Source organism: Streptomyces sp. NBC_00637 (genome assembly GCF_045161545.1).
Taxonomy (GTDB): Bacteria; Actinomycetota; Actinomycetes; order Streptomycetales; family Streptomycetaceae; genus Streptomyces.
The window spans coordinates 3,903,084-4,018,426 of record NZ_CP109046.1 but is presented as its reverse complement, the minus strand read 5'-3'; the positions used below and the strand labels follow the sequence as shown (position 1 = coordinate 4,018,426).

At 70.5% G+C, this 115,343-nt stretch carries 105 protein-coding genes and 1 tRNA gene (2 of these 106 cut by a window edge); 68 read left to right on the top strand and 38 right to left on the bottom strand.

The annotated features are described in order from the left end of the window. The 4 genes from OG440_RS17515 to OG440_RS17500 form a co-directional block, all read right to left on the bottom strand. Positions 1-1,287: the 5' portion of a CotH kinase family protein gene (locus OG440_RS17515; RefSeq protein WP_406007760.1), read on the bottom strand. It extends 381 nt beyond the left edge of the window; only the first 1,287 of its 1,668 coding nucleotides appear in the window; its start codon is at positions 1,285-1,287; the stop codon falls past the left edge of the window. Then, positions 1,287-1,904: a DUF4956 domain-containing protein gene (locus tag OG440_RS17510; protein WP_372481728.1), complete on the bottom strand. Its 618-nt coding sequence runs from the start codon at positions 1,902-1,904 to the stop codon at positions 1,287-1,289. The genes OG440_RS17515 and OG440_RS17510 overlap by 1 nt, the downstream gene beginning before the upstream one ends. A gap of 56 nt (positions 1,905-1,960) precedes the next feature. Next, positions 1,961-2,803: a polyphosphate polymerase domain-containing protein gene (locus tag OG440_RS17505; protein WP_406011380.1), complete on the bottom strand. Its 843-nt coding sequence runs from the start codon at positions 2,801-2,803 to the stop codon at positions 1,961-1,963. A gap of 260 nt (positions 2,804-3,063) precedes the next feature. Continuing rightward, complete coding sequence (locus OG440_RS17500; RefSeq protein ID WP_406007759.1) at positions 3,064-4,596, bottom strand: FAD-dependent oxidoreductase; 1,533 nt, start codon at positions 4,594-4,596, stop codon at positions 3,064-3,066. 204 nt (positions 4,597-4,800) lie between these two features. Here OG440_RS17500 and OG440_RS17495 point away from each other — a divergent pair, with 204 nt between their 5' ends. The 4 genes from OG440_RS17495 (at position 4,801) to OG440_RS17480 (ending at position 7,044) form a co-directional block, all read left to right on the top strand. Beyond that, entirely contained in the window at positions 4,801-5,277 is a 477-nt protein-coding gene (locus OG440_RS17495; protein WP_406007758.1) for an SRPBCC family protein, read from the top strand. Positions 5,278-5,358: 81 nt separating this feature from the next. Beyond that, positions 5,359-5,637: a hypothetical protein gene (locus tag OG440_RS17490; protein WP_406007757.1), complete on the top strand. Its 279-nt coding sequence runs from the start codon at positions 5,359-5,361 to the stop codon at positions 5,635-5,637. Further along, positions 5,621-6,775: an aromatic acid exporter family protein gene (locus OG440_RS17485; protein WP_406007756.1), complete on the top strand. Its 1,155-nt coding sequence runs from the start codon at positions 5,621-5,623 to the stop codon at positions 6,773-6,775. Before OG440_RS17490 ends, OG440_RS17485 begins: the two co-directional genes overlap by 17 nt. A gap of 59 nt (positions 6,776-6,834) precedes the next feature. Beyond that, on the top strand, positions 6,835-7,044 hold the full coding sequence (locus OG440_RS17480) for an ANTAR domain-containing protein (RefSeq protein ID WP_406007755.1): 210 nt from the start codon (positions 6,835-6,837) through the stop codon (positions 7,042-7,044). Here the strand turns inward: OG440_RS17480 and OG440_RS17475 are convergent. The 3 genes from OG440_RS17475 to OG440_RS17465 form a co-directional block, all read right to left on the bottom strand. After that, the gene (locus OG440_RS17475; protein WP_406007754.1) at positions 7,037-7,615 is read right to left on the bottom strand and encodes a cysteine hydrolase family protein; all 579 of its coding nucleotides are present in this window, start codon (positions 7,613-7,615) and stop codon (positions 7,037-7,039) included. The genes OG440_RS17480 and OG440_RS17475 overlap by 8 nt on opposite strands. A gap of 60 nt (positions 7,616-7,675) precedes the next feature. Continuing rightward, entirely contained in the window at positions 7,676-8,632 is a 957-nt protein-coding gene (locus OG440_RS17470) for an LLM class F420-dependent oxidoreductase (RefSeq protein WP_406007753.1), read from the bottom strand. Positions 8,633-8,750: 118 nt separating this feature from the next. Then, positions 8,751-9,782, bottom strand: coding sequence for a helix-turn-helix domain-containing protein (locus OG440_RS17465; RefSeq protein WP_406007752.1), 1,032 nt, complete (start codon positions 9,780-9,782; stop codon positions 8,751-8,753). Positions 9,783-9,933: 151 nt separating this feature from the next. Here OG440_RS17465 and OG440_RS17460 point away from each other — a divergent pair, with 151 nt between their 5' ends. Further along, positions 9,934-11,004, top strand: a complete 1,071-nt coding sequence (locus OG440_RS17460; protein WP_406007751.1) for a saccharopine dehydrogenase family protein — start codon at positions 9,934-9,936, stop codon at positions 11,002-11,004. Between the two features lie 37 nt (positions 11,005-11,041). Here the strand turns inward: OG440_RS17460 and OG440_RS17455 are convergent, their stop codons facing one another. Continuing rightward, positions 11,042-12,103: a YihY/virulence factor BrkB family protein gene (locus tag OG440_RS17455; protein WP_406007750.1), complete on the bottom strand. Its 1,062-nt coding sequence runs from the start codon at positions 12,101-12,103 to the stop codon at positions 11,042-11,044. Positions 12,104-12,353: 250 nt separating this feature from the next. After that, positions 12,354-12,638 (bottom strand): DUF4190 domain-containing protein, encoded by a 285-nt coding sequence (locus tag OG440_RS17450; RefSeq protein WP_406007749.1) that lies wholly within the window; start codon positions 12,636-12,638, stop codon positions 12,354-12,356. A gap of 215 nt (positions 12,639-12,853) precedes the next feature. On the opposite strand from OG440_RS17450, the gene OG440_RS17445 reads away from it, so the two are divergent. Continuing rightward, complete coding sequence (locus tag OG440_RS17445; RefSeq protein ID WP_406007748.1) at positions 12,854-13,288, top strand: DUF2809 domain-containing protein; 435 nt, start codon at positions 12,854-12,856, stop codon at positions 13,286-13,288. 59 nt (positions 13,289-13,347) lie between these two features. Here the strand turns inward: OG440_RS17445 and OG440_RS17440 are convergent, their stop codons facing one another. Then, positions 13,348-13,818: an ATP-binding protein gene (locus OG440_RS17440; protein WP_406007747.1), complete on the bottom strand. Its 471-nt coding sequence runs from the start codon at positions 13,816-13,818 to the stop codon at positions 13,348-13,350. Positions 13,819-14,049: 231 nt separating this feature from the next. Between OG440_RS17440 and OG440_RS17435 the strand changes: the two genes are divergently transcribed. Together OG440_RS17435 and OG440_RS17430 are read left to right on the top strand one after the other, a co-directional pair. Next, positions 14,050-15,696 carry a serine hydrolase gene (locus tag OG440_RS17435; protein WP_406007746.1) on the top strand — a complete coding sequence of 549 codons (1,647 nt, stop codon included), beginning with the start codon at positions 14,050-14,052 and terminating at the stop codon, positions 15,694-15,696. Between the two features lie 1,576 nt (positions 15,697-17,272). Further along, on the top strand, positions 17,273-18,580 hold the full coding sequence (locus OG440_RS17430) for a pentapeptide repeat-containing protein (RefSeq protein ID WP_406007745.1): 1,308 nt from the start codon (positions 17,273-17,275) through the stop codon (positions 18,578-18,580). A gap of 84 nt (positions 18,581-18,664) precedes the next feature. Here OG440_RS17430 and OG440_RS17425 read toward each other — a convergent pair whose 3' ends face one another. Continuing rightward, complete coding sequence (locus OG440_RS17425) at positions 18,665-19,546, bottom strand: hypothetical protein (RefSeq protein ID WP_406007744.1); 882 nt, start codon at positions 19,544-19,546, stop codon at positions 18,665-18,667. 1,139 nt (positions 19,547-20,685) lie between these two features. Here OG440_RS17425 and OG440_RS17420 point away from each other — a divergent pair. The 15 genes from OG440_RS17420 (at position 20,686) to OG440_RS17350 (ending at position 32,663) form a co-directional block, all read left to right on the top strand. After that, entirely contained in the window at positions 20,686-21,660 is a 975-nt protein-coding gene (locus tag OG440_RS17420) for a hypothetical protein (RefSeq protein ID WP_406007743.1), read from the top strand. Between the two features lie 1,331 nt (positions 21,661-22,991). Then, positions 22,992-23,843 (top strand): helix-turn-helix domain-containing protein, encoded by an 852-nt coding sequence (locus OG440_RS17415; RefSeq protein ID WP_406007742.1) that lies wholly within the window; start codon positions 22,992-22,994, stop codon positions 23,841-23,843. Between the two features lie 97 nt (positions 23,844-23,940). Continuing rightward, complete coding sequence (locus OG440_RS17410; RefSeq protein WP_406007741.1) at positions 23,941-24,342, top strand: ATP-binding protein; 402 nt, start codon at positions 23,941-23,943, stop codon at positions 24,340-24,342. A 181-nt stretch (positions 24,343-24,523) separates the two neighbouring features. After that, on the top strand, positions 24,524-25,375 hold the full coding sequence (locus OG440_RS17405; RefSeq protein ID WP_406007740.1) for a sigma factor-like helix-turn-helix DNA-binding protein: 852 nt from the start codon (positions 24,524-24,526) through the stop codon (positions 25,373-25,375). Beyond that, a complete protein-coding gene (locus OG440_RS17400; protein ID WP_406007739.1) occupies positions 25,372-26,193 on the top strand; it encodes an integrase in 822 nt (273 codons plus the stop codon). The genes OG440_RS17405 and OG440_RS17400 overlap by 4 nt, the downstream gene beginning before the upstream one ends. A gap of 180 nt (positions 26,194-26,373) precedes the next feature. Beyond that, positions 26,374-26,721 (top strand): hypothetical protein, encoded by a 348-nt coding sequence (locus OG440_RS17395; RefSeq protein ID WP_406007738.1) that lies wholly within the window; start codon positions 26,374-26,376, stop codon positions 26,719-26,721. Between the two features lie 5 nt (positions 26,722-26,726). Then, positions 26,727-28,091 carry an FtsK/SpoIIIE domain-containing protein gene (locus tag OG440_RS17390; RefSeq protein WP_406007737.1) on the top strand — a complete coding sequence of 455 codons (1,365 nt, stop codon included), beginning with the start codon at positions 26,727-26,729 and terminating at the stop codon, positions 28,089-28,091. A gap of 82 nt (positions 28,092-28,173) precedes the next feature. Then, entirely contained in the window at positions 28,174-28,392 is a 219-nt protein-coding gene (locus OG440_RS17385; RefSeq protein ID WP_406007736.1) for a hypothetical protein, read from the top strand. A gap of 24 nt (positions 28,393-28,416) precedes the next feature. Continuing rightward, a complete protein-coding gene (locus OG440_RS17380) occupies positions 28,417-29,130 on the top strand; it encodes a DUF2637 domain-containing protein (RefSeq protein WP_406007735.1) in 714 nt (237 codons plus the stop codon). 13 nt (positions 29,131-29,143) lie between these two features. Then, on the top strand, positions 29,144-29,323 hold the full coding sequence (locus OG440_RS17375; protein ID WP_406007734.1) for a mobile element transfer protein: 180 nt from the start codon (positions 29,144-29,146) through the stop codon (positions 29,321-29,323). A gap of 15 nt (positions 29,324-29,338) precedes the next feature. After that, positions 29,339-29,494, top strand: coding sequence for a hypothetical protein (locus tag OG440_RS17370; protein WP_167467581.1), 156 nt, complete (start codon positions 29,339-29,341; stop codon positions 29,492-29,494). 19 nt (positions 29,495-29,513) lie between these two features. Continuing rightward, a complete protein-coding gene (locus OG440_RS17365; protein WP_406007733.1) occupies positions 29,514-29,828 on the top strand; it encodes a SpdD protein in 315 nt (104 codons plus the stop codon). 101 nt (positions 29,829-29,929) lie between these two features. Beyond that, positions 29,930-31,279 (top strand): replication initiator, encoded by a 1,350-nt coding sequence (locus tag OG440_RS17360; protein WP_406007732.1) that lies wholly within the window; start codon positions 29,930-29,932, stop codon positions 31,277-31,279. Further along, positions 31,276-31,488, top strand: a complete 213-nt coding sequence (locus OG440_RS17355) for an excisionase family DNA-binding protein (protein ID WP_406007731.1) — start codon at positions 31,276-31,278, stop codon at positions 31,486-31,488. The genes OG440_RS17360 and OG440_RS17355 overlap by 4 nt, the downstream gene beginning before the upstream one ends. Continuing rightward, positions 31,488-32,663 (top strand): tyrosine-type recombinase/integrase, encoded by a 1,176-nt coding sequence (locus tag OG440_RS17350; RefSeq protein ID WP_406007730.1) that lies wholly within the window; start codon positions 31,488-31,490, stop codon positions 32,661-32,663. Before OG440_RS17355 ends, OG440_RS17350 begins: the two co-directional genes overlap by 1 nt. 90 nt (positions 32,664-32,753) lie before the next feature. On the opposite strand, the gene OG440_RS17345 is transcribed toward OG440_RS17350, so the two are convergent. Further along, a tRNA-Gly gene (locus tag OG440_RS17345) sits at positions 32,754-32,827 on the bottom strand. 528 nt (positions 32,828-33,355) lie between these two features. Between OG440_RS17345 and dcd the strand changes: the two genes are divergently transcribed. Beyond that, positions 33,356-33,931 (top strand): dCTP deaminase, encoded by a 576-nt coding sequence (gene dcd, locus OG440_RS17340; RefSeq protein ID WP_406007729.1) that lies wholly within the window; start codon positions 33,356-33,358, stop codon positions 33,929-33,931. After that, positions 33,928-34,482 carry a phosphoribosyltransferase gene (locus OG440_RS17335; protein WP_406007728.1) on the top strand — a complete coding sequence of 185 codons (555 nt, stop codon included), beginning with the start codon at positions 33,928-33,930 and terminating at the stop codon, positions 34,480-34,482. The genes dcd and OG440_RS17335 overlap by 4 nt, the downstream gene beginning before the upstream one ends. Before the next feature lie 128 nt (positions 34,483-34,610). Here OG440_RS17335 and OG440_RS17330 read toward each other — a convergent pair whose 3' ends face one another. The 3 genes from OG440_RS17330 to OG440_RS17320 all read right to left on the bottom strand — a co-directional run bounded on the left by OG440_RS17330 (position 34,611) and on the right by OG440_RS17320 (position 39,109). Further along, the gene (locus OG440_RS17330; RefSeq protein ID WP_406007727.1) at positions 34,611-35,396 is read right to left on the bottom strand and encodes a hypothetical protein; all 786 of its coding nucleotides are present in this window, start codon (positions 35,394-35,396) and stop codon (positions 34,611-34,613) included. 199 nt (positions 35,397-35,595) lie between these two features. Further along, the gene (locus tag OG440_RS17325) at positions 35,596-36,660 is read right to left on the bottom strand and encodes a Yip1 family protein (protein WP_406007726.1); all 1,065 of its coding nucleotides are present in this window, start codon (positions 36,658-36,660) and stop codon (positions 35,596-35,598) included. A gap of 157 nt (positions 36,661-36,817) precedes the next feature. Further along, a complete protein-coding gene (locus OG440_RS17320) occupies positions 36,818-39,109 on the bottom strand; it encodes a heterodisulfide reductase-related iron-sulfur binding cluster (RefSeq protein ID WP_406007725.1) in 2,292 nt (763 codons plus the stop codon). 370 nt (positions 39,110-39,479) lie between these two features. On the opposite strand from OG440_RS17320, the gene OG440_RS17315 reads away from it, so the two are divergent. The 5 genes from OG440_RS17315 to OG440_RS17295 all read left to right on the top strand — a co-directional run bounded on the left by OG440_RS17315 (position 39,480) and on the right by OG440_RS17295 (position 45,005). Next, complete coding sequence (locus OG440_RS17315) at positions 39,480-40,745, top strand: MraY family glycosyltransferase (protein ID WP_406007724.1); 1,266 nt, start codon at positions 39,480-39,482, stop codon at positions 40,743-40,745. A 95-nt stretch (positions 40,746-40,840) separates the two neighbouring features. Next, positions 40,841-42,679 (top strand): molecular chaperone DnaK, encoded by a 1,839-nt coding sequence (dnaK, locus tag OG440_RS17310; protein ID WP_171398464.1) that lies wholly within the window; start codon positions 40,841-40,843, stop codon positions 42,677-42,679. Next, positions 42,676-43,332, top strand: coding sequence for a nucleotide exchange factor GrpE (grpE, locus tag OG440_RS17305; protein WP_406007723.1), 657 nt, complete (start codon positions 42,676-42,678; stop codon positions 43,330-43,332). Before dnaK ends, grpE begins: the two co-directional genes overlap by 4 nt. A gap of 39 nt (positions 43,333-43,371) precedes the next feature. Beyond that, entirely contained in the window at positions 43,372-44,547 is a 1,176-nt protein-coding gene (gene dnaJ / locus OG440_RS17300) for a molecular chaperone DnaJ (protein WP_406007722.1), read from the top strand. Positions 44,548-44,552: 5 nt separating this feature from the next. Next, positions 44,553-45,005: a heat shock protein transcriptional repressor HspR gene (locus OG440_RS17295; protein WP_406007721.1), complete on the top strand. Its 453-nt coding sequence runs from the start codon at positions 44,553-44,555 to the stop codon at positions 45,003-45,005. Positions 45,006-45,090: 85 nt separating this feature from the next. On the opposite strand, the gene OG440_RS17290 is transcribed toward OG440_RS17295, so the two are convergent. After that, positions 45,091-48,081, bottom strand: a complete 2,991-nt coding sequence (locus OG440_RS17290) for a hypothetical protein (RefSeq protein ID WP_406007720.1) — start codon at positions 48,079-48,081, stop codon at positions 45,091-45,093. Between the two features lie 60 nt (positions 48,082-48,141). Here OG440_RS17290 and OG440_RS17285 point away from each other — a divergent pair, with 60 nt between their 5' ends. Further along, on the top strand, positions 48,142-48,714 hold the full coding sequence (locus OG440_RS17285) for a hypothetical protein (RefSeq protein ID WP_406007719.1): 573 nt from the start codon (positions 48,142-48,144) through the stop codon (positions 48,712-48,714). A 51-nt stretch (positions 48,715-48,765) separates the two neighbouring features. Here OG440_RS17285 and OG440_RS17280 read toward each other — a convergent pair whose 3' ends face one another. The 12 genes from OG440_RS17280 to OG440_RS17225 all read right to left on the bottom strand — a co-directional run bounded on the left by OG440_RS17280 (position 48,766) and on the right by OG440_RS17225 (position 62,466). Further along, entirely contained in the window at positions 48,766-49,023 is a 258-nt protein-coding gene (locus tag OG440_RS17280) for a hypothetical protein (protein ID WP_020129155.1), read from the bottom strand. 34 nt (positions 49,024-49,057) lie between these two features. Next, positions 49,058-50,581: a WhiB family transcriptional regulator gene (locus OG440_RS17275; protein WP_406007718.1), complete on the bottom strand. Its 1,524-nt coding sequence runs from the start codon at positions 50,579-50,581 to the stop codon at positions 49,058-49,060. A 133-nt stretch (positions 50,582-50,714) separates the two neighbouring features. Beyond that, positions 50,715-51,392 (bottom strand): hypothetical protein, encoded by a 678-nt coding sequence (locus OG440_RS17270; protein WP_406007717.1) that lies wholly within the window; start codon positions 51,390-51,392, stop codon positions 50,715-50,717. 8 nt (positions 51,393-51,400) lie between these two features. Then, the gene (locus OG440_RS17265; protein ID WP_406007716.1) at positions 51,401-52,669 is read right to left on the bottom strand and encodes a hypothetical protein; all 1,269 of its coding nucleotides are present in this window, start codon (positions 52,667-52,669) and stop codon (positions 51,401-51,403) included. Next, positions 52,666-53,274 carry a hypothetical protein gene (locus tag OG440_RS17260; protein ID WP_406007715.1) on the bottom strand — a complete coding sequence of 203 codons (609 nt, stop codon included), beginning with the start codon at positions 53,272-53,274 and terminating at the stop codon, positions 52,666-52,668. Before OG440_RS17260 ends, OG440_RS17265 begins: the two co-directional genes overlap by 4 nt. Before the next feature lie 40 nt (positions 53,275-53,314). Continuing rightward, positions 53,315-53,944: a hypothetical protein gene (locus OG440_RS17255; protein WP_406007714.1), complete on the bottom strand. Its 630-nt coding sequence runs from the start codon at positions 53,942-53,944 to the stop codon at positions 53,315-53,317. 48 nt (positions 53,945-53,992) lie between these two features. Then, a complete protein-coding gene (locus OG440_RS17250; RefSeq protein WP_406007713.1) occupies positions 53,993-56,179 on the bottom strand; it encodes a hypothetical protein in 2,187 nt (728 codons plus the stop codon). 39 nt (positions 56,180-56,218) lie between these two features. Then, positions 56,219-56,806 carry a hypothetical protein gene (locus OG440_RS17245; protein WP_406007712.1) on the bottom strand — a complete coding sequence of 196 codons (588 nt, stop codon included), beginning with the start codon at positions 56,804-56,806 and terminating at the stop codon, positions 56,219-56,221. Between the two features lie 99 nt (positions 56,807-56,905). Then, positions 56,906-59,899, bottom strand: a complete 2,994-nt coding sequence (locus OG440_RS17240) for an ATP-binding protein (protein ID WP_406007711.1) — start codon at positions 59,897-59,899, stop codon at positions 56,906-56,908. Positions 59,900-59,935: 36 nt separating this feature from the next. Next, positions 59,936-60,418 carry a hypothetical protein gene (locus OG440_RS17235; protein WP_406007710.1) on the bottom strand — a complete coding sequence of 161 codons (483 nt, stop codon included), beginning with the start codon at positions 60,416-60,418 and terminating at the stop codon, positions 59,936-59,938. A 55-nt stretch (positions 60,419-60,473) separates the two neighbouring features. Then, positions 60,474-60,737, bottom strand: a complete 264-nt coding sequence (locus OG440_RS17230) for a hypothetical protein (RefSeq protein ID WP_307164503.1) — start codon at positions 60,735-60,737, stop codon at positions 60,474-60,476. A gap of 76 nt (positions 60,738-60,813) precedes the next feature. Then, entirely contained in the window at positions 60,814-62,466 is a 1,653-nt protein-coding gene (locus tag OG440_RS17225; RefSeq protein WP_406007709.1) for a conjugal transfer protein, read from the bottom strand. 335 nt (positions 62,467-62,801) lie between these two features. Between OG440_RS17225 and OG440_RS17220 the strand changes: the two genes are divergently transcribed. From OG440_RS17220 to OG440_RS17185, 8 genes are all read left to right on the top strand, one after another. Further along, complete coding sequence (locus tag OG440_RS17220; RefSeq protein WP_406007708.1) at positions 62,802-63,371, top strand: hypothetical protein; 570 nt, start codon at positions 62,802-62,804, stop codon at positions 63,369-63,371. 52 nt (positions 63,372-63,423) lie between these two features. Next, positions 63,424-64,050: a hypothetical protein gene (locus tag OG440_RS17215; protein ID WP_406007707.1), complete on the top strand. Its 627-nt coding sequence runs from the start codon at positions 63,424-63,426 to the stop codon at positions 64,048-64,050. Positions 64,051-64,136: 86 nt separating this feature from the next. Beyond that, positions 64,137-65,096 carry a hypothetical protein gene (locus tag OG440_RS17210; RefSeq protein WP_406007706.1) on the top strand — a complete coding sequence of 320 codons (960 nt, stop codon included), beginning with the start codon at positions 64,137-64,139 and terminating at the stop codon, positions 65,094-65,096. Next, complete coding sequence (locus tag OG440_RS17205; RefSeq protein ID WP_406007705.1) at positions 65,093-65,455, top strand: DUF4913 domain-containing protein; 363 nt, start codon at positions 65,093-65,095, stop codon at positions 65,453-65,455. The genes OG440_RS17210 and OG440_RS17205 overlap by 4 nt, the downstream gene beginning before the upstream one ends. A 156-nt stretch (positions 65,456-65,611) precedes the next feature. After that, a complete protein-coding gene (locus tag OG440_RS17200) occupies positions 65,612-66,280 on the top strand; it encodes a hypothetical protein (protein WP_406007704.1) in 669 nt (222 codons plus the stop codon). Positions 66,281-66,286: 6 nt separating this feature from the next. Then, positions 66,287-68,392: a peptidoglycan DD-metalloendopeptidase family protein gene (locus OG440_RS17195; RefSeq protein ID WP_406007703.1), complete on the top strand. Its 2,106-nt coding sequence runs from the start codon at positions 66,287-66,289 to the stop codon at positions 68,390-68,392. A gap of 4 nt (positions 68,393-68,396) precedes the next feature. Beyond that, positions 68,397-69,788 (top strand): PQQ-binding-like beta-propeller repeat protein, encoded by a 1,392-nt coding sequence (locus OG440_RS17190; protein WP_406007702.1) that lies wholly within the window; start codon positions 68,397-68,399, stop codon positions 69,786-69,788. A 57-nt stretch (positions 69,789-69,845) separates the two neighbouring features. Beyond that, positions 69,846-71,576, top strand: a complete 1,731-nt coding sequence (locus tag OG440_RS17185; RefSeq protein ID WP_406007701.1) for a type IV secretory system conjugative DNA transfer family protein — start codon at positions 69,846-69,848, stop codon at positions 71,574-71,576. Positions 71,577-71,663: 87 nt separating this feature from the next. Here the strand turns inward: OG440_RS17185 and OG440_RS17180 are convergent, their stop codons facing one another. Next, positions 71,664-72,977 (bottom strand): hypothetical protein, encoded by a 1,314-nt coding sequence (locus OG440_RS17180; RefSeq protein ID WP_406007700.1) that lies wholly within the window; start codon positions 72,975-72,977, stop codon positions 71,664-71,666. 682 nt (positions 72,978-73,659) lie between these two features. Between OG440_RS17180 and OG440_RS17175 the strand changes: the two genes are divergently transcribed. Then, positions 73,660-74,769 (top strand): sugar ABC transporter substrate-binding protein, encoded by a 1,110-nt coding sequence (locus OG440_RS17175; protein WP_406007699.1) that lies wholly within the window; start codon positions 73,660-73,662, stop codon positions 74,767-74,769. Positions 74,770-75,526: 757 nt separating this feature from the next. Continuing rightward, on the top strand, positions 75,527-76,642 hold the full coding sequence (locus OG440_RS17170; protein WP_406007698.1) for a LuxR C-terminal-related transcriptional regulator: 1,116 nt from the start codon (positions 75,527-75,529) through the stop codon (positions 76,640-76,642). Here OG440_RS17170 and OG440_RS17165 read toward each other — a convergent pair. From OG440_RS17165 to OG440_RS17155, 3 genes are all read right to left on the bottom strand, one after another. Beyond that, on the bottom strand, positions 76,527-77,597 hold the full coding sequence (locus OG440_RS17165) for a helix-turn-helix transcriptional regulator (protein WP_406007697.1): 1,071 nt from the start codon (positions 77,595-77,597) through the stop codon (positions 76,527-76,529). The genes OG440_RS17170 and OG440_RS17165 overlap by 116 nt on opposite strands. Positions 77,598-77,760: 163 nt before the next feature. Next, positions 77,761-78,609: a helix-turn-helix transcriptional regulator gene (locus tag OG440_RS17160; protein ID WP_385679230.1), complete on the bottom strand. Its 849-nt coding sequence runs from the start codon at positions 78,607-78,609 to the stop codon at positions 77,761-77,763. Positions 78,610-78,852: 243 nt separating this feature from the next. Continuing rightward, complete coding sequence (locus tag OG440_RS17155) at positions 78,853-79,068, bottom strand: hypothetical protein (protein WP_406007696.1); 216 nt, start codon at positions 79,066-79,068, stop codon at positions 78,853-78,855. 66 nt (positions 79,069-79,134) lie between these two features. Between OG440_RS17155 and OG440_RS17150 the strand changes: the two genes are divergently transcribed. Continuing rightward, positions 79,135-79,470, top strand: a complete 336-nt coding sequence (locus OG440_RS17150; protein WP_054241900.1) for a hypothetical protein — start codon at positions 79,135-79,137, stop codon at positions 79,468-79,470. Positions 79,471-79,647: 177 nt separating this feature from the next. Here OG440_RS17150 and OG440_RS17145 read toward each other — a convergent pair whose 3' ends face one another. Beyond that, complete coding sequence (locus OG440_RS17145) at positions 79,648-80,061, bottom strand: pyridoxamine 5'-phosphate oxidase family protein (RefSeq protein ID WP_406007695.1); 414 nt, start codon at positions 80,059-80,061, stop codon at positions 79,648-79,650. A 121-nt stretch (positions 80,062-80,182) separates the two neighbouring features. Here OG440_RS17145 and clpB point away from each other — a divergent pair, with 121 nt between their 5' ends. After that, the gene (clpB, locus tag OG440_RS17140; RefSeq protein WP_406007694.1) at positions 80,183-82,795 is read left to right on the top strand and encodes an ATP-dependent chaperone ClpB; all 2,613 of its coding nucleotides are present in this window, start codon (positions 80,183-80,185) and stop codon (positions 82,793-82,795) included. Positions 82,796-83,006: 211 nt separating this feature from the next. Then, the gene (locus OG440_RS17135; protein ID WP_406007693.1) at positions 83,007-83,570 is read left to right on the top strand and encodes a YbjN domain-containing protein; all 564 of its coding nucleotides are present in this window, start codon (positions 83,007-83,009) and stop codon (positions 83,568-83,570) included. Between the two features lie 113 nt (positions 83,571-83,683). Here OG440_RS17135 and OG440_RS17130 read toward each other — a convergent pair whose 3' ends face one another. Then, positions 83,684-84,880: a pyridoxal phosphate-dependent aminotransferase gene (locus OG440_RS17130; protein WP_406007692.1), complete on the bottom strand. Its 1,197-nt coding sequence runs from the start codon at positions 84,878-84,880 to the stop codon at positions 83,684-83,686. 140 nt (positions 84,881-85,020) lie between these two features. Between OG440_RS17130 and OG440_RS17125 the strand changes: the two genes are divergently transcribed. The 20 genes from OG440_RS17125 to OG440_RS17030 all read left to right on the top strand — a co-directional run bounded on the left by OG440_RS17125 (position 85,021) and on the right by OG440_RS17030 (position 106,720). Beyond that, a complete protein-coding gene (locus OG440_RS17125) occupies positions 85,021-85,323 on the top strand; it encodes a hypothetical protein (protein ID WP_406007691.1) in 303 nt (100 codons plus the stop codon). Between the two features lie 456 nt (positions 85,324-85,779). After that, positions 85,780-86,334 (top strand): DUF2617 family protein, encoded by a 555-nt coding sequence (locus OG440_RS17120; protein ID WP_406007690.1) that lies wholly within the window; start codon positions 85,780-85,782, stop codon positions 86,332-86,334. A 96-nt stretch (positions 86,335-86,430) separates the two neighbouring features. Beyond that, the gene (locus OG440_RS17115; protein WP_406007689.1) at positions 86,431-88,068 is read left to right on the top strand and encodes a polyamine aminopropyltransferase; all 1,638 of its coding nucleotides are present in this window, start codon (positions 86,431-86,433) and stop codon (positions 88,066-88,068) included. A 102-nt stretch (positions 88,069-88,170) separates the two neighbouring features. Continuing rightward, a complete protein-coding gene (locus OG440_RS17110) occupies positions 88,171-89,055 on the top strand; it encodes an SRPBCC family protein (protein ID WP_406007688.1) in 885 nt (294 codons plus the stop codon). Positions 89,056-89,161: 106 nt separating this feature from the next. After that, positions 89,162-89,959, top strand: a complete 798-nt coding sequence (locus tag OG440_RS17105; protein ID WP_406007687.1) for an aldose 1-epimerase — start codon at positions 89,162-89,164, stop codon at positions 89,957-89,959. A gap of 36 nt (positions 89,960-89,995) precedes the next feature. Beyond that, on the top strand, positions 89,996-90,568 hold the full coding sequence (pyrE, locus tag OG440_RS17100) for an orotate phosphoribosyltransferase (protein ID WP_406007686.1): 573 nt from the start codon (positions 89,996-89,998) through the stop codon (positions 90,566-90,568). Positions 90,569-90,733: 165 nt separating this feature from the next. Beyond that, the gene (gene fbaA / locus OG440_RS17095) at positions 90,734-91,765 is read left to right on the top strand and encodes a class II fructose-bisphosphate aldolase (protein WP_406007685.1); all 1,032 of its coding nucleotides are present in this window, start codon (positions 90,734-90,736) and stop codon (positions 91,763-91,765) included. A gap of 150 nt (positions 91,766-91,915) precedes the next feature. Further along, a complete protein-coding gene (locus OG440_RS17090) occupies positions 91,916-93,415 on the top strand; it encodes an MFS transporter (RefSeq protein WP_406007684.1) in 1,500 nt (499 codons plus the stop codon). Positions 93,416-93,614: 199 nt separating this feature from the next. Beyond that, a complete protein-coding gene (locus OG440_RS17085) occupies positions 93,615-94,028 on the top strand; it encodes a DUF3151 domain-containing protein (RefSeq protein ID WP_406007683.1) in 414 nt (137 codons plus the stop codon). Positions 94,029-94,186: 158 nt separating this feature from the next. Continuing rightward, positions 94,187-95,032 carry a tryptophan 2,3-dioxygenase gene (locus OG440_RS17080; RefSeq protein WP_406007682.1) on the top strand — a complete coding sequence of 282 codons (846 nt, stop codon included), beginning with the start codon at positions 94,187-94,189 and terminating at the stop codon, positions 95,030-95,032. Next, complete coding sequence (kynU, locus tag OG440_RS17075) at positions 95,025-96,227, top strand: kynureninase (protein WP_406007681.1); 1,203 nt, start codon at positions 95,025-95,027, stop codon at positions 96,225-96,227. The genes OG440_RS17080 and kynU overlap by 8 nt, the downstream gene beginning before the upstream one ends. A gap of 363 nt (positions 96,228-96,590) precedes the next feature. Continuing rightward, positions 96,591-97,475 carry an alpha/beta hydrolase gene (locus OG440_RS17070; RefSeq protein WP_406007680.1) on the top strand — a complete coding sequence of 295 codons (885 nt, stop codon included), beginning with the start codon at positions 96,591-96,593 and terminating at the stop codon, positions 97,473-97,475. 306 nt (positions 97,476-97,781) lie between these two features. Further along, positions 97,782-98,792: an alpha/beta hydrolase gene (locus tag OG440_RS17065; protein ID WP_406007679.1), complete on the top strand. Its 1,011-nt coding sequence runs from the start codon at positions 97,782-97,784 to the stop codon at positions 98,790-98,792. Between the two features lie 133 nt (positions 98,793-98,925). Beyond that, a complete protein-coding gene (locus OG440_RS17060) occupies positions 98,926-100,125 on the top strand; it encodes an acyltransferase (protein ID WP_406011379.1) in 1,200 nt (399 codons plus the stop codon). A gap of 10 nt (positions 100,126-100,135) precedes the next feature. Continuing rightward, positions 100,136-101,617 carry a sensor histidine kinase gene (locus tag OG440_RS17055; protein ID WP_406007678.1) on the top strand — a complete coding sequence of 494 codons (1,482 nt, stop codon included), beginning with the start codon at positions 100,136-100,138 and terminating at the stop codon, positions 101,615-101,617. After that, positions 101,614-102,291, top strand: coding sequence for a response regulator (locus OG440_RS17050; RefSeq protein ID WP_406007677.1), 678 nt, complete (start codon positions 101,614-101,616; stop codon positions 102,289-102,291). The genes OG440_RS17055 and OG440_RS17050 overlap by 4 nt, the downstream gene beginning before the upstream one ends. 169 nt (positions 102,292-102,460) lie before the next feature. Next, positions 102,461-103,822 carry a sensor histidine kinase gene (locus OG440_RS17045; RefSeq protein WP_406007676.1) on the top strand — a complete coding sequence of 454 codons (1,362 nt, stop codon included), beginning with the start codon at positions 102,461-102,463 and terminating at the stop codon, positions 103,820-103,822. Continuing rightward, positions 103,819-104,484: a response regulator gene (locus tag OG440_RS17040; RefSeq protein WP_406007675.1), complete on the top strand. Its 666-nt coding sequence runs from the start codon at positions 103,819-103,821 to the stop codon at positions 104,482-104,484. Before OG440_RS17045 ends, OG440_RS17040 begins: the two co-directional genes overlap by 4 nt. A gap of 234 nt (positions 104,485-104,718) precedes the next feature. Next, complete coding sequence (locus tag OG440_RS17035) at positions 104,719-105,354, top strand: leucine-rich repeat domain-containing protein (RefSeq protein ID WP_406007674.1); 636 nt, start codon at positions 104,719-104,721, stop codon at positions 105,352-105,354. Between the two features lie 148 nt (positions 105,355-105,502). Continuing rightward, complete coding sequence (locus OG440_RS17030; protein WP_406007673.1) at positions 105,503-106,720, top strand: cytochrome P450; 1,218 nt, start codon at positions 105,503-105,505, stop codon at positions 106,718-106,720. On the opposite strand, the gene OG440_RS17025 is transcribed toward OG440_RS17030, so the two are convergent. After that, positions 106,710-106,976: a hypothetical protein gene (locus OG440_RS17025; RefSeq protein WP_406007672.1), complete on the bottom strand. Its 267-nt coding sequence runs from the start codon at positions 106,974-106,976 to the stop codon at positions 106,710-106,712. The genes OG440_RS17030 and OG440_RS17025 overlap by 11 nt on opposite strands. Positions 106,977-107,101: 125 nt before the next feature. Here OG440_RS17025 and OG440_RS17020 point away from each other — a divergent pair, with 125 nt between their 5' ends. Then, positions 107,102-109,354, top strand: coding sequence for a hypothetical protein (locus OG440_RS17020; RefSeq protein ID WP_406007671.1), 2,253 nt, complete (start codon positions 107,102-107,104; stop codon positions 109,352-109,354). A 164-nt stretch (positions 109,355-109,518) separates the two neighbouring features. Here OG440_RS17020 and OG440_RS17015 read toward each other — a convergent pair whose 3' ends face one another. After that, positions 109,519-111,087, bottom strand: coding sequence for an ABC transporter permease (locus tag OG440_RS17015; protein ID WP_406007670.1), 1,569 nt, complete (start codon positions 111,085-111,087; stop codon positions 109,519-109,521). After that, positions 111,084-111,974, bottom strand: coding sequence for an ATP-binding cassette domain-containing protein (locus OG440_RS17010; protein WP_406007669.1), 891 nt, complete (start codon positions 111,972-111,974; stop codon positions 111,084-111,086). Before OG440_RS17010 ends, OG440_RS17015 begins: the two co-directional genes overlap by 4 nt. Before the next feature lie 74 nt (positions 111,975-112,048). Between OG440_RS17010 and OG440_RS17005 the strand changes: the two genes are divergently transcribed. Continuing rightward, complete coding sequence (locus OG440_RS17005) at positions 112,049-112,561, top strand: GbsR/MarR family transcriptional regulator (RefSeq protein ID WP_406007668.1); 513 nt, start codon at positions 112,049-112,051, stop codon at positions 112,559-112,561. A gap of 114 nt (positions 112,562-112,675) precedes the next feature. On the opposite strand, the gene OG440_RS17000 is transcribed toward OG440_RS17005, so the two are convergent. Continuing rightward, positions 112,676-113,548 carry a diacylglycerol kinase family protein gene (locus OG440_RS17000; RefSeq protein ID WP_406007667.1) on the bottom strand — a complete coding sequence of 291 codons (873 nt, stop codon included), beginning with the start codon at positions 113,546-113,548 and terminating at the stop codon, positions 112,676-112,678. Positions 113,549-113,754: 206 nt separating this feature from the next. Between OG440_RS17000 and OG440_RS16995 the strand changes: the two genes are divergently transcribed. Beyond that, the gene (locus OG440_RS16995) at positions 113,755-115,038 is read left to right on the top strand and encodes an adenylosuccinate synthase (protein WP_362270417.1); all 1,284 of its coding nucleotides are present in this window, start codon (positions 113,755-113,757) and stop codon (positions 115,036-115,038) included. Between the two features lie 268 nt (positions 115,039-115,306). Beyond that, positions 115,307-115,343, top strand: partial view of a hypothetical protein gene (locus OG440_RS16990; protein WP_406007666.1) — the beginning only. 257 nt of this gene lie beyond the right edge of the window; only the first 37 of its 294 coding nucleotides appear in the window; it begins with the start codon at positions 115,307-115,309; its stop codon lies beyond the right edge, outside the window.

The following is a 115,343-nucleotide window of genomic DNA, read 5'->3' as shown; positions in this document are numbered from 1 at the left end:
GGACGCGGCGCCCGCCGCTCCGTCCTGCGTGGTGACACCCGGCATACCGCCGCCGCCACCTCCGCCGCCCATGCTCGTACTGTCGTCGGGCCCGGTGGTGGCGGTGCCGCTGAAGGTCAGGTTGAAGTCCCAGCCGAGGACGGAGAACTTCTCGGTGCCGAGGTCGTACCAGAGCACGTAGTTCTTGCCCGGTCCGGCCATGTCGTCGAAGTTCATGACCAGGTTCTGGGTCGCCACGTACTCCGAGAAGGAGTCCACGTCGACGTACTCGTCGAGGTTCTCGGCGAACTCCTCGTCCGACGCCTGGTTCACCCACTTGAGCAGCTTCATCACCGGCGAGAGGTCCTGGCTGCCCTTGAGGTTGAGCTGCTTGAAGGACTCCTCGTAGTCGGTGGGGTCGTCCCCCACGTAGTCGAAGCTGCTGCCCGCCCGGGCCTTGTACGCCACGCCCGTGCTGCCGAGCTCCGCGTCGGCGTAGTCCTTGCTCGGGTTCTCGACCATGAGCCGGGTCGCGACCGGACGGCTGTTGACCTTCACCGCGGTGAAGGCGAACTTCTCGGCCGCCTGACCGGACTTCTTCATCAGGGACAGCGACAGGGCCTCGTTGAGCGGCAGGGCGTCGTCGACGCCGGGGCGCAGCGAGAGCTCGCGGTGGCCCTCGTAGGCGCGGCCCTCGACGTACTCGTCGATGCTGATGAGCCAGGGCAGTTCCTCGGGCTTGGAGGCGGAGAGGCTGAACTGCGTCATGCCGCCGCCTCCACCGCCACCTGCCGCCATGCCGCCGCCCTGCGGAGCCTGCTGCTGCTCACCGCCGGTCTGCCCGCCGGTCTGCCCCCCGGTCTGGTCGCCGCCGTTCCGGCCCGCGGGGCCGCCCTGGCCGCCGCCTCCCGTGCCGCCGCCGCGCAGGCTCTGGAGCGTGGAGTTGCCCTTGAGGCGGATGCCGACGTCGTTCAGGTACACGCCGTCGACGGTGAGGTCGGCCTTGATGTACTCCTTCTCGCCCTCGTCCTGGTACTTCTCCATCATGTCCGCGAAGTCGGTCTCGCTGTACTCGAGTTGGATCGCATGCGTCCGTGAGTCGTCGAACAGGTCGACCGCCCCCGTGACGTTGTCCGTGATCTCGTCCCCGTCCGCCGTGGAGGCACTGGTGACGAAGGGGGTGACGCGTACGTCCCCGAAGAAGATCAGCAGAACCGAGAGCCCCACGGCGAGGAAGCCGGCCGGCTTCCAGTGGTGGCGGAGCCGCAACGGGATGCGGTGCACCAGCCGCTTGCGGGGGGCGGTCATCAGAGATCCGTCTGGTCGTAACCGGTCAGCACGGTCACGCGCTGCCCCATGGCGCGCTCCTGGAGCGCCGCGACCAGCTCACCCGGCTCATGGCCCTTCTTGATGCGGACCGTGTAGAACACCTCGGTCAGGGTGCCGCCGCGGATCGACTCCGTGCTCACCAGCTCGAACTCGTCGGTGTGGCGCAGCAGGACGTCCTGGATCGCGTGGGTGTGGTCCTCGCCCGCCGGGACCTGGACCTTGACGACCTGACGCTGGACGTTGAGGGCGAACCAGTCGAACTTGCTCATCGCCAGGATGATCAGGGCGATCACGGTGCCGCCGACCGCGGCCAGCGTGTAGAAACGGGCACCGCACGCCATGCCGACGGCCATCGCCAGGAAGATGAAGCCGACGTCCCTGGTCTCCTTGACCGCGTTGCGGAAGCGGACCACCGACAGTGCTCCGACCAGGGAGAAGGCACGGGCCAGGTTGGAGCCGACGACCAGCATGATCAGCGCGACGATCATGCCGACGATGACCAGCGTCTGCACATAGGACTGGCTGTAGGAGACGTTCTTGTGCGTGGCCCGGTAGACGTAGCCGATCATCGCGGAGAGCACGAAGGACAGGGTCATGGCGAGCACGATGTCGGTGACGCTGAACGTGCCGCTCAGGTCCTGAACGTTGAGATTCACGAGTGGGATGCCTCCGTGGGGCGTCGCGTCGTGGGGGACGCGGGCGTGGGGATGAGGGGGACGGCGGCGCGCGCCGGCGGGAGGTCTTCCTCCCGGACGTGGAAGACGGACCGGGGGGCCAGTCCGAACGCCTCGATGCTCTGGACGTACTTGGAGACTCGGACGAGGCTCAGATTGCGCCGGGCCGCCAGGTCGGTGATCCAGTACGGGGTGCGCTCGTTGACCTTCACCTCCATCACCGACAGGTGCGGCGGGACGGTGAACCGGTTCTGGGCGTTCGGTGTGCCGAAGTGGAAGTCGCGGTCGCGGCCGCGGATGCGGCGGTCGAACGTGACACGCAGGCCGGTGTCCTGGTCGCGGCCCACCAGCGCCTCACGCTGGTAGCCGGTGACGGCGGTGGGCTGGAGGTTGAGCCTGACCACCAGTTCGAGGACCTCGTTGACGAAGGCGTTCTCCTTCGCCGAGTGCTCGATCATCTCCCGCTCGTCGCACAGCTTCCGGGCGGTGGCGTAGGACAGGGTGATACGGCGCTTCTGGGTGACCCGGTTGACCCGCTGCTTGATCTCCACACAGACCGGGGAGTCGTCGGTGACCCCGTCCAGGTCTCCGTAGTGGCGGATGCGCAGCTTGCGGCGGAACTTCAGACCCTCGATCTTCTCCCAGTAGAACCGGAGTTGAGGGGTGTCGTAGTACAGGCTCCACACGCCGTAGCCGCCGACGGGGCTGTGCGGGTCGCCGTCCATCCGCTCGCCCAGTTCGTCCCGGATCCGCGCGGCCTGCTCCACCGGCACCAGATACTTGAGCTCGTAGCGGTTGAACGCGTGGAGTCTGCTGGCCACCCGCAGCGCCTCTTCGTCCGCCAGGTGCGGCGGCGGGCCGCCGGGCCGCACGGGAGCCTCGTCGCGGCCCGGGCCGCCGTCGCCGGGGCGACGGCGCTTCAACCAGCCAGTCATGACGTCCCTTCGGATGGTCGGCGATCAGTCACTGCCCTGTAAGAAACAGGTAAGAGATGAAAGGCCGATGAAGGGCGTCTCTGAACGCCGTTAGTACGGACGATGAACGTGCGGTGAACGGGAAAGCGCGGCGCCGGGCGGTGCGATTACTCCGGAAGCTCCCGCTTCTCCAGGGGGTGGGTGGCCGGGCCCTGGAGGATCCGGCCGTCCGGGGCGAAGCGGGAGCCGTGGCACGGGCACTCCCAGGCCTGTTCGCCGTGGTTGAAGGAGACGATGCAGCCGAGGTGGGTGCAGCGCGCCGAGAGCACCTGGAGCGAGCCGCTCTCGTCCCGGTGGACCGCGTACTGCCGTCCGCCCAGGCGCAGCACGGCGCCGTGGCCCGGGGGGATGTCGTCCGGCGCGGGGGCCGTCACGGCCGGCAGCCGGTCGCCGACGAAGTGCCGCGCCACCTGGGCCTGGTGTTTCAGGAACGCGCCCCCCTCGCGGAGCACGGACGTCAGGCGGCGCGGGTCGTAGAGGCCGCTCCACTCCGGCTCGCGACCGTTGACCAGGTCGGCGAGCAGACGGCCCGCCATGATGCCGCCGCTCATACCCCAGCCCCCGAAGCCGGTGGCCACGTAGGTGTGCCGGCTGCCGGGGTGGAGCGGACCGACCAGCGGCACGGAGTCGGTGGAGTCGTTGTCCTGGGTGGCCCAGCGGTGCGTGAAGGTGAGCCCGGCGAAGTGCTCGTCGGCCCAGGCGCACAGCCGGGCGAACCTCTCCTCGGCGTCGGCGGTACCGGGCGTGAAGTGCTCCCCGGTGACGATCAGCAGGCGTTTGCCGTCGCGGTACGGGGCGGTGCGCACGGAGCGGGTGGACCGTTCCGGCGTGATGTACATGTCGCGCGGGGCGCGGTCCTCGTCGATGGGCGCGGCGACGACGAGTTCACGGCGTGAGCTGAGCCGGGTGAACAGCAGCGCCCGGTCGAACACGGGGTAGTGCGTGGCGACCACGACCTCGCGGGCGCGGATCGACACACCGGCGTCGGTGCGCAGCACGCAGGGCTCGCCCTCGGTGAGTCCGACGACCCGCGTTCCCTCGTACACCGTGCCGCCGCGCCGGCGCAGGTCCTCGGTGAGCGCCAGCAGGTACTTGCGGGGATGGAACTGCGCCTGTCCGCTCACCCGGACCGCGCCGGCGACCGGGAAGGGCAGCCCGGTCTCGGTCACGAACTCGGCCGGCAGCCCCGCCTCCCGGGCGGCCTCGGCCTCCGCCCGCAACTCGTCGACGTGCCGCGCGTCCTCGGCGTAGGTGTAGGCCGCCGCCTCCTCCCAGGCGCAGTCGACGCCGAGTTCGTCGACGATCCCGGCGGCGTGCCGGATCGCCTCGCTCTGCGAGCGCGCGTACAGGGCGGCGCCCTCGGGGCCGCGGGTGCGCCGCAGATGGTCGTAGATCAGGGTGTGCTGGGCGGTGAGTTTGGCCGTCGTGTGCCCGGTGACCCCGGCGGCGACCCGGTCGGCCTCCAGCACCGCCACCTCGCGGCCCTGCCGGACCAGCTCCCAGGCGGTGCTCAGGCCGGCGATGCCGCCGCCGATCACGGCGACGTCGACGGTGAGGTCACCGGACGGCGGCGGGGCGGGGGTACCGGGCGGCGCGGTCTCCAGCCAGTAGGAGCCCTGGGTTCCTGTCTCGGCGTTCATGGCGGCCGAGTGCCCGCGCTGGGACGGGATACGCCGCGATACGCCCTCATATGTTGGTCTTCATTCCCCGGCATCCGGGTACCCGGCGTCCTGCGAACGGAACGGCCGGGCACGAACGGCCGGGCACCACGGCCGGACGCGCTCGGCCGAACGGCCGGACGCGCCGGCCGAACGACCGAACGGAACCGTCAGCGAGGAGGAACGATGAGCACGGTGAAGGAAGCGGTGGACGTCGAGGTCCCCGTCCACACGGCCTACAACCAGTGGACGCAGTTCGAGGAGTTCCCGAACTTCATGGAGGGCGTCGAGGAGGTGCGCCAGCTCGACGAGCGGCACAACCACTGGACCACCAAGATCGGCGGCGTGCGGCGCGAGTTCGACACCGAGATCGTCGACCAGCTGGCGGACGACCGGATCACCTGGCGGGTCGTCGACGGCGAGTCCCGGCAGCGCGGATCGGTCCGCTTCGAGCGCATCGACGACAGCCACACCCGGGTCGAGCTCACCATGGACGTCGAGCCCACCGGCATGGCCGAGAAGGGCGCGGACATGCTCGGCATGATCGACCGCCGGGTCAAGGGAGACCTGCACCGCTTCAAGGAGTACATCGAGCAGCGCGGCGGCGAGACGGGCGCCTGGCGGGGACGCATCCGGCCCGGGAACCCCGGCTCCACCCTCTGACCGGTCCGCGCCCGTGGACGGCCCGATGGACCGGATCGCCCACCCCTGGGGCAGCCGTACCCCCTGCGGACGGCACGAGCGGTGGCCCACGCGCGTGGACACGTACCTGAAGCCGGGGAGGACTGGTCCCGCACGCACGTCCGCCTGCTGGGCGAAACCGCCCGGGACCGGGACGCCGACCTCACCGTGACCCCCGACAGGGCGATGCTCGCGCAGGTCGCGCAGGCCACCCGGGATGAGGGGCTGCTCGCCGTGGAATCTCGCCGTCCGGATCCTGACGAGGCGATGAGGGAAGTCGGCGCAGGCGGGTGCGTCTCGTCCCTGGTGTGGAACCCGCTGTGCCATGGAGTGGACGCGTAGGGCGACATGGTCCGTACGGCGCTGGGCGGGCTCCGCCGCGGCCGCGGTGCGGCGGGCGGCGGAGGGCCCGGGCCGTGAGCGGGACCTGGCGGTGCAGGCGGGCAAGGCGGCGCTGGCCGCCTGGCTGGTGTGGGCGGTCGTGGGCTGGTGGCTGAAGGCCCCGATGGCCTTCGTGGCGCCGTGGGTCGCGGTCGTGCTGGTGGAATCGACGGTGTACCGGTCCGTCGCGCACGGCCTCCAGCAGCTCGCCGCGATCGCCGTCGGCACGGCGGTGGCCACCGCCGGGGCCCTGCTGCTGGGCAGCACGATGGCCGCGATGGCCCTGGTCCTGCCGGCGGTGCTGTTGCTGGGGCAGTGGCGGCGCCTGGGCAGTCAGGGCGTCTACGGCGCCACCGGCGCGCTGTTCGTGCTGACCGGCGGCCAGGTGAGCGTCGCCGCGTCGGCCGCCCGCATCGGGGAGGCGGTTTTCGGCGCGGTGGTCGGTGTGGCCGTCAACGCGCTGATCCGGCCCCCGGTGTACCTGCGTGATGCCCGCTCGGCGCTGGAGGACGCGGCCCGTGAGGCGCGGGAGATCCTGGACGCGGTGGCCGACGGTCTGGTCGACGGCGAGTGGGACGGGTCGGCGGCCGCGAGCCGGCACGAGCGGGCGCTGCGGCTCGGGCGGCTGGTCGGCCAGGCACGGTCGGCCATCGGCTGGAGCCGGGAGAGCATGCGCGGCAACCCGCGGGGCCGCCGGACACAGCCCGTTTCCTCACGCGGCAAGGCGTACGAGGACGCCCTGGTCGTGCTCGACCATGTCGCCGTCCACACCGTGGAGGTGACCCGGACCGTGTGGGAGATCGCGCAGAGCGGGGAGGAGGCCCGGCCGCCCGCCGACATCACCCGCGCCTACGCGGACTTCCTGCACGACACGGCACGCGCCGTCCGGCTGTACGGTCGCACCCGGTTCGCCCCGGACGGCCCCGACGACCGTGCCGCGGAGCGGCTGCGCGAGGCGGCCGCGGAGCTCCACAGCACCCTCGACGCGTTCCGCCGGCAGCTGCCGGGAGCCGTGCCCGACGACCCGGACGCGCTGGTGACGTACGGAACGCTGCTGGCCCAGGCGCACCGGCTGGCCGATCAGCTCGTCCGGGACTGACACCCCCGACGACGCCGTCGCCTCGGGCCGCCGGGACCCGCACCGCGCAGCGGGAACGGGTGTTCCGCATCGCCGACCTCACCCTGGAGCAGCCGCGCCGGCCCGCCTACACGCCACGGCCGCACGCCCTGGGCGTGGGCAGCATGATGGGCTTCCCGCTGTTCACCGAGGACGAGGCGTTCGACGTCCTGCGCCGCTACGCGCAGGAGGGCAACACCGAACTCCGCGAGGTCGCCCGTCGGGTGGGCGAACGGCGCGGCCTCAGCTGACGGACGGGCGGGCGAAGTCGATCTCCTTCGCCGTCGTGATCCGGGCACCCATGTTGCACTCCATCATCTCCAGGGCGGCGGACTCCAGATGGGCGTGGATGGAGGCGACGGCGTCCCGGGGCACGGTGACCTCCAGGTGGCGGATGTGCGCGTCCAGGGCGGAGTAGAGGACGCACTGCTCGGTGACCTGACCGGTCAGCACCACGTGTCCGACGCCGAGCCGCCCCAGCAGATAGGCGAGCGGCGTCTCGTAGAAGACGGAGTGGCGGGCCTTCACGACGAAGAGGGACTCGTCGTCGGGCCGGATCGGCTCGACCAGGTCGGCGTGCGGCCGGGCCAGCGCGGCCTCCACGAGTTCTCCGTGGTGGGAGCGCCACAGCCCGAAGTTGTCGTTCGCGTAGACGACCGGCACATCCGCCTCGCGGGCCCGGCCGATCAGCTCCGCCAGGACGGGCACGACCGGGCGGACGGACGGCACGAGCAGCTCGGCGTCCTCGTGCTCGTAGGTGTTGATCATGTCGATCACGACGAGGGCGACCCCCGTGGTGTCTTCGTCATCGGTCTGACGCACGCCTTGTGCCGCCCATCCGTCGCTCTCGGACCCGTCTGCCGTGTCTCTCCTGTCGGCCTGTCAGCCGCGCAGTTCCGGCAGGATCTTGGTGCGGTAGAAGTCGAAGAAGCCCTGCTGGTCCTTGCCGATCTGGTTGACGTAGACCGTGTCGAACCCCGCGTCGACGAACGCGGACAGCGCCTCGATGTGCGCGTCGGGATCGTCGCCGCACGGTACGGAGTCCGCCACCTGCTCCTCGGTGACCAACTCGGACGCCTGTTCGAAATGGCGCGGGGTGGGCAGGATCTGCGGGAGTTCGCCGGGCAGTTGCTCGTTGGCCCACAGGTGGTGCGCCGTACGGAGTGCCTCCTGCCGGTCCGTGCCCCAGCACACCTTCAGACCGCCGTACACCGGCTTGGTGCCGCCGCCCCCGCGACGGAAACGCTCGATCAGGGCGGGGTCGGGCATCATCGTGATCAGGCCGTCGCCGATGCGTGCCGCGACCTCGGCGGCCTGCGGGCCGAAGGCGGAGACGTCGATGGGCACCGGCTCGTCGGGCAGCGTGTACAGGCGGGCGTTCTCCACCGTGTAGTGCTTGCCGTAGTGGCTCGTCTGCTCACCGGTGAACAGCTGCCGGATGATCTGGAGTGCCTCCTCCAGCATCTCCAGGCGCACCGACGCCTCCGGCCAGGGCGTGCCCAGGATGTGCTCGTTGAGCGCCTCACCGGTACCGACCCCCAGCCGGAAGCGGCCGCCCAGCTGGGCCGCGCTGGTGGCGGCGGCCTGGGCGATCACGGCGGGATGCGTGCGGACGAGGGGGCAGGTCACCGCCGTCTCGACGGGCAGCGAGACGGCCTGTGACAGGGCGCCGATCACCGTCCATACGAACGGACTCGACCCCTGACGGTCGTTCCACGGGTGGTAGTGGTCCGAGATCCACAGGGAGTCGAAGCCGGCCTGCTCGGCCATCCTGGCCTGTTCGACGAGTTCCGCCGGGCTGTGCTCCTCGCACGACAGGAAGTATCCGAACTCGGGCATCGTCTCTCCCAGGTGAAGCGGGTGATCGCGGTAGCGGGAACGCACCGCCGAGTACCCGGTGCCCCCGGGGCCTAACGAGGACGCGGGCGGCGCCGGGGAGCGGGGAGGGAAACGGCCGTCACGATCGCCCGTCGGCGGGCGGGACCCCTGTGGCGTGACCCCGTGCGGCCGGCATCCGTGTGGCCCGCGCCGGGTCGGTGCCGGGTCGTGAGCGGAAGGTGCGGCGGTAGGTGTCCGGCGGCACGCCGACCGTGCGGTTGAAATGCCGGCGCAGTGTCGTGGCGGTGCCCATGCCGGTGGCCGTCGCGATGACGTCGAGCACGTCGTCGGTGGTCTCCAGCAGCTCCTGGGCGCGACGGATGCGTTGGGTCAGCAGCCATTGCAGCGGGGTGGTGCCGGTCACCGTCCTGAAGTGGCGGCCCAGGGTGCGCGAGCTCGTCCCCGCCCGGCGGGCCAGGTCCTCCACGGTCAGGGGCCGGTCGAGGCGTTCGATCGCCCAGGGCAGCAGCGAGGCGAGCGGGTGGTCGTCCCGGGCGGGCACCGGGGCGGCGACGAACTGGGCCTGACCGCCCGCCCGGTGCGGCGGCACGACCAGGCGGCGGGCGACGGCGTTGGCCACGGACGAGCCGTGGTCGAGACGGACGAGATGCAGACACAGGTCCATCGCGGCGGCCTTGCCCGCGGAGGTGAGCACACTGCCGTTGTCCACGTAGAGCACGTCCGGATCGACCTCGAGCCGCGGATGGCGGGCGGCCAGCACCTCGGTGTGCGCCCAGTGCGTGGTCGCGCGCCTGCCGTCCAGCAGTCCGGCGGCGGCCAGCACGAACGCGCCCGTGCACAGGGAGGCCACGCGCGCACCCGCCTCGTGGGCCGCGCGCACCGCGCCCACGAGTGCGGCGGGCGGCTCCTCGTCGACGTCCGCCCAGCCGGGGACGATCACCGTGTCGCCGCCCCCGAGACGGCCGAGGCGGGCGAGCCCGTGGTCGGGATCCAGCCGGAACCGGCCGACCCGCACGGCGTCCGAGCCGCAGACCTCGACGTCGTACCAGGGGACGGTCACGCCGGCCGGCGCGGCGCCGAACACCTCATAGGCCATGGACAGTTCGAAGTGCAGCATGCCCTCGGTGACGGCCAGCGCGACGGTGGTCATGTCCGAAATTGTACGGGGCATGTCGTTCCGGACACTCACGCGCGGACACCCGCCCTCGCCAGGATGTTCTCGACGGAACACACGATCACGCGGGTCGGGCGATCACACGGACCACACGATCACGCGGATCATTCGAGGGCGGGGGAGAACCATGGGAACGGCATCGGGCGCGGGGCGGAAAGTGACGGTCTACGGCGCGTACGGCCACACCGGGCGCTTCGTGCTGGCACAGCTGCGGAGCCGGGGATTCGTCCCGGTCCTCTCCGGCCGCGACGCCGGGAAACTGCGGGCGATGGCCTCCTCGTCCGCCTACCCGGTCGCTCCCGACGTCCGTCCGGCGTCGGTCGACGACCCCGCGTCGCTCGACCGTGCCCTGGCCGGCGCGGAGGCCGTGATCAACTGCGCCGGGCCCTTCGCCACGACCGCCGCTCCGGTGATCGAGGCGGCCCTGCGCGCCGGGATCCCGTACGTCGACGTGGCGGCCGAGATCGAGGCCAACCTCGACACGTTCGCGCACTTCGCGGACCGGGCCCGCGCGGCGGGAGCGGTGATCGTCCCCGCGATGGCCTTCTACGGCGGTCTCGGCGACCTGCTGGCCACCGCCGCGATGGGCGACTGGACGGCGGCCGACGAGGCGACCGTCGCCTACGGGCTGAGCGGCTGGCACCCGACGCCCGGGACGCGTACCGCCGGTGCGGTCTCCCGGGAGCGGCGCGAGGGCCGGCGCGTCCGCTACACGGGCGGGCGGCTGGAGTACCACGACGACCCGCCGACGCTCCTGAAGTGGGCCTTTCCCGAGCCGCTGGGCACCAGGGAGGTCGTAGGGGAGTTCACGATGGCCGACGTGGTCACCATCCCCAGCCACCTCTCCGTCGCCGCCGTGCGCACCCACATGACGACCGAGGCGGCCACGGACCTCGCGGCCTCGGACACCCCGGCGCCGACGGCGGCCGACGGGAACGGACGGTCCGACCAGACGTTCGTGGTCGACGCCGTCGTGCGCGCCGGCGGCGCCGAGCGGCGTGCCGTGGTGAGCGGCCGTGACATCTACGCCGTCAGCGCGCCGCTCGCGGTGGAGGCGGTCCACCGCATCCTCACCGGCCGGACCCGCACGGTCGGTGTCGCCTCCGCGGGCGAGATCTTCGACGCGCTCGACTTCCTCCGCGCCCTGTCCCCGCATCTGTCCCTCGAACCGCTCCAGCAGCGGACGGCGTCGTCCTGACCGCGCGTGCCGGCCGTGCCGGCCGCCGCCGGACCGGTCAGGACCCGAGGCGGCGGCGGTCCTCCTCGTCCCACTTGCGGGTGTCGCGCGGCTGGACGTACGGCTCCTCGTCGGCCGGATGGCCACCGGCGACAGCGCGCTGGCGGACCAGCTCCGCGTCGAACTCCAGGCCGAGCAGGATGGCCAGATTGGTGATCCACAACCACACCAGGAAGATGATCACGCCGGCCAGCGTGCCGTAGGTCTTGTTGTACGAGCCGAAGTTGGCCACGTACAGCGCGAACCCGGCCGAGGCGGCCATCCAGATCAGCAGGGCCAGGAAACTCCCCGGCGTGATCCAGCGGAAGCCGCGCACGCGCGCGTTCGGGGTGGCCCAGTACAGGACCGCGATCATCACCGTGACCAGGATGACCAGCACCGGCCACTTGGCGATCGACCACACGGTCAGCGCCGTGTCGCCGACCCCGAGGGTGGTGCCGACCTGGCGGGCCAGACTGCCGGTGAACACCACGATCAGCGCGCTGATCACCGCCATGACCATCAGCACCACGGTCACACCGACCCGTACCGGCAGCACCTTCCACACCGGGCGGCCTTCGGGGATGTCGTAGACCGCGTTGGCGCTGCGGATGAACGCGGCGACGTAGCCGGACGCCGACCACACCGCCAGCACCAGGCCCACGATCGCCATGAGCGACCCGACCCCACCCTTGCCCTGCATCTGCTGCACCGCGCTGCGCAGCACGTCCTGAGCCGCGCCCGGCGCGAGCTTCTGGATGTTGTCCAGGACCGTCTGGGTGGCCGACCGTCCGACGATCCCCAGCAGCGACACCAGCGCGAGCAGCGCGGGGAACAGTGCCAGGATCGAGTAATAGGTCAGGGCCGCCGCCCGGTCGGTCAGCTCGTCCTTCTTGAACTCCTTCAGGGTGCCTTTCAGCACCACCCCCCAGGAGCGTTTGGGCAGGTCCGTGGGCTTGTCAGGGGCCTGCCGCTCCACCTGCTCGTCCGGACCGACGGCGGCCGGATCCTGCCCGGTCTCGCCCTCTCGGTCGGCCGTGCGCTCGCCGTGCCGCCTGTGCGGCTTGAGTGTTCGTACCATGTCGTTCGGGTATCCGGCTGAACGCCGCATATGCCTGAAACAGGGAAATATCGGACTTTTCTTGAGTCTCCGCGTTCCCTGCGTCCCCCGCGTCCCGAACAGGATGAGGAGGCCCGGTCCGCCCTCCGACAACACGGCGGCGCCGGGCCGAGGCTGTCCCCCTCGACCCGGCGCCCGCTGCGCGTCCACGGCGGCCGGCCGCCCGCGACCGGCTGCCCACATGATCCGAACGACAGCCCTAGGACACGACCTAGCCGCCCACGTACCAGCTGAAGCCGCCGTTGCTGGCGGCGACGGTCAGGAGGACGAGCCAGAGCACCACGTCGACGATGCCGAGGATGATGCCCGCCTTCGCCATGCCGGCGCCGTTCGCGGCCGTTGCCTGGCGTCGGGCGACGGCACCGAAGATGATGGCCAGCGGCCCCAGGACGATGTTCAGGATGAACAGTCCGACGATGCCGCAGCAGAGACTCGCGATCGCCAGACCGTTGGTGCGAGATCCGGAGGACGCGGTGGAGCTGCCATAACTCGTCATCGTTTACTCCCGGTTGTCGGTTGCACGGACCGAACGGGCCACGCGCTCCTCACTTTCGACTTGCCTCTCCGAATGCCCCTTCGAGGCACTCTCATGTCGAAAGACCGTCAGATACGTTGCGTCCCACGCAACTTCCCTTGCCTACCTCGGGCGACGGTCACGCCGACCGGATCATGACCGGACTCGGTGCACCGGCCGTCCGGCACCATGACCTGGTGACCCGTACCTTCCGCCCTTACGGCGGCGCCGCCGACCCGGGGAGAACCCTGAGGAGAACCCGCCTGGCGGCGGCCGTGGCCGCGGCGTCGACCGTGGCCACGGCGCTGGGGCTCAGAGCCGTGGCGGTGGGGGACGTCGCCAAGTACGGCGGAGACGCGCTGTACACCGTCATGCTTCTCACGCTCGTCGTCCTGGCGGCGCCCCGGGTGACGCCTCCGACCGCCGCCGCCCTTGCGCTGGCCGCCAGTTGGGCCGTCGAGTTCCTCCAGCTCAGCCCCGTGCCGGCCGAACTCTCCGAACGCAGCTCCTTCGCCCGCCTCCTGCTCGGTTCCACCTTCAATCCACCCGACCTGATCTGGTACGTCGTCGGCGCGGCGGCGGGCTGCCTCGTCCACACCTGGCTGCGTTCCACCCCTCCCCCACCGACCTAGGCACCGCACACCCTGCACGCGGGATCCCGTCGGTCGCGCGTGCCTGCGAGCTGCCGGTTTCAGGATCCGGACGGCGACAGCGGGAGGCGGGCGACGAGGTGGGCGCCGTGCGGGTGGGGTTCGGCGCGGAGCGTGCCGTCGTGGTGCTGCGCGATGTCGCGGGCGATGGCCGGCCCGAGACCGGCGCCGCCGAGGTCGCGGCTGCGGGCGTCGTCCAGGCGGGTGAAGCGTTCGAAGATCCGCTCACGGTCGTCATCGGGAATGCCGGGTCCGTCGTCGGTCACCTCCAGTACGGCCAGGCCGGCGTCCGGGTCGCCGCGCAGGACCAGCTCGACGCGGCGATCGGCATGCCGTTGGGCGTTGTCGAGGACGTTGGTGAGGACGTTGGTGAGGAGCCGGACGAGCCGGCCGCGGTTGCCCTCGACGGTGAGCCCGGGTTGCAGCCTGGTGTCGATGACGAGCCGGTCGCCGTGGCGCGCGGCGACGGTCGCACGGCAGAGTTCGGCGCGGCGCGAAACCGACGCGAGCAAAGCCCTGCGACCCGACCATGGGAGGACTGGGGCCCACCTGCCGCAAAGGCTCGGGAATGTCTGCCGGGTCGGGCTCGAGCCGACGACACTTTCCTCACCAGTCCACAAGGTCCCGGCTTGCCTGCGCCGACCGAGGCGCGCCGGTCGGGTGAGCGTGACGGCGTACGCCGGATGCCCCGAACGGCTCGCCAGGGCGCGACAGGTGCCGGGGCAGGGACTTCCATGGAGAACATGTTCCGACTCGACAGTCCATGCCCCCGCTCCCTTCGCTCCGCGGCGGGACTGGGCCTGGTGGCGGCGCTGGCCGTCGGCTGTACCGGGTCCGGTGGCGACACCGCCGCGACCACCACCGCCGCCGGCCGTGCGGCCGCCGCGACGTCGCCGCTGCCCACCGTCCCGCCTGCCCAGCCACCGGCACAGCTCACCCGGGCCGACGTCGAGAAGGCGGTGAGCCGGCTGGACGACGTGGTGCGGGACGCCATGCGCCGCACCGGCGTGCCCGGAGTCGCGGTGGGTGTGGTGCACGACGACGAGGTGGTGTACCTGAAGGGGTTCGGCGTGCGGAAGGCAGGCACGAAGGGCGCGGTGGGAGCGGACACCGTCTTCCAGCTCGCCTCGGTCTCCAAGCCTGTCGCGTCCACCGTGGTCGCCGCGGCCGTGGGCGAGAAGACCGTCGGTTGGGACGACCCGGTCGTCGACCACAGCCCCGGTTTCGCCCTGAAGGACCCATGGGTCACCCGCCATGTCACGCTGGCCGACCTGTTCTCGCATCGCAGCGGACTGCCCGACCACGCCGGAGACATCCTGGAAGACCTCGGCTACGACCGCTCGTACATCCTGGACCACCTCCGCTACGAACCGTTGGCCCCCTTCCGTGCCCACTACGCGTACACCAACTTCGGGCTGACCGAAGCCGGTGTCGCCGCAGCGCGAGCAGCGGGAACCAGCTGGGAGAAGCTGTCCGCCGACAAGCTGTACCGGCCGTTGGGCATGGACTCCACCAGCTCCTCCTTCGCCGACTACGAGAAGGCGGAGAACAAGGCCGCCTTGCATGTGCAGACCGGGGACACCTGGCGCGCCGAGTACGTGCGTGACGCGGACGCCCAGAGCCCGGCGGGCGGGGCCAGCTCCACGGTCCGGGACATGACGAAGTGGCTGCGCCTGCAACTGGGCAACGGCACATTCGAGGGCCGGCAAGTCGTCGACGCCGACGCGCTGGAGGAGACCCACCTGCCGCACATGCTCTCCGAGCCGCCGCACTCGCCTGTGGGCCGCTCCGGGTTCTACGGGCTCGGCTGGAACGTGAGCTACGACGACCAGGGCAGGCTGAAGCTCGGCCACTCCGGCGGCTTCGCGCTGGGGGCGGCCACCAACGTCGCGTTGCTGCCGTCGGAGAAGCTCGGCATCGTCGTCCTGACCAACGGCCAGCCCGTCGGCGTGCCCGAGTCGATCACCGCCACTTTCCTCGACACCGCGCAGACGGGCGGGCCCACCGTCGACTGGCTCGCGTTCTTCGGGCCGATCATCAAGCAGAGTCTGGCGGGGGAACACTCGCCCGTCGACTACGACAAGCCTCCGGCCTCGCCCGCACCCGCCAAGGCGAACAGCGCCTACACCGGAACGTACGCCAACGAGTTCTACGGCCCGATGACCGTCAGCGCCCAGGGGGACCAACTCACCATGCAACTCGGCCCCAAGAAGCAACGGTTCCCCTTGCGCCACTACGCCGGTGACACCTTCAGCTACCGCACCACCGGCGAAAACGCCGTGGGCCTGTCCGGCGTGACCTTCACCGTCGGATCCGGCGGACGCGCCGACAAGGTCCGGGTCGAGAACCTCGACACAACCGGCCTCGGCACCTTCACGAGGAACGACTAGCACCGCGGCGGCCCGGACAACAAACAAACCCCAGGTCACCGACCTGGGGTTTCATCATGGAGCGGGTGACGAGAATCGAACTCGCGCTCTCAGCTTGGGAAGCTGCGGGCATTTGGGGCCGGTTCGGGCGCTGACCTGGGTGAACGTTGTGGGCGCTGCCTCGTCGGTCTCGGTGGCTTCGCCGTTGTTCCCCGCTGTTCCCCGCTCGATCTGGTGCGCCAGTGGTGCGGCCGTGATCCCGCGTTTAGAACCCGATGTCACCTGAACACGCAGACGACGCGCCCGTAGTCTTCTACCTGCTGCTGTTGTTCGTCTGGATGAGGTGCGTGCTCGTCGTCTCCGCACCTGAGGACTGTTCCGTCGTCTCCTTCAAACACGGATACAACGCCTCCGTGATGGCTGCAGGCTCCTTGGCGGCCGATGGAGTCAGACGGCCAACCGTCCGCGCACTCGTAGCCCTGATACGTCCAGTGCACTGGCTTGTATGTGGCCGATGGTGTTCCAGAACTGACGGGCGGATCCTCGGGACCCTCAATAAGCATGATCAGCCCGGCAAGCGCAGCGCTAGCGAGAAACGCCAGCGGGATCAGGAGGAGGCCCTGAAAGGTGAACTCGCTTCGTATCTTCCTGAGGCTCCACATGTGCTACCCCTCCGCATGCCGGCGCTACGAGGCGGTGCGCGCCACTCAATGGCGGCGCTGTCCAGAGTGAGAACGGTACTGCGATGAGTGGGGGCTTCTGTGGTGCTTTGCGAAGGTAGGCAGTCCGGAGCGGCGCTCTGAGCTTGGGAAGCTTGGGTTTCTTGGCGGCGGTTGCTGCGCTGAACTGGTGGCGGAGCGATGTTGGAGCCCTGGTCCCACCCGGGGCAAGTTCCCGCTGTTCCCCGTGATTCCCGCAGGATCTGGCACGCGAATGGCACGGTCTCTTCGCCTCGAAGGTCCCTTGACGGAGCTGGGGCCCCGGAGTGCCTGAGCCTCAGCCGACGACAGTCAGCCACGACGGCGGGCGCGCCGACCAAGCACGCACGCGTGTGCCTCGCTGCACCCCCACCGGCCTCAGCCACGCTGCCATGCCGTCGACCAGAGCAAGCCGCGCCGGCGGAAGCGTGGCGGTGAGACCTTTGGATGAGGACCTCTTCGTCCCGAAGCAACTTGGATCGGAGCGCTCCCTTGGGCTGGTGCGGCTCTCACCTGCGCTGACGGTCCGCCGACGTTCGTGCTCGTCCGCCATCGTTTGTCGCCGTTGTCATGCAGTTAGACACTCACTGGCTGGAGACACCCGATGCCTACCCCTACTCAGGAGCGGGCCCGGTACATCGTCGTACCGACCCGACTCCTGTTCACGACGGAACGACTGCAACCAATCACTGCCGCAGCAGCATGTACAGAGCATGAGGAGACCGCGTTCCTGGAACGTCATCCAAACGCTGCGCGGCGAGCGCAGGCAAGCCAAGCGTGCGAGGACAGCGCTGGATCGGCGGCGAGACGGGGCCCGGCTTCGGCGAGCTGGTCGAAAGTGGGGCGTAGGCGCACTGATCGCAGCTGGCGCGCTGTTCTTGTTGGTAGGGGTGCCTTGGATGCTCTGGCGGGGGCCTTACCTCGTTGACGACAAGTACATCGATACAGGGGAGCTGGCCAAGGGATCAGCGGCTCTGGTCACAGGTCTGCGCACAGCCATGGTGGCCCTCATCGCTGCGCTCGGCGCCGGTATCGCCCTCCTCTACACTGCCCGCACCTATCGACTTACGCGCCGTGGACAGATAACCGACCGTTTCACCAAAGCACTTGAGCGACTCGGTTCGGCGGAGGTTTATGTCCGCATCGGGGGCATCCTTGCCCTGGAACAGATCGTGCAGGATGCGCCGGAACAGGCTGCCACTGACGCCGCACGTGTCCTTAACCACTTCATTCGCGAACGCGCGCCCAAGGCTCGGGTAATCCCAGTGCCCGGAGAGTCGACCCCCGATGTTGAGTCGGACCGTGAGAAGTGGCCTGATGAGCCCTCCCCGGACGTACAAGCCGCACTCACGGCGCTCACCCGCCCCGAATCACGTACTCACGTCGATCCTCGTGAGAGGCTTGACCTGCACGGCCTTCATCTCGTCGGTACCGAACTCAATCATGCTGATCTAACAGGTGCCGATCTGCGGGGAGTGACGCTCACGGACGCCTACTTGGCGGAGGCAACCCTCACGAATGCCAACCTCTGCGGGGCCACCCTCTCGAAAGCTAGCCTGTATCGGGCAACGCTCACCGGAGCCAAGTTGCAGGCGGCTACCCTCGTAAAGGTCGACCTTCGTGAGGCGACGCTAGAGGGAGCCGACCTATCAAGGTCCACACTCACGGGGTCCAACCTCCGCTGGGCCAATCTCACGAACGTCGCCCTGGAACGCGCCATACTCTCAGACGCCAACCTTCGCCAGGCGACGCTCACGGAAACGGACTTGTCCTCGGCAACGCTTACGGGGGCGAGCATGTTCAAAGCCACGCTGACGAATGCCGACCTGTATCAGGCCACACTCACGGACGCCATCCTGGCTAAGGCAACCTTGACGGAGACCTCGCTACGCGGCGCGACACTCAACGGCGCCAGCCTGGTCAAAGCGAAACTTACGAGAGTTAACTTGCGCAGGGCAACGCTCACGAATGCCAAGCTGCGTGGGGCGATCCTAACGGAGTCCGACCTGAGTGAGGCCGCGCTCACTGAGGCAGACCTGGAGGATGCTGATCTGTCGAGCGCTAGGCACCTGACGCAGGAGCAAGCGAACTCAGCCATCACATATAGGAACACCATGTTGCCCGCAACCTTCTGGGAACCGACAAGCTCGTCAGCCCCCACCGGTCGACCTTCACTCGCACGGGCCCGCGAGTCGGAGCCCGATTAAAATCTCGCCCCAAGCCGTTCGACTCTTCCTGGCGCGACGGCGAACGGGATGGGGCCTCTCCGCGCATGCGACGGTAGACGCGCTTCACTGGCGATCCAGCGATTCTGTTAGGTCCTTGAGTCTGGGTACCACTTCGGTTTTCATCCATCGCGGCAGGTGGGCAGCGTGCAGGACATGGGACGCGTAGCGTTCGGTTACGACAATGTCGCAGTAAGGCACTGCGATGCTTAGCGCATCAATATCGAAGATGTCGTTCGGCTCCCATGACTTCTCCCGGTTACGATGTGCCGCTTCCGTGAGGGTCGCATGGATGCCGGCGCTAGGCATGCAGTCCGCGAAGGCCCTGATTGACTCTCTGCCCGTGACTACTTCGGCAAGCGTTCTGCCTCGGTCAAGGAGTGCCTGAGTGAGCATGTCGATGACTTCGAGAGACATGTACCGGGCCTGTACTACGTCGCGCAGGCGGTTCCAATACTGCGGATCATTGTCGAGGCGTTCAGCTAGCTGGCGCTCCGATTCCGCTCGGTTTTCCGCGCTTCTCTTAGCGGATGCCGGGTCCCACCCGTTTGCCTTCAGGTCTGGCACCTCGGCGTCAGTGGGCCCTCGCAGCATGGAGCGCTCAAGCTGTTCACGGGCATTCGCGAGCATCAGATCAAAAGCGGCTGGCCCATCTGGCCAGGCGGCGCGAGTCTCGTCGGTGACATCACCGGAAGGTGAACGGATGGACAAGCCGCCCCGAATACCCATGGCATGACCGATGCCGTGTCCTAGCAATTCGATATCTGCAAGATGCGGTGAATCGGTGTCGAGTGCACGGTCTAGTGCTGCCTCGACCTCCAGCCGCATGATGTGCGTCCGGGAGAGCAAGGTGGTGAAGCCCGAGACCTCTTCCATCACATCGGCGATGTCGGCTCGCTGGCGTGGATCCTGGATCCCTGCCATTTCCATGTAGTGAGTCAGAGACAAGGGGAAGAGATACAGCCCGGAACGGGCAGCATCTTGCACCGCAGTGAGCGCCGGCTGGTAGGGCCCTCCGGATCGGTGTCCCGTAGCGGCCTTGGCCAGGCTGATCCAATGGTTGAGGTCCAGGTAGACGAGGCGCTGTCTCGTCTGACGTCGAACTAGGTGACCGGGCCAGGCGTATGCAGGGGTCTGCCGTCGTACCATGGCGACCATTCTGGCAACCCCAGGGCTGTGGATGCCTCCGAATATGGGTGGCGGCCTTTCCTCGGTGCGCGACGTAGGAGGCCACCGTTCGCGTGTGGCTCACACGCTCGGCCCACACGAACCGTTAGGTGCAGCGAGAAGGGGGCGGGAGCCAAGTGAGACCGACTCCCGCCCCCTTCTGTCTGTCGGCATCCACCGTGGTCAGAGCTTGCTCCTAGCTGTTGACCAGCCCCCGGCAGTTCGATCCTGTGCACACGGCTTCGGAAGCCGCTTGGGTCCTGGACAACGCAGCAGGTTACCGCCCTGCGCGTGGCACATCGGGCGGTACGAGTCCACAGACAGCCACGACCGACTGAGCACCGCTTTAGGAGAGAGGCGGGGCTGTCGTGCCGGTGGCCTGCGGCTCTGACGCCCGGGGAGATGGCCAGCAACTTGACTGCTGGCCCACCTCGTTGACCGTGCCTGACCCCTGCATCTGGCACGGCAGTGGCACGAACCTCAGCTGACGAAAGCCAGCCACGACGGCGGGTGCGCCGGCCGACCAGGCGCGCGTGTGCCTCGCTGTACCCTCACCGGCCGCAGCCACGCTATCGGCTTGTGTCGTAGGGTCATCGGTCGGGTCTGTCTGGCGGGCGGTTCAGTGATGTGTGCCTGTTGAGCCCACGACGGCCTAGGATAACGCTCTCAGTGGCTTCTTCGTAGAGCTCCGGTCCTCCACGGAAATCGGGCTATGACCTTGGAAGGAATCAATGTTTAACCTTTTGGAACCGTTGCGACGCGATGCGCGTTCAGCTTTTCGTAAGACGGTCCAAGAGGGACTATCGTGGGTAGACGATCTGTCTGGAATCGATGACGCGCAACGTCTACTCTTGCGTGAGAGAGTGAGACGTTCTGTTATTCAATCCCGTGCGCGAAGCCGGTACCGTACGGCTTTGTGGATGCCAGTAATTCAGTTGACCTTATTTGCGTTGATGTTCGGGCTTGCTGCTGCAACATCCGCATTCCTTAATCTTTGGAGTGAATCAACGCAGGCTGCCGAAGTATTCGTCGGTCTATTGATCGGAATTATCCTCTTTTTTATTTTTGCCCTTAGCTTGAGGGTGATGAAGGGGAGGGGTAGAAAAAATAGATTCCTAAGGCGGTTCCTCTTTATTTCTTTCGCCGTCTACCCTTCGTTCAGTGCAACCTATTCGGTGGTTAGCGAGTCTTGGGTAGCCTACACTGTCGGGGCGGCCATCGTTCCAATTTCGTTCTTCGCAGCCGTATTTTTCTTTGAGTTGTGGATGTATAAATTCGCTAGGAGGCGAGTGCTGCCTGGTTCGGTCTACAACCGAACAGCTCTCGTGATGCTGGAGACCGCAGCCCTAGTGTCACGCAGCCGACTGGAGTGGCAATCGAGTGGGGTTTCGCGGCGGATCGTTGCAGCTCTGGAAGACCTGGCAGGGGCGTGTCAGGACACGCTAGCCATTAGATCTCGCATTGGCCGGTGGCATGCTGATGTATTTTCACAAACCGCCGTCGAGGCTTTGAAAGTTGCACATGTTGTGAGGCGGCATAAAAAGTTGATCGCCTGCGCCTCAGGCCCTAGCGATTTTGATAGAGTTTCGGTATCCCTCGCTAATGGGGTCAGTGCTCTTCTTGTGAATGATCGGAACAAGCTGTTGGAGAATGCTCCAGAGGTGGTACTCAAGGATCACGTCAGGCAACTGATTCGCCATATTGTTCCTGTTCTCCTATTGATTGCGGCGGCTATCGTTCTTCCATTGGTCCCCCCGATCTCGGACCAAGGTAAGGTGGCCGACAGTATCCGCCTGACGTTTATTGTGGCGGCGGTTTTGGCTTTGGTGGCCCCGCGAAATGAATCCTCGACGCGAATCCTGGACGTTCTTGGTAAGGCCACTTCCCCGAAGTAGGTCCTTTTTGAATTCCGTGAAGCGGGGTGCCGGGTTCCGGCTGTTCGTGCGAGGTTGGTGGAGTCTCAATGGTCGAGTCAAGCGCTGCGGTCCGGGCCTTGGGGCATCAGTTTGGAAGATCGCGTATGAGGGTGGGCGCTGACCTGGCGAGACGCCGACCCGTGCGTTTTTTGCGGTGGTTGCTGCGATTCCCTGCTGTTCCCGGAGGGGTGCTCCAGTGTCGGGCACCTAGAAGTCACGACGGCTAATGCTGCGCTCCCGACGGTGGCCGCCGAACATGTCCGCGGCTCCACGGATGCAGTCGGGCGGCTCCAGGTGCTCAGGGCGCATGCCGCTATCGCTATCTAGAGCAGCCAGATCAATCGGATTGCGCCGCAACGTCCGTGGTAGGCAAATGATTTGAGTCATTACTCACGTTCCGTGATAATTCACTCACGGAATCGCATCTATCAGTGACTCAGGCCACATGCTTCACTGCTGGTACGCGGGAAGATTTCTCGCCCGTAGTCCCGCCGCGAGGCAGGAAGGGGGCGCTTCACCTGAACGCAACCTGGTGGATAGACCTGGTCGTGAGTGTCGCATCGCAAGTGATCCACGACGGGTTCGCGTGGCTGGTGCACGTGATCCAGAGCCGCTGATGGTCCGGCTCTGAGTCCCATGGGGTCCTCTGGCGCGGTGCAACGATCCTTGGCACGGTGGGCGAAAGGCGGTTGAAGTGCGGGTCGGGGAATGAGGTCTGTTCCCCGACCTCTTTGCTGTCTGGGACTGCCTGGCCGGCAGGTGGACATCGGGCTGACTGTTGGTCGGTCTTGGGGTCGTGAAGAGTTGCGGGCGGTGATCGGCTTTGGGACGAGTCATCATGGCTCCGCAAGCTTCCGGCACTTCGGGCAGTCTGTGGAACGACCAGACGACTCCTGACGACGAGTAGCACCACGTGGGCCGCAGCCCGGAGAGGTTCGAGCTGACCGGGATCCAATTGTCCGACGGAGGCTACGTCGCCGAGCCGGCGCCCTGGGTGAGCCAACCCTACGAATGGCTCGCTCATCCCGTCCTCAGAACGTAGGCCAAGCCGTGGAGTCGGCCGTCCCAGCCACGACGTAGCCCTTCTCTGGCGTCAGGTGGCTGATTGCTGTGAGCGCGGCACGGGCGCCGGCCGGGCTGGAGCGGGACGAAGGCAGGAGCGCAGGCCCGGCCGGGGGCCGGGCCGCGCGCGGGGAGCGGAGCGAGCCGCCTTGAACCAGTAGAGAAAGTTTGAATCATGCTCGCAGCGACCTTGATCATCTAGGCTCGCGCGCCTGGTTCGGACTGCCTCGTGGTGTAGAACCCTGCCTATGGGGAGTGAGCGGCGGGAGCGCATGCAAGCGCTTGGGGTGCGTCTTCGGGAGCTTCGTACGCGGGCCGGGTTGACGGGTGCTGTGTTGGCGCAGCGGGCTGGTGTCGGGCAGCCGACTGTGTCCAAGGTGGAGAACGGTCGGATGGTCCCGAGCGCCGACGTTTTGGGCCGCTTGTCGCGTGCCCTCGGTCTCGACGACGCGACCACTCGCGAGGTGCGTGACCTCCTGGCCCTCGTGGAAGCTGCGTCGGACATGGTCGAGGGACCTGAGGATGCAATGTCCGTCGGGGCGGCGCTCGATGATGCGGTGCGGTCCGCTCGGTTGGTGCGCTCGTTCCAGTGTGTCGTTCTGCCGGCCATGCTCCAGAGCGCGGAGTACGCCCGTCACGTCTTCGAAAGTTCGCCGGACTCGACTCCTGAGGCGGTCGGCCGTGCTGTCGCCGACCGGGTGGAGCGACAGAGTCTCCTGTACGAGCCGGGGCGGGAGTCTGTGTTCGTGCTGACTGAGGCGGTGTTGAGGACCTGGCCGGGGAACCCGGCGCTGATGCTTGCACAGTTCGACCGGCTGCTTGCCGTCGAGAGTCTGAGCACGGTACGTCTCGGAGTCATCCCGTGGCGTCGGGCGGTACCCGTCATGCCGCGTCACGGGTTTACGCTGTGCGACCGGCGGGCGGTCGTCGTCGAGGGCTTCCGTGGTGAGCAAGTCGTGGACGACTCGGCCGAGATCGCGATGTATGAGCACACCTTCGCCCGCTTCGAAGAGGCCGCGATCTTCGGCGTCGAGGTGCGGGAACTGCTGCTCCGTGTGATGCGGGAGTTTCAGGAGTTGGAGCACTCCGCCACTCGATAGAGGAATAATTCCTCTAGATGCCTGGCTCATGGGTCATGCATGGGAATACTCTGCTCGCTGTGTCGTCTAGCCCCCTAGACAAAGAGGAGAGTTCGCCATGCTCAAAAGTTGGTGCCGCCTGTTCCCGGGCCTGGCCTGGCAGGTGGCGGAGGCGCGTCACTTCGTCCGGTCCCTGCTCGAGGACGAGGGTTCAGACCTCGTCGACGACGCCGTCCTGATCGTCGGCGAACTCGCGGCCAATGCCGTCCGGCACTCGCGCAGCGGCTGGTACCGCGGATGGTTTCTCGTGGTCGTCGGCTTCGGTGACGACCGGGTGCGTATCCAGGTGATCGACCAGGGGGGCGACGAGGAACCCCAGGTGCGCAGTGTGAGGAGTCCCGTCGAGGAGGGCGGCCGCGGGCTGATGCTGATTGCGGCCTGCGCGAAGGACTGGGGCGTGCAGGACCGGCCGGCCGGTGGGCGGTGTATCTGGGCCGACCTGGCGCGGGTGGGTGCGTGATGCCGTCCGCGTCCTGCTCGGTGGTGGAGCTTGGTCGCCTCGTGGGCAGTGGAGGGTGAGCCCCCGGGGTGTGCCTCGGCGCAGGGCGAGGTTCTACGTGATCGGTGTTCGTAGCGGGCGGCGTCTCCCGCCTGTTCCGTCTAGGGCCCTAGACTCCTGGGTACTTCTAGGAGGTGTGGTCATGTCGGACGAGTTGCAGCGGATCACGGCGATCGATGATCCGTACCTGCTCCTGCGCGAGGTGACGACCAGGTTGGCCGACGCGCAACAGGAGGTGACCGAGCTCGCCCGGCTCCGTCGGCGCGTGGTTCAGGATCTTCACGCCCAAGGGCTCTCGTACGCGCAGATCGCCGAGAAGGCCGGGCTGAGCCGTGGGCGGATTCACCAAATCCGTCATACCGGACCGGCGCCGGAAGGTGCCTTCCTCGGGCGAGGAGCGGTCATCGTCGCGACTCCGCTGCGGCGGGACGACGAGCGCGGCCGTACGGTCGTCGCCGTGGACGACGTCAGCTCGGGCAAGCGTCTCGAAGATCTCGCGCGGTCGTACGGTCTCGACGTCACCTCGGAGCACGTCCCGGTGAGCGGGGAAGTCGACCTCAACCGTGACGGCCTGGTCGTCGTCTGCGGCCCTCGCATGTCTCAGCAGATGTGGGACACCTACGCGCAGGATCCCGTACTGCGCTGGGAGCGCACGGAAGCGGGGCCCTGGACCGTCGTCGACCGGCGGATCGGTACCGCTTACCGGTCGGGACAGGACAGTGATCCGGCCCGCTCGTACGACGTGGGATACGTCGGCAGGCTGCCGCGCCCTGACGGCAACGGCTCGCTCCTCGCCATCGCCGGTATCCATACGCAAGGCTCCCTCGGCGTCGTGCAGCTGCTCGCGTCCGACCTGAACGCGCTGTGGGGCCAGGTGGGCGACCATCGCTTCTCCGCGCTGGTCGGCGTCGACTACGACCCCGAGACCAGCGAACCGCAGTCGGTCGAACTGCTCACCCCCCTCTACCGGCACGACGAGGATCCGTCGGCGTGAGGGTCGCCCTCGACTCACTGCCTGGCGAACCGGGCCGGGAAAACGAGGACTTCGCCGCTGCCGCACCGCGGGCGGCCGTCCTCCTCGACGGTGCCGGAGTGGCCGGAGCGGAGACCGGGTGTGCGCATGGCGTCGCCTGGTTCTCCGCGACGCTGGGCGGGCTGCTGCTGAGCACCATCACGGCGCACCCCACCCGGCCGCTCGCCCAGTGCCTCACCGATGCGATCCGCGCCGTCCGGTCCCTGCACGAGGACACCTGCGATCTGACCTTTCGGGCCAGCCCGACGAGTACGGTCATCGCCGTCCGGATGGACGCGGGAGCTCTGGAGTACCTGGTGCTCGGGGACTCGTCCCTTCTCCTCGCCGAGCGGGACGGCGCTCCGTCCGTCGTCACCGACCGCCGCATGGACGACGTCGGCAAGCGGCTGCGCGGGCCGGTCGACGTGCTGCCCACCGGCTCACCGGAACACTCCGCGGCCCTGGCCGAGTACCGAACCGCCTTGACGGAACTCCGTAACCAGCCGGGCGGCTTCTGGATCGCCGGACCCGAACCGCGCGCGGCTGAACACGCGCTCACCGGGGCGGCGCCGCTGGAGTCCCTGACGTCCGTGACGCTGCTGAGCGACGGCGCAACGCGCCTCGTCGATCGCTTCCAACTGGCCACCTGGCAAGAGACGTTGGACGTACTCACCGCGTCCGGGCCCCGTGAGCTTCTCCGCCGCGTTCGAGAGGTCGAGGCCGACGATCCCGAGGGGCGGCGTTGGCCACGGGGCAAGTCTCGGGACGACGCGACCGCCCTGCACTTGATGCTGCCGTAGCGCGGGCGAGCGTATCGAGACACGCACGTATACCCCCCTAGACAGTTGACGGTCCATCGGGCTATCGTCTTCGTCAACCCCCCTAGACAGTTAGGGCGGACCACTCCCTCTACTGTCTAGGGGGGTATCCAGTTCGGTGCGGCGTCGACACGGCGTCGCCGATCAAGCGAGGTTCACGAAATGCGCGTTATCCCCGTTGACTCCTCGGCTGCGACGCTGCTGGTCACGAAGCTGCCTGAGGTGAAGGTGAGGGACCGTCAGACCGGCGAGATCGCCGTCGACCCGATCACCAACGACCGGCTCATGGTGCTGGAGCTGGTGTTCATCGCGGCGGGCGGTTCGGACATGATCAAGGTCACCGTCCCCGAGAAGGGCGTTGGTGAGGGCCTCGTGATGGGAGCTCCCGTCATCCTGCCCGGCCTCGTGGCCCGGCCGTGGGAGAGCGAGTTCGGCGGACGCATGCGTCACGGCATCGCCTACCGGGCGGACGCCGTCATGGTCAACGCCCCCGCCTCGGTGCAGGGCTGATCGCCATGACGGACACCGTGTGGGCGCTCGCCCTGTGCCTGCTGGCAATCGTCGCGTTGCTGGTTCTGCGCCGTCGGATGCCGGTCGCGTTCTGGTGGCTGGTCGGCTATCCGTTCGTCGCGCTGCGCGTGCTCACGACCTACCGGGCCACGATGGACGCGTGCGGCCTGACGGTCCCGGCCTCGGCCGTCCGTCGGGCCACGGCCCGGATGATCGGACGGGAAGCCACCCCCGTTCCGCCTCGTCGGTCGCTGCCGTGGCCGACCGGGTCCGGGCTCGTGATGCGACTGCGCATGGCGACCGGGCAGGCCCCTGAGGACTTCATGGCCTCGGCCGACCGGCTGCGCCACGCCTGGGCCGCGCACGCCGTACACATCCGCCCGACCAAGCCGGGCTGGCTCGAACTGCGACTGATCGGCTGGGACGTTCTATCCGACGTGCAGCCCGCACGGCGGTGGAAGCAACGCGGGCCGCTCACCCTTCCGCTGGCGCTTCGGGATGACGGACGTTGGCACGTAAGGGACTTCCGTGCCGTGCCGCATGAACTCATCCTCGGCGCGACGCAGTCCGGGAAGTCTGTATACCTGCGGAACCTGGTATGCGGCCTGGCGCGGCAACGGGTCGTGCTCGTCGGGGTCGACTGCAAATGGGGTGTCGAGCTTGCGCCGTTCGCACCCCGGCTGTCCGCCCTCGCCGATACCCCGGACCGGGCGAACGAACTTCTTGACGTCCTGCTGGAAGAGATGGAGGCACGGTTCCGGCTCATCGGTCTCTCGTCCGCTGCGGGCCCGGATGCCGTGCTCACTTCGGACGTGTGGGGGCTGCCCGACGCGGTGCGGCCGGTGCCGGTCGTGGTCGTCGTCGACGAGGTTGCGGAACTCTTCCTCGCCGCGAGCCGCGATGACGAGAAGCGACGTGACGCCATGGTCACCAAGCTGATCCGGATCGCCCAGCTCGGCCGCGCGGCCGGCATCTACTTGGAGGTGTGCGGGCAGCGCTTCGGTTCCGAACTCGGCAAGGGCGCGACCATGCTCCGCGCCCAGCTCACCGGCCGCATCTGCCACCGGGTCAATGACGAGTCCTCGGCGAACATGGCGCTCGCCGACATCTCCCCGGAAGCGGCGCTCGCCGCCACCTCCATCCCGGCTGAACGGCCCGGCGTCGCGATCGTCGGCGACTCCTCCGGCGGCTGGTCCCGTGCCCGCTCGCCGCACCTGTCCCTCGATGAGGCGGCGGCCATCTGCCGCGACACGGCCGCCCTGGTGCCGGAACTGCCCCGCCTCGACGCCTTCCGGCCCGTCGTCGCCGTCGAGTCCTCCAAGGCGTTCGCCCCGGCCGGCGTGCCCACCGCCCGCCCGGTGACCGAGTAGCCGCACCACCCTCCCCACGGTCGGCGTGACCGCCTCGCGCCAACTCCCTACCCCTCCCATGCCTCGAACCGGAAGGAAGCCCATGTCACGCCCCTCCATCGCCGAGGTCAGCGCGCTCATCGCCGACCTGGCCGCGCTGCGCCAGAACCCGAACCGCACCTCCGCCGAGTACGCGGCGCTCATGAACCGCAAGGCAGACCTGTTGGAGCGCATCGCGGCCCGCACGCCTGGCGACGCCGACGTCGCCGAGGTGGCCCGTCTGGCCCGTGAGCGTGCCGACTCACTCAAGTCCGCCAACTGACCGCACGGAAGGAATCGCGAGCCGATGCGTGCCCAGCTCGCCCGCGTAGACGCGGTGATCGTCCAAGCAGTCATCGCGGGTGCCCTGTCCTTCTCGCACCTTCACGACCTCGCCGACGCGGCCGGACAGGGCGGCTGGAAAGCATGGGCCTACCCCGTCTCCGTCGACCTGCTGCTTGTCGCCTCCTGGCGCCGGATGCGCGAACAGCAGCGCGCCGGACAACCGGCCGGGGGGCCGCGGCTGTGGTTCCTGATCGCCCTGGCCGCATCTTTCGGGGCCAACATCGCCACCGCCGGCCTCCTCGACCTGGACGACGTCCCCGCGTCGCTCCGCGTCGTGGTGGCCGGCTGGCCCGCCGTCGCCTTCTTCGGTGGAACCCTGCTCGCCCACACGCCACGCACCCCCGACGTGCCCACGGCCACGGCTACGCCCGAGACGGACACCAAACCGGTCCACGTTCCGGCTGGGGTCGACGCGCCCCGACACGACGCGTTTCCGGCCCTGGTCACCGGCCCGGACTCGGATTCGGAGCTGGCCGCAACCCCCGAACCGGTCGCGGCTGTCCCCGCCCCGACGCCTGCCCCGGCCGTCACCCTCCCGCCCGCCCTCGTCGACCGCGCCCAGGCCCTGGCCGAGGAACACCGCTCCACCACCGGTCTCGCCGCCGACCCCGATGCCGTCCGCGCCCGGCTGGGTCTGCCCCCGTCCATGACGCCCTCTGTCGCCGCCCACCTCTGAGGGGACGAACACCGTGAACCCGCGCTTCCGCAACGTCCGCCGCATCGGCCCCGTACAGGTCGCTTCCTACATCGCCCGCGGCCGCACCCGCCACCTCGCTGCCTGCACCGCACCCCGCTGCGACTTCTCAACCGAGTACGACAGCCGCGCCGCCGCCGAACTCGCCGCCCGCACCCACCGCTGCAAGGCCTGACAGGAGACCGCTGCCATGACTGTCCCGCTCTGGTTCGCCGTGCTCGTCGTCGCCGTCCTCGGCATCCAGCTCGCCCGCCCGCCGTGGTGGCTGGTCGCCCTGCTCCTGCTCGGCGGCTACCTCGTCGCCAACAGCGTTCTCGCCCCCGCCGTCGCCACGCTCCTCGACTGACCACAGAAGGGACCGCCCCGTGTTCACCCCCAAGTACCCCCGCCCGGACACCGCACCAATCCCCACCAACACGCCCACGACGACCTACAGCCCGTCGGTCTACAACCCCACCGGCTATGCCCCGGCCCCGGTCTCGGCGGCCCCCGCCTCCAGCCGGCCGACGGTCCAACTCACCCCGGGCAGCGTGCTCACCCTCGCCGCCGGTGGGGGAGCCCTGGTCCTGGTCGTCGGCGCGGTCCTGGTCTCCATGCTCCTCGCGGTCGCCGTCACTGCCGCTTCCGTGGCCGTCTGCGCGGTCGTCATCCGCTCGATCCTCAAGAGCGACCGCCGCTGACCTCGTCTGCGCAGCATCCCGGCCCGCTCGTGCTGTCTAGCCCCCTATGCAGGCCGGGACGTCCTTCCCCAACTCCCGCCCCTCCAAGGAGGAACCCGCACATGCGTCCCGAGGCTCCCACCGGAGCCATCCGCCAACTGGCCGCCCTCGCCCAGCACGGCGACCTCAGCACCTACGCACACCAGGTTCAGCGCCTCGGCGGCTGCGAGCGGCCCGTACGGATGGAGGGCCACCGCCTGGACGTCCACGCCGCCACCGGCGAAATCGTCCGCGAAGTCGTCGACCGCGACCTTCCCGCCGGGCAGCTCCTCATCCGCTGCAACAACCGCCGCGCGACCCGCTGCGCCGCCTGCGCCGAGGTCTACCGCAAGGACACCTTCCACCTCGTCACGGCCGGCCTGAGCGGCGGCAAGGGGATCGGCCCGACCGTCGCCCAACACCCCCGGGTCTTCGCCACCTTCACCGCTCCGTCCTTCGGGCCCGTCCACAACCGGCCCGGCGGTGGTCGCTGCCGCTGCGGGCGCCTCCACCCGGACGACGACTCCGCCCTCGGGACCCCGCTGAACCCGGAGCGATACGACTACCGCGATGCCGTCCTCTGGAACGCGCACGCCGGTGCTCTGTGGGCCCGGTTCACCACCTACCTACGCCAACAGCTCGCCTCCCGCGGAGGCATCACCCGCTCCGAACTGCGCCACTGCCTCAAGCTCTCGTACGCCAAAGTTGCCGAGTACCAGCGGCGCGGAGCCGTGCACTTCCATGCCGTGATCCGCCTCGACGGCCCCGAAGGCGCCGACGACTCCCCGCCCGTCTGGGCCACGACAGAACTCCTCACCGACGCGATCCGCTCGGCTGCCCGGCTCGCCGAGACCCCCGGTCCCACCCTCGACGGGCGCGCCCACACCTTCCGCTTCGGCGAACAGCTCGACATCCGCCCTATCCGCTCCGCCGACTTCACCGGAACCACTGACCTGACCAGCCGGGCCGTCGCCGCGTACATCGCCAAGTACGCCACCAAGGGAGCGGAGAGCGCGACCGGCACCATCGACCGCCCGATCCGCAACCCCATCACCGACCTGATCGGCACCGACGTCACCGACCACGCCCGCCGGATGATCCTCACCTGCTGGCACCTCGGAGGACTGCCCGAACTCGAAGAGCTTCGGCTGCGCAAGTGGGCCCACATGCTCGGCTTCCGCGGTCACTTCTCGACCAAGTCCCGCGCGTACTCCGTCACCCTGGGCGCCCTTCGCCAGGAACGCGCCGACCACAACGAAGCACTCACCCGCGAACGCGCGACCCTGGCCGGCCACCCACTCCCGGACCCGGACACCGTCCTCGTCCTCTCGCACTGGCGCTTCGCCGGTACCGGGTTGACCGCCGCAGAAGCCCTGTTCGCCGCCTCAAGCACACCTGACGTATCTGACTTGGAAGGAGAACTCACCCCATGACCGACCGCTACCTGTCCGTCGACCAGGTCGCCGAGCTGCTCGGCACGACTCCGCGCTTTCCTAGGCGGCTGATCGAGGAACGGCGCATCCGGTACGTGAAGGTCGGCCGGCATGTCCGCATCCCCGAGAGCGCGGTCGAGGAGTTCATTCAGTCCCGCACCGTCGAGCCGATCCGACTTCGCCGCACCGTCCTTCGGAGGGCTGCCTGATGGCCAACATGAAGGGGAGGCGTCGCCGCTTCGGCGCGGTGCGTCAGTACCGGTCCGGTAAGTGGACGGCGTCGTATCTCGGGCCCGACGGTGAGCGCATCCGCGCGGACGAGACCTTCGACACGAAGAAGGACGCGGAGATCTGGCTGTCCCAGGTCGAAGCGGACCTCAGCCGCGGTGACTGGCGCGCCCCTGATGCCGGGGCGGTCAACTTCCGTGTCTACGCCGAGAAGTGGGTCGAGGAACGGGAGCTGGCCGTTCGGACCGAGGATCTGTACCGGCACCTCCTACGCCTGCACATCCTCCCGACCTTCGGCACGCTCGACCTGGACGAGATCACCGCTCCCCGCGTCCGCGAGTGGCGGGCGGAGCGGCTCCGGACCACCAGGGCCAAGACCACCGTCGCCAAGGCGTACCGCCTCCTCAAAGGCATCCTTGAGACGGCCGTCGACGACGACCTGATCACCCGCAATCCGTGCCGTATCAAGGGAGCGGGCAAGGAGTCCGCCGCCGAACGCCGTATCGCCACGGTCGCCCAGGTGGACACCCTCGCCGACGCGATCGGCATCCGTTGGCGGCTCATGGTCTACCTCGGCGCCTACGGCCCGATGCGTCCCGAGGAGCTGGCCGGCCTTCGTCGCCGGGACGTCGATCTTGACCACATGGTGATCCGCGTCCGCGTCGCCGAACCGGAGCGGACCAACGGCAGGCGCGCCCCCGGCGAGACCAAGTCCGACGCGGGTGTCCGGGCCGTCCTCCTCCCGGCCTTCCTCCACAAGGAGGTACGGCAGCACCTCGCCTGGTTCGCCGAGAAGGGGCCCGACGGCTTGGTGTTCGTGGGCGAGAAGGGCGCTCCCTTCCGGCGCACCTCGTTCGGCCGGAAGTGGCGTCGGGCTCGCATCGCCGCCGGGCTTCCGGACGGCTTCCGCTTCTACGATCTTCGCCACACCGGACACACGCTCTCGACCCGGTCGGGCGCGACCCTCAAGGACACGATGGTCCGGGCCGGCCAGTCGTCCGAGAAGGCCGCGCTGATCTACCAGCACTCCGACGAAGAGCGTCAGCGCGACTTGGCGGCCGGCCTCGACGACCTGGTCCGCGCCGAGCGTGCGAAGCACCACAAGGGAAAGGATCACAACCCCGTGCACCACGACGAGGAGCCCACGGGCAGCTAGTCGCGCCCTTATGGTGCGGATGTGGTGCGCGCCCCGCCTACCGGTCTAGACAACAAAGAACCCCCGGGTCATCGACCTGGGGGTTTCACATGGAGCGGGTGACGAGAATCGAACTCGCGCTCTCAGCTTGGGAAGCTGATGTTCTACCATTAAACTACACCCGCGTAAGACGCCGGTCTGGGACCGGGTCGGAACGCTCCGTAACTCTACCTCATGCCAGGCCCCGGGCGATGAAGCCGTGGGGCCTGAGTGCGCTGCGGGGGAGGGATCCGGCTGCGCCAGGCCGGAGTTGGGGCGTACGGTGTGGCGGTGGAAGTGGGGTCGGGCGGGGTCGGAGTGCCGCCTGGAGGGTCGTCCCGTTCGTCCCGTAATGTGGCTTTCGTTGTCCGGTGAGCAGCAGCCGGACAGGGCTCTTGGGGAAGGGACTCATGGACTTGATGGAGCGCACCGTCGTCCGTTGTGCCGACGGGCACGTGTTCAGTACCGCTTCGTTCCCGATGCAGCAGGCCGAGCGGCTCGGTCCCGGGCGGCTCGTCCGGTGTCCTCGGTGCACGCGGTTGCGGAGTGTCGTACCGGTGACGCTCGAGAAGCGGTAGCGGCAAGCAGGGCCGGAGGCGCCGGTGGCGCCGCCGGACTGGCGCGCGGAGTCGTCCGATGGTGGTCGCTCCGCGCGCTTTGCGTATCCTCGGGGCGTGCTTCTCTCAGACAAGGACATCCGGGCCGAGATCGATGCCGGGCGCGTGCGGATCGATCCCTACGACGAATCCATGGTGCAGCCGTCGAGCATCGACGTGCGGCTCGACCGGCTGTTCCGGGTGTTCGAGAACCATCGGTACCCGCACATCGACCCCGCCGTCGAGCAGGCCGACCTCACCCGGCTCGTGGAGCCCGAGGGCGACGAGCCGTTCATCCTCCACCCGGGGGAGTTCGTGCTCGCGAGCACCTATGAGGTCATCACGCTGCCCGACGATCTCGCGTCACGGCTCGAGGGCAAGAGTTCCCTCGGGCGGCTCGGGCTGGTCACGCACTCCACCGCCGGGTTCATCGACCCCGGATTCTCCGGGCATGTGACGCTCGAGCTGTCCAACCTCGCCACCCTGCCGATCAAGCTCTGGCCCGGTATGAAGATCGGTCAGCTCTGCATGTTCCGGCTCACCTCGCCCGCCGAGTCGCCGTACGGCAGCGAGCGGTACGGGTCCAGGTACCAGGGCCAGCGCGGACCGACGGCCTCCCGGTCCTTCCTCAACTTCCACCGGACCCAGGTGTGAGCAGCGGCGGCGCCACGAGCGGCGACGAGGCCGTGAGCGGCGCGGGCGTACCTCGGGAGAACCTGACCTACGAGCAGTTCGGCACGGCCGTCCGGGAGCTCGCGCAGACCATCGCCGACGACGGCTACGTGCCCGACGTCGTGCTGAGCATCGCCCGCGGCGGTGTGTTCGTCGCCGGCGGGCTCGCCTACGCCCTCGACTGCAAGAACATCTCCCTGGTGAACGTGGAGTTCTACACCGGGGTGGGGACCACGCTCGAGATGCCCGTCATGCTCGCGCCCGTGCCCGACGTCATCGACTTCTCGGACAAGAAGGTCCTGATCACGGACGACGTCGCCGACACGGGCAAGACGCTCAAGCTCGTGCGCGACTTCTGCCTGGACGCCGTCGCAGAGGTGCGCAGCGCCGTCGTCTACGAGAAGTCGCAGTCGCTGGTGAAGTGCGAGTACGTCTGGAAGCGGACCGACGACTGGATCAACTTCCCGTGGAGCGTTCTGCCGGTCGTGCGCAAGGCGGGGGAGGCCGTCACGCCTTCCAGGGAAGCCCTCTAGCGACCCCGCCCGGCGCGGCCCTCGGTGTGCGGGCCGCCTGTGACACGAGGTGGGTGGGCCGGCCGTCTCTGGCGTCGGCCGGCCCGATCCGGCTCAAGTTTGCGTAGGTTTCCCCGAGTTCGTCCGCGTCACTTCTGGCGAAGCACCTTCACGCCGTCCCGCTCGAAGTCGTAGACGTAGTCGTTGAGGCGGAGGCCGTCGACCGCGCCGATCCACATGAAGTCGCGTCCCTTGCCCACGGCGACCGTGTAGACCGTCGGCCTGGCGTTGGCGGACCTGAACGCGGTCCTCAGCGCGGTGAACGTGCAGGGGGCGGCGAAGGTGCAGCCGGTCACGGTGGCCGCGTTGCTCGGCGAGAAGGCCCAGCCGCCGGTCGTGGTGGCGTCGAGGAACGGGCTCCAGCTGTTCACGCTCGGGGACGCGGGCGGCAGCCACACCAGCGTGGCGTAGTCGGAGAGGGTGTTCAGGTTCGGGTCGATCTCGAACCTGATGTTCGGCATGTTCGTCACGCCGCCGTAGCCGATGTTCTCGAGCGTCTGGAAGACGTGGAAACCGACTCGGCGCAGTCCCAGCAGCGACTTCCCGTAGAAGTCCACCTCGTTGCCGAAGTCGACCTTCTCGCTGGGAGGGCCCAGCGTGGTGGAGTTGTTCGCCACCTCGATGCCAAGGCTCCCCCGGCCGTAGGGCGGCCTCGCGGAGGTGCCCGTCACGTTGTACGAGCCGAACGGCCCGTTGCGGAGCTCGGCGACCGGGGAGCCGATCGTGTTGCGGGTGATCACGCCCCAGTGGTCCGAGCCGGGTCGGTTGTCGTCCGTCCGGGCGGATGCCGATCCCGGAAGGATCAGGGCGATGACGGCAACCAGCAGGGCGGCCACGAGCACCGTTCCCCGCCTCACGCCAAAGCGAGCTTTCACGCGCACTCCTCGTTGGAGGTTGTAGGGAACAGTCACAATATATTACGCTCTGTAGTTGTCATGGTGCGACATGCCTGTTGTTCGGTCGGTTTTCGGGTGTGTATGTGACCGTTTGGGGAGTGGGGGTGGTTGCTCCTGGTGACGGCATGCCGAAGGCCCCCGGCGATGCGCCGAGGGCCCTGGGGATATGCGCGAGGTTCTAGAAGGTGCCCAGCTTCACGATCGACAGCAGCGCGATCAGCTGGATCGACGACGCGCCCAGCGCCTTCGGCCACGGCAGGTCGTGCGAGCGGCCGACCATCAGGGTCAGCAGGGCGCCGGCCGCCACCCAGGTCGCCCAGCCCAGCAGCTGTACGAAGGACGCGTCGCCGCCGAAGAACATCGCCACGACCAGACGCGGGGCGTCCGTGAGCGACATGATCAGCATGGAGAGGCCGACCGTGGGCTGCCAGGCGCCGTCGCCGCCCAGCTGGCGGGCCAGGGTGTGGGTGACCACGCCCAGGATGAAGGAGCTCAGCACCATCGCGACGGCCGTCGTCAGGACGATCGGGATCGCGTTGGACAGCGTCGCGTTGATCGCGTCCGCGCGGGTGTCGTCGAAGCCGAAGACCGCGAGCAGGCCGTAGAGGAACGTGACGACGAGGGCGGGGCCCCACATCGAGTAGTCCCGCATCTGGAGGAAGGTCTGCTTCGGGGTGAGGACGATGCCCTTCAGCAGCTCCTTCCAGTGCAGACGCGGGCCGACCGGGCCCGCCGGGGCGGAGCCGGCGTGATAGGTGCCACCCTGGTTGTACTGGTCGTACTGGCTGTGCTCGTCGATCGAGAAGGCCTGGGTGTGACCGGGGTTGTTCGCGGCGTACGGGTCGTACGGGGCACCCCCCGGGCCGCCGGGGCCGCCCGGAGCGCCGTACGGGGCGTCGCCGCCGAAGTACTCCGGCTCGTCGCCGTTCCGGCCGTCGTAGCCTCCGCCGTTCGCCTGCGGCCACTGGCCGCCGTCCCCGCCCGTGCCGCCGTACTGCGGACGCTGCTGCGGGTACGGCTGCTGGGCCGACGGGTAGCCGTACGACGGCCCCGAGGGTCCCGACGGTCCCCGGGGCGCCTGCTGCCCGTTCTGAGGGTGTTGCGGTCGCGTTTGCGGGGCACGGTTGTCCCGGCCGCCGCGTCCGATCCTGAATCCAGCCACGCCTTCGAACGTACCTGGTCCCGGAGAGTCACGTGCCGGGCCCTGCCGTCCGGGGACGGCTTTGCTGCCGAGCTGTGACATCCCCTAAGGGGAGTAACGGGGCGGGATCCAGTGGTGCGTCGGGGGAGGTCCGTAGGGGGTGGAGGGGTGCCGGGGGCGTGCGGGCGGGAACGGCGACGCCCCCGGGTCCACGGCGGGACTCGGGGGCGTCGGTACGGCGGGGGTACGGCCGTTCGGGCTACTTCACCGGCTGCGGTTCGGGCTCGTTCTCGGTCGCCGTCCCGTCCGCCGGGGGCTCGTCGTCGACCGGGGTCTTGACCGACTCCAGCAGGAGCTGGGAGACGTCGACGACCTGGATCGATTCCTTGGCCTTGCCCTCGTTCTTCTTGCCGTTGACCGAGTCGGTCAGCATGACGAGGCAGAACGGGCAGGCGGTGGAGACGATGTCGGGGTTGAGGGAGAGGGCTTCGTCGACGCGCTCGTTGTTGATGCGCTTGCCGATCCGCTCCTCCATCCACATCCGGGCGCCGCCGGCACCGCAGCAGAAGCCGCGCTCCTTGTGACGGTGCATCTCCTCGTTCCGCAGACCCGGAACGTTGGCGATGATCTCGCGCGGCGGCGTGTAGATCTTGTTGTGGCGGCCCAGGTAGCAGGGGTCGTGGTAGGTGATGAGGCCCTCGACCGGGGTCACCGGGATCAGCTTGCCCTCGTCGATGAGGTGCTGGAGCAGCTGGGTGTGGTGGATGACCTCGTAGTCGCCGCCGAGCTGCGGGTATTCGTTGCCGAGGGTGTTGAGGCAGTGCGGGCAGGTCGCGACGATCTTCTTCGCCGACTTCGGCTTGCGCGACTCCGAGGTGACCTTGCCGTCGTCGTCGATCTCCTCGCCGAAGGCGGTGTTGAGCGCCATGACGTTTTCCATGCCGAGTTCCTGGAACAGGGGCTCGTTGCCGAGGCGGCGGGCGGAGTCGCCGGTGCACTTCTCGTCGCCGCCCATGATCGCGAACTTGACGCCCGCGATGTGCAGGAGCTCGGCGAACGCCTTGGTGGTCTTCTTGGCGCGGTCTTCCAGGGCGCCGGCGCAGCCGACCCAGTACAGGTAGTCGACCTCGCTCAGGTCCTCGAGGTCACGGCCGACGACGGGGATGTCGAAGTCGACCTCCTTCGTCCACTCCAGGCGCTGCTTCTTGGCCAGCCCCCAGGGGTTGCCCTTCTTCTCCAGGTTCTTGAGCATGGTGCCCGCCTCGGACGGGAACGCCGACTCGATCATGACCTGGTAGCGGCGCATGTCGACGATGTGGTCTACGTGCTCGATGTCGACGGGGCACTGCTCGACGCAGGCGCCGCAGGTGGTGCACGACCACAGCACGTCCGGGTCGATGACACCGTTCTCTTCGGCGGTGCCGATCAGCGGGCGTTCGGCCTCGGCGAGCGCGGCGGCGGGCACGTCCGCCAGCTGCTCGGCGGAGGCCTTCTCCTCGCCCTCCATGGTCTTGCCGCCACCGGCGAGCAGGTAAGGGGCCTTGGCGTGGGCGTGGTCGCGCAGCGACATGATCAGGAGCTTGGGGGAGAGCGGCTTGCCGGTGTTCCAGGCGGGGCACTGGGACTGGCAGCGGCCGCACTCGGTGCACGTGGAGAAGTCCAGCAGGCCCTTCCAGGAGAACTGCTCGACCTGGGAGACGCCGAAGACGTCGTCGTCGCCGGGGTCGGCGAAGTCGATCGGCTTGCCGCCCGACGTCATCGGCTGCAGGGCGCCCAGCGCGGTCGCGCCGTCGGCGTTGCGCTTGAACCAGATGTTCGGGAACGCCAGGAACCGGTGCCAGGCCACACCCATGTTGGTGTTGAGCGAGACCACGATCATCCAGATGAACGACGTCCCGATCTTGATCATCGCGACCAGGTAGACCAGGTTCTGGAGCGTGGTGACGCCCAGCCCCTTGAAGGCCAGGACGAGCGGGTACGAGGCGAAGTAGCCGGCCTCGTAGTGCTCCACGTGGTGCAGCGCACCCTCCAGGCCCCGCAGCACGTAGATCGCGAGGCCGATGGTGAGGATGACGTACTCGACGAAGTAGGCCTGGCCGGACTTGGAGCCGGCGAAGCGGGACTTGCGGCCGGCGCGGGAGGGCAGGTTCGCCAGGCGGATCGCCATGAGGACGACGATGCCCAGGATCGTCATCACGCCGATGAACTCGATGTAGAGCTCGAACGGCAGGAAGTCGCCGATGAACGGCAGCACCCAGTCGGCCTCGAAGAGCTGGCCGAAGGCCTGGGCGAGGGTCGGCGGCAGCGTCAGGAAGCCGATCGCCACGAACCAGTGGGCGAAGCCCACGATGCCCCAGCGGTTCATCCGCGTGTGCCCGAGGAACTCCCGTACCAGCGTGACGCTGCGCGCGTACGGATTGTCCGTCCGGGTTCCGGCGGGGAGCGGCTGGCCCAGCTTGAAGTACCGGACGAACTGGCCGATGGCACGTGCGATGAGCGCGACGCCGACCACGGTCAGAAGCAGCGACACGATGATCGCAACGAGTTGCATTTGGGGGCTCCTCGGGCCTGCGAGGGAAATTACTAAGCGGTAACTTATGCAGTCCGTCTGAGAGTACCCCGTACCCTCCGTCGCACTGTAGCGGGATGCGGAGTGATCTCAGTCGCTGAGGGTTGCCTCAGAATCGGGTCGGTTTCGGGTCGGGTCCGGGGCGGATGCGGGGCACATCCGGGGCGGATCCCGGTCGGGTCGGGGGGCGGGTTCTGGTCGGAGTCCGCCTGATTTCGGCGGACGGCCGACCGGTTCCGGTGGGCGGTCGGCCGGTTCCGGTGGGCGTCCGGCCGGGCTTCGGTGGGGATCGGGTCGCAACTCGGCCGTGTTATTCGTACCAAATTGGTACATATGTGACTAATTTATATCCGTGCTCTACGGGATCGTCGCCGCCATCACCGCCCTGTTCCTCGCCGCCGTCCTCGCCGCGCTGCTGCGCGTACCCGCCCTGCGCCTGGGGTTGCTCGACCGGCGGCAGCGGCAGCGGCGGGTGCCCCTGTTCGGGGGTGCCGCCGTGGTGCTCGCCACCTGCCTCGTCGCGGTCGCCGGGGACTGGACGGGCATCGCCCCGCTCGGGGACGGCATCGAGGTGCTGCTCGTCGCGGGCGGCGCCGTCGCCGCGCTCGGGCTGGTCGCCGACGTGTGGCGGCTCAACGCGCGGTTCCTGGTGATCGGTACGGCGGTCGCGGCGGCCTTCGTGGTGCCGTACGGCGAGACCGGGGTGATGGCCGGCGCGGCCGGTGTCGGCTGGATCACCTTCGTCGCCCTCGCCTTCCGTTCGCTCGACCACGCCGACGGGGTGGCCGGGACCGTCGGGGTCGTCACCGCCTTCGGGGTGGCCGCCTGCGCCGCCGTCGAGGTCATGGACGGTCTGGCGGTACTGCTGAGCGTGTTCGCCGCCGCGCTGACCGGGTTCCTCATGCACAACTGGCCTCCCGCGCGTGTCGCCCTGGGGGCGTGCGGGTCGCTCTTCGCGGGCTTCCTGCTCGCCGCGGCCGCCGTGATCACCCGCGCGGGGCACGCCCCGGTCGTCGGTGCGGGGGTGCTGCTCGCGCTCACCGCGGTCGCCGTGGCCGACGTCGTCCTGGTCGTGCTGTCGCGGCGGCTCGCCCGGCGGCCGTTGCTGCGGGGCGCGTCCGACCATCTGGCCCACCGGCTGCGGCGACTGGGGCTCACCGCGCAGGGGGTGACCGTGCTGTTCGGTGTGGCAGCCTTCGCCACGGTGCTCGTCGGGGTGCTGGTGCACGCCGGATGGGCCGACCCGCACGCGGTGTGGTGGGTGGCGGGCGGGGCACTCGTCGTCGTACTCGGGATGCTGCGGGTCGCGGTGTACGGGCCGCCACGCGCGCGTGGCCGCCGCGACCGGCCGGCCGGGCGGACGCGGCGGGCCGGTACCGCGGGTACCGAAGGGGTCCAAGGCGTCGGCGGCGTCGCTCGGGAGGCGCGGGTCGCGGGCCGTTCCGCGGCACGCCCGGCGGCACGTCCCGGGCCGCGTTCCGCTTCGGGCTCCGCGTCGGTCTACGCGCCCCGGCGTCAATCCGAGGACCCCGCACACCACCCGGAATCGGGTGTGCGGCGCCCGGGACGATCCGTATCTCCGCAGGTCAACGCTTCCTTGCGCGTAAGGAACGGATAAGAGTTGAGTGGGGACGACTCAGGTCTGTTGACCGATGGCTGAGGCTCGTGCACACTTGAGTCCGTTCCACTCAAGTCAGCTGGAGGAAGATCACCATGGCACGTGCGGTCGGCATCGACCTGGGCACAACCAACTCCGTCGTCAGCGTTCTGGAGGGCGGCGAGCCCACCGTCATCACCAACGCCGAGGGTGCCAGGACCACGCCGTCCGTCGTCGCCTTCGCCAAGAACGGTGAAGTGCTCGTCGGCGAGGTGGCCAAGCGCCAGGCAGTCACGAACGTGGACCGGACCATCCGCTCCGTGAAGCGTCACATGGGCACGGACTGGACGATCGAGCTCGACGGGAAGAACTTCAACCCGCAGCAGATGAGCGCGTTCATCCTGCAGAAGCTCAAGCGCGACGCGGAGGCCTACCTGGGCGAGAAGGTGGCCGACGCGGTCATCACCGTCCCGGCGTACTTCAACGACTCCGAGCGTCAGGCGACGAAGGAAGCCGGTGAGATCGCCGGTCTCAACGTCCTTCGCATCGTCAACGAGCCCACCGCGGCCGCGCTCGCGTACGGCCTCGACAAGGACGACCAGACGATCCTCGTCTTCGACCTCGGTGGCGGAACGTTCGACGTGTCCCTCCTGGAGATCGGCGACGGCGTCGTCGAGGTGAAGGCCACCAACGGCGACAACCACCTCGGTGGTGACGACTGGGACCAGCGTGTCGTCGACTACCTGGTGCAGCAGTTCAAGGCCGGCCACGGCGTGGACCTCGCCAAGGACAAGATGGCGCTCCAGCGTCTGCGTGAGGCCGCCGAGAAGGCGAAGATCGAGCTGTCCTCGTCCACCGAGACCTCGATCAACCTGCCCTACATCACGGCCTCCGCCGAGGGCCCGCTGCACCTGGACGAGAAGCTCACGCGCGCCCAGTTCCAGCAGCTGACGGCCGACCTGCTGGAGCGGTGCAAGACGCCGTTCCACAACGTCATCAAGGACGCCGGCATCAACCTCTCCGAGATCGACCACGTCGTTCTCGTCGGTGGTTCGACCCGGATGCCCGCCGTCGCCGAGCTCGTCAGGGAGCTGACCGGCGGCCAGGACGCCAACAAGGGCGTGAACCCGGACGAGGTCGTCGCCATCGGCGCCGCGCTCCAGGCCGGTGTCCTCAAGGGTGAGGTCAAGGACGTCCTGCTCCTCGACGTGACCCCGCTGTCCCTCGGTATCGAGACCAAGGGCGGCATCATGACCAAGCTGATCGAGCGCAACACGACGATCCCGACGAAGCGTTCGGAGATCTTCACGACGGCCGAGGACAACCAGCCGTCGGTGCAGATCCAGGTCTACCAGGGCGAGCGCGAGATCGCGGCGTACAACAAGAAGCTCGGCATGTTCGAGCTGACCGGTCTGCCGCCGGCCCCGCGTGGCGTCCCGCAGATCGAGGTCGCCTTCGACATCGACGCCAACGGCATCATGCACGTCACGGCCAAGGACCTCGGCACGGGCAAGGAGCAGAAGATGACCGTCACCGGCGGCTCCTCGCTGCCGAAGGACGAGGTCGACCGCATGCGCCAGGAGGCCGAGCAGTACGCGGACGAGGACCACCGCCGTCGCGAGGCCGCCGAGTCCCGCAACCAGGGCGAGCAGCTCGTCTACCAGACGGAGAAGTTCCTCAAGGACAACGAGGACAAGGTCCCGGGCGAGGTCAAGACCGAGGTCGAGGCCGCCGTCGAGGAGCTGAAGGCCGCGCTCAAGGGCGAGGACACCGCCGAGATCCGCACCGCCACCGAGAAGGTCGCCGCGGTCTCGCAGAAGGTCGGGCAGGCCATGTACGCCGACGCCCAGGCCGGTCAGGGTGCCGACGCCCCCAAGGCCGACGCTCCCAAGGCCGACGACGACGTCGTGGACGCCGAGATCGTGGACGACGAGCGCAAGGACGGTGCCGCGTGACGGAGGAGACCCCGGGCTTCGAGGAGAAGCCCGACGTCCCCTCCGGCGCCACCCCTGAAGACGCCGAGCCGACGGCCACCCCCTCCCCCGCCTCGGCGGCGGGGGCGGCCCCGGCCGGGGACGCGAACCAGACAGCCGGTCTGGTGGCCCAGTTGGACCAGGTGCGCACCGCTCTGGGCGAGCGCACCGCGGACCTCCAGCGCCTCCAGGCCGAGTACCAGAACTACCGCCGCCGGGTCGAGCGCGACCGGATCGCGGTCAAGGAGATCGCCATCGCGAACCTCCTGACCGAGCTCCTGCCCGTCCTCGACGACATCGGGCGCGCGCGCGAGCACGGCGAGTTCGTCGGCGGCTTCAAGTCGGTCGGCGAATCGCTGGAGACCGTCGCGGCCAAGATGGGCCTCCAGCAGTTCGGCAAGGAGGGCGAGCCCTTCGACCCGACGATCCACGAGGCCCTGATGCACAGCTACGCGCCCGACGTCACCGAGACGACGTGCGTGGCGATCCTGCAGCCCGGGTATCGGATCGGCGAACGCACCATCCGCCCCGCGCGGGTGGCCGTGGCCGAACCGCAGCCCGGTGCGCAGGCGTCGACGGCCGACGAGGCCGAGGCGGCCGACGACAAGGAGAGCGGTGGCCCGGACGAGGGCTGAGCTCGATCGGATGAGCTGGTGGGAGGAGGGACGTCGAGGATGAGCACCAAGGACTTCGTCGAGAAGGACTTCTACAAGGTCCTCGGCGTCCCCAAGGACGCCACCGAGGCCGAGATCAAGAAGGCGTACCGCAAACTCGCCCGCGAGTTCCATCCGGACGCCAACAAGGGCAACACCAAGGCGGAGGAACGCTTCAAGGAGATCTCCGAGGCGAACGACGTCCTCGGTGACCCCAAGAAGCGCAAGGAGTACGACGAGGCACGCGCCCTCTTCGGCAACGGCGGCTTCCGCCCCGGCCCGGGCGCGGGCGGCAACTTCAACTTCGACCTGGGCGACCTCTTCGGAGGCGGTGCCCAGGGCGGCGGCGCGCAGGGCGGCTTCGGCGGCGGCATCGGGGACGTGTTCGGCGGCCTGTTCAACCGCGGCGGCCCCGGTACGACCCGCACCCAGCCCCGGCGCGGCCAGGACATCGACACCGAGGTCACCCTGACCTTCACGGAGGCGATCGAGGGCGCGACCGTCCCGCTGCGCATGTCCTCGCAGGCCCCCTGCAAGGCGTGTTCGGGGACGGGCGACAAGAACGGCACCCCGCGCGTGTGCCCGACCTGTGTGGGCACCGGCCAGGTGGCGAGGGGTTCCGGGGGCGGCTTCTCCCTGACCGACCCGTGCCCGGACTGCAAGGGCCGGGGCCTGATCGCCGAGCATCCCTGCCTGGACTGCAAGGGCAGCGGCCGCGCGAAGTCGTCACGGACCATGCAGGTCCGCATCCCCGCGGGGGTGACGGACGGCCAGCGCATCCGGCTGCGCGGCAAGGGCGCCCCGGGCGAGCGCGGCGGCCCGGCGGGCGACCTGTACGTCGTCGTCCACGTCGGCGCCCACCCGGTGTTCGGCCGCAAGGAGGACAACCTGACGGTGACCGTCCCGGTGACGTTCACCGAGGCGGCACTCGGCGGCGAGATCAAGGTGCCGACGCTCGGTGGGCCGTCCCTGACCTTGAAGCTTCCGCCCGGCACGCCCAACGGCCGCACCATGCGGGCGCGGGGCAAGGGCGCGGTCCGCAAGGACGGCACCCGCGGCGACCTGTTGGTCACCGTCGAGGTGAGTGTCCCGAAGGACCTGTCGGGGAAGGCTCGTGAAGCGCTGGAGGCGTATCGCGAGGCGACCGCGGGCGAGGACCCGCGGGCGGAGCTGTTCGAGGCCGCGAAGGGAGCATGAGAGTGATGGACGGCCGTCGGCGTAACCCGTATGAACTGACCCAGGAGACTCCGGTCTACGTCATCTCGGTGGCGGCCCAGCTCTCGGGCCTGCATCCGCAGACGCTGCGCCAGTACGACCGCCTGGGTCTCGTCTCCCCCGACCGCACCGCCGGCCGGGGGCGCCGTTACTCGGCACGCGACATCGAGCTGCTGCGCACGGTGCAGGCCCTGTCCCAGGACGAGGGCATCAACCTGGCCGGCATCAAGCGGATCATCGAGCTGGAGAACCAGGTGGCCGCGCTCCAGGCGAGGGCCGCGGAGCTGGAGGCCGCGCTGGACGGCGCGGCCGCGACCATGCAGCAGCGGGAGGCGGCGGTGCACGCCTCCTACCGGCGGGACCTGGTGCCGTACCAGGAGGTCCAGCAGACCAGCGCGTTGGTCGTCTGGCGGCCCAAGCGACAGCAGCCGACGGACTGACACCCGACGGCGGCACGTGGACAAAGGCAGGGGCCCGGAGATTCGTCTCCGGGCCCCTGCTTTGTCCCTGCTCGTCGGACGGTCGTCAGGTGTCCCTGTCGACCCCCGGCTCGGGTCGCTCATGGCCCGGCGGTTGTCGCTGCTGCGGCGGTGGCTGGACGGGGGCGGGCGGCCGGCTGGCGCCGCCCCGGGGGACACCCATCTGCCACAGATGCGAACCGGGGACGCCACCGGGGGCGGGGGAGGGAGCGGGTGCCGGCGCTGGGGTCGGGGATGACGCCGGTCCCGGGGACGAGGTCGGCGCTGGTGCGGGTGCGGGTGCGGGTGCTGGGCTTGGCCCGGGGCCGGCCGCGGGCTTCGAGGTCTGCTCCGCCTCAGGGGTGGGTTCCGCGGCAGGCGCGTGTTCCGCCTCGGGGGTGGGTTCCGCGGCAGGCGCGTGTTCCGTCTCGGGGGTGGGTTCCGCGGCGGGTGCGTGTTCCGTCTCGGGGGTGGGTTCCGCGGCAGACGAGTGTTCCGCGGCGGGCTCGGAGTTCTGCTGGGGCAGGGCGGGGGACCGGGGGCCGGTCGCCGGTGGATTCGCGCCCAGGTCCTGGGACTGGCCCGGGTCCGGGCGCCGCCAGCGTTCCGGGATCGTCGACATGCGGCGTACAGCTTCGGGGTCGCCCGCCGCTGCCGCCGCGACGGCGCGTGCGCGCAGGGCGCTCTGACGGGCGATCGGGGAGAAGCCGGGGGCCGCGTTGCCGGTCTCGGACGGCAGAGCGCGGACGCCCATCTCGTTCAACCGGCCCTGGATTCCCGTCTCCGGGGCGAAGATCTCGCGCGGCAGCTGCCAGGAGGCCGCGCCGTCCACGTCGACGCGGTGCTCCCTGCCGTCCACGGCGAAGGTGAGCCCGTAGCCGATGTACTGGTCGTCCCTGTCGAACAGCAGGTCCCCGGAGATCTCCCCGCCTCGGTCGCGCACCTCGTCGGCGAGGACCTGGAGAGCGGGCGGGAGGGGGTTGGTGCGGCCGAGGCTGGTGACGTAGCCGTCGCTCCGGGCCACTCGCGGTTCCCCGGTCCCCTTCTCGGTGTAGGGGACCTGGAAGCGGGTCTCGCCCTTCTCGTCCTGGTAGGTCTCGATGGCCCCGACACGTGCTTCGACGAAGGTCAGGCGCTGCTGGCCGCCCTCGCCATGGCCGTATCGCCGCTCCATCGCCGGGAACTGGACCTGGTGCAGCAGCGCCGGCGGCGGTTTCGAACCGATGATCGTGACGTGGGAGTCGGGATTCCGGAGCAGGATGATCTCCGCGTTGGCGACGGCGGTTCCGCCGGACCCCACGACGATCCACTCGTCGGCGACGCGCGGGTCGAAACGGCCCTCGGCGACCTCGTCGCCGAGCAGCGCCCGGCCCTCGGCGGCCTCGCGCGCCGCCTCCCACTTCTGCGTCGACTCGAGGGCCGTGAAGCAGTTGCTCATGCGGGTCTCGTCCGCGGTGCCCAGGCCGGCCGAGAGGGCGTCCCTCAGTGCCGCGTAGGAGTTCAGCGCGCCGAGCAGCGTTCTGGTGTCCGCGCCGCTCCGTTCGGCCCGGGTCAGCCAGGTGCGCATCTCGTCCGCACCGGCGAACCCCTGCCCCTCCAGCTCCCGCAGCCGATCGCTGATCAGCCGTACGGCTTCGCCGCGGCTCTCCACGGGGAAGTCCCCGCGCGGCATTCCCGGTACGAGCTCGGGTGTGAGGCCGGTGGCGATGCTGGGGGTGCCGTCACAGGCCACCCAGAGGGGAGTGGCGCTCTCCTTGCCGTCCTCGCCCAATGTGCGTACTTCGGCGAGGAGTTCACCGTCCCGGCCCAGGCGTAGCCGGGCGTGGCCGTTCACCACGTCACCCTGGGTGGCGAGCTGGTCCTCCCAGACCCGGACGGCGTGGATGGAGATGCGGTGCCGGGGGTCGTCGACCGCCGCGTACGGGTCGACGCCCATCCACTGCGCGAGGTCGCGGTCCTGGTCCGCCGACTGCACGATCCCGTCACCGGGGTCCAGGTGCCAGCGGCCCGCCCCGTCCACCAGCAGTGCCTCCGGGTCCCGCCCGGTGAGGCTCGCCCCGCCGCCGATCACGACACTGCGCAACGGGAGTAGCCCTTCGGCGAGTTGCCCCTCCAGTGTCCGTACCGTGCGCTCGCTGACCTGGGCGCGGTACTCCGCCCACCGCTCGGCGGCGGGTTCGAGCTCGTCGCGGGGGAGCGGCAGCCCGTTCTGGTCGTAGCCGGGCGTCGGCATGGTGACCTCGCGTCGCCCGATGAACGCCTCGACCTGCCGCTCGGCCCGCAGGGCGGCGTCCCGGGACGCCTGGAGGGCGGTGGCGTCGGCGGGGGAGAGGTTCTCCATGGGGTGGGCGAGCGCGTCGAGGAGACTCACGGCGTCCGTGGAGAGGGAGCTGTAGGACGCCCTGTACCGGACGCGGGCCGCCCGCTCCTGGAGCGCGAACGCCTCCCCGTCGCTCATCGCCACCGTCGGTCGGATGCCGTACGGATCAAGCAGCGCGGAGAACTCCGCACGCGCCTCCAGCTGCTGCCGGGGGGAGAGATCGGGGGCTGTACTGCGCGAGGCGAGCCAGTTGAGCTCACCTATGCGGCCCCGGTCCCCCGCGGACAGGTCCGGAGTCGCCGGGAGCTGGGCTCCTTCGCGCAGAAGGTCTTCCCGCACGGGCGCCAGACCCTCGGCGGCGCGTTCGCGTACGGCCATGAGCTCGCCGAGTTCGTGGGCGAGTACCCGGTCCAACCTCTCGGTCGGAAGGCGGTCGGAGACGCGGATCACGTAGTTCTGCGAGGTCGTGTTCGTCGCCGTGTCCGCCAGCGTCCCTCTCACCAGGGGAACGGCGTCCACCCAGACCTTCGCGGACTCGCCCCGGCTGTCCGTCAGGACGAAGTACCGACGTCCGTCGCCGGTCCGGTCCGCGTCGAGAGAGTCCAGCCTGTCTCCGAGGACGGCGGCGGCCACGGAGGCCATGGCGCGCCCCGCGGCCGACACGAGTTGGTCCTGGTGCGCGTGCGGGTACTGCGGCAGTGTGCCCATCGGCGTCCGGGGATTGGCCCAGCCGTCCATGTGATGTCCCTCCCCGGGCCGGTACATGCCCAAATCGCACAACAGCCCTAGGATCATGTCATGTTGAGAGCCCGTTCCTCGTTGGAAGCGCACCTGTACATGGACTTGCACGCGTGCGAGTGCGGGAGTCCCGACTTCGATCGCCGGCACCGTCTGGAGCAGCGCGGTGAGGACATCGTCGCCGTCTACGAGGGCGCCTGCCGGGAGTGCGGCCGCAACCGCAATTTCACCTTCCTGATGTCGGACGAGATTCCGCCGCCGCCGCCCGCCTTCGGTGGCGCGACGCCGTCCGAGATCATCGATCCCGGTGAGTTCGCGGCGGTCGCGTCCGACGTCTCAGGCCGTGCCGGACTCGAGATGCTCAACTCGCCCGAATCCGAACACCACAGGCACCGCGGCGCGATGGCCTACGCGGTGGCGGCCATCGAAGAGGTGCAGAAGTTCATCCCGCCGGGCCAGGACGCGGTCCCCGCCTCGGCCTTCACCTCCGAGGCGGGCAGGGCCCGCTACGCGAAGGATCCGGGGAAGTTCCGCCGCGACATTCTGGGGATCGAGCTCCGTCTCACGCGGCAGATCCTCGCCGACATCGACGCCGTCGGCGCCCCGCCCGGGGAACCCGGCTCCCGGGCCTGACCGGGGCGGGGGCGCGTCGACGCGGCTGCGGGCCGGGCGGGTGACGAAGGCTCAGCCCAGCTGTTCCGTCGTGCCGTCCGGGTGGATCAAGAGGCGGATGGCGCCGCCGTAGCGGTTGTCGGTGATGGTGGCCGGGGTGGGGGCGCCGAGTTGCTGGGCGCGCTGCTGGAGGATCGCCAGAACCACGTCCTGGATGTCGCCGTAGGGCGGGGCGGTGACCGGAACGCCGTCGATCAGGCCGGCGTTGGGGGAGAAGACGTGCACCTGGGCGTCCGCCGTGGCGGGGGGTGGCGGCGTCGGTTCGGTCATCGGGGGTCTGGATTCCTTCCGGCTCGGTTCCGGCTCAGGCGCTCTTGGCCTCGTCCTGCTCGGAGGCGTCCACGGCGACGCCCACGGCGACGTCCGAAGTGACGTCGACGGTGCGAGCGTACGTGCCTCGGGCGAGGCGTCGAAGGCGGCCCGACTTGACGAGGGCGGACAGGACGTTGCTGATCGTCTTCGACGGGTCGCCGTAGACGCCGGGCGGCAGGGCGCGCAGGACGTCGCGGGCGGAGAACGGCCCGGGGAAGGCCGACACGGCCGTCTCCACGGCCGCCCGGATGCTGGGGGCACCGGAGGGTGCGAGGGCGGTGGCGTGGCCCGTGCCGGTGGACGTCCTGCCGGCCGGGGCCGGGTGCGGGAGGCACGCGCGGATGCCTTGCAGCGCGGTGCGGATCGGCTCCAGGTGGATCTCGCCGCCGTCCGGGGCGCCGGTCGCGGCCAGCATGGTCGCGACCTTCTCTATGTTGGCGAGGGAGGAGGCCAGCTCGCGCAGCAGCGGTTCCAGGAAGTCGCGTCGCAGGGCCGCCACCGGGTCGGCGGTGGCGAGTTCGACGGAGACCGAGCCGGTGAGGGTGCGCAGCGGGCCCGCGGTGTCCGCGGCGTTCTCGGCGGGGTCGTGCGGGCTTCCCTCCGGGGCCAGCGCCTCCACGGCCTTGCGCGCACCGCGGAGGGTGTCCGGCAGCTCCGGCGCGATCTCGCCGCCCGGCACGCTCGCCAGCATCGTGACCAGCTGCTCGAGGACGGCGAGCGTGGGCAGGGTGGAGCGGACCAGGGGGGCCAGCAGGGCCTGTCGTACGGCCTGGGCGGGATCCTCGTAGGAGAAGGCGATCCGCTGCCCGGACTCGGCCGCTGCCATGTCCTCGTTCCTGCTTTCCGGGTCTGCGTGCGGGTGGGAGTGTCTCGGCCCGCGGTGGTCGCTGTGGGTCGGCTGTGCGGTGGTGTGCTGCTGCAATTGCCTCGGGATGGCAGGCAACTCGCTTCGTTGCCTGGCCAGTTGGTCCTGGCGCGCATCGAACGCGTCGAGGATTCGCTCGACGGTGGGCAGTCCGCGTTCGGTGGCGTGCCGGGCGGCCGTGTCGGTGGTGCGGGAGCGCAGCCGGAGCAGACGCCGTGACGTTTCGCCGGCGCTGTACCCGGGGCCCGCGCCGGGACCCGCGCCGGGGCCGTCCACCGTGTGGGTGGGCAGATCGCCGTTCGCGTCGCCGACGCCGAGCGCGCGACGGATCCAGCGGCGGTCGTCGAGAGTGGTCGCGGCCGCGTAGCCGTAGGGCTCGGCGTGGGCGACGGCGTCCTGAAGGCATTCCGCCCAGAGCGGGCAGGAAGCGCACAGGTCGCGGGCGGTGCGGAGCAGTACGAGGTGCTGGTGGCGCTGTTCGGGCGAGGTGTACGGAATGTCCGTGGGTGCCTCCAGCAGCGGGTGCTGGAAGACGTCCGGTCGGCGCTGGCAGGGCAGGGCGGCGTGGGGAGTGTGGACCCCCGTCCCCGCCCCCGTTCCCCGTACCGGCCCGCGCGCGAGGCGTGCGGGCAGCGCCGTATGGCTGGCCATAGGCATGTGTGTCGTCCCCCGTGGTGATACGTGATCGGGGGGGAGCCTAGGACGTTCCGTCAACCCCGTGCAACGCATCTGCAAAGCGTGTGCCGACTTGGCACAGTGACGAGACGAAACGTTCACACGAGCCTCAACTGTCCGTGGGGTCACTGGCTTTGCGCGTCCGCAGGCGGCCAAGTGCCTGGCCCACACGGGCTGCAACCGCTTTCGCGCTGCTTCCGCGGATCGCCAGTACGCCGAGCACGCCGAGGAAACCGATCGGAACACCTGCTTCCGGCAGGAACATCCCGACGACGGACGCGATGACGAGGATCACATCCGCGAGCACCACGGTGACGCCCCGTCGGCCCGGGTGCTCCTTCACCATCCAGGCACCGAGGAGCGCCATTCCGGCGAGGGCCCAGTAGCCGAAGGCGGCGGTGCCGGTGACGGTGGCGCTCGCGTCCTCACTGGTGCGGGCCGCGTCGCCGACCGCGGAGAAGTATCCGGTGAAGGCGATGGCGAGGATGCTCACCCCGAGCGCCAGGAGCAGCTGGGTGCGGCGGCGGAGGAACCAGAGCACGAGGCCGAGGAACAGCACGGTGACGACGGCGACGAAGCTGGAGCCGCTCTGCGCGGCGAGGGTGATCACCGTGTAGAGCGCGGCCACGCCGAAGACGATGCGGGGGAGGAGGCGGACGGCCCAGGCGTCGTCCTTGTCCTGGTGGAGGAAACGGCGCAGGAAAGGGAGCGGAGAGGCGGCGGGCGTCGGCGCGTCCGGACGAGGGGTTCGGGGCCGCGCGGGGCGGGTGCGTCTGGGGCTGTCCATGCGCGGGGTCACACTCCCATCCCTGTGTCACGCGACTGCTCGGGGGCCGGGGGCACCTGCGAGGAAGCCGCGGGGGTGTTGCCCACGGCCGGGGCGGCGATCGGCTTCGTCTGCCGGGCGACGCCGGGCAGGAAGTTATGGGCGCTCACGGTGGCCTTCTCCGGCGCCGGGAGGGTGAGCGATTCGAGCGGGGCCGGTCCCGTCCTGGCGTTGACCTTGACGCCGGGGAGGTACTGCCCGTGGGTGCTGACGGCGACGGGCGGTGGTGACGCCGGCGACTCCTGTTCCTGGCCGCGGAGTTCGGCCGCCCACTGCCGGTCCTCGACGCCGGGCAGCGTGACCTCGTGGTCCGGGCGCAGGACCTTGATCTCCTCGATGAGGTTCTCCACGTCGGCCTCACGGGCCGGGCCGTCCAGGGTCGCCACACGGGCGCAGACCTCGAGGACTGCGGCGCGCTGGGCTTCGGGGGTGGGCAGGGCCTTCAGCTGTTCCAGGTCCAGGTGGCCCGCCCTCGTGAGCGGCGTGCAACCAGCATCATTCTCGTCGTACGTGAAGGTGTGGATCTGCGCGCGGACGGCCTGCGAGGCCAGCAGCTCCTGGGTCTCCGGCGCAAGGTCGGTGTACTTGTGCGTCGGCGCCGGATACATGAAGTTGATGATGTCGAGCTTGCCGTCCTGGCGGAGTTGGCGGGCCTCCGTCTTGTAGGCGATGGCACCCGGGTTGAGCTCCGCCATGAAGAACAGCGCCTCGTTCTGGGTCTTCGCGGCGTACTTCTGGGAGAGAGCGTCCCAGGCGCTTGAGGCCATGGCCTTGCCGCCGGCCTCGTCCAGGTTCAGCGCGCGGTGGAGCTGCTGGTCCCACAGGCGCAGTTCGCCCAGTTGCTGACCGCCGGGTGTTCCTTCCAGATAGCGCACGGCATCCGCGGAATCCGGCGTCTTCCCGTTCTCCACGTGGGCGTAGGCGGCGGCGAGGTGCATGCTGGGGATCTTCTCGCCATCGCTCAGCTGAGGGTGGTTCTCCAGCGCCCATGACCAGAAAGCGGACTTCGTCTCCGGAGCCGGGAGGTCGACGTCCATCTCGGCGACGAGGCCGACGATGTAGGAGGGCAGCTTCTCCGCCAGGTCCTCCGCCGCGATGCCGGATCTCAGAGCGCCTGCCCTCAGCTCCCGGGCGATCTGCCTGGCACGTGCGTCCGACAGTCCTGCGTCCAGCCCTGCCAGCGTGCTCAGCGCGCGCGCCTCCGTGAGGACTTCGTCGGCCAGTCGTTGCTCGGTCACAAGGCCTCCGGCGGATAGCAGTCGACGTTGATCAGGGCGCCGCGCGTCTCGCCGGGGAGAGGAGCGAGCCCGAGGTTCACGGTGAGCACCGTGTCGCGGCCCTCCGGCCCGGTAGCCGGCCACACGGCCATCCGGTAGGGATCCATGTCCTCCAGTCGGTCTTCACGCTGCGCGAGCCAGTGGTGCTCGCGCGGAGGCTCAGGGAACGCCGGGTCGTCCCAGCTGCCCGAGAAGGCAGGATCGCCGAGGACGGTGCGGGTCGCCGACTCAAAGGCGCTCCAGGCTTCGGCTGCTCGCGTCAGGACCAGATCGTTCTCGTCCGCGCTGTCGGCACGCAGGTGCCAGGTGGTCCAGTTGAGGTTCTGCACCGGTGCCCATCCCCCGCCCTGGACGGGGTACAGCGCCATGCGCTGCCCGGCGGCACTCTGGACGCTCAAGATCCGTTCACCGGGGAGGGGGCGCCAGCCGAACAGCGCGCACCAGTCGTCCAGCGCCTGACCGGGGTTCGGCGGGCCCGCCCAGACGGCCGGCCAGTCCACGTGCTCCAGTCCCTTGAGCTCTTCGGCCAGCTGCCCGGGGCTCCGGTCGATCTTGAGGGTCGTCATCGTCTGTCACTCACTTTCATCGCGTCCGCCCGGCTCCGGTTCATCCGCGCCGTGCCTGCCGACGGGAGCCCACGTGGTCGGGATCGTGGCAGGCGAGTCCGATCCTCGCATTGGAGGGAACCGGGCCCCGTCGTACCGTCGCGCCGAGCGTCGCCCTGAACTCGATGACCGGCGCCCGCGATACCCGGAAGCGCCATACCGCGACGCGGTGCGGGTCCTGGAACGCCGTACGCCACCCGGCGTCGGGCCAGGCCCCCGGACCCGGCAGCTCCGGGAAGTCCGGCTCGGACCAGGTGCCGTTCCATGTCGGGTTGCCCAGGAGGCCGCGCAGGGCGGTCAGACCGGCTGTCCAGCGTTCCTCGGCCAGGGCGGCGACCTGAGCGTTCTCGTCCGTGTCCCGGGCCCGGGCCGACCACACCGTGTGGTCGATCCGGGTCACCGGGCCGCCGGGCGCGGCCGAGGCGAGATACAGGCGGCCGCCCAGGGCTGTACGGACGCGCAGTCCCGCCTCGGCCCACAGCGGCCGCCAGCCGAACCCCGCGCACCACGCCGCCCGCTTCTCCGCGTCCTCCGGGACCCCCGCCCACACCGTGGGCCAGTCCACGCCGATGAGCCGCTCCAGTTCCGCGACCAGTTGGTCGGGGGTGCGGTCGGCGGTCAGGACGGGCATGGAGTGGCTCCTCGGAGTGGGTGGGGCGGTGGAGACGGCGGGGCGGGGCTAGATGCGGCCGCTGGGGCCGCGCGGGTCCCGGGGCGGCGGAGGGGGCGAGGTCGGGGTCGGGGGCTGCTCCACGGGTGCGGGGCGAGGGCGGGGCGCTTGCGGTTGAGCCTGCTGTTGCGGCTGCCGGGGAGCCGGGGCCGGGGCGGGGGCCGATGCCGGGCGGGTCTCGGACGGGGTCGTCGGCTGCGGGGACGTCTGGCCGGTGCCGCCGCTGACCCGGCCGCTGCGCTTCGGCGCGGCGGGCGCTTCCGGCTCCGGCGCCGAGCGTGCCTCGTACTCCTCGCGCGTCTGCTCGTATCTCATGCGCGTCGTTTCCGCCGACTGGTTCTGGGACTTGCGCTGCTCGCGCTTGGACTGACCGACCCAGCCCCATTGCTGCATCTTGCCGCGTCCCTTGCCACCGGTGGCGACCCGGTCGGCCGTCCAGGCGACGCCCTTGGCGCCGCCACTGGCGACGCGTCCCGAGGTCTTGGCCGTGGAGGCGGCGAGACCCGGTGCCATGGCGGTCACCTTGCCCGCGACGTCCCGCAGGCCGAGCATGTCCTCACCGCCCGCGACCTGCGGGGTGAAGTTCCCGCCGAGGAGCTTCTTCAGCATCATCACGATGGCGATGGTGACCAGGAGCAGCATGAGCAGCTGGGTGCCGAGGGCGACCTTGGCGGGCAGGATCATCTGGTAGAGGACCAGCAGCACGGTCAGGATCACGCCGAAGCCTGCGCGTAGCACGAAGCTGTGGATGAACGTCTCCAGCCAGCTCTTCAGCAGCTTCTGTTGGGAGGGGTGGATGCCGATCGTGGCCACCAGCGGAAGCAGGATGACCAAGATCAGGGTGACCGCGTGCCACAACAGGGTCAGCCCGCTGAGGACGATGACCATCAGGCCGACGATGAGCGCGGCGATGATGGAGTAGAAGGCGAGTCCTACCCGGTTGCCGGCGTTCTTCCCGGCCCACTCGTCGAACGACACCGGGTAGATGTGCATGTCCCCGACGTCGTCGCCCTTGTCCTTGCCGCCGGCTATCTCCTGGCGGATGGGTATCCAGTCGTCTTTGAACTTGTCGAGCTTCTTGTCGCTGAAGGCGTCGACGTTCGTCTTCGACTGGGCCACGAGCTGGATCACCCGCAGGTCTTCGCAGCGGGCGCCCTTGCCCCAGGCGCAGGTCTTGCTCTTCTCGGCAGCGACGCAGACGCCGTTCTTGATCTCGCCGCCCCCGTCTTTCTTGAAAATGCAGTTCTTGCCCGCGTCACCGAACTGTCCGAGGGCCCAGGGCCGGAAGACGAGCGTGTCGTACATGGCGCAGCTGGAGATGCGCAGGCCGCGGTTGTATGCGCCCTTGTCCAGGTCGCAGGGAGCTTGCGTCTCGCCCGAGACGCCTGCGAGGACGACTTCGGTCAGGGCGGAGTTCGTCCGGGCGATGTAGGAGTCGGCGGTGCTCACGAACTTGTCGTAGTTGCCCCCCGTCAGGAACGCCGTGACGGCGATGATCGTCAGGGCCGACCACGAGATGCCCGCCCACACCTCGCGCATGTCGCCCTTGCGCCACTTGGTGAACACCCACAAACCGACCAGCACGATCATGACCGGTACGGCTGGACGCAGGACGTTCTCCTTCAGCGTCGTCACGACGCTGTCGCGGCCCTCGTAGAGGCCGGCGAGCGGGCTGGGGTTGGAGGCGGACTCCTTGATGGAGATCGCGGCCCGGGTGAAGATCTTGGTGCCGTTGAAGATGGAGTCGGCGATGCCGTTGTTGATGTAGGACATCACCGAGCAGTCGTCGGCGCCGCTGCCCCAGTTGCCGTTGTTCTCGGAGGCGTCACCGCGGCCCTTGAAGGTCTGGGACCAGTTCATGCCGCGCATGCCGTCAAGTTCGTACATCGTGTACGTGTCGGGCGGGTTCGCCATCTTCACCGCGCCGGTCGTCGTCCCGGAGTCGTCCAGGAGCGTCGTCGACTGCTTGGTGTCCTTGTCCCACTGCATGACCGCGGCGAACATGGACTCGCCGTTGGTGCCGGGCGTGTCCATCTGGTAGCTGTCGTCGCCCGTGAAGTCGCAGGAGAAGCCCGCGTACGCCGGGGTCGGCATGGCCAGGGAGACGGCCGTCAGGGTCAACGCCACGAAGACGACGGCCCTGACGGCTGTGGCGGCCTTGATGAGGGCCCGTTGCAACGCTTTGCGCGAGGGCATCTGGAATCCTTCGGAAACGCGGGACGGAATGGAGCCGGTTCAGCTGGAGAAGTAGTTGCTCAGCACGCAGCCGTCGACGAGTCCCGGGCTCTTCTGGAAGCCGCTCGGCGCTGAGAAGTCCGGATCGCAGGTCAGGAACAGGAGCTCGGACTTCTGCAGCTCCTGGATCGCCTGGCTCCCGACCGGAATGACCGCGAAGTCCTGGCCGACCAGAAATTGCTCGCTGTTCGCCTTGGCGGCGGTCTGGAACGTCTTCATGTCCGCAACGGAGAGGAGGGCGACCGGATCGCCGGACCCGTCGCTGCACACGCCCCGCTCCTTGATGCCCCACGACGGGTCAGCCGCCTCGTCGGCGCCCCAGGCGGTGTTGTCACCGTCGTGGTTGGCGTCGTAGTCGGCACCGGTCTTCAGATCCAGACAGGACGTGAACTTGTTCACGTAGTAGGCGATGGACGCCAGGTCTGCCGCCTTGGGCAAGCTGTCGCCCGCGTCCTGTCCGGTGCTGCCGGAAGGACTGGCGGACGAACTCTTGTCGTCGCTCTTCTTGTCGTCGTCGCCTCCGCACCCCGCCACCGCAGTCAGCGCGACGAGGGTGGTGCCGATCACGAGTACTCGCCTGAAGTGCATGCTTTCTTCCCTATTCGGAGGGGTGGTTGGTCAGCACGCAGCCGTCAGCCAGTGCGTTCGGGGTGCGGTGGTCACCAGGTGCTTGTGAAGTCCGGGGCGTCATACGGGCGCCGTCTCCGGCGCGGGTGCCGCGGACCGTGCCGGGTCCTCCTCCGCCTCCTGCAAGAAGGTCCAGTCCCAGACGCTCAGGGGTGGGTTGACGCCCTGGCGGGCCGGGCGGGTGGTGCCGTTGGTGTCCGTGGCGGCGAGGATCTCCTTGAAGACCAGGTCGACGGCGACCGTGCCGACGCGCTTGTCGGCGTCGCGCTGGAGGCAGACACCGGTGCGGAGTTCCTGGAGGGCGGCGATGACCTTCGGGTCGTTCTCCGGGCGGCCGAGGAGCGGGGCCACCATGGACGCCTCCTGCGCCGACTTCTGCTTGAAGGCGAAGACCGTGTGGATCTGGTTGGCGCCGCCGCTGCGGGCCTCGGAGTCCTCGATCTGGACCAGGTCGATGGCCTGCTGGGTGATCAGGACGGTGACCGCCAGGTAGGAGCGGCCCTGCTTCAGCGCACGGCGCATCAGGTCACGGCCGGACTCGGTCGCCGTGACGACGTACGCCTCGTCGACGAAGAGCGCCTTCGGACGCAGCCCGATCTCGCCGGTCACCGGGTTCTTCTCGTAGCCGACGTCGAGCATCTGGCTGCCCAGTTCCACGACCGCCATGAGGGCCGTCGCCGCGAGGCGTTCCGCCGGGTTCCAGCTGCGCGGGTCGGAGGCCGCGGGGGACTGGAAACCGCGCAGGGTGATGACCGTACGGCGCTTGCGCATGCTGGACAGGGGCTGCGGACGCTCGGCGAAGGAGAGCCGGGCGTAGGGAAGGGTGCGCAACTCGGTGAGGAGCATCTGCGCGAGCTTCAGGTCCTTGATCGCTTCCCGGTCGCCGCTGGCGACCGCGTGGTCGTACGCCGCCACGACCTCGTCGACCACCTGCCACAAGGTCGGTCGGGGGACGGCGATTTCGGCCTCGCGGGCCGTGTGGCCCTGCTCGACCGCCTGCCGGATCGCGGAGTTGTAGCGGCCGATGACGGTCGCCATGCCCTCGATGACGGGGAGGCGTACGCGCTGGTAGTCCTCGTCGCCGAGGAAGCCGCGGAGCATGGACTCGGCGAGCAGGCGGCCCGCGGGGACGTCGCGGGCGATGACCCACGGGTCCAGGACGCCGGCCTGGCCCTTGAGGAGGTCGACGACTTCCGTCTCCGCCCAGAACTCGGGGTTCACCGGCTGGAACTTGCTGGCCGGGGTGCCGAGCAGGCCCGTCTCCGCGTCGCTCGCGAAGTCCGGGTCGTTCACCTGGGCGCCGAAGCCCAGGTAGTAGCAGAGCTGGGCGAAGTCGGTCTTCGGGTCGATGACCAGGCAGCGGACGCCCGACTCCGACTCCTCGTAGAACTTCTGCAGGGCCAGCGAGGACTTGCCACCGCCGGAGGCGCCGACGATGGCCAGGCCACCGCCGTCGTTGCGGGCGGGGCCGACGTGCAGCGAGTAGTGGACCGGCATCTTGCCCGCCCAGCCGACCAGGTTGCCGACCCAGCCCAGCCGCTTGCCGGAACGGTGCTCGGGGTTGTCGCCCAGCTCCGTGCCCGCGGTGGGCAGTCCGGCGCCGAGCTGCTCGACCTCCTGGAGACGGAGGTAGGGCGCGATCGGCAACTTGGGCGCGTCGCCCGGGAGCTGCGCCTGGAGAAGCCGCCACTGCTGGCGGGTCGGGCGCAGCAGCGTGACCTTCAGGTCCTGCTTGAACTGCATCTCCAGGACCCGGCGCCGGCGTTCGAGCTCCTTCACGTCGTGCGCCGAGATCGTGAAGCGGATCTGCGCCTCCATGCCCGGCATCTTGTGCTCGTCGATGTCGTCGACGAGCTCCTGGGCGCGGGTGACCTGGGTGGCCAGCTTGGTGTCGGGGCTGCGGCCGGAGTTGGCCATGTCGTTCATCTCGTCGACCAGGTTGCCGCGGATCTTGTCGGCGCGGTCCTTGAACTTCAGGTACGGGATGAGCGTGAACCGCATGTCGATCTCGACGGGGAAGTCCACGTGCTGGGCGGCGTAACGTGCCCACGCGGTCGACTGGCGGAAGCGGGTCTCGGCCGGCCAGTTGGCGGCCACGAGGGTGGTGGTGTAGCTGGTCTGCTGCTCGCCCGTCACCTCGTCGTACTGGTTCAGCACGATGTGCGTCTTGCGGTTCTCGCCGGAGAAGTCGACGACCAGGTCGAACTGGTTGGGCCCCCAGGCGCGCGAGCCGAGCACCGGCTCCGGCGGGACCGGCAGGTCGCCGTGGAGCGGCTTGCGGATCAGCCAGACGAGCTCCTCGCGGCTGAGCGGGGTGCCCTTGAGGCCCTCCAGGCTCTCGTGGACCTCGACGGCGACCTGCGTCCACTCGGCGAGGACGTGCGGCGAGAGGTACTCGTCCGCGACGCCGGTCGCGGTGGCGGCGGCCTGGTCGGCGGCGCCGCGGACACCCTGGAGGAGGCCGGGCTCGTCGTACGGCTCGTCGTCCTGGGCGACGACGCCGCTGCCGCCGTTGGTGCGCTTCAGCGAACCGAGCTTCACCAGCAGGATGTTGCGCTCGCGCTTGGCGCCGATGCGCTCCTGGTACTCCGCCTTGCGCAGGTTGTACGCCTTGTAGTTCTCGGTGGGCTCCCAGGCGACCGCGTTCAGCTCCTCCGCCCAGGTCATGGCGGTGATCGGCTGGTAGACCTTGCGGTAGTGGCACTCGACGTTGCGGTCGCCGCGGGCGAGGTTGAGCAGACCGCGGGCCGGGCCCTCGGCCATCGCCTGGAGCTCGCCGGCGTTCAGGTACTCGTCGATGGCGTTGGGCAGGACCATGCCCGTCCACACCGAGTCGCCGTGCACGAAGATCATGTCGTCGGCGTAGCGGTAGGGGAGGCGGAGGTCCTCGCGGCGGGCGGCGGCCGACGAGCCGGACGACCTGGAGCGGGAGGCGGAGGCGTTGCGGCCGCCGCCCTGGCCGCTCTGGCCGTTCTTCTTGCTCGACGAGGCGGCCATGATCATGGCGACCACGAAGAAGGCGGCCGCCCCGCCCAAAAGGATCAACATGAACATGGAGGAGTCACCCTGGGGTAGTTGACGTGTAGAGGGTCAGCGGTAGGTGGAGAAGGCGCTGCCGCGCTCGGCGGCGGCCCGGCGCGCGGCCTCGTAACGGGACTGCCAGCGCTGCGAGCCGGGAGCGAAGAGGATGACCTGCCAGTGCAGCTCCTCCGGCTCCTGGTCGGCGGCGAGGCCCTGGAGGCGCTTGGGCTGGAACCACCAGTCGGTCCACACCACGATCTGCTGGCTCAGCGTGAGCGCCGAGGGCAGCGGCCGTCCCCAGACGAAGTAGACGGCGAACGGCGGCCCGAAGTAGAGGATCGACGTCCACATCGACATCCCCAGGAAGGGCAGGAAGGCCGACATCGTGAACAGGGCGATGAGCCAGATCAGCCCGAAGCCGAAGGCCGCACCCAACGCGGGCAGCAGCAGGCCCGGCAGCGGGATGTTGCCCCAGTTCCAGATCCGCTTGGGGCGGTTGACCAGATCGGTGTGGTCGTACGCGACCAGCGGCTCCGGCGCCTCCTGGCTCATCTCTGCGAACTCCCTTGATGGGGACGGCTACTGACGGTGCACGCGGCCAGGGACGTCAGCCGTTGCCGCCGCCGATCTGGCCGCCGAGGTCGATGAGGAGGCCGGCGAGGCCAGTGGCGCCGCCGATGATGAGGGCGGCGAGCGCGATCATGCCGAAGCCCTGGAAGGCCTCCCGCATGCCGTCGCCGCGCTTCATCGACAGGAGCATGCGGATGCCGAGGATGAGAAGGGCGATGACGGCGACCATCGTCCCGGCGTTGCGGAGGATCGTCTCGATCTCTCCGAACATGTCCTCCATGGTGGTGGCGGCCAGGTACACGGTGTTTCCTCTCGGATGGTGAAGCAGTAGACAGGTGATGGGGGTGGGCGGCGGGGTCCGGGCAGGACCTACCGGGCTACCGGCCCTTGGAGGACTGAGTGGTCGTGGAGGCGGAGGCGGAAGGGGAAGCGGAGGCGGAAGGGCTTGTCGAGGGGGACGCTGCGCCCGCACCCGTGGCGCCTTCGCTGTCGGCCCGTCCGCCCTGCGAGTCGAGCACGCCGCCGCGGATGTCCTTGATGAACCAGCCCTGGGCCGTGTTCACCACCGTCATCCGGTAGGCGCGGCGTACCGTCTCGCCCTTCGGGTCACCCCAGTCGACGACCACGCGGATTTCGACGGCCTGTCCGGCGGGGTACGTGTACGGGTCGGTGTTCTGCACGTTCTTCGGGACGAGTGCGACGACGTCGTTGATCGTCGGGGTCGTCAGCCGCCCGGCCAGGCCGGAGGTGGCCGACTGCGAGGCGTCGGGCGTGGTGAAGCGGGTCATCGCGGTGGCGTCGGAGGCGCCCCAGGCAGCGAAGTACCCGGGCAGTACCTGCTGCTGGAGCTGCTGGGCCAGAGCGTCGTCCACGACCTCGTCGTCCTGGTCGGTCTCCGGCACGTCCGCGCGACCGGGCAGGGGCATCTGACCGACATCGCCGGCGACGCGCATGCCCTCGCCTGTCGTGAGGCTCTTCACGTAGACGGGGACGGTGAGCGTGGTGAGTGTGCCGTCGTCGGTGCGGACCTGGACCCCGATGTAGCGGCCGTGGTCGCCGTACTCGGCGAGATCCTCGGCGGTCCCGTCCCAGGTGGCGGAGACCGCCGTGGAGGTTCCCTCGCCGCTCCATCCGCATTCGGCGTCGACACCGGAGGAGGCGTAGCGGGCGAGGTTCGCCCGGCGCGTGGACGCGGTCTCGGGGGAGAACGTCATACACAGCAGGGCGTACTGCTCGGCGAAGGTCGCCGCCTGCCGGGTCGGGAAGTCGGTGAGGCGGTATTTGTTCACGTCGGCGGTGTCCAGCCCGGCGGTCTTGGGGCCGGACGACTTGCCGATCACCAGTCCCATCACGCCGCAGGAGCCCAGGGCGAACACACAGGTGGTGATCAGCAGGGTGGCGCGAAGCGCGACGTGCGTGCGGCGTCCGCCGGTGGTGATTCGGCCACCGGGCTTGGGCACGACGAAATCGCGGTGGGCGTGGGGCTTGGGGGCGGCCTCGGCGGGGGCGGCGGTGTGGCCCGGGGTGTTGGTTCGGGCCGTCGTGACGGGAACGCCTGCCGTGGCGGGAGGGGCCGCCGTGAGGCTGTGCGAGAGCGGCGGGGTCCCGGCCGCTGGGGTCTGGGGTGCGGCGGCAGCCGGGGCGGTGGCGACCGGCCCCGGTGTGGCGGCCGTCGCCGTGCCGCCCCTCTTGCGCTGCTCCTTCTCCGCCTTCTTCTGCTCGTACACCGCCTTGCGCGCGGCCCGCTCGCGCTCGCGCTTCTCCTTCTTCGACTCGCCCTGGGGCCGCGTCTCACGCGGCGGCAGTGACGGTACGGCGGCCTGGCCGGCCCGGGGCGTGCTGCGCACCCAGGCGGCGGCGACCTGGGCGCGGGCCGCATCGGAGGGGAGTTGCTGGGGCTGGGGCTGGGGCGGCTGGCCTTGCCCCTGCCACACCTGTTGCGGCGGCTGCTGGGAAGGACCGAAGGACCCGGGCTGCCCGGAAGGCTGGCCTCCGCCGACCGCGCCAGCAGGGCTGTTGTGGTCTGTCATCGAGTCGGTTACTCCAGCGAGTCGGTTCCCCGTCCGCCTGGGCGGGTTCACGACCGCACCGCACGACGGGCCCTGGCCCGGCCAGGTGCGCTTGGCAGTGTGACAAAGACCTGTCACCGGACCGGTGTCGCTTTCCTCGCCGGGACTGCGGGAATTCCCGATCCCGCGCCCATGAGGAAACCGGCCGGGAAAAGTGTCAGGGACACGTCGGGATGGCGCCGTGCCGTACCGGGCCGTCCTGGGCCCACAATGCGCTGGGCACCTGTGCCCGAGGTGCTGGGTATCGCCATCCGGCATCGCCCCCTGGAACCGACGGACCCGGCGAAGGACGAGAGTTGACCGACCACAACGGGCAGCCGCAGCAGCCGCAACCCCCGGAGCAGCCCGACCCACGCACCTGGGAGATCCCCCAGCAGGCTCCGCCGGTCCAGCAGGTCCCCGCCGCTGCCCCTGCCCCTGTCCCTGTCGCCGCACCGGCCCCGGCCTCGCAGCCGACCCAGGCCGCCCCGCAGGTCTTCCAGGCCGAGCACGCCTGGATCGACGGCTATGAGCCCGGCAACCCCTGGCAGGCCAACCTGTGCGTGGAGACGCCGTACGGGATCTTCGCCTATCCCCTCACGCCGAACACGATTCCCGAACTCCTCGAGCAGATGGTCCTGGTGGCGCAGGAACAGCAGGGGCTGCCAGTCGGGATCGACGAGGACCCCGAGCCGCTGCCTGCTGACGGTGAGGGTGACGGTGAGGAGCAACAGCCCTTGGCCGCGCGTCTCCAGGGCGGCCGAGCCGCGCGCCTGACGGGCTGGGCCGTCGTCCACGACCTGTGGGAACGCGAGGACCCGACGGCGCGCATCGTGATGGGCGCGGTCGTTGTGGTGCTGTTGCTGCTCGGTATCGTCCTGACCTGAGAGCGCTGACAGAACGAGTGATCGCCTGATCGAGCAACATCGAAGGGGAGCCATGCCGACGGAGCAGACGGGCCGGACGCCGCAGGACCTCGCCGCCGAGCTGGCCGGACTGATGAGTGTGGACTGGCCGTGGGTCTGGTCGGGGCCTCCGCAGGGCGGCTCACCCGCTTTCCGTGAATGGTGCGAGCGGTACGGGTGGGCCCCGCAGAACGCGGAGGGAAATCTGCGCGTGCTGACGGGCACGGGCGGGAGGCTGACGTTCGGATCGGGTGGGCGGTGGAACCCCGTGACCGACATCGATTACGTCGCCCGGGACCTTGCGGCCGTGACCGCGACCGAGAACAAGCAGGTCATCGCCGCCACGGCCGAGGACTGGACGCAGTACCTGGACGCCGCTGCCGGTGTCCTCGGCGCGCCCTCGTGGTCCGGTACCTGGGACGCCCCGGACTTTCCGGATCCCCCGCACGAGAGGTACTGGCCGAGCCGGGACTTCCGGTTGAAGACCCGACGCCCGTACCGCTTCGCCTACTGGGCTCCCGCCACCGGTCGGCCGCAGCAGCCCCTCGTGGTCCTCGACCAGTCCGTGTCGTTCCCGACCTGGACCGAGACCGCACCCGGGGGATCCATGATCTGGCTGAAGTTGTTCCGGACCGTGGAGGGTGAAGGGATGCACCGGTGACGTACGCGGCGCCGCCCACGCGCGAGGAGACAGCGCGGGCCGTTGCCCTGGAAGACGCTCACTGGGCTCGCCGACCCGTCACGGAGATGCAAGGATCCGAGACCGCCCTGCGAATGTACACGGACTGGCAGGCGCAGGTCGCAGCGGCGACAGCGGATCCCGAGGGGAAGCAGAAGGCCGCTCCTGACCTGCTGTCCTACGTCGAGGGCGTGGCGGCGAACGAGCCTGTGACGCGAGCGGATCGCGGTGAGGCCCGCGCCTTCTGGTCCTGGCGGTCACAGCCGGAGGGGGCGCCTCGCGAGGTGGGGCATCGGTTCCTGGCCCAGGCCTGCGGGGAATCACGGGGGCTTCAGGTGTTGGAAGACACCCCGGCGGGGCGCAAGCTGGACTCCTACTGGCTCGGTGAGCGTTCTGTGCGGGAGGCCCTGGCGAGGGACTACCAGCTGAAGCTGCCCGACGTGGAGGCCTTGGCCACGCAGGTGTGGAAGACCGTCTCAGGGCGTTATGCCGATGCCGCGCAGGGTCCGGTGGTGGCGTTTGCCGCGGACATCGGAGCGGACTCCGTCCTCGGCGCGGACGAACTCCCCCGGTTGCTGGCGCATGCAGAGGTCGGCAAGGACAACATCAAGTTCCCGATCGACATGCCACGCCACGGGCAACTCCCGCCGGAGATCGACGGCCTGCTCGGAGACGAGACGCTCCGTTCACAGTGGCGGATGGAGGACATCGACCCCGGGAGGTCCACACCCAGGCAGTTCGCCGAGAAGCTGGGCGCCATGGACGTTCCGGAGCGGCTGAAGGAGAGCCGAGAAGCGGCGGTGTGGCGCCTCGGGCTGGCCGAGACATACGACGAGTTGAACGCACGGGCGAAGACCTCGCAGCCCGCCGCAGTCAACGAGTTCCTCCCCGGCGTCGACGTACGACCCGTCGTCCGTCCCGCCGCCCCGCGTGGGCCGACAGCGGGCCATGGAATCCTCAACCCGGCCGCGGCCCTCACCCTGCCGCCGCCGGCTCCCCAGCAGCAACCCACAGGAGTCGAGCGATGACCGGTACCGAACCCGTCGCAGAAGAACCGGAGTTCTACTTCCCGGACGTCTTCGTCTTCGTTTCCGACTACCTCGCTCAGATGATCCGCCGCCGGGTCAACGGCGCCACGGCCACCTGGTGCCCGAGGTGGTGGGAGCATCCGGAGGCCGGCGCCCGCCTGTCTGCGCTCTGGCTGGCCTGGGAACACCTGCGCCAGGACCCGGCCCTCGGCATGTCGACGTGGTGGCTGCACCACGCCGACCCGCATCTGCGCGTTCTGATGGACGCCGACTCCGGTCCGTTCGCCGCCTGTTCACCCAAGGACGGGCACACGGCGTACCCGTTCGACCCGCTGCCGGTGGATCCGCGCCCGGAGTGACCGGGGCGGCCGGGGAAGGAATGGCTTTCCCGCGTTTTCCCGGGGCTGGCGCCGCGTTTCCTCGCCGGGAATCCTCGCAGCCCTCCTCGCTCGCCTCCACCTACCGTGTCCCGGTCACCCGCCGTACCGGATCAGCACTAGGGAGGCGCGGGAAGCGTGGATGTGCCTGAGGAGGGCAAGCGCTCGGGGTTGCTCGCCCTAGCGGTGCTCGTCGTTCTGCTGGTCGCCGTACTCACGGTGTTCACCGTCTTCGACGGGGACGAGTCGAGCGGCGCCGGCGGTGCGGCGACTCCTGCCGCCACGGCTGCGGGGCAGAACGGAGCGAACGCGGACGCCGGGTCCAACGGCACACAAGAGCCGAGTGGCGGCGCCACCCCCATCGTCGCGCTCACCGAGGTGGCCGCGGCGCACGAGGTCATGGCGAAGTACATGGCCGGCCTCAACACGTACGACCACGCCAGCAAGCCGACCTCCTGGAGTTCCCCGCTTCTGCAACTGACCACCGGCGACACGCAGATGGAGCAGGCGACCGCCCTGCCCACCGGCAAGGACTGGGCCCAGTGCGAGGCCGGCCGGTGCTCGTCGAAGGGCACGGCGACCGTGGTGCGGGACGCGATGATCTCCGACGATTTGGTGCGTGACAGCGGCCGGTCGATCTCAAGCGTCGTGAACGTGACCGCCGTCCGGACCGCCGACGGCAAGACCGTCACGGAGTCCAACCGGTGGCTCGTGACCGTCAAGGAAGAGAGCGGCGTGTGGGTCGTCTCCGGCTTCGACATCTTCGGTCTCGGCGACGTGGGCGCCTCTGACGAATCGGGGGAGTGAGCCGGCATGGTGGCACCCGCCGTACTTGCGGCCGCGCAGAAGGCCGCGAAGATCGCCAAGACCGCCAAGAAGGCCCGGCAGGCGGCGTCCGGGGGAGGCGGTCAGGGCGACGACAAGGGCAAGGACAAGAGCAACCTCAAGCTCTGGCTCATCCTCGGCGGCAGCGGCGGACTGCTGACTTTCGGCGGCATATCCCTGGTGACCATCATCCTCATGGGCATGATCGGCGGGACTGGTAACGGCGCTGTCGCGGCAGCCTGCGGCGACTACGCCGACAACGCCAACGCCGGCAACACCGGTGACGCCGCGGCCACCAACCCGATCCTGCCGGCCGGCAAGGTGTACATGCCGAGCGAGGCGGCTCGCAACGAGATACCGCCGAAGATGATCCTCGCTGCGATGCGTGCCGCCGCCCGCTACGACGGCCTCGATTGGGCGCTCATCGCCGGGCAGATGTACCAGGAGACCAAGTTCGGCCAGGACAAGTCGGCCGCGCCCGGTGGCAAGAACTCCCTGGGCTACATGGGCATCCTGCAGTTCGGCACACCCGCCTGGACGGACTACGGCGCCGACGGCAACGGCGACGGCAAGAAGGACCTCTACAACATCGACGACGCGGCCTGGGCCGCCGCCAACTTCCTGCACGCCAAGAAGGCCGAGACCGCGCCCTTCAAGGCGTTGCAGACCTACTCCGGCTCCACGTCCTCCAACACGATCTACCCGCGTGTCGTCATCACCCAGGCCACCCGCTACCACGGGGTCCTCACGGGCGATCAGGACCTCATCAAGCGCTGGTACGCCCATCTGAAGGAGACGGTCGAGAAGAATCCCGACTTCCCCACCCTCGGGCAGCAGTCGGACATTCCGGAGCCGGTCGGGAACAACGCCCAGCCCGGCACCGCGCTCAGCATCGCCGCGACCTCGCCCCGCTCGTGGTCCACCCCGGCGCTGGACGCGGGCGACGGCGCGCAGAGCACCACGGCCATGGCGCCGGCCGCATACACCACGAGCACTTTCGAGACCACCGGCGTCACCACCGTCGCCTTTCCCGCAGCGAAGCAGCCCACCGGCGGGGCCGGCTGGCAGTGGCCCCTGAAGGAGGGCAGCTACACCCTCGGCACCAAGTACCACGAGAACGGCAGTATGTGGAGCCTCGGATACCACACTGGCCTCGACCTCGTGGCGACCTCCGGCACCCCGATCTACGCTCCGGCCGACGGCAAGATCGTTCACGCGGGGCCCGGCGGTTCGTACGGCAACGAGACCGAGATACAGCACGCGGGCGGCGTCATCACGCTCTACGCCCACCAGACCTCGATCAAGGTGTCCGTCGGCCAGACGGTCAAGCGCGGCGACCAGATCGGGACGGTCGGCGCGACTGGCAACGTCACCGGTCCCCATCTGCACTGGGAGGTGCGGATCCCGGGGGTCGACAACCCGTTCGTCGGCGGTCAGGACGCGGGCCCCGGCATGGTCGACCCCCAGGCATGGATGAAGGGCCGGATCACCGCCAACCCGGACTACGGCACCGTCCCGGGTTCCGTCGACGAGGACCAGGGCAAGGACGCCCAGTACGCCGACTGTGCGGAGGAGAACGGCAGCGCGGCCGTCGCCCCGGACGGCGCCGGCGCCTCCGGCGTCATCCCCGACGCCGACGACCCCGTGATCCGCGCGGTTCTCGGCTGGGCCCAGCGGGGCATCGGGGTCCCCTACGTGTTCGGTGCTCCGCGGCTGCAGGGCCAGAGCCCCACCAGCTTCGACTGCTCGAGCTTCACGCAGTGGGTGTACTACATGGCCAGCGGCGGGAAGATCAACATCGGCACGACGACGTACACGCAGGAGCCCTACCTCAAGAAGTACGAGGTGTCGCTCTCCGAGGCCCAGCCCGGCGACGTCATCTTCTTCCGGCCGGAGGCCGGCCATTCGGGCCACGTGGGCCTGGTCTGGGACCCCAAGGGCCACAAGATCATCCATGCTCCGCGGCCGGGCAAGACGGTCGAGTTCAGCAAGTGGGACTACCAGGACCAGATCACCGGTGTCTACCGCGTCCCGATCCCCCCGGGCACGGACCCGGTCGAGGGCAACGGTACGGGCCAAGAGAAGGGAGCCTGAGGCGGTGGCCACCGCACGGCACTCCCTGTCAGCCGTCGCCGCCGGGACCGTCCTGTCTCTGGGACTCATCACCGGCTGCGGGGGCGACGACGACAGCCGGTCGGGCGCGGAGGCGACCGGCCAGAACCGGCCACGGGCATCGGCCCCCGCGGACCGGCAGGCAGGCTACCCGGGCGAGGCGATCCCCGGCCTCGTCACGAAACCCGCGTGGAGGCTCGCCCGGCAGAGCGACGCGACCCGGCGATGCGCCGGCGACGCAGCCCTTCCTTCCGACCGGCAGACCGAGACCGGCAGCTGCGTCGTCGGCGACGCCTTCCTCCTCGTGGAGGATCTCTCCGATCCGGTGGCCGACGGCGAGACACAACCGCAGACCGCCCGTTTCCTGGCCCACCTCTATGACGCCGCCACCGGCAAGGAGCGCAGGTCGTTCACGGTCACGTGCGCCTACGACCCTTCCGGCGGCGACGCACCGGAGCCCGCCGCGCAGGTCCAGGTGGGCACCTGGCAGGACGGCTCCCCGGCCGTCCTGATCCGGGACTGTGAGAACACCGCGGAGGGCGGCCAGGGCAACCCCGCCGCCACGACCCTCTACACCATGTACGCGCCGAGCGGTGCGAAGCTCGGCAGCTCCGTCTACACCGGCGTCGAGCGGGCCGCACTTCCGGTCGTGCGCGGACGTGTGCTGTTCCCCGGCGACGTCCACGACGACCGCACCCTCGCCCCGATCGGCGGCGGCCGGAATCTCGTCCTGCCCGCCGGGGCCGAACCGCTCGACACGGGCCGGGGATACGCGACCCGCGGCACCGGCGTCAACGAGTCCTTGTCGGTGTTCGACCAAACCACGGGCAAGTCCCTCTGGACCACGGCCGACCTCACCCCGCCGGCGGACGTCGCCGCGCAGATCGAGGACGGCGAGGAGCCGGATGCCGAGTTGTACCCCCTCCACGGCGACCAGGGAATCCTCATCTGGTCGGCGAGCGGTTCCGACGACGCGGTGATCACCACGGTCGACCTGCGCACCGGCGCCACCCTGGCCGTTGGCCCCCGCACCACCCTCAAGGAGTTCGGCCAGGTCGCCGTCCCCGCCGTGTCTCCGGACGGCAAGACCGCCGTCGTCGACTTCGCGGGAGAAGCGGTGGCCTGGAACACCGCGACCGGTGCCGAGCTGTGGCGGCAGGAGGCCGACGACAAGGAGATCCGGCCGGTGACCGTGACGACGGGCGGCGTCCTGTTCGCGGAGCTCGAGTACGACCAGGCGGCTCTGTCGATGGGGACCAAAAGCCTGCTCGGCCTGCTCCCCGAAGGGACGAACGCACCTACGCAGTTCACCACCGACGGCTACACACTCATCCCCGCCGACAACGGCTTCTTCGCCTTCCTGGCGACGAAGGCCTGACCGGCACCCGGCCGAAGCCCATCCAGGCCAGGAAGTCCAGAAAGGACGGACCCGCGGGTGACCGCAGAACAGCAGAAGAAGCCCCGCGCCGAGGACGACTGGACCTTCGAGATCGTCATCGCCGTCGCGGTCGTGCTCCTCGTCGGTTCCGGCGCCTGGCTGGCGGCGAAGATCGGGGCCGGGTACGCCGACGCGCCCGCGCCGCCCGGGAACCCGCTGACGTTCCTCGTCGAGGTGATCAAGGGCGACTACAGCTGGCCGGGTTCGGCGGCCAGTGCCGTCGCGGCCGGTGAGGCGGTGGTCGTCGGGATCCTCGGCCTGGCCGTCTACCGGGTGCGGGAGCGGTTCAGGAACAAGCCCAAGGTGGACGGCGCCGCCCAGCACCTCGCGAAGGGCGACGAGCTCGGCAAGCTGACCATGAAGGGCGCGGCCGCCACCGCCGAGCGCCTCGGGGTGCGGTCGAGCACGCCCGGCGTGTTCATCGGACGGTCCGTCAAGGGGCGTCAGCCGCTGTACGGGTCGTACGAGGACATGCACATCGACATCTGGGGCCCCAGGACCGGTAAGACCACCCGGCGGGCCATCCCCGCCATCCTGGACGGGCCCGGCGCCGTCCTCGTCACCTCCAACAAGCGCGACATCGTGGACGCGACCCGGGGTCCGCGGACCGCGCGCGGCCCGGTGTGGGTGTTCGACCCGCAGCAGGTCGCGCAGGAGGAACCGAGCTGGTGGTGGAACCCGCTCTCGTACGTCACCGACGTGGCCAAGGCCCGCAAGATGGCCGACCACTTCGCCAGCGGCTCGCGGGACGCCAACGCCTCCACCGACGCCTTCTTCGACCCGGCCGGCCAGGACCTGCTCGCCAACCTGCTGCTCGCCGCCGCCTGCGCCAAGGCGCCGATCACGCAGATCTACACCTGGCTGTCCAACCCCAAGGACGACGCCCCGGAGCGGATCCTGCGCGGCGCCGGACACGCCATGTCCGCGGACGGGCTGTCCGGTGTCATCAACGCCCCCGACAAGCAGCGCAGCGGCATCTACGGCGTCGCCCAGCAGATGGCGTCCTGCCTGGTCAATCCCGAGGTCAACCGGTGGGTCACGCCCCCGGCCGACGAGTACGCCGGCGAGTTCGACCCGCACGCGTTCGTCCGCACCGGCGGCACCCTGTACTCCCTGAGCCGGGAGGGGCGCGACTCCGCCGGGCCGCTGGTGACCGCGCTGACCGTGGCGGTCGTCGAGGCGGCCGAGGAGTACGCCACCACCCAGCGCGGCGGCCGCCTGCCGCTGCCCCTCGTCGGTGTCCTCGACGAGGCGGCCAACGTGTGCCGCTGGCGGACCCTGCCCGACCTGTACTCGCACTACGGCTCGCGCGGGATCATCCTGATGACGATCCTCCAGTCCTGGGCGCAGGGCATCGAGGTGTGGGGCGAGCGCGGCATGGAGAAGCTGTGGTCCGCCGCGAACGTCCGCGTCTACGGCGGTGGCGTGTCGGACACCCGCTTCCTGGGCGACCTGAGCGAGCTGGCCGGCGAGTACGAGCTGCGGGAGTACCAGACCAGCCGGGAGTCGGAGTTCGGCGGCTGGTCCGGCAACCGCGCGATCAGCGAGTCCACGCGACGCGAGCGCGTTCTCCAGGTCTCGGACCTCGGCGCGATGCCGCCCGGCCGGGCCCTCGTCCTCGCCTCCGGCACCAAGCCGGTGCTGGTCGAGACGGTCCCGTGGTGGGAGGGCGCGTACGCCGCCGAGGTACAGGCCTCGTTGAAGAAGTACGACCCCGGGGTGCGCTGAGAAGCGACGGCGTGACGACGTGGGAGAAGACGGGAGAGGGGCCCGGAGGCGGATGCCTCCGGGCCCCTCTCCCGTGTCCGCCGCCGGTCAGGCGCGCGCCGCCCGCCGGCGACGCGTGCCGAACCAGGCCGCCGCACCGCCGACGCCCAGCAGGGCGGCCGCGAGGCCGCCGTAGAGGGCGCCGCCCGAACCGGTGGCCGCGAGCGAACCGGTCGCGTTCGTGGTGGTGTTCGTGGTGCCGCCGATCGTGCCGCCCGTGGTGGTGGCCGCGGAGCCGGACGCGGACGCCGACGGAGAGGCCGACGTCGAGGCGGAGCCGGACGCGGACGGCGTCGTGGACGGTGTGCCGCTCGGCGCGGTGACCACCGCCGGGCCGGCCTTCACCTTGGTCTCGGCGCCGTTGAAGCCCCAGGTGTCGCCCATGGAGAACAGCGCGTGCAGCGGGACGACGGTGTCCTTCTCGATGTCGCTCTTCTCCCCCAGCGAGAGGTACAACTTGATGCTCTCGGTGCCCGTGGAGGCGCCGAACCCCTTGGCTATGGCGGGGAGTTCCCACTCGCTGTCGTTGAACTCCTTCAGCTTCACGATCTTGCCGCCGACCTCGGCCTCCAGGACGAAGTCGGGGTGGCCCGCGCCCTCACGGAACTCCTGGGCCGACACGGTGCGCCGAAGCTCGGCGGGGAACTCGCCGGGGCCGGTGGCCGTGGCGTTCAGCACCAGCTCGGCACGCCGGCCGGGCCGGGCGACGGCGCCGGTCTCCTGCTCCCACGCCACGTTCAGCTTGCCGGGCGTGATCGCCGGGTCGATCTTGAAGACCTGGGTGTTGCGGGTCGGGTCGTCGTCGGTGTCGCCGACCAGCCGGCCGGCGGTGAGGGTGAAGTCGCCGTCGTTGGTGGGGTAGGAGGCGCCGAGGCCGACCGTCACCTTCCAGGTGAACTCGGTCTTCGCCGGGATGGAGAAGCTGGACGCCGCGTTCCCGGTGGCCGGGAAGAACAGCCCCTGGAAGAGGCCGTCCTGACGCCCGATGGCCGACTTGGTCGCGGGCGCGTCGACCGCGGTCACAGCGAAGACGATGGAGTCCTTCAGTACCGGGCTCGGTCCGTCCGGCGTACCCGGCAGCCAGGCCGAGAAGTCCTGTGCCTTGTCGGAGGAGTTGGCGACCGTCAGGATCATCGACTCCGTGGCCCCACCGCGCTTGAGCGGGCCGGTGGGGGAGGGCGCGCCGAGCGTCATCCTCAACGCGTGTCCGCCCGTCTCGGCCGTCTTGGCACCCGACTCGTCGCCCGCCTTGTCGGCGGCGACAGCGGCGGCCGGGACGAAGGCGGCGCCGGCGACAGCGGTGACGACGGCGGTCGCGGCCACGGTGCGGATGCGGCGGGCGGCGACGGAACGAACGGACATGGTGAATCCCCCCAAGGAATCAACAAGGGCACGCCGGTGACGGCGGCGAAGACACGAGCCAGAAGTGCGATGAGCCGGAAGTGCGATGAGCCGGAAGTGCGGTGAGCCGGAGGTGCGATGGGCGAAGCCCGGCTACGAGCGAGAGGTGCGACGAGCAAGGCGCGCGGCGAGAAGGACGCGCGACGGGAAACGAGTGAAGTGGCCGCCCGTTGGTACCGCTTGTCCCCCCGGCGGCTCGCGGTGCACTCATCCTCACCCGGATCTCACACGTGATCAATCATCCCTCCGTCACCACTTCGCAACAGCCACGGAAGCGGTGATTCCGCAGGTCACGGGGCCATAACCGGGGGGTGACGCTCCGCTCCGCGACAACGGGTCCGACGGGACGCACACGTTCCCCGGCCGGTGGGAAGCCCGTCGTGCTCGTGACCCGCGAGGTGCGGACCTGGTGGTGCGGCGTTGCGCCCACGCGGCGTCAGGTTCTCCGTCCAGGTCTTTTCAGGGTCTCCTCGTGGTCTCCATGTGTCTTCACCTGCTAAGCGGAGTGTGATGTTGCTACTTCGTTAAGTAGTTCCGCTTGACGCCGATGGCCGCCGCCGCGTTGTCTTTTGAGACACCTGGGTCCAGATGTCACACCCATGTGTCCGGAATCGCACCGAACGCACCTGAAGTGAGCCCCCGAATGCGTCGTATCGCCATAGCTGTGGTCGCCTCCACGATGTCCCTGTCGCTCGCCGGGTGCGGAATGCTGGGGGCCTCGGAGAACAGCAGCAGTGCGACACCGACTCGGAGCAACGACGTCACGGTGGGCGTGTTGATGCCGGAGGAGACCAACACCCGGTACGCGGACTTCGACTACCCCATCATCAAGAAGAAGGTCGCGGAGCTCACCCAGAACAAGGGCAGGACCGAGTACGCGAACGCCGCCGGGGAAGCCGAGACGCAGATCACCCAGATGGAGAAGATGATCGACGAGAAGGTCGACGTCATCCTGCTGGACGCGGTCGACTCGAAGTCGATCGCGGAGACGGTGCAGAAGGCCAAGGACGCGAACATCCCCGTCATCGCCTACGACCGGCTGGCCCAGGGGCCGATCGACGGGTATGTCTCCTTCGACAACGAGCTGGTCGGCGAGGTGCAGGGGCGCAGCCTCGTGGAGGCCATCACCAACGTCAAGCAGAGCGACAAGATCGTCATGGTGAACGGTTCGCCCACCGACCCGAACGCCGCCCAGTTCAAGGCGGGCGCGCTCAACGAGCTCGACGGCCGTGTCACGGTGGCGAAGTCGTACGACACCGACAAGTGGAGCCCCGAGGTCGCCCAGGCCAACATGACGAAGGCGATCGAAGCGCTGGGCGTGTCCAACATCGCCGGCGTCTACTCCGCGAACGACGCCATGGCCGGCGGCATCATCAAGGCCCTGAAGGCCGCGGGCGTCAGCGACGGCGACCTGCCCCCGATCACCGGCCAGGACGCCGAGCTGGCGGCCGTGCAGCGCATCATCAGCGGCGAGCAGTTCATGAGCGTCTACAAGCCGTACCCCGGCGAGGCCGAGGCCGCCGCCGAAGCCGCCGTCGCCAAGGTCCAGGGCCGCGACATCCAGTTCGACGCGCTCACCCGCGACCGGGTCGACAGCCCGACCAACAAGGACATCCCGGCCAAGCTGGTGACCGTGGTCGCGCTGACGAAGGACAACATCAAGACGACCATCATTGCCGATGGCATCTTCAAGGTCTCCGAGATCTGCACCGCCAAGTACAAGGCCGCCTGCCAGGCCCTCAAGCTGATCTGAGCCACGCGCCCCCGGGCGGGCCGACCGCCCGCCCGGCGTCCGTCCCGGTCGGATCGCGTCCCGTTCGCACCACGTCCCGGTCGGACCGCGTGCGTCCGAACCACACCCGCCGGGACCACGTGCCCCCGCCCCCACGCGCCCGCGCGCCTGCGCCGTTCCTGTGCCGCCGGCTTCGCCGTGTGCGGCCCGGTGGCGCGGGAAGTCCCGTCGTGGCAGCGGGAATTCGGCCACTCTCCGGGCGTCGCCGAAACAGCATCACAGGCACGCGTACGCCCCCTCGGCGCGAAAGCGCCCAGCAGAGGCAGAGGCACGGGTAGGCCAAGCCAGGGCCAAGGCCGGGCGCGGCCGGTCGGGCGCATGCGTGACGGCGTCCAAGACGCGTATCGCCGCGGAGACCGCGCGACGCGCTGGTGCTCGGTGGCTGCCGGGGCGCTGCGGGTGTGGTGGCCCGTGGCCTGAGCCCGGCCGGACTCCCCCGTCGGCCTGAGCCCGGCCGGACTCCCCCGTGGTCCGGCCGGGTTGGCTGTGCTCTCCCCCGAGTGGGGAGCACCCGGGGGTAAGCGGAACCAACGATGCACTGTCCTGAACGCCCCGCACCACCGTCAGCTTGTTGCAGTGCGAGGGGAGGAGGCCGGGAGAAACAGGAACAGATGGGTGGTTTTCCCAGGCGTCGGCGGGGGCAGCCGTGTTGCGGAGCCGGTCCAGGCCGCGCATAGTTGCGCTCCGGAAGCGGCGTACGGCGGGGGTGGGATGGGCGATGGCCGGGCACGGGGCGGAGGAGCATCCTCACGGTGCCGACCGACTGTGCGAGGCCGGGGATCGCGTGTATTCCCGGGCCGTACGGCGCGGCCGGGTGCCCCGGACCGACGCCGAGCCGGTCCCGTGCCTCCTCGAACTCGCCCTGCTGCACCCCGATCCCGACGACATGGACTGGCTGGTGCCGACCTCCCCGCAGGAGGTCATGACCCGGCTGCTGCGCGGTCTGTACGACGAGGTGAGCGCGAGCGGACGGCGGATGGGCTCGGCGGTCGCCGCGTTCGAGTGGTACGCGGGCCTGGGCGGCCCCGCGCGGGGCGGGGCGGCCGGCGAGGGTGCGGCGATCCGTGTCCTGGACGGCGCCTCCCGCATCCAGGCGGCCCTGGACGCGGCGACCGAGGCGTGTACGACCGAGGTGCTCACCGTGCAGCCCGGCGGCATCCGGCGTGAGCACGAGCTGTCGGAGGGCCTGCACCGGGCGCTGGAGCTGCGCGGCCGGGGCGTGCGGATGCGGGACATCTACAACCACGTGGCGCGGCACGGGCAGGGTCTGCTCACCTACCTGGAGCTGATGGGCGACGCGGTGGAGGCCCGCACGCTGGACGAGGTCATCGACCGGCTGATCCTCTTCGACCGCACGGTCGCCTTCATCCCGGCGAACTCCGACCGCACGATGGCCCTGGAGCTGCGCCATCCGGCCCTGGTCTCCTACCTGGTGACGGTCTTCGAGCGGCTGTGGCGGCTGGCGATCCCGCTCACCGCACCGCTGCCCGAGACCCGGATCGAGGGCATCTCGCACCGGGAGCAGTCCATCGCCGCCCTGCTGGCGGAGGGGCACCAGGACGCGGTGATCGCCGAGCGTCTCGGCATCAGCGTCCGTACCTGCCGTGCGCACATCGCCCGGCTCTCGGAGACCCTGGGCGCGGCCAGCCGGACCCAGTTGGGGGTGCGGATCGCGCAGGTCGGCCTCGACCGGCAGTCGGAGGCCCAGTCGCCTTCGGTCAGTCTTCCGGCGCCGGGGGCCGGTCCGGGCCCGGCCGCGGCTCCCGCTCGGGCTCCTGCTCCTGGGTCCGGCTCCGGGGCCGTTCCCGGTCAAGGATCCCCGACTGCCCGATGAGGTAGCCGAGTTGGGCGCGGCTCTCGCTGCCGAGGGTGGTGGCGAGTTTGGCGATGTGGACGCGGGCGGTGCGGATGTTCATGCCGAGGCGGTCCGCGATGACGGCGTCGGTGTGCCCTTCGACGAGGAGGGCGGCGATGGCCTGTTGCCGGGGGGTGACGCCGTTGAGGGAGGGGCGGTGCACCGCCTGCGGGTACATGGGGGTGGCCAGCCGCCAGAGGCGGTCGAAGGTGATGGTGAAGTACGTGAGGAGGGCGGGGTGGCGGACCTCCAGGGCGAGTCGGCCGTCCTCGCCGGCGGGGATGAAGGCGACCGTGCGGTCGATGACGATCAGGCGGTCGGTGACCTCGTCGAGGGTGCGGGCCGCCACGTCGCCCCGGAGTTGCTCGTAGCGGGCCGCGACGAGGGGCTGGTGGCGCTGGGTGTGCTGGTAGAGGGTGCGGATGCGGCAGCCCCGGTCGAGCAGCGCCTGGTCGCGAGCCATGGCCACGGTCTGGGCCGTCTCGCCGCGGGGGCCGCTGTAGTGGACGTTGGGCTGGATGCAGAGCAGTTCGTCCGTCGCCTCGGCGGTCGCCTCGGTGATGGCTCCGTTGATCTGTTCGGTGCCGCTGAGGAGGCGCAGGGAGGCGGGATCCGAGGCGGCGGTGCGGCTGCCGGTGATCCGCATGAGGGGTTCGAAGAGGGTGGCCAGCCGTTCCTCGCGGCGCCGTTCGTCGGCGATGCGGGTTCCCGAGGCGCGCAGCAGCCGGTGCAGGGCCAGGGCCGGGGAGACGGGTTCGAGCTGGTCCGGGTCGTCCACGACCGGGTGCAGGAGGCCGAAGGACAGCAGGCAGGGGGCCGCCGTCTCGGCCTCGTCGGTCTTGACCGCTCCGTCGCGCAGGGCCCGCTCGTAGAGGTTCGTGCCGGCGGCGCACAGGTTCTCCACGCCGTGGTGGGGGTGCGGCGGCGCGTTCACTGCGAATCTCTCTCCTGTGCGAGGGCGGCGGACGGTGGGCGGCGGACGGTGGGCGGTGGGCGGTGGGACGGCCGGTGGTGGGGCGGCGGTCGGTGGGCGTGGGACGGCCGGGCGGGGGCGGGCGCGCCGTTGCCGGTTCTCGGTCCCGGGCCCGCCCGCACGGTCAGGGCTCCTGTTTGAGGATCCCCGACTGGGCGATGAGGAAGCCGAGTTGGGCGCGGCTGCCACTGCCCAGAGCGGTCGCGAGTTTCGCTATGTGGGCTCGGCAGGTGCGGACGTTCATGCCCAGACGGCGGGCTATCGCCTCGTCGACATGGCCCTCGACGAGGAGCTTGGCGATGGAGTGCTGGATGTCCGTGATGCCGTCGGGGGCGGTCTCGTAGGGCGCGCCGGTGGCCAGCGGCACCGCGCGGCCCCACATGAACTCGAAGACCTTGATCAGGTAGCGGACGAGCCCCGGGTGACGGAGTTCGAGGGCGACCTGTCCGTCGTCCCGGGTCGGGATGAAGGCGACGGTCTCGTCACAGATGATCAGCCGCTCCACGAGTTCGTCGATGGTGCGGTACTCCACCTTGCCGTCGGTGAACTGGGAGACGTAGCCGAGCGTCTCGGGGCTGTACCGGGCCGTGTGCTGGTACAGGGTCCGGATCCGGCAGCCGCGGTCGATCAGCGGTCTGTCGCGCTCGAGACCCTGTACGAGGGTGTGTTCGAGGCGTCGCCGGCTCGGCTGGACGGTGAGCATCTCGGTCTGGCACTGGGAGGTGGCCAGATCGAGCGCCGCGTTGATCCGGTCGATGCCCTCCAGCACCGTGATCGAGTGTGTGGTCGGCGTCGGCTGGGCGCTGAGGGTCATGAACGGCTCGAAAGCGTCGGCGAGTTCGACCGACAGCCGCCGGCGCCGGGTGATCTCGCGCTCGATCGGGTTGAGCAGCTGGGACAGGGCGATCGACGGGGGCACCGGACGTAGCCAGTTCGCGTCGTCGGGGTCCGCGTGAAGCAGGGCGAACTCCATCAAACACGGAGCAGGCTCCACGTCCGCACGGGCTATGCGGCCCGTCCGAAGAGCGTTCCCATAGAGACGGCGACCTTCCTCGCACAGCTCAGTCGCCGCATGAGGATGTGTCTGCTTTGTCTCATTTTTCGTCAAATCTCCACCCCCCAGGGTCCTGAACGTGCAGGAACATGATGCATCGATTGTGTGGCCATGACGTGCCCGAATGGGCCATCGTCGTAGTGGACGGGGGAGAGGTGACCTTCAAATGAGGACGAAGCCGACTATGCATAAGAGAATGCTTCGCTCGGCGCTTGCCGCCGCCTTCTCCGCCGCCTTGGCCTTCGGCGCGCTGAGCGGCCTTGCGGGAACGACGGGTGACACGGCGCGCGACAGTACCTGGAACACGGGTACCGAGACGGTCGCGGCGCCCGCGGACAGTACCTGGGTCGCGCCCCGCGACAGCACCTGGGTGATCACGGCGGCAAGCGTGCCGGGTGACAGTACGTGGGTCGCTCCCAGCGACAGTACGTGGGTCGCCGAGTCATGACCACTCCACCCGACGACCGCTCCTTCCGCCGCGAAATGGCCACCGCCTACCGCTCCGGCTGGCACTTCATCGATCTGGTCACCGCCATCCCCCACAGTGGTGACTCGTTGATGGTGACCGTGTTCGGCGAGCCGGTGGTCGTGACGCGCGACGAGGACGAGGACGTACGGGCCTACCGGTGCCTGCGCAAGCCCCGGGGGGCACCGCAGCCCGTGCGGTGCGCCATTCGTTACGGAATGATCTTTGTGAACCTGGACCAGCGGGATCACCGGCTCGTCGAGCCCGAGACCCCGCCCCTGAAGACCATCTCAGCCACCCCCCGCAGTGCCTGACGCGATTCCCCCGTCGTAACAGATCGCTCAGGTGCTTCCCCCCGCAGCGGCGTCACCGTGACCTGAACACGGTGACGCCGCTGTAATTTGCGGGGACTTTTCCGGACATGCAACCGGTTGAGCCTTGGCCGAAAAACGACGGGGGCGGATCTGGTCAGTCCCGCCCCCTCGGCCCGCTCACCCGCGTCCCATCGCCCGGGTCAGCTCGATCTCGATCACCACCCGCGAGGGGTTCGGGCCGGGCGTGCGCCCGTAGCGCTCGGCGTACCGCCGCACCGCCTCCGCGACCCGGTCCGGCTCCGCGCGCACGTACGCCCTGCCCTCCAGGGTGGCCCAGCGCCGCCCGTCCACCTGGCACACCGCGACCCGGGCGCCGGCCGGGCCCGCCGCCAGGACGTTGCCCACCTTCGTGCTGCGCCGGTCGGCGATGACCCGAGCGAGTCGGGCCTCGGGTTCGTATGTCACTCCGACCGGAACCACGTGCGGACCGCCGTCCGGACGTGGTGTGGTCAGGGTGCACAGGTGTCGTTCGCGCCAGAAGGCGAGATACGGCGCGTCCGGGGCGCCCGGGTCCTGGGGGTATGCGGCCATGGTCCGGAACCTAACCCGTGCCGGACTCCCCACGCACACCTTGAGCGGAATAGACTCAACTTTGTGTACGCTGACTGAGTCAGACACGGGAGACTGCTGACGCCAGGAGGAGAAAGCGAACGTGGACGCCGAGCTGACCAACCGGAGCCGGGACGCGATCAACGCGGCCAGCAACAGGGCCGTGTCCCAGGGACACGCCGACCTCATCCCCGCCCATCTGCTGCTCGCTCTGCTCCAGGGGCAGGAGAACGACAACATCATCGATCTCCTGGCCGCCGTCGACGCGGACCAGGCGGCCGTGCGGGCCGGGGCCGAGAAGGTGCTCGGCGCGCTGCCCAGCGTGACCGGGTCGACCGTCGCGCCCCCGCAGCCCAACCGCGAGCTGCTGGCCGTCATCGCCGACGCGCAGAGCCGTGCCGCCGACCTGGGGGACGAGTACCTGTCGACCGAGCACCTGCTCATCGGCATCGCAGCCAAGGGAGGACAGGCCGGTGACGTGCTGGCACGGCACGGAGCGACCGCGAAGAAGCTCCAGGAGGCCTTCCAGAAGTCCCGCGGCGGGCGCCGGGTGACCAGCGCCGACCCCGAGGGGCAGTACAAGGCCCTGGAGAAGTTCGGGACGGACTTCACCGCCGCCGCCCGCGAGGGCAAGCTCGACCCGGTCATCGGGCGGGACCAGGAGATCCGGCGCGTCGTGCAGGTCCTGTCCCGGCGCACGAAGAACAACCCCGTCCTCATCGGCGAGCCCGGCGTCGGCAAGACCGCCGTCGTCGAAGGCCTCGCCCAGCGGATCGTCAAGGGCGACGTGCCCGAGTCCCTCAGGAACAAGCGGCTCGTCGCGCTCGACCTCGGCGCGATGGTCGCGGGCGCCAAGTACCGGGGCGAGTTCGAGGAGCGGCTGAAGACCGTCCTCGCCGAGATCAAGGACTCCGACGGCCAGATCATCACCTTCATCGACGAGCTGCACACGGTCGTCGGCGCGGGAGCGGGCGGCGACTCCGCCATGGACGCCGGCAACATGCTCAAGCCCATGCTCGCGCGCGGCGAGCTGCGCATGGTCGGCGCGACGACCCTCGACGAGTACCGGGAGCGGATCGAGAAGGACCCCGCCCTGGAGCGCCGCTTCCAGCAGGTGCTGGTGGCGGAGCCGTCGGTCGAGGACACCATCGCGATCCTGCGCGGGCTCAAGGGCCGCTACGAGGCCCACCACAAGGTGCAGATCGCGGACGCGGCCCTGGTCGCCGCCGCGACCCTCTCCGACCGGTACATCACCTCCCGCTTCCTCCCCGACAAGGCCATCGACCTGGTCGACGAGGCGGCCTCCCGCCTGCGTATGGAGATCGACTCCTCCCCGGTCGAGATCGACGAGCTCCAGCGGTCCGTGGACCGGCTGAAGATGGAGGAGCTGGCGCTCAGCAAGGAGACGGACGCCGCCTCCCGCGAACGGCTGGAGAAGCTGCGCCGCGACCTCGCCGACCGGGAGGAGGAGCTGCGCCTGCTCACCGCCCGCTGGGAGAAGGAGAAGCAGTCCCTGAACCGGGTCGGCGCGCTGAAGGAGAAGCTCGACGACCTGCGCGGCCAGGCCGAGCGCGCCCAGCGCGACGGCGACTTCGACACCGCCAGCAAGCTGCTGTACGGCGAGATCCCGACCCTGGAGCGCGACCTGGAGGCCGCGACCGAGGCCGAGGAGGAGGCCGCGAAGGACACCATGGTCAAGGAGGAGGTCGGCTCGGACGACATCGCCGACGTCGTCGCCTCCTGGACCGGCATCCCCGCGGGCCGCCTCCTGGAGGGCGAGACGCAGAAGCTGCTGCGCATGGAGGAGGAGCTCGGCCGCCGCCTCATCGGCCAGGCCGAGGCGGTCCAGGCGGTATCCGACGCCGTACGCCGCTCCCGCGCCGGTATCGCCGACCCCGACCGCCCCACCGGCTCCTTCCTCTTCCTCGGTCCGACCGGCGTCGGCAAGACCGAGCTGGCCAAGGCCCTCGCCGACTTCCTCTTCGACGATGAGCGGGCCATGATCCGCATCGACATGTCGGAGTACGGGGAGAAGCACAGCGTCGCCCGTCTGGTCGGCGCCCCGCCCGGCTACGTCGGCTACGAGGAGGGCGGCCAGCTCACCGAGGCCGTCCGCAGGCGCCCGTACAGCGTGGTCCTGCTGGACGAGGTCGAGAAGGCGCACCCGGAGGTCTTCGACGTCCTGCTCCAGGTGCTGGACGACGGCCGGCTGACCGACGGCCAGGGCCGCACGGTCGACTTCCGCAACACCATCCTGGTGCTGACGTCCAACCTGGGCAGCCAGTATCTGGTCGATCCGGTGACCACCGAGGCGGAGAAGAAGGAGCAGGTCCTGGAGGTGGTGAGGGCCTCGTTCAAGCCGGAGTTCCTCAACCGGCTCGACGACCTGGTCGTCTTCTCGGCCCTGAACAAGACGGAACTGGAGCGCATCGCCCGCCTCCAGATCGACCGCCTGGCCAAGCGGCTCGCCGAACGCCGCCTCACCCTGGAGGTCACCGACGCGGCCCTGGCCTGGCTCGCCGACGAGGGCAACGACCCGGCCTACGGCGCCCGCCCGCTGCGCCGCCTGGTCCAGACGGCCATCGGCGACCGGCTCGCCAAGGAGATCCTGGCCGGCGAGGTCAAGGACGGCGACACGGTCCGGGTGGACTCCTTCGGCGAGGGCGAGGGCCTGATCGTGGGCCCGGCGACGACGGACCCGGGCAAGACGCTGTAACGCTCCCGGCCCCGCTGCCGCTCAGGTCACGTCGTGAACGCCGAGTACCGCACCCGTACGGTCTCGGCGTTCACGCCCCTCCCCCTGTCACCGCCCCGTCGTGCAACCGGCCGGATCATGTCAGCTCAGGGCTGACAGGGCCCTGCCGGGCTTGCCACCCCCCTCCCCGCATGGGGGAGGATGGCGGGATCCGTACGAAGGGAAAATCACGGTGAGCATCGACCCGTCCTCGATTCCGAACTTCGGGGGCCAGCAGGAGCCGCAGCCCCAGGGTGGACCGGCGGGCCCCGTCGTCCCGGATCAGGATCTCGTGAAGCAGCTCCTCGACCAGATGGAGCTGAAGTACGTCGTCGACGACGAGGGTGACCTCGCGGCGCCGTGGGAGGAGTTCCGTACGTACTTCATGTTCCGCGGCGAGGGTGACCAGGCGGTCTACTCGGTGCGGACGTTCTACGACCGGCCCCACCAGATCGACGACAAGGCGCAGCTGCTCGAGTCGATCGACGACTGGAACCGCCGCACCCTGTGGCCGAAGGTCTACACCCACACCCACGACGACGGCACCGTCCGCCTCATCGGCGAGGCGCAGCTGCTGGTCGGCGCCGGTGTGAACATCGAGCTCTTCGTCTCCTCGACGGTGAGCTGGGTGCGGGCGGCCATCGAGTTCGACAAGTGGCTCGTGGAGCAGCTGGGCCTGGAGTCGGCGGTCGACGCCGCCGACGAGAAGCCCGGCGACGACGCCGACGGCGTCGAGACCGACGAGGGCGACAAGTAGGTCGGCGACCTGCCTGTACGCCGAGCAGGCCGGCGGCCTGCCTTGTACGCCGAGCGGGCGCCCGTCCACAGCCTGTGGACGGGCGCCCGCTCGCGTAGCCGCTCCCGCGCGTCTCAGCCGGCCTGCTTCTTCAGCCGGGAGACCGCCTCCTCCAGCACGCTCACCCGCTTGCAGAACGCGAACCGTACGAACGGCGCGCCCGCCTCGCGGTGGTCGTAGAAGACGGCGTTCGGAATGGCGACCACGCCCGCGCGCTCGGGCAGCGAGCGGCAGAAGGCGAAGCCGTCGGACTCGCCGAGGGGGCGGATGTCGGTGGTGACGAAGTACGTGCCGGCCGGACGGAAGACCGCGAAACCCGCGTCCGCGAGCCCCGCCGCCAGCAGATCACGCTTGACCCGCATGTCCGCGCGGAAGTCGGCGAAGTAGCTGTCGGGCAGGGCCAGCGCCTCGGCGACGGCGTACTGGAACGGGCCGGACGACACATACGTCAGGTACTGCTTCGCCGAGCGCACCGCCGTGACCAGCCCGGGCGCCGCCGTGACCCAGCCGACCTTCCAGCCGGTGAACGAGAAGGTCTTGCCGCTCGACCCGATGGTGACCGTCCGCTCCCGCATCCCGGGCAGCGTCGCCAGCGGCACGTGCTCGGCGTCGTCGAAGACCAGGTGCTCGTACACCTCGTCCGTCACGACGAGCAGATCCCGCTCCACCGCCAGCCCGGCGATCGCCGTCAGCTCCTCGCGGGTGAGGACCGTGCCGGTCGGGTTGTGCGGGGTGTTGATCAGCAGCAGCCGGGTGCGCCCGGTGACCGCGTCACGCAGCTCGTCCAGGTCGAGGCGGAAACGGGCCTGCTCCGGGTCCGGACGCAGGGTGACCGGCACCCGCGTGGCGCCCGCCATCGCGATGCAGGCCGCGTAGGAGTCGTAGTACGGCTCCAGGGCGACGACCTCGTCGCCGGGCTCCAGCAGCGCGAGCAGGGTGGCGGCGATGGCCTCCGTGGCGCCCGCGGTGACCAGCACCTCCGTGTCCGGGTCGAACGAGAGACCGTAGCGGCGGCGCTGATGGTCGGCGATCGCCGTACGCAGCTCCGGCACGCCGGGGCCCGGCGGGTACTGGTTGCCGCGCCCGTCCCGCAGCGCCCGCACGGCCGCCTCGCGGACCTCCTCGGGGCCGTCGGTGTCGGGAAAACCCTGCCCCAGGTTGATCGCGCCGGTCGCCGCGGCCAGAGCGGACATCTCGGCGAAGATCGTCGTCCCGAACTCGGCGAGACGGCGGTTGAGGAAGGGACGCGCGGTGGAGGTCATGCCCGTCATCCTGCGCCGAAGCTCTGGAGTTCCTCAACTCCGCTTTGGCCGCCGAGACGAACGGGCATCCCCCGGTCACGTGGCGCTCAGGCACCACGCGAGGCGCCCACGGGGGGCCGCTTCGGGGGACACGAAAGGAGGGTGACGCCATGGTCTTCGGCATCATCCTGGCGGTGGTCGGAATCCTGTTCGTGGCGGCCGTGCTCGCCAACGCCCGCGGTCGCGGCGGCGCGAGGTCGCACGGCGGCCGGTCACGCGGATACAGCGCGGGCGGCAGCGCGGCCGGCGCGGGCGGTGACAGCTGGTGGGCCGGCGGCGGAGACGGCGGCTCCGGCGGCGGTCACGGCGGTCACGGAGGCGGTCACGGAGGCCACTCCTGCGGCGGAGGGTCGTCCTGCGGGGGCGGATCGTCCTGCGGCGGCGGAGGCGGCGGATGCGGCGGAGGCAGCTGACACGGGGCAGCTGAGCTCCCCGCGGGGGGAGCCGCATCCGGACCGCGGGCCCGGCCCGTCCGAAGGGTTCCGCGGTCGCACCGGTCAGGGCGATCGCGGTCGCCGACGAAGGCGGCCGCGGCCGTTCCGGCCATGGCGGCCACAGCGTCTACCCGCGGTCGCGCCTTTCATGTGGGGCGCGCGGATGCACGCCTGGGCCGCCCGGGGTACCTCATGGTTGAACAATTGAGCTGTGGACCCCCCGAGGGATGGAAACCCCACGAAGTTGGGTAAAAACGCTGTGGAGCCACCGCAGTTCATGATTCCCTCTAAACCACCAACGCAGCCCCTCGGACCCCTTCGGACGTCCCCTGCGGACGACCTTCCGGACCGGGCCGACCGGGGCCGTTCTCCCGGCTTCGACCGGGGTGCGCCGACCTGCCCCCTCTTCTCTTTGCGTCTCCGCGGAGCCGACCCATGCTCACGACCCTGAACACCTCCTACACCGACACGCGCGCGGCCGATCTCGCCTGGGCCTTGGGGCGGGAGCCGCTGCCCGCCCTCGCCACACTCGACCTCGAACTGTCCGCTGCCACATTGCAGCTGAGACTGCTCGGCGCATCGCACCAGGTGCTGCTGGAGGAGGAGCAGGGCTCTTGTTCCGAGACGGTCGCCTGCATCCCCGGCAGCAGCACCCCGCTCCCGCTGGGCGTCGCCAAGCGGATCGGCGACTGGGAGTACGAGTTCGCGGCGCGCGTCGAGGTGCTCTCGCCCGGCCGGTTCGCGGCCCGCGCCCAGGAACTCCTCGCCCTCGTCTCGGAACACCCGCACGGACTCGCCGGCGTCTTCCCCGGCAGCCCGCACGCCTTCACCGCCCTGCTCGCCCACCGCAGCGAGGGCCAGGTGCACTGGCGCACCTGGCACGCCTATCCGCAGGACGGAGAGCTGGTCGCGACCAGGACGAGGGTGGGTGTCCGGGTCCGGTCGGGCGATCCCGACCTGCCCGTGAGCGCCGCCGCCCAGGGAGTCTGAGGCGTCGGCGGCTCAAACGTCCGCTGCGCGAACGACCTCGCATTCCACACGTGTGGGTGACGAAGGGCACCCACGTCGTCACGTAACGTCGCAGTCGTGATCGAACCGCACGCGCCGGCCCCGCCCGGCGTCCGACCGGACCGGAGCCCGCCCTCTCCCGGGCCCGCGCGGCTTCCCGTCCGGCCGGCCACCGGGCGGTTCCTGGTCCTGGCCTGCGTGTTCGTCTGCGCGGCCTGCGGTCTCGTCTACGAACTGGAACTCGTCGCGCTCGCCTCGTACCTGATGGGCGACTCCGTCACCCAGGCCTCCGTCGTGCTGTCCGTCATGGTCTTCGCGATGGGTGTCGGCTCCCTCGCCGCCAAACGGCTGCGCCGGTTCGCCGCGGCCGGCTTCGGCGCCCTGGAGACGACCCTCGCCCTGGTCGGGGGGTGCAGCGCGATGTCGCTCTACGCGGTCTTCGCCTGGACGGGCGACTGGGGCGGCCTGTGGGTCCACGGCCCCCGGGTGCTCCTCGTCGCGTTCTCCCTCGCCATCGGTGTGCTCATCGGCGCCGAGGTGCCGCTCCTCATGGAGCTCATCCAGCGCATCCGCCGCCAGGACGCGGGCGGCGCGGTGGCCGACCTGTTCGCCGCTGACTACGTCGGCGCGCTCGTGGGCGGCCTCGCCTTCCCCTTCCTGCTGCTGCCGTCCCTGGGCCAGCTGACCAGCTCCCTGCTGACCGGCGGGGTCAACGTCCTGGCCGGGGCCGCCCTGGTCCTGGGTCTCTTCCGCCGCGACCTCGGCTGCCGGGCCCGCTGTCTGCTGCTCGTCGCCAACATCACCGTCCTCGGCGTCCTCGGCTCCGCCGCCGTCCTCGTCGACGACTTCGAACAGGCGGCCCGGCAGGCGGTCTACGGCGACGACGTGCGGGTGGCGGTGCGGACCGGCGTCCAGGAGATCGTCCTCACCGGCGGCACCGACGGCCGGCCCCTCGACCTCTACCTGGACGGCCGCCTGCGCTTCGCGGGCCACGACGAGCGCCGATACCACGAGGCGTTGGCCGGGCCCGCGATGAGCGGCCCGCACGCGCGCGTGCTGATCCTCGGCGGCGGCGACGGCCTGGCCGCCCGCGAAACCCTCGACCACCCCGGCGTGCGCCGCGTCGACGTCGTCGCACTCGACCCCGGCCTGGTCCGACTGGCCCGCACCGACCCGGCCCTGTCCCGCCTCAACGACCACGCCTACGGCGACCCGCGCGTCCACGTCGCCACCCAGGAGGCCTTCCAGTGGCTGCGCGGGGCCCGTCCGGCGACGTACGACGTGGTCGTCGCGGATCTGCCCGACCCCGGTATGGCGGCGAGCACGAAGCTCTACTCCGAGGAGTTCTACGGTCTCGCCCGCCGTGCCCTCGCCCCGGGCGGCCGCCTCGTCGTGTACGCCGGCCCGGTCGCCGGCCGGCCCCGCGCGTTCTGGACGGTCGAGGCGACGATGCGGGCGGCGGGCCTGCACACCGCCCCCTATCGCGTGGACGGCGGCAGTGCCGCCCTCACCGAGGGCGCCGGCCGCTCCCGGGCCCCCCGCGACTGGGGTTTCGTCCTGGCCACCGCCGAGACCCGCCCGCCGCTGCGCCTCGACCGGCAGGAGGGGTCGCCCGGCACCCTGACCCAGGCGGAGCTGACGGCGGACGCGCGGGCGGCGGAGGCGACCCGGGTGACGGGACTGCGGCCCTCGACGCTGGTGCACCCGCGGTACTGAGCCCGAGCGGAGCGGGGGACGTACCACCGGCCGACGCTCGGCGGGACCTAATCCCGGTTTCGCCGGGTGCTTTCCGGGACCCGCTGGGTAGGCTCCGATGTCATGGAGCAAGAGGTGTTCGTTCCGGTTCCGGCCGAGCGGTTGAGGGCGGCCCTCGCAGATCCGGCGCGGGTGGCCCGGGCGGTCCCGGGACTCCAGCAGGACGCGGGCACCGAGCCCGTCGCGGGGCGCTTGAAGGTGCGGGTGGGCGGCCACACCATCACGTACCGGGGCGCGGTACGGGTCTCCCCGCGCGAGGACGGCGCGTACGCCGTCGAGGGCGACGCGACCGAGGTGCGGGGCACCGGGGTCGTGAAGCCGGTCCTCACGCTGCGGCTGCGGGAGGCCGAAGCGGGCACGACGCTCCGCTTCGAGGGGACGGCGTCGGCGGACGGCCGGATCGCGGAGCTGCCGCCGGAGGCGGTGGAGTCGGCGGTCACCCGGCTGCTGAACCGCTTCGCGGCGAATCTGGCGGCGGAAGCGACGGAAACGGCGGAAACGGCGGATGCCGTAGACCCCGTGGCCGGCGTGGAGGCGGACCCGGTGGACTCGGCGGACCCGGTGGACCAGACCGCGGATGACGTCGACACCGCCGACGACGTGAAGCACGTGAACGACGTGGACGACCTCGATGACGTGGACGACGTGGACGATGTCGACGGATCGCCGCTCCCCGGGGCCGTCTTCGAGGCGGAGGTGGCGCCCGCCGGGATCGAGGACCTCACGGGGCCGGGAGAGCCGCCCGCCGAGGCCGCGCACGCGCGCCGGACGATGATCGGGCGCAGCGCCGAGGAGGTCGACCACGCCCCGCCACGCGGGCGCTACGCGCCCGTCCCGGCCCCTCAGACCGTCGTACCCAACAGCACGCTGCGCTGGGCGGCTCCGGCCGCCGCGCTCGTCGTGGCGTCGGCGATCGTGGTGGGCAGGGCACTGCGCCGACGCGGCTGAGGCCTGGAACGGGCGGGGCGGGAAAGAGGCGTCGCGGTCGAGTGCGCGCCTCGGTCGAAGCCGGTCCGCCACCGCACCGGTCCGATCGTCCCAGTAGGGTCGTCGCGTGAGTGACGAAGACATCACGCTGACCGCGGGCGACGCGGAGGTGACCGTGCAGCCGGGTAACGGCGGCCGGGTCGGTGGGCTGCGCGTCGGCGGCCTCGAACTGCTGCGCCAGGGAGCCCGCTTCGGCTGCTTCCCGATGGTCCCCTGGTGCGGCAGGATCCGCGACGGCCGTTTCCGGGACGGCGGAACCGTCCGCCAGATGCCGCTCAACGCCGCGCCCAACGCCATCCACGGCACCGTCCGCGACGGCGCCTGGAAGGTGGCGCGGCGGACCGCCGCCGAGGCCGTGTTGACGTACGACCTGGTGGAACCCTGGCCCCACCCCGGCCGGGTCACCCAGGTGGTCACGCTGACCGAGGACACCCTGACCCTCGCGATGGCCGTGGAGACCCACGGCTCGTCCTTCCCGGCGCAGATCGGCTGGCACCCCTGGTTCAACCGCAACCTGGGCGGCCCGGACGACCAGGACGTGCGGGTCTCCTTCGACCCCGCGTGGCAGGAGGAGCGCGGCGACGACCATCTGCCGACCGGCAACCGGATCACGCCGAAGCCCGGCCCCTGGGACGACTGCTTCGGGATGCCCGGCGGTGTCGCCGTCGGCCTCACCTGGCCGGGCCGGCTGGAGCTGGACGTGACCAGCGCCGAGGAGTGGGTCGTCGTCTACGACGAGCAGGAGGCGGCCGTGTGCGTGGAGCCGCAGACCGGCCCGCCCGACGGCCTGAACACGCTTCCGCGCCTGGTCACGCCCCTGGAGCCGCTGGAGGCCACCACCACCTGGCGCTGGAACAGGCTCTGAGACCGTCCTCCTGGCGCCGCCTCTAAGCTGGGCGGCATGACGGACGTAAACGAAGTGATGCCGTCGGGCACACGTGGCACGCTGCTTCAGCAGATCAAGGACAAGGCCGTGGTGCACGGCAAGGTGACCCTGTCGTCGGGGCTGGAGGCGGACTACTACATCGACCTCCGCCGCATCACCCTCGACGGCGAGGCCGCTCCGCTGGTGGGGCAGGTGCTGCTCGACCTGACCGCCGAACTCGACTTCGACGCGGTGGGCGGTCTGACCATGGGCGCCGACCCGGTGGCCGGCGCCATGCTGCACGCGGCCGCCGCGCGCGGCCGGCGACTGGACGCCTTCGTCGTCCGCAAGGCGGCGAAGGCGCACGGGCTCCAGCGACGCGTCGAGGGCCCGGACATCAAGGGCCGGCGCGTCCTGGTCGTCGAGGACACCTCCACCACCGGCGGTTCGCCGCTCGCCGCGGTGGAGGCCGTCCGCGAGGCGGGCGCCGAGGTCGTGGCCGTGGCGACGATCGTGGACCGGGCGACCGGCGCCGACGAGAAGATCCGCGAGGGCGCGGGCGTGCCGTACCTGTTCGCCTTCTCGAAGGATGAACTGGGTCTGGACTGACAGGCCGCTTTGACCTGCACTTGACCGGGGTGTGGACCAGGCATGGACCATTCGCCCAGGTCTGGAAAGATGGGGCCGACGATGACGTCGCACCCCAGGTCTAGGTCAGGGCCGTAGTACGCAGATCGACAGATCGCCAACCCGCAGATACCAAGGAGCGGACAGATGCCCATCGCAACCCCCGAGGTCTACAACGAGATGCTCGACCGGGCGAAGGCAGGCAAGTTCGCCTACCCGGCCATCAACGTCACCTCGACCCAGACCCTGCACGCGGCTCTGCGCGGCTTCGCCGAGGCGGAGAGCGACGGCATCGTCCAGATCTCCACGGGTGGCGCCGAGTTCCTGGGCGGCCAGTACAGCAAGGACATGGTGACGGGCTCCGTGGCCCTCGCCGAGTTCGCGCACATCGTCGCCGAGAAGTACCCGGTCACCGTCGCGCTGCACACCGACCACTGCCCGAAGGACAAGCTCGACGGGTACGTACGTCCGCTGCTCGCGGTCTCCGAGGAGCGGGTGAAGGCCGGCCGCAACCCGCTCTTCCAGTCGCACATGTGGGACGGCTCGGCCGAGACCCTCGCCGACAACCTCGCCATCGCGCAGGAGCTGCTGGAGCGCGCCCGCGCCGCGAAGATCATCCTCGAGGTGGAGATCACCCCGACCGGTGGCGAGGAGGACGGCGTCTCGCACGAGATCAACGACTCCCTGTACACGACGGTCGACGACGCGGTGCGCACCGTCGAGGCGCTCGGCCTGGGCGAGAAGGGCCGTTACCTGCTGGCCGCGTCCTTCGGCAACGTCCACGGCGTGTACAAGCCGGGCAACGTCGTGCTCCGCCCCGACCTGCTCAAGGAGCTGAACGAGGGCATCGCCGCCAAGTACGGCAAGCCGGCCGGCTCCCAGCCGTTCGACTTCGTCTTCCACGGCGGCTCCGGCTCCAGCCCGGAGGAGATCGCGACCGCGCTGGAGAACGGCGTCGTCAAGATGAACATCGACACGGACACGCAGTACGCCTTCACGCGTCCCGTCGCCGACCACATCTTCCGCAACTACGACGGCGTCCTGAAGGTCGACGGCGAGGTCGGCTCCAAGAAGACCTACGACCCGCGCACCTGGGGCAAGCTGGCCGAGGCGGGCATGGCCGCGCGGGTCCTCGAGGCCACGCAGCACCTGCGTTCGGCGGGCCAGAAGATCAAGTAGTTCCGAAGCCTCTCCAAGGGGCCTCCGCCTCTCAGGGGTATCTCCGAGGGCACCTCGGGGGGTACCTCGGGGGGTGGTCCCCGAGGTACTACGGGTACGGGTGAGCCCGGCGTCTGTCTACGGCGCCGGGCTCGCTGTATACCTGGGGGCATGCCTGACGTCCGGCTGTCCTCGCCGCAGGGCAAGTGGATCCTGCTCACCACCGTGCTCGGCTCCAGCATGGCGCTGCTGGACTCGACCGTCGTCAACGTCGCCCTCCCCCGCATCGGCCGCGACCTGGGCACCGACCTGGCCGCCCTCCAGTGGACCGTCAACGCGTATCTGCTGACGCTGGCGGGGCTGATCCTGCTCGGCGGCTCCCTGGGCGACCACTACGGGCGGCGCAAGGTGTTCGTGATCGGGGTGGTGTGGTTCGCCGTCGCCTCGCTGCTGTGCGGACTCGCCCCGAACGCGGGCGTGCTGATCGCCTCCCGGGCGTTGCAGGGGGTCGGCGGCGCGCTCCTCACGCCGGGTTCCCTCGCGCTCATCCAGGCCTCCTTCCACCCCGCCGACCGGGGGCGGGCGGTGGGCCTGTGGTCCGGATTCGGCGGGATGGGGGCGGCCGTGGGGCCGTTCCTGGGCGGCTGGCTGGTGGACGGTCCGGGCTGGCGGTGGGTGTTCCTGCTGAACGTGCCGCTGGCGGTGGTGTGTGTGCCGGTGGCGCTGCGGCACGTGCCCGAGTCGGACGGGCGGCCGCCCGTCCGCGCCGGTGCCGCCGGGAAGGCGACCGGGGCGCGTTTCGACGTCCTGGGCGCCTTCCTGGGCGCGCTGGCGCTCGCCCTCGTCACCTACGCGCTGATCGAGGCCCGGAGCGGACCCGTAGGGGTCGTCACGGGGGCGGCGGTCGCGGGACTGCTGGCCGGGGTCGCGTTCGTGGCGGTGGAGCGCCGCCACCCGGACCCGATGCTGCCGCTCGGCATCTTCGCGTCCCGCCAGTTCACCGCCGTCAACCTGGTCACGCTGTGCGTGTACGCGGCCTTCGGCGGGTTCTTCTTCCTGTCCGCGGTCCAGCTCCAGGTCGTGGCCGGCTGGTCCGCCCTCGGCGCCGGTACGGCGCTGCTGCCGACGACCGTGCTGATGCTGCTGCTGTCCGCCCGCTCCGGTGAGCTGGCCGAGCACATCGGGCCGCGGATCCCGCTCACCGTCGGCCCGCTGCTGTGCGCCGCCGGAATGCTCCTGATGCTGCGTGTCGGGCCCGGCGCGTCGTACGTCACCGACGTGCTGCCGGCCGTCCTGGTGCTGGGATTCGGCATGGTCGCGCTGGTCGCCCCGCTCACCGCGACCGTGCTGGCCTCCGTGGACGTCGCCCGGGCCGGGGTGGCCAGCGGCGTCAACAACGCGGCGGCCCGCGCGGCCGGACTCGTCGCCGTGGCCGCGCTGCCCCTGCTGATCGGGATGAGCTCGGAGGCGTACCGCTCGGCCACGGCCTTCGACGACGCGTTCCGACGGGCGATGGTGCTGTGTGCGGGGGTGCTGGTGGTGGGTTCCGCGGTCGCCTTCACGACGGTGCGCCGCCCGGCCCCGGACTGCCGCCGGCCGGAGTGCAGGACCCACGGAAGCGTGCTGGCGCCACCGCTGGAGGGGGAGCGGACGAAGGGGCGGCTGTCCTAGACGGGCCCGGCGGCGGGCTCCGGTCCTGGCCTCGGGCGGAGAGGCGGCGGGGCGGGTGCCCTGGGCGGGGCAGGGCTCCGGCTCCGGTCGAGGCCCTGGGCGGCGGGGCGGCTGTCCTGGGCGGGTCCCCGGCCGGGGACCCGCCGGGTTTCCCCCGTGGGCCGGCGCCGAGGGGCCGCGGATGGCGCAGACTGGACGCATGTCCCTTCACGAAAACCTTCTCGGGGGTCCGCCCCCGACCCACCTCCCCGACGACCCCGAGCCCCGCGAGCTCCTCGCGAACGGCACGGCGCCCGCCGACGTCGCCGCGAAGTACCCGACGTCCTCGCTGGCCTGGGCCCAGCTCGCCGACGACGCCTTCGAGCGGGGCAGCGTGGTGGAGTCGTACGCGTACGCCCGTACGGGGTACCACCGCGGCCTGGACAGCCTGCGCCGAGGCGGCTGGAAGGGCCACGGCCCGGTGCCGTGGGAGCACGAGCCCAACCGTGGGTTCCTGCGCGCCCTGCACGGCCTCGCCCGCGCCGCGCAGGCGATCGGCGAGCAGGCGGAGTGGGAGCGCTGCTCGCAGTTCCTGAAGGACTCCTCACCGACGGCGGCCCAGACCCTGGGCTAGCCGCTCCCCGTGCGTTCTTCCGGGCCCGCCTGGTGTGACCAGGCGGGCCTTGCGTTTTCGGGACACCATTGCGCACTATGTGCCGGTGGGGACCGGGGCCCCCGTGTCGGTAACGGCAGGGGCGGACCGCTACCCGGAGTACACAACAGGAGACAGCGATGTCCCAGCAGGCTCAGCCCCAAGAGGCTTCGGAGCCCGAGACCCCGCATCTCGACTTCGCCGGCACGACGCCGTACGAGGACTACGTCAAGGCGGACGTGCTCACCCACCTCCAGCACACCCTCTCCGACGATCCCGGAGAGATGGTCTTCCTGGTCACCACCCAGGTCATGGAGCTGTGGTTCACGGTCATCGTGCACGAGTGGGAGACGGCCGCGAAGGCGCTCCGCCAGGACCGGGTGCCGGTGGCGATCGACGCGCTGAAGCGGTCCGTCCGCGAACTGGACGCGCTGAACGCGTCCTGGCGGCCGCTCGGGCAGCTGACCCCGGCGCAGTTCAACTCGTACCGCTCCGCGCTCGGCGAGGGCTCCGGCTTCCAGTCGGCGATGTACCGCCGCATGGAGTTCCTGCTCGGTGACAAGTCCGCGTCCATGCTGGTCCCGCACCGCGGCGCGCCCCGCGTCCACGCGGAGCTGGAGAAGGCGCTGCACGAGCCGAGCCTGTACGACGAGGTGCTGCGGCTGCTGGCCCGGCGCGGGCACGCGATCCCGCCGGCCGTCCTGGAGCGGGACATCTCGCGGCGGTACGAGCCCTCGCCGGAGGTGGAGGCGGTCTGGACCGCCGTCTACTCGGGCGACGACGGTGACGAGATCGCGCGCCTCGGCGAGGCGCTGACGGACGTCGCCGAGCTGGTGTGGCGCTGGCGCAACGACCACCTCGTCGCCACCCGCCGCGCGATGGGCGCGAAGTCCGGCACGGGCGGTTCGGCCGGGGTGGCCTGGCTGGAGAAGCGCGCGCAGAAGAACGTGTTCCCCGAACTGTGGACGGCCAGGTCCCATGTCTGAGCACCCCGGTTTCGAGCAACTCGTCTTCAAGGCGAAGGAGTTGGACGGCGGCGACGAACTGGCGGGCAAGCGCGCCCAGTTCCTCCTCGACGACGGCGTCTACCTCGACGGCAACTCGCTGGGCGCGCTGCCGCGGTCCGTCCCCGGGCACGTCGAGGACGTCGTACGGCGTCAGTGGGGCGCGCTGAAGATCCGCTCCTGGGACGAGAGCGGCTGGTGGACGGCGCCCGAGCGGATCGGCGACCTGATCGCCCCGCTGGTGGGCGCGGCGGACGGCCAGATCGTGGTCGGCGACTCCACGAGTGTCAACGTCTTCAAGGCACTCGTGGGAGCGGTACGCCTGGTGGACGACGCCCGCGACGAGATCCTCGTCGACGCGACGACCTTCCCCACGGACGGCTACATCGCGGAGTCCGCGGCCCGTCTCACCGGCCGCACCCTGCGCGCGGTGACACCGGGCGAGGTGCCCGCCGCACTGTCGGAGCGTACGGCCGCCGTGCTGCTCAACCACGTCGACTACCGCACCGGGCGGCTGCACGACCTGCCGTCGCTCACGGCCGCCGTGCACGCGGCCGGCGCGATCGCCGTCTGGGATCTGTGCCACAGCGCGGGCGCCCTGCCCGTCGGTCTCGACGAGCACGGCGTGGACCTCGCGATCGGCTGCACCTACAAGTACCTGAACGGCGGCCCGGGTTCACCGGCGTACCTGTACGTGCGCCGCGACCTCCAGGACCGGTTCGACTCCCCGCTGCCCGGCTGGAACTCGCACGCCGAGCCCTTCGGCATGCGGGAGATGTACGAGCCGGCGGCAGGTGCCCCGCGCGGGCGGGTCGGCACTCCGGACATCCTGTCGATGCTCGCCCTGGAGGCGGCGCTCGAGGTGTGGGACGGCGTCTCGGTCGAGGCGGTGCGGGCGAAGTCGTTGGCCCTGACGGACTTCTTCCTGGAATGTGTCGCCGCGTACGTCCCCGAGGGGCGGGTCGAGTCGCTGACGCCGGTGCGTCACGAGGAGCGCGGCAGCCAGGTGGCGCTGCGCTGCGCGGAGGCCGGCGAGGTCATGCGGCGGCTGATCGGACGCGGGGTCGTCGGCGACTTCCGCCGCCCGGACGTCCTGCGCTTCGGCTTCACCCCGCTGTACGTCGGGTTCGCGGACGTGGAGCGGGCGGCGCGCGTGCTGGCGGAGGAACTGCGCTGACCCGGCGCCGTTCGGCGGCTGTCCGGCAGGCAGACCCGGTGGCCGTCCGGCGGCCACCCGGCAGGCGGATCCGGTGGCAGAACCGGGGCGGCGCGACGGCAGAGCCGGTGGCAGCCCGGTGACTGACCCGCCCGGCTGAACCGGGCGGGTCTCCGGGGCGTACCTACGGGTGCGCCCAGGGGGTTTCCCGGCGGGCGGGCCCGCCGGGGCGGCGGAACAGCAGAACCGTTTACCTGGACCGTGCGGCTCTCACCGAGCGTGACATCCGCGTGTCCGCGCACGTCACGGGCCTGATACCGTCCCGGCCAACGGCCGAATTCCCACCTGGTCCGCCAAATCCGTTTCGCCGCTGAGAGGTTGAGCATGCCGGACGACGTTGTCGCAGCCCGGGCCGCAGTCGAGGAGGCGTCCGCCTTCGCGCATCCGCCCGTCGAGCCCGACGTCACCACGGCGTACGGCGATCACCCCGACCAGGTGATCGACTTCTACGTCCCGCGAGCGCGGGTCGGCCCCGGCGGGTCCGTCCCGCTCGTCGTCGTGCTGCACGGCGGGGCCTGGCGGGCGCCGTACGACCGGCGGCACATCACCCCCTTCGCCGACTTCCTGGCCCAGCGCGGCTTCGCCGTCGCCAACGTGGAGTACCGGCGGGGCGCCGGGAGCCCCGACCCGGAGGGGACATCCCCGATCGCGGGACGCTGGCCGGACACCTTCGACGACGTCGCCGCGGCCCTCGACGCCCTCCCCGCCCTCGTCCGTGAGGCCGTGCCGCAGGCCGACGCCCGCCGTACGGTGCTCACCGGTCACTCGGCGGGCGGCCACCTCGCCCTGTGGGCCGCGGCCCGGCATGTGCTGCCCGCCGACGCGCCCTGGCGCACCGGGGGTTCGGCGTCGCTGCGGGGTGTCGTCGCGCTGGCCCCGATCGCCGACTTCGAGGTCGCCGAGAAGCTGGACGTGTGCGACGGAGCGGCCCGTCAACTCCTGGGCGGCGACGATGGGTTCGACGATCGGCGGCCGTACGCCGACCCCGCGCTGCTGTTGCCGACCGGTGTCGCGACGACCCTGGTGCAGGGCCGCACCGACCTGGTCGTCCCGGAGGCGGTCGCCGAGGCGTACGCGGACGCGGCGGCGAAGGCGGGGGAGGTGGTGGGCTTGACCCTCCTGGAGGACGTCGGCCACTTCCCGCTGATCGACCCGGCGGCGGACGCGTGCGCGGTGGTGGCGGAGGAGATCGCGCAGCTGGCGTGGTGACAGCCCCCGGTCGAGGGCCGGCGGGTCCCCGACCTCTTCCCGGCCACCCCTGATTCCTTCCCCAGGGCCACCCCTGACCTCTTCACCAGGGCCACCCCTGATCCCTTCACCCAGGGCGACCCGGCTCCCTTTCACCCCGGCAGGCCCCTGAATTCTCCCTGAATGAACCCTGGTTGTCGTACCCGTAGTACCTGAGAGCTACGTCGAGGAAGAGCTCCTGAGCGGGACGCGAACGACGAGCGCTGATCCGTAACTTCCAAGCCAGGAAAGCCCGATGGCCGGGCGCGGTGGCGGGGGAGGGGCGAGATGGCGAGGCTTCGTTTTCGTGGGCGGTGGCGCCGTACGGGGGAAACGCACGGGGGGCGGCACTGGTTCCGCGCCCTGTTGGCCGTCCTCGTCACCGCCGCCGTGGTGGTCCCCCTCACGGCGGCCGCGGCCCGGCCCCGTATCCCCGCCCCGCTCCCTGCCGACCTCGCCCCGCCGACGGCGGCGACGCTGGAGAAGGCGTACGCCGCCAACCGGGCCAACGCCGCACTGGCGTCCCGGATGGCCGCCGCCCACGGGGACCGTCACCGCGCCGCGGCCGAACGGGAGCTGGCCGCTCCCTCGCGCGACCTGCTCTCCTTCGACGGCCGGGGTGCCGGGCGGGCGGTCGAGGTGTTCGGGGACCTCGCCCACGCCGACCGTGTGGCCGTCCTCGTCCCGGGCTCCGACACCTCGCTGGACACCTTCGGCCGCTTCCGCGCGGGAGCGGCCGCACTGCACCACCGGCTCGCCGGACAGAGCGGCACCGACCGCCGTACGGCGGTGGTGGCCTGGCTCGGCTACACCACCCCCGGCACGATCAGCGCCACCGTGATCACCCCGGACCGTGCCGAAGAAGCGGCCCCGGACCTGCGGGAGTTCCTGGGCCGGCTGCGCGCCGTCACCGCGCCGGGCTCCCGGTTCACCCTCCTGTGCCATTCGTACGGCACGGTCGTGTGCGGCCGCGCGGCCCCGCGGCTGGACGTGACGGATCTCGTCCTCCTCGGCAGCCCGGGCACGGGCGCGGACTCGGCGGCCGGCCTGCACACCCGCGCGCGGATCTGGGCGGCCCGGGGCGCCGACGACTGGGTGGCCGACGTCCCGCATGTCAGCGCCGACCTGTTCGGCACGACGGTCGGCTTCGGCACCGATCCCCTGTCCCCGTCGTTCGGCGCCCATGTCTTCGCGGCGGGCTCCGGCGGCCACAGCGACTACTTCAGGCCGGGCTCGCCCTCCCTGGCCAACATCGCCCGGATCGTCCTCGGCCGGACCTCGGAGGTCACCGGTGCGTGAGACGACGGAGCGTGAGACGACGGAGCGTGAGACGGAGAAGCGCGAGACGGAGAAGCGCGAGACGCAGGAGCGTGAGTCACCGGAGCGCGGGTCACCAGCGGCTGAGGCGCGGGGGCGTGGGCCGCTCGGGCGGGTGCTCTCCGGGATCAGGGGGGCCGCCGTCCGGATCGACGCCGCCACGCCGCCGCGACGCGACCGGGCCGTGGACGCCCTGCGCGCACTGGCGATCCTCGGTGTCGTCCTCGGCCACTGGCTGGTGACGGCGCTCGTCGCCGACGGCGGAACCCTGCGGGCCGCCAGCCCGCTGGGGCCCATGCCCTGGCTGGCGCCGGTGTCGTGGATGTTCCAGACCCTCGCGGTGTTCTTCATGGTCGGCGGCCATGTGGCGACCCGAAGCCTCGCCTCGGCCCGCACACGCGGCGTGACCTACGGCGCGTGGCTGCGCACCCGGCTCGCGCGGCTGTTCGTTCCGGTCGCCGCCGTCCTGGTCGTGTGGACGGTCGCGGCGGCCTGCCTCCTGCTCGGCGGCGCGTCCTTCGTCACCGTGCACACCGTGGTCAAACTGGCGCTGTCCCCCCTCTGGTTCCTGCTGGTCTTCGCCGCGCTGACGGCCGCGACCCCGCTGCTGGTCCGGCTCAACCCGCTGTGGCCGCTGGCCGTCGTTTTCCATGTGGACCTGGTGCGCTTCGGGTTGGGCGGTCCGTCGTGGCTGGGTTGGGTGAACGTGGTGGCGGGCTGGCTGGTGCCGTACACCGTCGGCGCGGCCTGGACCCGCGGTGAGCTGGAACGGCCCCGCGCGGGCCGACTCCTGCTGATCGGCGGGGCGGTGGCGACGGCAGTGCTCATCGGCTGGGCCGGATACCCGGCGTCGATGGTGGGCGTGCCGGGCGCCGCGGTATCCAACCTCGACCCGCCGACGCTGGCCGCCGTCACGTTCGGTCTCGCCCAGTGCGGACTGGCCCTGCTGCTGCGGGACCGGCTGCGCCGTGCCCTGCGCGGGCCCCTGGCCTGGGCGGCGGTCGCGCTGGTCAACCTGTCGGCGATGACGGTGTTCCTCTGGCACCAGACGGCCATGATGGCGACCACCGCGACCGGACTGTTCGCGGGCCGTCTCCCGGGCCTGCACACGGTCCCCGACGGACTGGGGTGGGTGGCGGCGCGGCTGCTGTGGCTGCCGGTCTTCGCCCTGATGCTGGGGGTGTGCCGGGCGGCGTTCCACCCCTACGAACGCGGGCCACGCGAGCCACGCCGCCGGGACGGCGGCAGGTCCCGGGTGATCCGGGTCCACCACCGCTCCGGCCGGACGGAGTCCAAGGCGGCGCCCAGTGCCTAGGGTTGAGCCCGTGAACGGCGAGGAGAGCAGCATCGGGTCCGAGCGTGCCGCCCTCGCACCCGACGGCCCGAACCGCTTCCACCGCCTGCGCGCCCCCTCGCGCGACGGCTCGGGAGCGTCCCGCCCCGCCGGGGCCGCCCCGCGCCGGCGCGGGATCCGGCTGCTGCGGGTGCCCGGGTACGTGGTGGTGTGCTGGGCCGCCCTGGGGATCGCGCTGGCCGCCACGGACCAGATGGGCCGCTACGGCCTGGGCACGGAACTGGGCGTGCTGACCGGGCTCGCGCAGGGCGCGGCCGTCGTCCTCGCGCTGTGGCGGCCCGTGCCCGCGTGGGCGCTGTCGCTGGCCGGCGTCGTCGTCGCCGCGGTGGGCGCCCGGCCGGCCCTGGTGGGGCATCCGCTGCCGGGCCCCTCCTGGCCGTGGAACACCGCCGAAGTTATCGCCCATGCCGTCGTGCTCCTGTTCCTGGCGCTCCGCACGAGGGCCCGGGTGTCCCTCGCGGCGTGGGCCGCCACCGTCCTGACGACCTGGGTGGTGCAGGGCCTGATCGGCGGGGCGACCTACACCTCCACGGGGGTCGTGGCGGTCGCGATCTTCGGCGCCGTCGTGCTGGTCGGCACCGCGTTCCGCGGTCTCGGCGAGGCCCGCACCCAGCTCGTCGAACAGGAGACGATCACCGCCGAGGAACGCGGCCGCCGCACCCTGCTGGAGGAGCGCAACCGGATCGCCCGCGAACTGCACGACGTGGTCGCCCACCACATGTCGGTGATCTCCATCCAGGCCCAGGTCGCCCCCCACCTGGTGGAGAACCCGTCCGAGGAACTGAGGGAGAACCTCGCGGGCATCCGGAAGAACGCCCTGGAGGCGCTGGCCGAACTGCGCCGGGTGCTGGGCGTGCTGCGCTCGGAGAACCCCGACGACCCCTACGGACTCGGCGCGGCCGGCACCGGAGCCGCCCCGGACACCCCGCAGCCCACGCTCGATCGCCTCGACGCCCTCATGGAGAACACCCGCGCGGCGGGGCTGGAGGTGGTCGCCGCCGTCGAGGGCGAGCCGCCCGCGTATCCGCCGGGCGTGCAGCTGTCGGCGTACCGGATAGTCCAGGAGGCGCTCAGCAACGCCCTGCGGCACGCGCCGGGTTCCCGGGTGCGGGTGGAGGTCACCCACCACGCGCGTGGCCTGTACCTGGAGGTCACCAACTCCCGCCCGTGTGCACCCGTAGCGCCCTCACCCGGGGCGGGGCACGGTCTGCTCGGGATGCGTGAGCGGGCGGTGATGCTGGGCGGCCATGTCAGCGCCTATCCCACCCTGCACGGCGGTTTCGCCGTGTCGGCGTTCCTCCCGAGGAACGGCACGGCCGCACCGGGCGACGACGACTCCACGGACCCCGGCACCCCCGAGGGCCTGGAACTCGTGTTCCCGCCCGACCCGCCCGACCCGCACGATGTGCACGACGCGGGTGCCTCGCCCAGGACAGGAGACGGAAACCGATGACGACCGGCGGCACCATCCGCGTACTGATCGCCGACGACCAGGAGATGGTCCGGCAGGGCTTCACCGTGCTGCTCAACGCCCACCCGGGCATCGAGGTGATCGGACAGGCGGTGGACGGCCTGGACGCCGTCGCCAAGGTCGACGAACTCTCCCCGGACGTCGTGTTGATGGACATTCGCATGCCCGAGCTCGGCGGCATCGACGCCACCCACCGCATCACCCTCGCCCACCCGCACATCAAGGTGCTGGTGCTCACGACCTTCGACCTCGACGAGTACGTGTACGACGCGCTGCGGGCCGGGGCGTCCGGATTCCTGCTGAAGGACGCCTCCGCCGACCGGCTCGCCGAGGCGGTCCGGGTGGTGGCGGCAGGGGACGCCCTGCTCGCACCGGTCATCACCCGCAAGCTGATCGCCGAATTCTCCCGGCTCGACGGCAAGCCCAGAGCCCCGCTGAAGGAGCGGGTCGGCGACCTCACCGAGCGGGAGACGGAGGTGCTCACCCTGATCGCGCAGGGTCTGTCCAACGCGGAGATCGCCGGCCATCTCTTCGTGGCCGAGCAGACCGTGAAGACGCACGTGGGTCGCATCCTGGTGAAACTGGGGCTGCGGGACCGCACCCAGGCGGCCGTGTTCGCGTACGAGTCGGGGCTGGTGAGACCTTCGGGGTACTGACCGGCGGCGCCGCGTCGGCTCCGGTGGCCGGCGCCCCGCCGGCGCCCCGCCGGCACCCCTCGGCTCCGGTCGCGGCGGTGCGTCGGACCCGTAGTACTTGAGAGGGATCCGCACGAACCCCTCTCACTGGTGACGACCGGGACCCCGTCCTCCGCCTACCGTTCTGAACGTGACAGAGACGACGCAGACGCACACCACGCGCCCGGACGACCCGGACGACTCCTTCGAGGCCTACCGGCCGCGCAGTCCGGAGTTCCGGGCGGCCGTGGACGCCCTGCGCGGCCTGCGGGAGGACCTCTTCCACGACGCCTTCGCCTACCGCCCGCTGCCCCGCAGGGAGCCCGCCGGCCGTGCCCTGGGCCGGCTGAAGGGCCGCAGGCGGGAGTACGCGGCCTGGTCCCGGCACACGGTGGTCGGGGCGGCCGGCGCCCTGGCGATGCTGATCGCCTGGACGGACGCCCAGGGCAGCGGCGTCGGTCTGCTGTCCGGTCTGCTCGCCCTGGCCCCGGTGCTGCTCACGCTGGTGCGGCCGGTCGGCGCCTTCTGGCTGTCGCTCGCGGGGACCACGCTCGTCGCCGTCATCGGCACCACGTACGGCGAGTGGCCCTGGCTGCCGGGCAGCTTCGTCGCCCACCTGACGGTGCTGACGGTGGTGGCGATACGCACCCGCCCGCGCACGGCGGCGTGGATGTGGATGCTGACGGCCGCCTACGGCTTCGGCGCCGAGACCATCTTCAGGTGGGATCACTACGCGACGAACGTCGCGCCGATGCTGGTCTTCTCGGCGATCCTCCTGCTCGCGGTCACCGTCTGGCACATCCGCCGGCAGGCCGAGGAGAAGGTCACGGCCCAGGAGACGGTGACCGCGCACGAACGCTCCCGCCGCACCCTGCTGGAGGAGCGCACCACGATCGCCCGCGAGCTGCACGACGTCGTCGCCCACCACATGTCGGTGGTCGCCATCCAGGCCGAGGCCGCCCCCTACCGGGTGGAGAACCCTCCGCCGGAGCTGGAGAAGGCGTTCGCCACCATCCGGGAGAACGCGGTGGCGGCCCTCACGGAACTGCGCCGGGTCCTGGGTGTGGTCCGCGCCGAGGACTACGAGGTCCCCGACGCCCCGCAGCCCACGCTCGCCGAACTGGACGGGCTGCTCACCAACGTGCGGGAGACGGGCCTGGACGTGGAGAAGACGGTCACCGGCGCGGTGCGCGAGCTGCCGCAGGGCGTGGAGCTGTCGGCCTACCGGATCGTCCAGGAGGCGCTGAGCAACACCCTGCGCCATGCCCCCGGGGCGAGCGCCCGCGTGGAGATCGGCTATGTGCTGGGCGGCCTGGGACTGCGGATAGTCAACGACGCCCCGCCGAATCCGTCCCTGATCAAGGCCTCACCCGGCGCCGGCCACGGTGTCACGGGGATGCGGGAGAGAGTCGGCATGCTGAACGGCGAGATGACGGCGGAGCCGACGGCGGCGGGCGGCTACGAGGTGACGGTGTTCCTGCCGGTGCCCGTCGCGAGCGAGAGTGCGACATGACGATCCGCGTACTGATCGCCGACGACCAGATGATGGTGCGCGAGGGCTTCTCGGTCCTGCTGAACGCGATGCCGGACATCGAGGTCGTGGGCGAGGCGGTCAACGGCCGGGAGGCGATCGACCGCGTCCGCGAACTCGATCCCGACGTGGTCCTGATGGACATCCGCATGCCGGAGCTGAACGGCATCGAGGCGACGCGGGAGATCGTGGCGGCGGACGACTCGGCGAAGGTCCTGGTGCTGACGACCTTCGATCTCGACGAGTACGTCTACCAGGCGCTGCGCGCGGGCGCTTCGGGCTTCCTGCTGAAGGACGCCTCGGCCCGCCAACTCGCCGACGGGGTGAGGGTGGTGGCGGCCGGCGAGGCGCTCCTGGCCCCCTCCGTCACCCGGCGGCTGATCACGGAGTTCTCCAAGCTCTCCGACACCCCCCGGCTGTCGCCGACCGCGCAGGCGGCCTACGGCGATCTGACCGATCGGGAGACGGAGGTGCTGGTCCTCATCGCCCAGGGCCTGTCGAACATGGAGATAGCCGGACGCCTGGTGGTCGCGGAGTCGACCATCAAGACCCACGTGAGCAGAATCCTGGTCAAGCTGGGCCTGAGAGACCGCACCCAGGCGGCGGTCTTCGCCTACGAGGCCCGACTGGTGACCCCGGGCTAGGCCGCGCACCGGAGTGTCGACGCACCGACGCACCGACGCACCGACGCACCGGAGCACAGGAGTACCGGCGCACCGGCTGATCGTCCGTCGGCACTTCGGTACGTTGGCAGCATGACCGAGGGTGGGGAACCGCAGGTTTTCGAGAACCGTTGGGCCGGTGCCGTGGGGCCGGCGGGGGAGTCGCCGGGGCGGGACCGGTGTGACTGTCCGGGACGGTCCAGGTCCGCGCCGCAGGTGACGGAGTCGCACTTTCACACCGAGCGCCAGGACACGTCCGCGCCGGGGTGGCGGCGTCTCCTGGAGCTGATCGAGGAGGCGGTGGCCGACGGGCGGGAGGTGTTCAAGCCGCTGGTGGAGCTGACGGCGGAGGAGCGGCGGCAGGTCGTCACGCTGCCGCCGGCCATCGGCAGGCTGAAGCGGGTGCGGCACCTGGTGCTGTACGGCAGCAACCTCGTGCGGGTCCCGCCGGAGATCGGCGCGATGGAGAGCCTGGAGGAGTTCAGCCCGTACACGTCGTACCGGCTGCACTGGTTCCCGTACGAGCTGACCAGGTGCCCGAAGCTGCGCGACAGCACGGTCAGCACGCGGGCGGTCTACGGCAACTACAAGACGCGGCTGCCGTTTCCCGCGCTCGGGTCGGCGGCGTTCCGGCCCGACGCGCTCGGCGGGTGCAGTGTGTGCGCCGGACCGTTGCCGCCGTCGGGCCCGGAGCAGGTCTGGATCTCGTCGGTCGTCGCCACCGACGTACTGCCACTCCTGGTCAACGCCTGTTCGCAGGCCTGCGTCGACGCGCTGCCCGAACCGGCCGCCCACCATGTCGCCACACCCCACCGGGGCGGCCCGACGGTGGTCCAGCCACCGCCACGCTGACGGGTGAGCGAGCCGGCCGCACCTCGCGGGGGACCGCGGTGAAGCGGACCGCCGCGTAGGGGGTCTCGGCGGGCCGCGGTGGGACGTGGTGGGCCGCGTCCGCAAGACCCCCCTGGTCAGCAGCCCCGCCACCGGTTAGCGTCCGGTCATGGCAGCAGTCGACGCTCTCTCCTTCGACCCCTGGGATCCCACGTTCGTGTCGGACCCCTACCCGGCCTATGCCGAGCTTCGGGAGCGGGGGCGGGTGATCTACTACGAGCCGACCGACCAGTGGCTGGTGCCGCGGCACGCGGATGTCTCGGCGCTGCTGCGGGAGCGGCGGCTCGGACGCACGTATCAGCACCGGTTCACGCACGAGGACTTCGGGCGGACGGCGCCCCCGGCCGAGCAGGAGCCGTTCCACACGCTCAATGATCACGGGATGCTGGACCTGGAGCCGCCCGATCACACGCGGATCCGGCGGCTGGTGTCGAAGGCGTTCACCCCGCGCACGGTGGAACGGCTGAAGCCGTACGTGCGGCGGCTGGCCGGGGAACTGGTGGACCGGCTGGTCGAGACGGGCGGCGGTGATCTGCTGAGCGATGTCGCCGAGCCGCTGCCCGTCGCCGTGATCGCGGAGATGCTGGGCATCCCGGAGTCGGACCGGGGACCGCTCAGGCCCTGGTCGGCGGACATCTGCGGGATGTACGAGCTCAGCCCGTCGAAGGAGACCGCGGCGCGGGCGGTGCGTGCCTCCGTCGAGTTCTCCGGGTATCTGCGGGAGCTCATCGCCGCTCGGCGCAAGGAGCCCGGCGACGATCTGATCTCCGGTCTCATCGCCGCGCACGACGAGGACGACCGGCTCACCGAGCAGGAGATGGTCTCGACCGCGGTGCTGCTGCTCAACGCCGGGCACGAGGCGACCGTGAACGCCACCGTCAACGGGTGGTGGGCGCTCTTCAGGAACCCGGAGCAACTGGCCGCGCTGCGCGCCGACCACACTCTCGTCCCCTCGGCGGTCGAGGAGCTGATGCGGTACGACACCCCGCTCCAGCTGTTCGAGCGGTGGGTGCTCGACGACATCGAGATCGACGGGACGACCGTGCCCCGGGGCGCGGAGATCGCCATGCTCTTCGGGTCGGCGAACCACGATCCGGCCGTTTTCGCCGACCCGGACCGGCTCGATCTCACCCGCGCGGAGAACCCGCACATCTCCTTCAGCGCGGGCATCCACTACTGCATCGGCGCCCCGCTGGCCCGTATCGAGCTCGCCGCCTCGATGACGGCCCTCCTGGAACGGGCCCCCACCCTGGCCCTGGCGGCGGAGCCCCGGCGCAAGCCGAACTTCGTGATCCGGGGACTGGAGGGGCTGAGCGTCACCCTCTGAGACGGCCTCCGGGACGGCCTCCGGGACGGCCTCCGGGACGGCGTCCGAGGCGGGCGAGCAGGGCCCACAGGGCCAGGCCGGCGGCCGTCCCGCCCAGCAGGGCGAGCGGCAGCTCCGCGTAGAGGACGCTCCAGTCGGGTGCCTGTTCGAAACGCCGGAAGCGGGCGCGGACGCCGACGGACCACACCGCGAGTCCGGCACCCCAGCCGAGCGCCATGGCGAGGCAGCCGCCGGCGGCCTGCGTGCGTTGTCCCATACCCGGGGCGGACGCGCGCCGGCCGCCACGGGTTCCGCACCCGGCCGAAAGGCCGCTCACCGACGAACCGCGGCGTACGGGAAACTCCCGTGCGCCCGCTCGCACGCCTCTGCGATCATCCCCGAATGGCGCACAGTCTCGAACAGCTGGTCATCCGGCACACCCACCGCCTTCCCTCCCCGAAGGGCTCCACCGGGGCTTCCACCGGGGGCTCCGCGGGGCAAGGAGCCGTCGCCGCGCGGCAGTTCGACGCGGCGCTCGCATCCGTGGGTTTCAAGCTCTCGGCGGAGCTGCTGGCGCGGCTGTCGGAGCTGTCCGAGGCCGCGGTCGTGCACACCGCCACCCGGACGCTGCGCACCGTGGGCGAGATGGTGGGCGATCACGTCCGGCACAACGCGTACTTCATCGACTTCCCGGCGAACGTGCCGGACACCGAAGAGTTCTGGATGCGGTGCGTGGCAAAGGCGCTCGGTGACGACACCTCGCGCGAGAACGTCCTGACGCAGCTGGCACACGGGGTGCTGGACCTGCTCAGCCTCCCCGCGTACGGCCGCTACCAGCACACCTACGAGGAGATGCTCGCGGCGCAGGACGAGTTGATCGCCGCTGCGGGCGACCGGGTGACCGTCCTGCACCTCGGGCGGGACCTGGACGACGAACTCACCGACCTGTACCTGGCACTGGCGGGCAGCACGACGCCCCTCGGCGAGGAGCATCTGGCCGACCTCCAGGTCCTCGCCGAGCGGTGCGCGCTCGGCCCCCAGCCCGAGACCATCCCGGTGCGGGAGATCCGGGCGGTCGTCAACGAGGCCCGGCTCGGGGTCGGGGCGGACCTGCTCCTCGACACGGTCGTCGACGTGCTGCGGCTGGCCTGCGCGCTGTCGGGCGGCGATGTGACGCTGCGCGAGCCCACCCGGTTCCGGGCACTCCCGCGGCCGGCCCGCCGTGCGCTGCTCGCGGGCCTCGACGCCGTGGTCGCGGCGAACCCCGCCAAGCTGGCCGACGTGCACGCGTATCGCGAGCCCTTCAAGCGGCTCGGTGAGCGTCTCCACCCGCACGAGTACCCGCGTTGGCCGCACGCCGCCGACGTGTTCGCCGTGGCGCGGGGCGAGAAGGAGGCCCGGTCCCTCGACAGCCGTTTCGAGGAGCTGCTCGACGCGTTCGACGTCCTGGGCGCGGTGCGGCTGCTGGAGTCCGCTCCCGGCAAGCTGTTCCGCGCCCTGGACCTCCTGCTGCGTATCGCCGCCGACCAGGAGCAGCGGGACGCGGTGGTGGCCGCCGCGGCGCGGGTCGCCCCCAAGGTCTCCGGCCGGGTCGTCCTCTCGGTCCGCGAGCACTTCCACAACCGGGAGCGGGAGACCGACGAACCCCGCATCTTCGTCAACCGCAAGGGCCGGGCCTGGGTGACCCCCGACCACCGGCCGTCCATCCCGGCCGCCGATTGTGACCGTCTGATCGCCGCCCTCGACGACGAGCTGCGCCGCAGGCTCCCGGACCCCGGGCGGCTGCTCATCGACCCGGACGTCCTCGACGTGGCGCTCCCGCTCAGCGGCAGGGCGACCGCGGCCGGGCTCGGCGTGCTGCCCCGGGGCTCCGTGTCCGTGGTCGACGGCGAACAGCTGCGCTTCTTCGTCTACTGGAAGGAGACCGAGGACCGGACCGACTTCGACCTCGCAGCGCTGCTCCTCCACGCCGACTACAGCACCGACTGCTGGCTCTCCTACACCTCTCTCACGGCGATCGGGGGCGAGCACTCGGGCGATGTCACCGAGGCGCCCGACGGTGCCTCGGAGTTCATCAACCTGTCCCTGGACCGGGTGCGCGGCTCGTTCATCGTCCCGCAGGTCAACATCTTCGCCGGTGAGGGCTTCGACGAGGTCGAGGAGTCGTTCTTCGGCTTCATGCTGCGCGACGGCGAGCAGAAGGGGCGGCCGTTCGAGCCGCGCACGGTGCGGATGAAGTCGGAGCTGCGGGGGACCGGGCGGGTGGCGCTGCCGCTGGTGTTCCGGCGCGGCGACGACGGCCGGTGGCGCGCGAAGTGGCTGCACCTGTATCTGAAGGGCATCCCGTCGGCGAACCGGGTCGAGGAGAACCAGGTGTCGGTGTCCAAGGTGGTGCGCGCCCTCGTGGAGCGCGAGCAGCTGACGGTGGCGTACCTGGTCGGCCTGATGACCGGCGCCACCAAGGTTGCCGAGCCGACGGCCGCGGATCCGTCGGGTGCGGAGGCGGGGGCGAAGGCGGCGGAGGTTGAGCTGTGGGACGGTGAGTCGGTCCCGGACGGGCCCGTGACCTACATCGGTCTCGAACGTCCCGAGGGGCTGCACCCGGACTCCCGGGTCGTCACCCTCGGAAATCTGCGCGACCTGATCCCGGGATGACTGCTAGCGTTGCCCACGGCGAGGCCATGAAGGGGCTTCCTTCTCCACCACTCCTTGATACGAGTTCCTTCGCTTTCCTCGCCGTCGACCTCGACCGGGAGGCGCCCTCAGGGCGCCTCCCGGTTGTCGTGTCCGCCGAGGTGAACCGGCCTGCCGACGCGCTGTCAGGTGGTCATGTCCCGCCGTCGCAGCGCCGCCAGCCCCGCGGCCACCAGCGCCGCCGCCGCAGCCGAGAGGACCAGCACCGGCCCCCACTCCATCCCGCCGCCCGGCAGCTTCGGCAGATGACCGAACGGCGACAGGTCCAGGACGGCCTGGGGAGCGTCCAGCGCCGGGCCGATCCAGCCGATGAGCAGGATCGCGCCCGCCACACCCCAGGCGGCCGGCGCCAGGCGCGGGGCGATCCCGTAGAGCAGGACGGTCAGGCCGCCGACCAGCCAGATCGCCGGGAGCTGCACCAGACAGGCGCCCACGATCGGCAGGGCCTCCTTGCCGTAGCCCGCCGCGAAGCCCAGTCCCGCCAGGAGCATGATCAGGGTCGCGCCGCCGAAGGCGATCAGGAGGTGGCCGGCCGCCCAGCGCAGCCGGCCGACCGCGTTCGCCAGCACCGGTTCCGCGCGGCCCGACGTCTCCTCGCCGTGCAGCCGGAGGACGGACGCCACGACGAACAGGGCCGCGATCATGCCGAGCATGCCGATCATCGAGGCGAGGAACGCGTCCGTCAGGTCCGAGCGGCCGCCCATCCGCTCGAAGATGCGGCGGGCCTCGTCGTTGTCGCCGACCAGGTCGGCGGCGCCCTCCGTGAGCCCGCCGTACACCACCCCGGCGAGGAGGAAGCCGACGCTCCAGCCCAGCACACCGCCGCGTTGCAGCCGCCAGGCCAGCGCGGAGGCCGTGCCCAGCCGGCCCGCCGCCGGTCCGGGGCGGGTGGGCAGGAAGCTCATGCCGACATCCCGCCGGCCGGCCAGCACGTAGGCCAGCGCGCCCTGCGCCACGACCGCCGCCGCCAACAGCGGCAGCACCCACCACCGTTCGTCCGCGAACGCCCGGAGGTTCTCCAGCCAGCCGAGCGGGGACAGCCAGGTCAGCGCCGACGCACCGCCGTCCCCCGACGAGTCGCCGGCCGCCCGCAGGACGAAGGCCGCGCCCAGCACCGCCGCCGTGAGTCCGCGGGCCAGCCGCGCGCTCTCGGTGAGCTGGGCGAGGACCGCCGCCGCCGTGGCGAACACCATGCCGACACCGGCGAGCCCGAGGCCGAACGCGACCGCGCCCGCCGCGCCCTGGCCGGCCAGGCCCACCATGACCAGCAGGGCCAGCACGGCGTTGGCGGTCCCTGCCGCGAGCAGGGCCGCCGTCAGGGAAGCGCGCCGACCGACCATGCCGGACGCGACGAGTTCCTGGCGGCCGCTCTCCTCCTCGTCGCGGGTGTGCCGTACGACGACCAGCAGGCTCGTCACCGCGGCGAGCGCAGCCGCGTACACGCCCACCCGCCAGGCCGTCAGCGCGCCGAGCGAGTCGTCGAAGACGGGGCCGATCAGGGCCCGCAGGGAGGCGTTGGTCTCCAGCTGCCGCAGCAGGTCGGCCCGGTCGGACGGGGTGCCGTAGAGGCCTTGGAGCGTGCTCGGCATGGTGAGGACCATCAGGGCGTTCACGCCCACCCAGACGGGGATCAGCACGCGGTCGCGGCGCAGCGCGAAGCGCAGGAGCGGGCCGGTGCCCGCGAGCGTGGTCATGCGCGCGTCTGCTGGTAGTGCCGCAGGAACAGTTCCTCCAGCGTCGGCGGCGAGGACTTCAGCGACCGCACGCCCGAGTCGGCCAACGACCGCAGCACCGCGTCGAGTCGGTCGGTGTCGACGTGCAGTTTCACGCGCTTTCCCTCGACGTCGAGGTCGTGCACGCCCGGCAGCCGGGCCAACCCGTCGGGGGAGTGGGCGAGTTCGGCCGTCACGCTGGTCCTCGTCAGGTGGCGCAGGTCGGCCAGCGAGCCCGTCTCCACCGTGCGGCCCGCGCGGATGATGCTGACGCGGTCGCAGAGTTCCTCGACCTCGCCGAGGATGTGGGAGGACAGCAGGACCGTCCGGCCGCGGTCGCGTTCCTCCCGTACGCAGCGCCGGAAGACCTCCTCCATGAGGGGGTCCAGGCCCGAGGTCGGCTCGTCCAGGATGAGCAGGTCGACGTCGGAGGCGAACGCGGCCACCAGGGCGACCTTCTGGCGGTTGCCCTTCGAGTACGTGCGGCCCTTCTTGGTGGGGTCGAGTTCGAAACGGTCGGTCAGGTCGGCCCGGCGGGCCGCGTCCAGGCCGCCGCGCAGCCGGCCGTACAGGTCGATGACCTCGCCGCCGGAGAGGTTGCGCCACAGGGTCACGTCGCCCGGGACGTACGCGATGCGGCGGTGCGCCTCGACCGCGTCGGTCCACGGGTCGAGGCCGAGGATCCGCGCGGTGCCGGAGTCGGCGCGCAGCAGGCCGAGCAGGACGCGGATGGTGGTGGACTTGCCGGAGCCGTTGGGGCCGAGGAAGCCGTGCACCTCACCGGTCTCGACCTCCAGGTCGAGACCGTCCAGGGCGTGGGCGCGGCCGAAGGACTTGTGTAGTCCGGACACCGAGATGGCCTTCGTCATGCTCCAGAACGTACGCTTCTTTCAGAAATTTGTGAAGTTAAAGAATCGTGCAAAGAACCAGTAGAATGCGGGACATGAGCGAGAACGGGCGGGACGCGGAGGCCGTGTCGAAGTTCGTCGAGTCCTTCGCGGCCCAGCTCGTCGAGGCAGGGATGCAGCGCATGGCGGCGCGGGTCTTCGCCGCGCTCCTGTCCTCCGACGAGGGTGTGATGACCTCCGCCGAACTGGGCGAACAGCTGCGGATCAGCCCCGCCGCGGTCTCCGGCGCGGTGCGCTACCTGGCCCAGGCGCACATGGTGTCCCGCGAGCGGGAACCCGGCTCGCGCCGCGAGCGCTACCGGGTGCACGGCGACCAGTGGTACGAGGCGCTGACCAACCGCGACACCCTCATCAAGCGGTGGGAGGGTGCGCTGCGCGAGGGCGTCCTGAGTCTGGGCCCGCACACGCCCGCCGGACGCCGCATGGCCGAGACGCTCGCCTTCTTCGAGTTCATGGAAGGTGAGATCACGGCCATGATGGAACGGTGGCGCGTCCACCGCGACACGGTGTTCGGGGAGAGCCGCCCGCCCGCCCCCACCGGCCCCTGACCGCCCCCGGCGGAGCTTCCCGCCGCGTCGACGGCGGGCATCAGCGCCGCGAACGCCGGTCGTGACGGTGCGCGTCGCGCTGCACGGGGCCGTGCGGCGGGAAGCGGACCCGACTCACCGCTCCGGCAGCATCAGTCCCAGCGCCCCCTCGCGCACCGTCCACGTGCGCCGTCGTACCGGCCCCGCGATCATCGCGTCCGCCCGGTAGCGGAAGTCCGCGCCCGAGACGGTCACCGTCCGCCCCCGGGCCTCCAAAGGCACCGCCACCGCGCCGAGGGACAGCGGCCGTACCTGCACGACCGCCGTGCCGGAGGGCCCGGGGGTCACCGACACAGCCTCCACCGGCTGGTCGAGATCGACCAGCGTCACGCCGTCGATCTCGATCCGCAGCCGGGCCGGCCCGGGCGGGGCGGGGGCGGCGGAGAGCCGGCCCGGCCGCGACGGCACCAGGGTGCGGAAAAGGGACTGGTACGTCCGCAGCCAGGGGTGGCCGCCGCCCTGCGCGAGCCCCGCCTCCGCCACGGTCGGCTCCGGCAGCGGCGCGAGCGGCACCGGTGGGATCCGCAGCGCGCCCAGCACCACCCCGTCGCTGTCGTCCACCAGGACGTCCAGACGCCGCTCTGTGCCGTCCAGGACGGCCCGCGCCGCCGCCACCGGCCCCGTGGGCACCCCCAGGGCGTGCGCGACGCCCAGGGCGGCACCCACCGGCACCACGGACAACACGGTTTCGGCCAGGGCCCGCTGCCGGTGCAGCAGGGCCACCGCCCGCATCAGCGCCCGGTCGTCGCCGACGACCACCGGCCGCCGCGAGCCCCGCCGGGCGAGGACCCGGGCGAATTCCTCCGGGTCCTCGGGGAGGCACACCTTCGTACTCGCCGCACCCGCGCTGAGCACGTCTTTCGCGATCCGTACGGACTCGCCGTCCGTGCGCCGGGCGACCGGATCGATGATCACCAGCAGCTGATCGGACGTCGCGAAAGTCGCCACCTCGGTCCTGCCTCGCTTCCTCGGGTAGCATCTTTGTGCAAGAGCCCCTTGCGCTATTGCGCCAGGGGCTTGGTCTATTCCGGGGCATCCGGGTCCGACAAGCGGCGACCGACGACGGTCGCGGTGCACGCGGTGCACGCGGTGGAAAGAGCCACCGCGTACGCCCCTGGCCTTGGACATGCCCCACCCGGAAGGGGTGTACGCGCGTGCCCGCACTTGTGCTGCTCGGTGCTCAGTGGGGTGACGAAGGCAAGGGAAAGGCCACCGACCTTCTCGGTGGCTCGGTGGATTACGTAGTGCGTTACCAGGGCGGCAACAACGCCGGCCACACGGTCGTCGTGGGCGACCAGAAGTACGCACTCCACCTGCTCCCTTCGGGAATTCTGTCACCCGGCTGTACGCCGGTCATCGGTAACGGTGTCGTTGTCGACCCGTCGGTCCTGCTCTCCGAGCTGAGCGGTCTGAACGAGCGCGGCGTCGACACGTCGAAGCTGCTGATCAGCGGCAACGCGCACATCATCACCCCGTACAACGTCACTGTCGACAAGGTGACGGAACGCTTCCTCGGAAAGCGCAAGATCGGCACCACCGGCCGCGGCATCGGCCCGACCTACGCCGACAAGATCAACCGGGTCGGCATCCGGGTCCAGGACCTCTACGACGAGTCGATCCTGACCCAGAAGGTGGAGGCGGCGCTCGACGGCAAGAACCAGCTGCTGACGAAGCTGTACAACCGCCGCGCGATCGCCGTCGACCAGGTCGTCGAGGAACTGCTGGGGTACGCGGAGAAGCTCGCTCCGTACGTCACCGACACGGTCCTGCTCCTCAACCAGGCGCTGGAGGCGGACAAGGTCGTCCTCTTCGAGGGTGGTCAGGGCACCCTCCTCGACATCGACCACGGCACGTATCCCTTCGTCACCTCGTCGAACCCGACCGCGGGCGGCGCCTGCACGGGCGCGGGCGTGGGCCCGACGAAGATCAGCCGGGTCATCGGCATCCTGAAGGCCTACACGACCCGCGTCGGCTCGGGTCCCTTCCCGACCGAGCTGTTCGACGAGGACGGCGAGGCGCTGCGCCGCATCGGCGGCGAGCGGGGTGTCACGACCGGCCGTGACCGCCGCTGCGGCTGGTTCGACGCGGTCATCGCCCGCTACGCGACCCGCGTGAACGGTCTGACGGACTTCTTCCTGACGAAGCTCGACGTCCTGACCGGCTGGGAGCAGATCCCGGTCTGCGTGGCGTACGAGATCGACGGCAAGCGCGTCGAGGAACTCCCGTACTCGCAGAGCGACTTCCACCACGCGAAGCCGATCTACGAGACCCTGCCCGGCTGGTCCGAGGACATCACCAAGGCGAAGTCGTTCTCCGACCTGCCGAAGAACGCCCAGGCGTACGTCAAGGCGCTGGAGGAGATGTCCGGCGCCCCGATCTCCGCGATCGGCGTGGGCCCGGGCCGGGACGAGACGATCCAGATCAACTCGTTCCTGTAATCACGGCGGCGGCACGCGGTCCCGGCGGCGGCTCGGCCCCGGCGGCCGCGTGCGGTGCCGGCGGCGGCATGGCGGCTCGGGCCGGTCTCGGACATCCTCGACCGGCCCGAGGTCCGTTCGCCGTCACGTCCTTGACCTGGAGGCCGACGCAGGCCGGCACGGCCGTCTTCCGAGTCGGCCGACCGGTCCCGCAGTAGGGATAAATGCCGCATACGGGCATATCCTGAGGTTGGTACGCGTGTGTGTCGACCAGAAGGAAGTGACTGCGATGCGCATGATGCTGAAGGCGACCATGGACACCGAGA

Bases quoted from the DNA above. Each gene is read 5' to 3' on its own strand.
- OG440_RS17405 (WP_406007740.1), top strand. From the start codon at position 24,524: ATGTCGGACGAGTTGCAGCGGATCACGGCGATCGATGATCCGTACCTG.
- OG440_RS17495 (WP_406007758.1), top strand. From the start codon at position 4,801: ATGAGCACGGTGAAGGAAGCGGTGGACGTCGAGGTCCCCGTCCACACG.
- OG440_RS17210 (WP_406007706.1), top strand. From the start codon at position 64,137: ATGCAAGGATCCGAGACCGCCCTGCGAATGTACACGGACTGGCAGGCG.
- dnaK (WP_171398464.1), top strand. From the start codon at position 40,841: ATGGCACGTGCGGTCGGCATCGACCTGGGCACAACCAACTCCGTCGTC.
- OG440_RS17085 (WP_406007683.1), top strand. From the start codon at position 93,615: ATGTCCCTTCACGAAAACCTTCTCGGGGGTCCGCCCCCGACCCACCTC.
- OG440_RS17145 (WP_406007695.1), bottom strand. From the start codon at position 80,061: ATGGCCGCATACCCCCAGGACCCGGGCGCCCCGGACGCGCCGTATCTC.
- OG440_RS17420 (WP_406007743.1), top strand. From the start codon at position 20,686: ATGCCAGTAATTCAGTTGACCTTATTTGCGTTGATGTTCGGGCTTGCT.
- OG440_RS17255 (WP_406007714.1), bottom strand. From the start codon at position 53,944: ATGCCCGTCCTGACCGCCGACCGCACCCCCGACCAACTGGTCGCGGAA.
- OG440_RS17285 (WP_406007719.1), top strand. From the start codon at position 48,142: ATGTTGAGAGCCCGTTCCTCGTTGGAAGCGCACCTGTACATGGACTTG.
- OG440_RS17005 (WP_406007668.1), top strand. From the start codon at position 112,049: ATGAGCGAGAACGGGCGGGACGCGGAGGCCGTGTCGAAGTTCGTCGAG.
- OG440_RS17455 (WP_406007750.1), bottom strand. From the start codon at position 12,103: ATGGTACGAACACTCAAGCCGCACAGGCGGCACGGCGAGCGCACGGCC.
- OG440_RS17120 (WP_406007690.1), top strand. From the start codon at position 85,780: ATGCTCACGACCCTGAACACCTCCTACACCGACACGCGCGCGGCCGAT.
- OG440_RS17470 (WP_406007753.1), bottom strand. From the start codon at position 8,632: ATGCCCGAGTTCGGATACTTCCTGTCGTGCGAGGAGCACAGCCCGGCG.
- OG440_RS17465 (WP_406007752.1), bottom strand. From the start codon at position 9,782: ATGACCACCGTCGCGCTGGCCGTCACCGAGGGCATGCTGCACTTCGAA.
- OG440_RS17430 (WP_406007745.1), top strand. From the start codon at position 17,273: ATGCTCTGGCGGGGGCCTTACCTCGTTGACGACAAGTACATCGATACA.
- OG440_RS17350 (WP_406007730.1), top strand. From the start codon at position 31,488: ATGGCCAACATGAAGGGGAGGCGTCGCCGCTTCGGCGCGGTGCGTCAG.
- OG440_RS17205 (WP_406007705.1), top strand. From the start codon at position 65,093: ATGACCGGTACCGAACCCGTCGCAGAAGAACCGGAGTTCTACTTCCCG.
- OG440_RS17130 (WP_406007692.1), bottom strand. From the start codon at position 84,880: ATGACGGGCATGACCTCCACCGCGCGTCCCTTCCTCAACCGCCGTCTC.
- OG440_RS17225 (WP_406007709.1), bottom strand. From the start codon at position 62,466: ATGACAGACCACAACAGCCCTGCTGGCGCGGTCGGCGGAGGCCAGCCT.
- OG440_RS17180 (WP_406007700.1), bottom strand. From the start codon at position 72,977: ATGTCCGTTCGTTCCGTCGCCGCCCGCCGCATCCGCACCGTGGCCGCG.
- OG440_RS17080 (WP_406007682.1), top strand. From the start codon at position 94,187: ATGTCCCAGCAGGCTCAGCCCCAAGAGGCTTCGGAGCCCGAGACCCCG.
- OG440_RS17380 (WP_406007735.1), top strand. From the start codon at position 28,417: ATGCGTGCCCAGCTCGCCCGCGTAGACGCGGTGATCGTCCAAGCAGTC.
- OG440_RS17450 (WP_406007749.1), bottom strand. From the start codon at position 12,638: ATGACGAGTTATGGCAGCTCCACCGCGTCCTCCGGATCTCGCACCAAC.
- OG440_RS17160 (WP_385679230.1), bottom strand. From the start codon at position 78,609: ATGGAGTTCGCCCTGCTTCACGCGGACCCCGACGACGCGAACTGGCTA.
- OG440_RS17250 (WP_406007713.1), bottom strand. From the start codon at position 56,179: ATGCCCTCGCGCAAAGCGTTGCAACGGGCCCTCATCAAGGCCGCCACA.
- OG440_RS17360 (WP_406007732.1), top strand. From the start codon at position 29,930: ATGCGTCCCGAGGCTCCCACCGGAGCCATCCGCCAACTGGCCGCCCTC.
- OG440_RS17020 (WP_406007671.1), top strand. From the start codon at position 107,102: ATGGCGCACAGTCTCGAACAGCTGGTCATCCGGCACACCCACCGCCTT.
- pyrE (WP_406007686.1), top strand. From the start codon at position 89,996: ATGACGGACGTAAACGAAGTGATGCCGTCGGGCACACGTGGCACGCTG.
- OG440_RS17395 (WP_406007738.1), top strand. From the start codon at position 26,374: ATGCGCGTTATCCCCGTTGACTCCTCGGCTGCGACGCTGCTGGTCACG.
- OG440_RS17500 (WP_406007759.1), bottom strand. From the start codon at position 4,596: ATGAACGCCGAGACAGGAACCCAGGGCTCCTACTGGCTGGAGACCGCG.
- OG440_RS17240 (WP_406007711.1), bottom strand. From the start codon at position 59,899: ATGTTCATGTTGATCCTTTTGGGCGGGGCGGCCGCCTTCTTCGTGGTC.
- OG440_RS17415 (WP_406007742.1), top strand. From the start codon at position 22,992: ATGGGGAGTGAGCGGCGGGAGCGCATGCAAGCGCTTGGGGTGCGTCTT.
- OG440_RS17355 (WP_406007731.1), top strand. From the start codon at position 31,276: ATGACCGACCGCTACCTGTCCGTCGACCAGGTCGCCGAGCTGCTCGGC.
- OG440_RS17370 (WP_167467581.1), top strand. From the start codon at position 29,339: ATGACTGTCCCGCTCTGGTTCGCCGTGCTCGTCGTCGCCGTCCTCGGC.
- OG440_RS17460 (WP_406007751.1), top strand. From the start codon at position 9,934: ATGGGAACGGCATCGGGCGCGGGGCGGAAAGTGACGGTCTACGGCGCG.
- OG440_RS17025 (WP_406007672.1), bottom strand. From the start codon at position 106,976: ATGGGACAACGCACGCAGGCCGCCGGCGGCTGCCTCGCCATGGCGCTC.
- OG440_RS17065 (WP_406007679.1), top strand. From the start codon at position 97,782: ATGGCGAGGCTTCGTTTTCGTGGGCGGTGGCGCCGTACGGGGGAAACG.
- OG440_RS17510 (WP_372481728.1), bottom strand. From the start codon at position 1,904: ATGACCCTGTCCTTCGTGCTCTCCGCGATGATCGGCTACGTCTACCGG.
- OG440_RS17325 (WP_406007726.1), bottom strand. From the start codon at position 36,660: ATGTCACAGCTCGGCAGCAAAGCCGTCCCCGGACGGCAGGGCCCGGCA.
- OG440_RS17040 (WP_406007675.1), top strand. From the start codon at position 103,819: ATGACGATCCGCGTACTGATCGCCGACGACCAGATGATGGTGCGCGAG.
- OG440_RS17010 (WP_406007669.1), bottom strand. From the start codon at position 111,974: ATGACGAAGGCCATCTCGGTGTCCGGACTACACAAGTCCTTCGGCCGC.
- kynU (WP_406007681.1), top strand. From the start codon at position 95,025: ATGTCTGAGCACCCCGGTTTCGAGCAACTCGTCTTCAAGGCGAAGGAG.
- OG440_RS17410 (WP_406007741.1), top strand. From the start codon at position 23,941: ATGCTCAAAAGTTGGTGCCGCCTGTTCCCGGGCCTGGCCTGGCAGGTG.
- OG440_RS17110 (WP_406007688.1), top strand. From the start codon at position 88,171: ATGGAGCAAGAGGTGTTCGTTCCGGTTCCGGCCGAGCGGTTGAGGGCG.
- OG440_RS17215 (WP_406007707.1), top strand. From the start codon at position 63,424: ATGCCGACGGAGCAGACGGGCCGGACGCCGCAGGACCTCGCCGCCGAG.
- OG440_RS17435 (WP_406007746.1), top strand. From the start codon at position 14,050: ATGTTCCGACTCGACAGTCCATGCCCCCGCTCCCTTCGCTCCGCGGCG.
- OG440_RS17195 (WP_406007703.1), top strand. From the start codon at position 66,287: ATGGTGGCACCCGCCGTACTTGCGGCCGCGCAGAAGGCCGCGAAGATC.
- OG440_RS17070 (WP_406007680.1), top strand. From the start codon at position 96,591: ATGCCGGACGACGTTGTCGCAGCCCGGGCCGCAGTCGAGGAGGCGTCC.
- OG440_RS17090 (WP_406007684.1), top strand. From the start codon at position 91,916: ATGCCTGACGTCCGGCTGTCCTCGCCGCAGGGCAAGTGGATCCTGCTC.
- OG440_RS17170 (WP_406007698.1), top strand. From the start codon at position 75,527: ATGGCCGGGCACGGGGCGGAGGAGCATCCTCACGGTGCCGACCGACTG.
- OG440_RS17270 (WP_406007717.1), bottom strand. From the start codon at position 51,392: ATGGACAGCCCCAGACGCACCCGCCCCGCGCGGCCCCGAACCCCTCGT.
- OG440_RS17390 (WP_406007737.1), top strand. From the start codon at position 26,727: ATGACGGACACCGTGTGGGCGCTCGCCCTGTGCCTGCTGGCAATCGTC.
- OG440_RS17030 (WP_406007673.1), top strand. From the start codon at position 105,503: ATGGCAGCAGTCGACGCTCTCTCCTTCGACCCCTGGGATCCCACGTTC.
- OG440_RS17150 (WP_054241900.1), top strand. From the start codon at position 79,135: ATGACCACTCCACCCGACGACCGCTCCTTCCGCCGCGAAATGGCCACC.
- OG440_RS17260 (WP_406007715.1), bottom strand. From the start codon at position 53,274: ATGACGACCCTCAAGATCGACCGGAGCCCCGGGCAGCTGGCCGAAGAG.
- dnaJ (WP_406007722.1), top strand. From the start codon at position 43,372: ATGAGCACCAAGGACTTCGTCGAGAAGGACTTCTACAAGGTCCTCGGC.
- fbaA (WP_406007685.1), top strand. From the start codon at position 90,734: ATGCCCATCGCAACCCCCGAGGTCTACAACGAGATGCTCGACCGGGCG.
- OG440_RS17175 (WP_406007699.1), top strand. From the start codon at position 73,660: ATGCGTCGTATCGCCATAGCTGTGGTCGCCTCCACGATGTCCCTGTCG.
- OG440_RS17125 (WP_406007691.1), top strand. From the start codon at position 85,021: ATGGTCTTCGGCATCATCCTGGCGGTGGTCGGAATCCTGTTCGTGGCG.
- OG440_RS17015 (WP_406007670.1), bottom strand. From the start codon at position 111,087: ATGACCACGCTCGCGGGCACCGGCCCGCTCCTGCGCTTCGCGCTGCGC.
- OG440_RS17290 (WP_406007720.1), bottom strand. From the start codon at position 48,081: ATGGACGGCTGGGCCAATCCCCGGACGCCGATGGGCACACTGCCGCAG.
- OG440_RS17245 (WP_406007712.1), bottom strand. From the start codon at position 56,806: ATGCACTTCAGGCGAGTACTCGTGATCGGCACCACCCTCGTCGCGCTG.
- OG440_RS17295 (WP_406007721.1), top strand. From the start codon at position 44,553: ATGGACGGCCGTCGGCGTAACCCGTATGAACTGACCCAGGAGACTCCG.
- OG440_RS17275 (WP_406007718.1), bottom strand. From the start codon at position 50,581: ATGGCCAGCCATACGGCGCTGCCCGCACGCCTCGCGCGCGGGCCGGTA.
- OG440_RS17385 (WP_406007736.1), top strand. From the start codon at position 28,174: ATGTCACGCCCCTCCATCGCCGAGGTCAGCGCGCTCATCGCCGACCTG.
- OG440_RS17050 (WP_406007677.1), top strand. From the start codon at position 101,614: ATGACGACCGGCGGCACCATCCGCGTACTGATCGCCGACGACCAGGAG.
- OG440_RS17235 (WP_406007710.1), bottom strand. From the start codon at position 60,418: ATGAGCCAGGAGGCGCCGGAGCCGCTGGTCGCGTACGACCACACCGAT.
- OG440_RS17485 (WP_406007756.1), top strand. From the start codon at position 5,621: ATGGAGTGGACGCGTAGGGCGACATGGTCCGTACGGCGCTGGGCGGGC.
- OG440_RS17320 (WP_406007725.1), bottom strand. From the start codon at position 39,109: ATGCAACTCGTTGCGATCATCGTGTCGCTGCTTCTGACCGTGGTCGGC.
- OG440_RS17280 (WP_020129155.1), bottom strand. From the start codon at position 49,023: ATGACCGAACCGACGCCGCCACCCCCCGCCACGGCGGACGCCCAGGTG.